This window comes from Methylobacterium sp. J-078 (genome assembly GCF_022829285.1).
In the GTDB taxonomy this organism is placed as follows: domain Bacteria; phylum Pseudomonadota; class Alphaproteobacteria; order Rhizobiales; family Beijerinckiaceae; genus Methylobacterium.
This window is the reverse complement of the sequence record NZ_JAKSYI010000108.1, coordinates 1-111,953: the sequence shown is the minus strand read 5'-3', so window position 1 is coordinate 111,953 and position 111,953 is coordinate 1. Positions and strand designations below refer to the sequence as shown.

The following is a 111,953-nucleotide window of genomic DNA, read 5'->3' as shown; positions in this document are numbered from 1 at the left end:
GGCGCCGACGGCGCGACCCGGATCGGCGCCCTGGTGCGCAACGCGGCCCTGGCACACGACGTAAGCATCGCCCGGCGCTACCCGGCGCTGGCGGAGGCCCTGCTCTCGGGGGCCTCGGGCCAGTTGCGCAACGCCGCCACCACCGCCGGCAACGTGCTGCAGCGGACCCGCTGCCAATATTTTTACGACACTGCCAGCGCCTGCAACAAGCGCGACCCCGGCGCCGGCTGCGCGGCGCTCGGCGGCGTCACGCGGAGCCACGCGGTGCTCGGCTGGAGCGAGCATTGCATCGCCACCCACCCGTCCGACTTCTGCGTGCCGTTGGCGGCGCTGGACGCCACCGTGGAGATCGAGGGGCCGGGCGGTGCCCGCTCCGTGCCCCTGGAGGCGTTCCACCGCCTGCCCGGCGACACGCCTGAGCGCGAGACCATTCTGGAGCCCGGCGACCTCGTCGTCGCCGTCACCCTGCCGCCCGAGGCGGAGCACTTCGCCGGCCACAGCCGCTACCTTAAGGTCCGCGAGCGTACCTCCTACGCCTTCGCGGTGGTCTCGGCGGCGGTCGGTCTGCGGATGGACGGCGACCGGATAGGGGAAGCCCGCATCGCGCTCGGCAGCGTCGCCCTGAAGCCCTGGCGTGCCCGAGAAGCCGAGCGCCTGCTGGCGGGCGCCGCCCCGACCCCGGAGACCTTCGCCCGGGCGGCCGAGGCGGCGCTGGCGGATGCCAGACCCTCGGGGGACAACGCCTACAAGATCGAGCTCGCCCGCCGCATCGTCGTGCGCGCACTCACCCTGGCGGCCGCCGGCACCCCGGAGCGCGTCCCCGCGCTTCCGGCGAGTCCCTTTGCCGCCTCCCCTTTCGCCCCCCTCACCCCCTCGGCCGGAGCCCCCGCCCATGCCTGAGCGTCAGCGCCACGGCGCCTCCATCGGCCAGCCCCTGACCCGGCGCGACGGCCATGCCAAGATCACGGGGGCCGCCCGCTACAGCGCGGATTTCCGGCCCGAGGGCCTCGCCCACGCCGTGATGGCGGTGAGCGCGGTCGCCCGCGGCCGGGTCACCCATCTCGACGTCGCGGCGGCGGAAGCGCATCCTGGCGTGATCGCGGTGATGACCCCCGAGAACGCCCCGAAGCTCGCCAAGTCGCCGGACCTGAAGGACAATCCCTTCGCGTTCCGCCTCGACCTCCTGCAGAACGACGGCGTGCGCTACGCCAACCAGCCGATCGCGGTGGTCGTCGCCGAGACGCTGGAGGCCGCCACAGAGGGCGCGGCCCTGCTCGCACCCCGCTACGAATCGGAGGCCGTCAGCGTCGCCCTCGGGGCCGGCGAGGTGTTCAGCCCCGAGACCATCGGGGCGGGCTCCGCCACCGACGAGGGCTCGGGCGACATCGCCGCCGGCATGGCGGCGGCCGAGACGCGGATCGAGGCGACCTACGACACGGCCGCGCAGTACCACAACGCCCTGGAGCCCCATTCCAGCGTGGCGGAGTGGGACGGCGACCGCCTGACGCTCCACACGCCGACCCAGGCGCTCTGGATCGCCAAGGGACGGCTCGCGGGCCTGTTCGGCATTCCGCCGGAGAACATCCACGTGGTCTGCCACTATCTCGGCGGCGGCTTCGGCTCGAAGGGCTTCGTCACCGCACCCCAGATCCTCGGGATCATGGCGGCCAAGCTCATCGGGCGCCCGGTCAAGCTGGTGACCCGGCGCGAGCAGATGTTCGGCCCGGTCGGCCACCGCGCCGCCACGCGCCAGACCCTGAAGCTCGGCGCCACCCGCGACGGGACCCTGACGGCCCTCGACCACCACACCCTGACCCTGACGAGCCAGCACGACGACTTCGTCGAGCCCTCCGGCATCCTCTCGCGCCACCTCTACGCGGCCGGCGCGATCGCGACGACGCACGCGGTCTCCCGTGCCGATATCGGCACCCCGATCTTCATGCGCGCGCCCGGCGAGGCCTCGGGCAGCGTCGCGGTGGAGAGCGCCCTCGACGAGCTGGCCCTGGAACTCGACCTCGACCCCCTGGAGATCCGCCTGCGCAACTACGCCGAGGTGGAGCCGATCAGCCATCGGCCGTTCTCCTCGAAGGCCCTGCGCGAATGCTACGCGCAAGGGGCCGAGCGCTTCGGCTGGGCCTCCCGCCCCCGGCAGCCGCGCCAGATGCGCGACGCCGACGGGCTCCTCGTCGGCTGGGGTCTCGGCACCGCCACCTACCCGGCCGGAATGATGCAGGGCGAGGCCCGCGCCACGCTCCGGGCCGACGGCACGGGCCTCATCGAGACCGCCGCCCAGGACATGGGTCAGGGCGCCTGGACCGTGCTGGCCCAGATCGGCGCCGACGGTCTCGGGCTCCCGATCGACCGGATCGAACTGCGCATCGGCGATTCGAACCTGCCGAACGGCGGCCTGGCCGGCGGCTCCACCGGGACCGCCACCAGCGGCACGGCGGTCGACAACGCCGCGAAGGGCGCCATCGCGGCCCTGGCGGAGCTCGCCGTCAACGACCGGGCCTCCCCCCTCTACGGCGCCGGCAATGCGGGCGTGACCGCCGCGGACGGGCGCCTCGCCCGCCGGGACGACCCCGCCCGCTCCGAATCCTTCGGCGAGATCCTGGCCCGCGCCGGCCGGACCTCCGTCGAGGCGAAGGGACAGGGGCAGGGCGATCCTGCCGCGCAGAAAACCTACGCGATGCACGCCCACGGGGCGGTCTACGCGGAGGTGAAGGTCGACCCCGACCTCGGCCAGATCCGGGTGACGCGCCTCGTCGGCGCCTTCGCGGCGGGGCGGATCATCAACCCGCACCTCGTGCGCAGCCAGTATTACGGCGGCATGATCTGGGGCGTGTCCCTGGCGCTGCACGAGCACGCGGTGCTCGACCCGCGCTCGGGCCGGGTGATGAACGGGAATCTCGCCGAGTACCACATCCCGGTGAATGCCGACGTGCCGTCCATGGAGGCGATCCTGGTGGAGGAGCACGATCCGCACGTGAACCCGCTCGGCATCAAGGGGGTCGGCGAGATCGGCATCACCGGCACCGCCGGCGCCATCGCCAACGCGGTCTGGCACGCCACCGGCGTGCGGGTGCGCGACATCCCCATCACCCTCGACCGGCTGCTGGGGTGAGATCGGACCGCGATGCGCCCGACGTCGTCGCGGTTGGTCATGCCGAGCTCTGCCGGCCGCGCGACGCCCGATCCGGACGTCGTCACGAAAGCTTGACCATGGATCTGAAACGCGCGGGCCGTTAACCACGTAAGGGCAGATTGCCGCTACTGGCATCAACCCCGTCCAGGCCGTCCGGACCCAAGCGCGTCGTATGCCAGTCCTGCCTCAACCCGAGAACGAGCGCGAGCGGCTCGACGCCGTGCGGGCCCTGGCCCTGGTCGGGACCGCCCCGGAACCGCATTTCGACGCCGTCTGCCGGACCGCTCAGGCGCTGTTCGGGGTTCCGATCTGCCTGGTCTCGCTGGTGGAGGAGCACGACCAGTGGTTCAAGGCCCAATGCGGCCTGGACCTGCCGGGCACGTCGCGCGCGGTCTCCTTCTGCGCCCACGCGATCCTCGCCGACACGGTCCTCGTCGTCGCGGACGCGACGCAGGACCCGCGCTTCGCGGACAATCCCCTCGTCACCGGGGCGCCCGGCATCCGGTTCTACGCCGGCGCGCCCCTCATCCTGCGACCGGGCATCCGGGTCGGCACGCTCTGCCTGATCGACACGAAACCGCGCAGCCTGTCGACGGACGACACGCACCGGCTCGAGGACCTGGCCCGCGTCGTCGTCGCGCACCTGCGCCTCCACGAGGCCCTGCGGACCGGCGAGGCCCTGACCCGCGAACGCGCGGCGGACATCGCCGCCCGCCGGCGGGCCGAGGCGGCGGCGGCAGAGAGTGAGGCCCGCTACCGCGAGGTGCTGGACTCGACGCACGACGCCATCCTGGGCCAGCTCGCCGAGGGCGTGATCGTCACCGACGCGGCGGGCCGGATCACCCTGGTGAACGAGGCGGCCGCCGCGATCCACGGCGTCGCGCGCCTGGATGTCGAACCGGACGATTACAGCGAGACCTACCACCTCTACACCGAGGAGGGCGTGCCCTACCCGCCCGAGGATCTGCCGCTCGCGCGGGCCGTGACCGGCGCCACGGTCCGGGATGCCCGGTGGCGGGTCCGGCGTCCGGACGGCGTCGAGGTCCTGGCGATCGGCTCCGCCCGCCCCCTGATCGGTCGTGACGGACACCGGGTCGGTGCCATCCTGACCATGCGGGACGACACCGCGCGCGATGCGGCCGAGCGCGCCCTGCGCGCGGGCGAGGCGGAGCTGCGGGAACTCAACGCCACCCTGAGCGCGCGGGTGGAGGCCCGCACCCGCGACGCGGAGGCGGCCAAGCGGGAAGCCGAGCGCGCGAGCCTCGCCAAGACCGAGTTCCTGGCCTCCATGAGCCACGAGATCCGCACGCCGCTGAACGCCATCCTCGGGTTCACCGACCTGATGATCGCGTCCGACCGCCTGCCCCCCGACCTCCTGCGCCAAGCCGAGCTCGTGCGGACGTCCGGCGCCGCGCTGCTGACGATCGTCAACGACATCCTCGACTTCTCGAAGGTCGAGGCCGGCGCCGTCGCCCTCGACCGGCAGGCCTTCGACCCGCGGACCCTGGTCGACAGCAGCCTGTGCATCGTGCGCGGTTCGGCCGAACAGAAGGGCCTCGCGGTCAGGGCGGTGATCGACCCCGCCCTGCCCCGCAGCCTGTACGGCGACGCGGCGCGCCTGCGGCAGGTCCTGCTGAACCTCCTCAACAACGCCATCAAGTTCACGACGCGGGGCGCCGTGACCTTGAGCCTGCGACATGCCGGGACGACCGAGACCGGCGAGCGCCTGAGCTTCAACGTGGCCGATACCGGCATCGGCATCGCGCGCGCCAAGCAGGGCCGGCTGTTCCAGCGCTTCTCCCAGGTCGACGGCTCGATCGAGCGGGATTTCGGCGGCACGGGTCTGGGGCTCGCCATCTGCAAGCAGCTGATCGACCTCATGGGCGGCGAGATCGGCGTCCTCTCCGAGGAGGGCATCGGCGCCACGTTCTGGTTCACGCTGACCCTGCCCCTCGGGCCCTCCGCGCGGCGGGTCTCCAGCGCAGCCGCCCCCGTCGCCGGGCGGGCCGGACGCCTCCTCCTCGTCGAGGACAACCGGATCAACCAGAATCTCGCCCGCGCGGTCCTGGAGATCGGCGGCCACGCCGTCGACGTGGTCGCGGACGGCGCCTCCGCCATCCGCGCCGTGGCGGAAGGGGCGTACGACCTCGTCCTCATGGACGTGCAGATGCCGGGCATGGACGGCATGACGGCGACCCGGCACATCCGCGCGCTCGGCGGCGGCGCCGCCACGATCCCGATCCTCGCGATGACCGCCAACGTGCTGCCCGATCAGGTCCGGATGTTCCGGGAGGCCGGCATGGACGATCACGTCGGCAAGCCCTTCGACCGGGCGGAACTCTACCGGGTCATCGAGCACTGGCTCGCGCGGGAGGCGGACCCGGGAGCCGGCCAGCATGAAGCCGGCCCGCGCGCGAGCGGCCGGGAGACGGTTCGCCGGGCGGCCGGCCGACCCGGCGACGATCCGAGCCTCCTCGACCGGATCGCCTATGACGCGGTGATCGGCCTGATCGGCGGCGGGCGGATCGCCGGCACCCTGGAGACCCTCGCCAAGGAATTGGATGCGAGCTTCGCGGGCGCCTGCGAGACCCGGGAGGACCGGGATCAGCTCCGCTTCGAGGCGCATCACTGCGTGTCCTCCGCCGGCACGCTGGGGTTCTTCGCCCTCTCCGACGCGGCCCGGGCCCTGGAGAGCTGCAACGAGCAGCGGATCGCCCAGGAAGGCCCGGAGGCGTTCCACCGCGGGCTCGCGGAGGTCAGGAACCTCGCGGACCGGACGGCACGCTATGCCGAGCGGCTCGCTGCCGAGCTCGCCGGGGCGGAGGCCGCCCCCCGCGCGCCGCGCTCCTAATCCCGGATCAACCGGCCGGAATACACCACCGGTCCGGTGGGCTGGCCGGTGGGCGAGCCGCCCTCCGGCTCGACAGAGACCGCGAAGGTCCCGCCCGCGAGTGCGTCGGCGGCCGCCGGCGTGGTCAGGCCGTCGAGGGATAGGCCCCGGGTGCCCGATCCGACGAGGCCGAGGGTCTTCGGGGCCTGGCCGGCGCCGACATACCAGAGTTCGAGGCTGCGTCCCGCCGGAGCCTGCGCCTCCACCGGGCGGACCCGCGCGGTGCCGGCCCGGGTGTCGACGCTGACGAGGAGCGCGGGCGCCTCGCCGCCGCGGCTCACCACCGCGACGTAGCGCCCGTCCACGCCGGTCGGCCGGGAGGGCCCGAGGGCGATGAACAGGGCGAGACCCGCCGCCAGGGCGGCGGCCGTGCCGGCGGCGAGGCGCCAGCGCCGCAGGGATCGGCGGAGGGGGCCGATCGCGTCGTCATTGGCAGCGGTGGGGGAGGCCGGGGCGCGGGCGAGCGCGCGGGCGATGGCCGGCCAGACGTCCGGCCCCGGCGCGACCTCGGGCGCCGCGAGGGCGAGCGGCGCCAGGCGCCGCTCCCAGGCGTCGCGGGCCGCGCGCGCGGCGGGGTCCGTGGCCAGTTCGCGCTCCACCAGGGCCCGCTCGGCCGGATCGAGGGTGCCGAGCACGGATTCGGCCAGGCGCAGGTCGCGGTCGCCGGAGGAGGCGCCGGGATCGGAGGGTGTGCCGGCGCTCATGCGGCACCGTCCAGGCAGCCGCGCAGGGTCGCGAGACCGCGATGCAGCCAGGTCTTGATCGTGCTCACCGGGCGGTCGTAGCGCAGGGCGAGGTCCTCGCGGGACTGGCCCTCGCAATAGGCCAGCACGATGCAGTCGCGGTGCAGGGCCTCGAGGCGGCCGAGGCACGCCTGGAGCGCTTGGCCGTCGAGGATCGTGCCCTCGCTGTCGTGGGGGTCGGCCAGCCGCTCCACCCAATCCTCCCCGTCCTCGGTGATCGGCCCCTGCACCTCGCGGCGCCGGCGCAAGCCGTCGATCGCGCGGTTGCGCGCGATGGTGCAGAGCCAGGCCAGGGGCCGTCCGGCCGCCGGGCTGTAGGACGCGGCGTTCTGCCAGACGCGCAGGAAGGTATCCTGCAGAACGTCCTCGGCCATGCCGCGATCCGGCTGGATACGCAGGATCACCCCGAGAAGTTTCGGGGCCGTCCGATCATACAGGGCCCGCAGGGCGGCCTCGTCATGCCGGGCGATGGTCGCGATGAGCCCCGCGAGGGCGGCGTCGGCGCGCGCGGGATCGTCCGCCGGGGGATCGCCACGCAGGGAACTGACACGCAACTCTGGGCTTCCTCCGTGTCCGGCGCCAGGACGGCTGGATCCGGTCGCGGTCCTTCGGACGGGACCGTCTCAACCCAGGTTAACCGAGGCGGCGCCGAGGCGCCACCGGGGGCCCGTCAGCGGCGCTCGTAGAGCAGCCGGGCGCGGATGGTGCCGTCGAGGGCCCGGATCTCCTCCAGCAGGCCCTCCGCATCGGCGTCGGTGACGTCGGTCTCCACCACCACGTAACCGACCTCGCCGTCGGTCTGGTAGAACTGCGCCGCGATGTTCACCCCGCGCCGGGCGAAGGTGTCGTTGAGGCGTCCCAGCATGCCCGGGATGTTGCGCTGGACGTGGATCAGGCGGGTGCCGGTGGGACGCGCCGGCAGCTGCACCTGCGGGAAGTTCACGGTGCCGACGGTCGAGCCGATGTCGGAATAATCCACGAGCTTGCGCGCCACTTCCGAGCCGATGCGCTCCTGCGCTTCCTCCGTCGAGCCGCCGATATGCGGTGTCAGGATCACGTTGGGCAGGCCCTGGAGGGGGCTGACGAAGCGCTCCTGGTTGGAGCCGGGCTCAACCGGGAACACGTCGACGGCCGCGCCCCGCAGGTGGCCGTCGCGGAGCGCCGCGGCCAGGGCGTCGAGGTCGACCACGGTGCCGCGGGCGTTGTTGATGAGGAAGGCGCCGGGCTTCATCGCCCGGATCTCAGGCTCCCCGATCATGTTGTGGGTCTCGGGCGTCTCCGGCACGTGAAGGGAGACCACGTCGCTCTGGGCCAGCAGGGCGGTCAGCGAATCGGTGGGCTCGGTGTTGCCGTGGCGCAGCTTGTCGGTCTGGTCGTAGTACACCACCCGCATGCCCATGGCCTCGGCCAGCGTCGAGAGCTGCGAGCCGATATTGCCGTAGCCGACGATGCCCAGCGTCTTGCCGCGCACCTCCTGCGAGCCCGTGGCCGACTTGTCCCATTCGCCCGCATGCGCGCCCACCGAGCGCGGCACGATCCGGCGCATCAGCATCACGATCTCGCCGATGACCAGCTCGGCCACCGAGCGGGTGTTCGAGTAGGGCGCGTTGAAGACCGGGATGCCGCGATGGCGGGCGGCCTCGAGGTCCACCTGGTTGGTGCCCACCGAGAAGCAGCCCACCGCGAGCAGGCGCTCGCCGGCCGCGAGTGCCGCCGCGTCGAGCTGCGTGCGCGAGCGGATGCCGAGGATGTGCGTGCCGCGCAGGGCCTCGTGCAGGGCCTCGCGATCGAGCGCCTTGGCCACCCGCACGACGTTGGTGTAGCCGGCGGCGGCGAAGAGCGCGGCGGCGCTGTCGTTGATGCCTTCTAGCAGCAGGACGCGGATCTTGTCCTTCGGGAAGGAGAGTCGTTCGGCCATGATCGTCTTCTTCTTGGATGTCGCGCCCGGCGGGGCGGATGCGGCGCCGGGCCCTGGAGCTGCGCGCGGCCGTCGGGCGCGCGGCGCGAGTCCCCGAATGGGCCGTGTGAGAAGCCAGTTCACCGGCCCGGTCAAGGCCCGGTCTTGAACATCGGCGGCGATTGTCAGGTCGCCCCCTTGACCCGCGAGGCCGGCGCCGGGATGCCGGGGCGACCCGTTTTCGAGGCCGTGGCCCGCCCCAGAGCCCCCGCACGAGGAACCCGCCGATGAGCCAGACAGCCGCGCCCGCCGACCTTCTCGGCCGCCTGGAATCCTGCCTCGGCCGGGGCGGCCTGCTCACGGGCGCGGACGATCTCGCCCCCTACGCGGTCGACTGGCGCCGCCTCTTCCCCGGCCGGCCGGCGGCGGTGGCGCGCCCGACCAGCACGGCGCAGGTCGCCGCCGTGATGGCGGCCTGCCACGCAGCCGGCGTCGCGGTGGTGCCCCAGGGGGGACATACCGGCCTTGCGGGCGGTGCAACCCCGGACGCCTCCGGGGGTCAGGTGGTGCTCTCGCTCGCCCGCATGAACGCGATCCGCCGGGTCGACCCCCTCGGCCTGACCCTGGAGGCGGAGGCCGGCTGCATCCTCAAGGTGGCGCAGGACGCCGCGGAGGCGCAAGGCCGCCTCCTGCCCGTCAGCCTCGCGGCGGAGGGCTCCGCCATGCTCGGCGGCGTCATCGCCACCAATGCGGGCGGCATCAACGTCCTGCGCTACGGCATGACCCGCAACCTCGTCCTCGGCCTCGAGGTGGTGCTGGCCGACGGGACCGTGGTCGACGGTCTCCGGGCCCTGCGCAAGGACAATGCGGGCTACGACTGGAAGCAGCTCTTCATCGGCAGCGAGGGCACGCTCGGCATCGTCACCGCCGCGATCCTGCGCCTCGTGCCGCGGCCGCGCCACACCGCGACCGCGCTCCTCGCAGTGCCGGACCCGGCGGCGGCCCTGCGCCTGCTCCGGGCGGCGCAGGATGCGCTCGGCGACACCATCCAGGCCTTCGAGCTGATCGCGGGCGAATCCCTCGCCCTGGTGGCCGAGCATGCCGGCCTGACCAGTCCCATCGCGGAGGCCGGCTGGACCGTGCTGATGGAGGCAGGATCGAGCCTGGAAGGGCTGCGCGAGGCGGTGGAGACGCTGCTGGGCGAGGTCCTGGAGCGGGGCGACGCCACCGACGGAGTGCTCGCCGAATCCGGCCAGCAGGCGGCCGCCCTCTGGGCCCTGCGCGAGCACATCACCGAGGCCGAGGCCCGGGCCGGTCGAAGCGTCAAGCACGACGTCTCGGTGCCGATCCCGGCGATTCCGGACTTCCTGGCGGCGGCGGGCGAGGCCCTGGCCGCGGGCGCGCCGGGCACCCGGCCGAACATCTTCGGCCACATGGGCGACGGCAACATCCACTACAACGTGATCATCGGCCCCGAGCACGGATCGGAAGCCATCAACCGCATCGTCCACGACGCGGTGGCGCAGTTCGGCGGCAGCATCTCGGCCGAGCATGGCATCGGCCAGTATAGGGTCGACGAGCTCGTGCGCCACCGCCGGCCGGAGGAGATGGCGCTGGCCCGCCGCATCAAGGACGCCCTCGACCCGCAGGGCCTGCTCAACCCCGGCAAGGTGCTGCGCACCGGACCCTGATCGAAGGCCACGAGACTGTCGGAATCCGAGCCGGCGACCTATCTCCCGTCTCAACGACGCGACACGACGGCAGGAAGGACGCTGGCATGGCCTCGCCCGGAGACTGGAAGATCCCCGCATCCGCGCAGCCCCGGGCCGCCGATTACGGCTACGACCTCGAGCAGGCGCTCACCGCCATCGTGGCGCTCTCGACGCGGGTGCCGCCCGAGGCCTTCACCGCCGAGACGCTCGGCACCGAGCGGGCCGGCAACGGCGTCGTCATCGGCGAGGACGGCCTCGTCCTCACCATCGGCTACCTCGTGACGGAAGCCGAGTCGGTCTGGCTCACCACCCATGACGGGCGCTCGGTGCCCGGCCACGTGGTCGGCTTCGACGCCGTCACGGGCTTCGGCCTCGTCCAGGCGCTGGGCGACCTCAAGATCAAGCCGCTGAAGCTCGGGCGCTCGGGCCCGGTCAAGATCGGCGACCGGGCGGTGATGGCCGGGGTCGGCGGCCGCGCGCGCAGCCTCGCCGTCGAGATCGTCGCCCGCCAGGAATTCGCCGGCTACTGGGAATACGTCCTCGACGAGGCCCTGTTCACCGCCCCCTCGCATCCGCACTGGGGCGGAGCGGCGCTGATCGGGCCGGACGGGGCGCTGCTGGGCATCGGCTCCCTGCAACTGCAGCAGGGCGGCACGGGGGGCCCGAAGACCATCAACATGATCGTGCCGATCGACCTCTTGCCGCCGATCCTCGAGGACCTCACCACCCGGGGCCGCGTCGACCGGCCGGTGCGCCCCTGGCTCGGCCTCTATGCCAGCGACGGCGAGGACGCCGTGGTGGTGATGGGGCTGGCCGACGACGGCCCCGCCGAGGCGGCGGACCTGCGCCCGGGCGACGTCATCGTGGCGGTGGCTGGCGAGCCCGTGGCCGACCTCGCCGGCTTCTTCCGCCAAGTCTGGGCGCTGGGCGAGGCCGGGGTGCGGGTGCCGCTGACGATCCAGCGCGACGGCAAGCCCCTCAAGCTCTCGGTGACCTCCTCCGACCGCGAGCGCTTCCTCGCCAGCCCGCAACTCCATTGATCGAACTTCCGGGCGGGTTTATCCCGTGCCGATGACGGACAGTTCCATCCATATCGTCGGCGGCGGCCTCGCCGGGTCGGAAGCCGCCTGGCAGATCGCCGAGAGCGGCCACGACGTGGTCCTTCACGAGATGCGCCCGGTGCGCGGCACCGAGGCGCATCACGGCGGCGACTTCGCCGAGCTCGTCTGCTCGAACTCCTTCCGCTCGGACGACGCCAACGGCAACGCCGTCGGGCTCCTGCACCAGGAGATGCGCACCCTCGGGTCGCTGATCCTGCGCGCGGCCGACGCGCATCAGGTCCCGGCCGGCGGGGCGCTCGCCGTCGACCGCGAGGGCTTCGCCCGGGCCGTCACCGCCGCGATCGAGGGGCATCCGCGCATCCGGATCGTGCGGGAAGAGGTCGAGGGCCTGCCGCCCGAATCCTGGGGCCGGACCATCATCGCCACCGGTCCCCTAACCGCCCCGTCCCTGGCGCAGGCGATCCGCGAACTGACGGGCGCCGAATCGCTCGCCTTCTTCGACGCGATCGCGCCCATCGTGCACCGCGACTCCATCGACATGGGCAAGGCCTGGTTCCAGTCACGCTACGACAAGGTCGGGCCCGGCGGCACGGGGGCCGACTACATCAACTGCCCGATGAATCGCGAGCAGTACGACGCCTTCATCCAGGCCCTGATCGGGGGCGACAAGATCGGCTTCAAGGAGTGGGAGGCGACCACGCCCTACTTCGACGGCTGCCTGCCGATCGAGGTCATGGCCGAGCGCGGCCCCGAGACCCTGCGCCACGGCCCGATGAAGCCGGTGGGCCTCACCAACCCGCACGACCCGACGGTCAAGGCCTGCGCCATCGTCCAGCTGCGCCAGGACAACGCGCTCGGCACCCTCTACAACATGGTCGGGTTCCAGACGAAGCTGACCTATTCCGAGCAGGTGCGGGTGTTCCGCACCATCCCGGGCCTCGAGAACGCCGAGTTCGCGCGCCTCGGCGGCCTGCACCGCAACACCTACCTCGACAGCCCCCGCCTCCTCGACGCGACCCTGCGCCTTAAGGCGCGGCCCAGCTTGCGCTTCGCCGGCCAGATCACCGGCTGCGAGGGCTATGTCGAGAGCGCCGCCATCGGGTTGATGGCCGGCCGCTTCGCGGTGGCCGAGGCGCTGGGGCACGCCCTGGCGCCGCTGCCCGCCACCACGGCGCTCGGCGCCCTGATCGGCCACATCACCGGCGGCCACATCGCGGCCGAAGATGCCGGCGCCCCGCGCTCGTTCCAGCCCATGAACGTGAATTTCGGCCTGTTCCCGCCCCTCGACCACGCGCCCAAGGGCGAGGCCGGCCGGCGCCTGAAGGGGCCGGAGAAGGCGGTGGCCAAGAAGAAGGCGCTCACCGACCGGGCCCGGGCCGACCTCGCCGCTTGGATGGGGAACGGGCCCGCGCGGATCGCCGCCGAGTAGGGTTGCGCCGGCGGCGCCCGAAAACCCGCCGGCCGCATCGAAACGCCTGTGCCCCCCGCCTCCCCTAGCGCTCACGAAAAAATACGATCACGTTGGGATGAACGACCCAATGTCGAACGTATCAGGGGAGGGAATTCCGATGGCGGGCCATCCGGACCACGACAAGAGCGGCTCCCGGGCCGCCGCCGTCCTGCGGGTGACGAGCGGCAACTTCTTGGAGATGTTCGACTTCTTCGCATTCGGGTTCTACGCCTCCTACATCGCCAAGGCGTTCTTCCCCAGCGAGAACGAATTCGCCTCGCTGATGCTGACCTTCATGACCTTCGGGGCCGGCTTCCTCATGCGGCCCCTCGGCGCCGTGCTGCTCGGGGCCTATGTCGACCGGGTCGGGCGCCGGAAGGGGCTCATCGTCACCCTGGCGATCATGGCCGCCGGCACGATCCTGATCGCCCTGGTGCCCGACTACGCCACCCTCGGCCTCCTGGCGCCCGCCCTGGTGCTGGTCGGTCGCCTGCTCCAGGGCTTTTCCGCCGGGGTCGAGCTCGGCGGCGTCTCGGTCTACCTCGCCGAGCTGGCGCCCCCCGGCCGCCAGGGCTTCTACGTCGCCTGGCAGTCGGGCAGCCAGCAGGTGGCGATCATGGCGGCGGCGGCCATCGGCTACGCTCTCAACCGCCTGCTGTCGCCGGCCGAGATGGGCGCCTGGGGCTGGCGCATCCCCTTCCTGATCGGCTGCCTCCTCGTACCGTTCCTGTTCTACATCCGGCGCTCGCTGCAGGAGACCCCGGCCTTCCAGGCCCGCAAGGTCCACCCGCCGGTGGGCGAGGTGGTGCGCACCCTGGGGCGGAACTGGCGGATCGTCGGGCTCGGGATGCTGATGGTGGCGATGACCACGATCGCGTTCTACGCGATCACGGTCTACACCCCGACCTTCGGCAAGAGCGTCCTCAAGCTCTCCGACACCGACAGCCTGATCGTCACGTTCTGCGTCGCGGTGTCGAACCTGTTCTGGCTCCCCGTGATGGGGGCGCTCTCGGACCGGATCGGCCGGCGCCCGATCCTGCTGCTGTTCTCGGGCCTGACCCTCGTGACGGCCTATCCGGCCCTGGCCTGGCTCGTGGCGCATCCGACCTTCGAGACCATGTTGGCCGTGCTCCTGTGGCTGTCCTTCCTCTATGGCAGCTACAACGGCGCCATGGTGGTGGCGCTCACCGAGATCGTGCCGCCGGCGGTGCGCACGGCCGGATTCTCCCTGGCCTATTCCCTGGCCACCGCCCTCTTCGGCGGGATGACGCCGCTGATCTCGACTTCCCTCATCGAGGCCACCGCCAACAAGGCGGCCCCCGGGCTCTGGATGGCGCTGGGCGGCGCCTGCGGTTTGCTGGCCACCATCGTGATCTACCGAGGGCTCGCCCGGGTTCCGGCCGCGGAACGCGTCAGCCCGGCTCATATGTGAAGATGCGCCGTCCGGGCCGGTGACCCTCGTCGCCGGTGTCGCGGAACCCCAGCTTGCGCAGGAGGCCGACGGAGGCCGCGTTCTCGGGTCGGCACTCGGCGATGATGAAGCGGTTGGGGAAGCGCTCGCGCAGCAGGCCGAGGGCGGCGCGGACCGCCTCGGTGCCGATCCCCTGTCCGCGCGCCGCGCCGCCGACCCAGTAGCCGATCTCGGCGGCGTGGTCGCCGCGCAGGTGGAGGCCGACGATCGCCGCCAGGGTGCCGTCCACCCGTTGCCAGGCGCCCAGGAAGCAATCCTTGCGTACCTTGGCCGGCCCGATGAGGCGGCGCGCATCCGCCAGGGTGAAGGGGGCGGACAGGAAATCCACCGCCTCGATGATGGCCGGATCGTCGGTGAGTGCCCGCACGGCCTCGGCGTCGGCCGGCTCCAGCCGCGTCAGGCGCAGGCGGGCGGTCTCGGCGGGGGGAAGCTTGGCGAGGGTATAGCGCGAGGCGAGGCTGAACATGGCCCCGTGAGCTTACCAGATCGCGCGGCCTTTCGGGCCGGTTTTCAGGCGAACCGCTCGTGTTCAGGCGAACCGTTTGGCGCCCGCCACGCAGAGCACGACGAGGCCCGTCACCGCCAGCATGGAGGGGGCGACGGGCTCGCCCAGGAGCCAGCCCGCCAGCGCCAGCCCGAGGAAGGGCTGCAGCAACTGCAGCTGGCCGACCCCCGCGATGCCGCCCAGCGCCAGCCCGCGATACCAGAACACGAAGCCCACCAGCATGCTGAACACCGAGACGTAGGCGAGACCGCCCCAGGCCGGCCAGCCGATTCCGGCCCAGGCCGAGGGCCGCGTCGTCACGGCCAGCACGGCCATCGCCGGAAGGGACAGGACGAGGGACCAGGAGATGACCTGCCAGCCCCCGAGGCGGCGCGCGAGGACGGCCCCCTCGGCATAGCCGAGGCCGCAGAGCAGGATGGCCGCAATCATCAGGAGATCGCCGGCGGGGGAGGCGCCGCCGCCCTGCGCGAGGGCGAACCCCGCCACGGCCGCTGCCCCCACGACGGAGAACAGCCAGAAGGCGGCCCGCGGGCGCTCGCCCCCGCGCAGAACCCCGAACAGGGCCGTGGCGAGGGGCAGGAGGCCGACGAACACCACGGCATGCGCGGCGTCGACGTGCTGGAGCGCCAGGGCGGTCAGCAGCGGGAAGCCGACCACGACGCCCAGGGCGACCAGGGCCAGGGATGCGAGGTCGCCGCGCGCCGGCTGCCGCTGGCGCAGGGCGAGGAGCAGCCCCGCACCGAGGATCGCGGCGATCACCGCCCGCGCCGAGGTGAGGAACAGGGGCGTGAAGCCCCCGACGGCGATCCGCGTCGCCGGCAGGGAGGCGCTGAAGATGAGGATTCCCACGAGGCCGCTGCCCCAACCCGCCGTTTCCCTGCGCACGATCCGCCTCCCCGCTCCCCGGAGGACGGCCATAGCGCCCCGATCCGGGCCCGCGACAGCGACAATGGCCGGACGATTCCGCCGAACTGTCCGGTGCTCGGACCGGACAGCGCGAATCCACCGATGGGCAGCGCGCATGAAAAACCCGCCCCGGAGACCGGGGCGGGCTGATCGCGTGGCGTTGCGGCGTTCAGTCGATCACGGGTGGATCACCATGGCGCTGAACGGGTGCACGTAGGCCTGCAGCATCACGAGGCCGCCGACGAGGCAGGCCAGCACGATCGAGTGCCAGAACACGAAGCGCAGGATCTTGCCCTCCTGGCCGAAATAGCCGGTCGCTGTGGAGGCGACGACGATCGACTGGGCGTCGATCATCTTGCCCATCACGCCGCCCGACGAGTTCGCCGAGGCCATGAGGATGCCCGACAGGCCGAGCTGCTCCGAGGTGATCTTCTGCAATCCGCCGAAGAGCACGTTGGAGGCGGTGTCGGAGCCCGTCAGCGCCACGCCGAGCCAGCCCAGCAGGGTGCCGAAGAACGGGTAGAGGATGCCGGTGCCGGCGAAGGCGAGGCCGAGGGTGGCATCGACGCCCGCGTAACGGGTGAGCACGCCGAGCGCGAGCATCGCCGCGATGGTGATGAGCGAGTAGCGCAGCACCCAGATCGTCTCGATATAGGCCGTCACCAGGCGCCAGGGCGAGAAGCGCATGATCAGGCCGGAGATGATCGCGGCAAAGAGCACGCCGGTGCCCGTGTAGGACATGTAGGTGAAGGCGAAGACGGCGGCTTCCGGATGGGCTTTCGCCACCACCGGCGGCACCTTCATGATCACGTTGTGCAGGCCCGGCACCTCGTACTTCCAGGTGAAGATCGGGTTGACGAGGCTCTTGAACCAGCCCGTGCCCCAGATCGCCACGATCACCGAGAGGATGATCCACGGAACCCAGGCCATCGCGATCTCGCGGGAGGTCGCGGTACGGCCACCGAGATCCACCTTAGGCAGGTCGCCCGGAACGGCGGCGCCGAGCGAGACCGGACGGCCGCCGTTGACGTAGCCGATGGACGGGTCGTTGCCGCGCAGCGCCGGGGAGGTCCAGATCTCCTTGGGCTGCCAGACCTTGAGGAAGGCCACCAGGGCAGCCATCGAGATCAGCGAGGCGCCGATGTCGACGATCCAGGGGTTGACGTAGTTCGAGATCAGGAACTGGGCTACCGCGAAGGAGCCGCCGCAGACCAGGATCGGGGGCCAGATCTTGATCATGCCGCGGAAGCCCGCGAACACCCAGATCAGCCAGAACGGCACGATGATCGAGAAGAACGGCAGCTGCCGGCCGATCATGGCGCCGAGGATGTAGGGGTCGTAGCCCGTCACCGAGGCGAGGCCCTGGATGGGCGCGCCGAGCGCCCCGTAGGCCACCGGCGCGGTGTTGGCGATGAGCGAGAGGCCGGAGGCGGCGAGCGGCGAGAAGCCGAGGCCGATCAGGATCGCGCCCGTGACGGCAACCGGGGTGCCGAAGCCGCCCGCGCCCTCGAAGAAAGCGCCGAAGGCGAAGGCCACGAGCAGCAGCTGGAGCCGCCGGTCCGTGGTGATGCCCGCCACCGATTGCTGAAGCGTGGCGAACCAGCCCTTCTCCACCGTCAGGCGGTAGAGGAAGATGACGTTGAGGATGATCCAGCCGATGGGAAACAGACCCAGCGCGACGCCGTAGCCGGAGGCGCGGGCGGCGAGATCGGCCGGCATGCCGAACAGGAAGACGGCGACGCAGAAAGCCAGCACGAGGGAGAGCACGGCCGCGATATGGGCCTGCACCTTGCCGCTCGCGATCATGCCGAGCAGGGCGATGACCGGCAGAGAGGCGGCGAGGGTCGAGAGCCAGGCATTCCCGAATGGGTCGTAGACCTGATTCCAGGTGGTCACTGTGTTCACGGGCGCCTTACTCCTCCGGGCAAGCCCGATCTCGTGCCGGGCCTTGTACCCGTAGCTAGCAGAGCGGTCCGGCCGGCTCAACGCGGTTAATCATGTATTCAGAGGGTGTTGCATGGATATCCGTGATCCGGGCCGAGGCGCCAGGGCGCTTTTTCGCAGCGGTCGACGGCGCCGCACCCTGCGCATTCCTACCCGCGTGAGGGGAACATGCGCCTGCGGCGGCCACTTCCCCCACGAGACCCCGAGCGATCGGCACCGGAGAATAAATCTATGTTTATGCGCGTCGACAAGCTACAGGCCGAGCTTCCTGCCCCCAAGCGGAAAGATCCGAACGCCGCCGCGGCGCTGCAGGAATTGCTCGGCGGCAAGTATGGCGAGATGTCGACTCTGGGGAACTACATGTTCCAGAGCTTCAATTTCCGCAGCAAATCGAAGCTGCGCCCGTTCTATAGCCTGGTCGCGGCGATTACGGCCGAGGAACTCGGCCATGTCGAGCTCGTCAGCAACGGCGTGGCGATGCTCGCCAACGGTCCCGACAACGATGGCGACGCGAAGGACGGCGGCGACATCTCGAAGGCGCCGTTCGAGGACATGAAGGACATCCGCCTTGCGGCCGCCTTCCTGTCGAACGGCGGCGGCGTGACACCGGTCAACAGCAACGGCGCCTCCTGGAACAACGACTTCATCACCACCACGGGCAACGTCGTGGTGGACCTGCTGCACAACTTCCACCTCGAATGCGGCGCCCGCCTGCACAAGCTGCGCGTCTACGAGACCCTGACGGACCCGACCGGCCGCGAGGTCTGCGGCTACCTGCTGGTGCGCGGCTCGGTCCACGCCCACGCCTACGCCCTGGCCTTGAAGAAGATCACCGGCGTCGAGATCGAGAAGTTCCTGCCGACCCCGAACATCAACCTCGACAAGATCCCCGAGTGCCAGAAGTACCTCCAGGAGGGCTCGCACCGCCGGCTCTACACCTTCAGCCCGGGCGACTACACCGAGATGGCCGGCATCTGGGGCAACGGCGAGATGGCGCTGCCGGGCGACCCGCCGGGCGAGCTCAGCGTCGTCGAGGGCATGCCGGACGGCGGCAAGATCCACCAGCTCACCGGCGTGCCCTCGGCCTTCACCCCGGACTACGCGCCGCAGGAGATGTTCGAGATCGCCGAGAAGCTGACGAAGAAGGCCCGCTGAGCCGGAAGCTCCGGGCGGGATGAAGACGGGGCGGCTCCTTCGGGGCCGCCCTTTTTCATGGCGGCTTCCCTTTTCGAGGGCCGGTTCGGTTCAGCCCCGGCGGGAGGCGCGCCAGAGAGTCCAGAGGCGGCGCCAGCGCGGAATCTCGATGACCGTGTTGAGGGGGTCGTAGCCCGGCCGCTCCATGGCGGCGAGGTAGGGCTCCACCAGGGCCACGGGCAGGAAGGCGGGGCGCGCGGCCGGCGCGATGGTGGCGCGGGCCGCCTCGTAGGCCTCGAGGTGGCGGCGGGCGAGCGCCCGCAGGTCGGCGGTGGCGCGCAGGAGCCCGGGGCCGCCGCGCCCGGTGACGATGTCTTCGCGGGTGACGCCGTAGGTCTTGAGGATATCGGCGGGCAGGTAGACCTGGCCGGAGCGGGCGTGCCACGGGAGCGCGCGCAGGAGGCCGGTGACCCCGTAGGCGACGCCCGCGTGTCCCGCGGCCGCCGCGCCGCCGGGCTCGACCCCGTCGCAGAGGACGAGGGCGCCGAGGCGGATCAGGGCCGAGACGGTCTCGCCGCAATAGCCCTCGAGGTCGTTCACCCGGGGCATCGGGTCCTCGTAGAGATCGAAGACCCGGGCGTCGATGAGGTCGACGAAGGGCTGGCGGCCGAGCTTGCGCCGGACGATGGCGTCGTCGAGGGCGGCGGCGACGGGATTGGCCTTCACGTCGCCGCGGGCCTCGCCCTGGAGGGCGTCGCGCCACCATTGCAGGCGGATCTCGCCGGCCATCGGGTTGGAGGCGGCCTCGCGGACCCGGGCGACGGTGAGGCTGAAGGCGATGAGGGCGAAGAGGTGGGGCCGGACGGAAGCGGGCGCGAAGAGGGTGGCGAAGTAGCGGTCGGGATCGCCGTCCCGGACCAAGCCCTCGCAATGCTGGAAGGCGAAGGCGAGGTTGCCCTCGGCCGGGCTGGTCCGGGTGTCCGAATCCGTCATGTCCCGCGCTTCATCATGCGACCGCGATCAGGGCGGCGGCGACCTTGCGGTTCTCCGCCATGAGGATGTTGTAGGTGCGCGCCGCGGCCCCCGTCTGCATCACGTCGAGGCCGATGCCGCCCTCCTTGAGCCAACGCCGGAGCGCATCGGGAAAAGGCGCGATGTCGAGCCCGGTTCCGACGAGGAGGAGTTCCACCGTCCCGGCCTCAGCGAGGATCGGACGCAGCGCGTTCCGGTCGATGGCACGGGGCTCGGTCACGTCCCAGGCCCGGATGCCGGACGGCGTCACCAGGATCGAGCCGCGATGGGACATCTCGGCGAAGCGGAAGCCGCCGTTGCCGTAGGCGTCGATGAGGTGGCGCCCGGGAACGAAGCCGTCGTGCAGGCTGCCGGAAGACGCCATGGCCGCCCCTACTCCGCCGCCTGGGGCACGCGCCCACCCGTGGCGCGCCCCTGCGCCTTCACGCCCGAGAGCATCAGGCCGAGATAGATCAGCACCGGCGTCGAGACGAAGATCGCCGAGTAGGTGCAGATCACGACGCCGGCCAGCATCACGATGGCGAAGCCCTTGATCGCCTCGCCGCCGAACAGCACCAGGGCCAGCAGCGACAGGAAGGCCGAGGTCGCGGTCATCACCGTGCGGGACATGGTGGAGTTGATGGAGAGGTTGAGGAGTTCGACCGTCGGAATCGTCTTGTAGCGCCGCATCAGCTCGCGGGTCCGGTCGAACACCACGACCGTTTCATTCAGCGAGTAGCCCACGATGGTGAGGATCGCGGCGATCGAGGTCATGTTGAACTCGATGCGGGTGATGACGAAGACGCCGAGCGTCAGCACGATGTCGTGGAGCGTGCCCACGATGGCGCCGAGCGCCAGCTCCCGCTCGAAGCGGAACCAGAGGTAGAACAGCACCGCGAGCACCGACAGCACGACGCCGATGGTGCCCGACTGCACGAGCTCGCCCGAGACGCGGGGGCCCACGGTCTCGGTACGGCGGAACTCGTAATCGGCGTCGAAGGCGGCATGCGCCTTCTGCATCACCGCCGTCTGGCCCTGCTCGCCCGGCTGCAGCGGGAAGCGCACCAGCACGGTGCCTTCGCCGCCGAGTTCCTGCACTTCCGTCTCGCCGAAACCGAAGCCGTTCGCCGTATGACGCACCGCGCCGACATCGGCGGTCTTCGACTTCGCCTGAAGCTCCACCAGGGTGCCACCCTTGAAGTCGATGCCGAAATTCAGGCCGACGGTCAGGAACAGCACCACCGTCGCCACGGACATGAAGGCCGAGAGCGGGAAGGTGAGGCGCCGGAAGCGCATGAAGTCGACGTGCGACTCGTCGGGCCAGAGGCGGAGCAGGCGCATGATCGGTCTCGAAACTCTTGGTCAAGGATGCCGGCCACGAAGGCCGGCCGTCCGAGATGACGGCAGGGCCGGCGATTAGAACGGCAGGGCCTTGGGCCGGGCCATGTTGTACCACAGGGCGATCATCATCCGGGTCAGGGTCACGGCGGTGATGACCGTGGTGAGGATGCCGAGGATGAACACCACGGCGAAGCCCTTCACGGGGCCGGAGCCGAGGAAGAACAGGATCAGGGCGGCGATCGCCATGGTCGAGTTCGAATCGATGATGGTGGCGAAGGCCTTGTCGAAGCCCGCCTGGAGCGCCGAGACGATGGAGCGGCCGGCCCGCACCTCCTCGCGCACGCGCTCGTAGATCAGCACGTTGGAATCCACCGCCGTGCCGATGGTGAGCACGATGCCGGCGATGCCCGGCAGGGTCATGGTGGCTTCGAGCACCGACATCAGGCCGAGGATGAGGCCCACATGCACGATGAGGGCGATGTTGGCGAAGAAGCCGAACACCCCGTAGGTGGCGAACATGAAGACGACGACGAGGGCACCGGCCACCAGGGTCGCCATCTTGCCGGCTTCGATGGAATCGCGCCCGAGGCCGGGACCGACCACGCGGCGCTCGACCACGGTGAACTTCGCCGGCAGCGCGCCGGCCCGCAGGAGGACCGAGAGGTCGTTGGCCTGCTGGACCGTGAAGTTGCCGGTGATCTGGCCGGAGCCGCCGGTAATCGGGGTGTTGATGCGCGGCGCAGAGACCACCTCGTTGTCGAGCACGATGGCCATGCGGCGGCCGACATTCTCCGAGGTCGCCTGGCCGAAGCGCTGCGCGCCCTTCAGGTTGAACTTGAAGCTGACCATCGGCTCCTGGGTCTGATGGTCGAAGGCCGGCTGCGCGTCGGTGAGATCGCCGCCATCGGCCATGATCCGGCGCTCGACCGGAACCTTGGCGCCCTTCTCGTCACGCGAGGGCAGAAGATCGACGTCGCCGGAGGGCGAGTCCGCAAGCATGCGGAATTCGAGCTTGGCGGTGGAGCCCAGCAGCTTCTCCAGGCGCTCCGGGTTCTGTTCGCCCGGCACCTGGATCAGGATTCGGTCGGCGCCCTGCTGCTGGATCGACGGCTCGGTGGTGCCCGTCGAGTCGAGGCGGCGGCGGATGACTTCGATGCCCTGGCTCACCGCGCGGCGGGTGCGGTCTGTGATGCCCGCATCGGTCAGGGTCAGGCGCACGAGACCGTCGGGCTGCTCGGCGATGTCGATGGTGCGGCCCGCGCCCTGGCCGACGAGGGGGTTGGAGATCGGCTGGGCGAGCTCGCGCAGCTTCGGCAGCAGCTTGGCGCGCGCGGCCGCGTCGGTCACGCGGACCTGAACACCGCGCTGCAGGAGCTGGATGCCGCCCTCGGCGCGCACGCTCTCCTGTTGGAGGATGCGGCGGACGTCGTCGCGCAGGGCCTTGGCCTGGGAGGCCACGAGTTCGTTCTGGTCGACCTCGAGCAGGAGCTGCGAGCCGCCCTGGAGATCGAGGCCGAGCACGATGGCGCGCTGGGGCACGATCCAGCTCGGGAACCAGCCCGGCAGGGAGGCCATGAAGCCCTTGCGCTGCTCGTGCGAGAAGAAGCTCGGCACGGCGAGGCTGAGGCCGATCAGGATGACGGCCAGCGTCGTGACGATCTTGGTTCTCGAGAAGCGCAGCATCCGCCGGTACCGTCCTGTGTCCGTTTCTTCACTGGCGATGCGGGCCCTCGTGCCCGGCCCGCATGCCCGGGTCGCCGCCGTCAGGCGGCCTTGACCGGCGCGCCCTTGACGCGGACTTCCGAGATCATCGTGCGCACGACCTTGACGCGGACGTTGGGCGCGATCTCGACCTCGATCTCCGAGGCCTCGTCGGCGACCTTGGTGACGCGGCCGACGATGCCGCCGGTGGTGACGACGGTGTCGTCGCGGCGCACGTTCTTGACCATGTTCTGATGCTCCTTCACGCGGCGCTGCTGCGGACGGAGGATCAGAAAGTACATGATGACGAAGATGAGGACGAACGGCACCACCTGCAAGGCGATGTCCGCTCCGCCAGCGGCCGAGGTGGCCCCTTGCGCGAAGGCGGGGGTGATCAAGCGGAGGACTCCTCAAGGATGAGGCCCGCGCCGCCAAACCCTCGGTCGAGGGGGCGTCCGGGCTTGTCAAAAAGCGCGCGGACTATAGCCACGGCCTAAGTGAAAGCAACGCCGCACGGGTGAGGCGAATGGGTCGCCGGCCCGTGAATCGCCGGCCGGGACGCGATTTATCGGGTTCATCGCGGCCTCCCGGCACCGTAAAGCACGGCACCCGTCCCAGCTGCCCCGTCGCTGGACGCGAGTTCGAGGAGCCGCCCCATGACCGCCACGCCCCCCGCCGACCCGGCCGTCGATCCGGCCACCCTCGCGGCGTTCCTGCCTGTGCTGGAGCGGATCGCCGCCGCCCTGGAGCGCGCCGCTCCCGCCCCGCGTGCCCCCGTCGACCTGAATGCGGCTGACGCCTTCCTGTGGGGGCCGGAGCGCCGGCTGATCCCGGTGCCACGCGTCAACCGGGTGGCGATCGGCCTCCTCACCGGGATCGACCGGGCCCGCGACACCCTGGTCGAGAACACCCAGCGCTTCGCCGACGGCCTGCCGGCCAACAACGCGCTCCTGTGGGGCGCGCGGGGCATGGGCAAGTCCTCGCTGGTCAAGGCGGCGCATGCGGAGATCAACGCTGCGCGGGCACCCGGTACCCTCCCGCTGAAGCTCGTGGAGATCCATCGCGAGGACATCGAGGCCCTGCCCGACCTGATGGCGACGCTGCGGGGCGACGCCCATCGCTGGATCGTCTTCTGCGACGACCTCTCCTTCGACGGCGACGACACCTCGTACAAGTCCCTGAAGACGGCGCTGGACGGCGGCATCGAGGGACGGCCCGAGAACGTGCTGTTCTACGCCACCTCGAACCGGCGCCACCTGCTCGCCCGGGACATGGTGGAGAACGAGCGCTCCACGGCGATCAATCCCGGCGAGGCGGTGGAGGAGAAGGTCTCGCTGTCCGACCGCTTCGGCCTCTGGCTTGGCTTCCACAAGTGCAGCCAGGACGAGTACCTGGCGATGATCCGCGCCTACGTGGCGCGCCACGGCCTCGAGGCCGAGCCCGACCGCATCCGGGCCGAGGCGCTGGAATGGGCGACCACCCGCGGCTCGCGCTCGGGCCGCACCGCGTTCCAGTTCATCCAGGATCTGGCCGGCCGCCTGGGGCAGCGGCTGGAGGGCTGACGGCGGGGTCCCGCGCCGTCGGTCTGGAGCGCGCGCCGAAATGAAAAAGGCAGGGAGCATGCGCCCCCTGCCCCGGCGGCACGGCCTTTGAAACAGGCCGCGCCGAATAGTCCGAAAAAAGAAGATCAATCCTTGAGGTCGGCCGGGACCTTGCCGCCGTTCTCCTCGAGCTTCTTGATGACCTGCTTGTGCAGCCAGACGTTCATCGTGGCCGAGTCCTCCTTGTCGCCGGTGTAGTGCAGCTCGTCGGCGAGCTGCTTGCGGGCGCTGAGGCTCGAATCGAGGTCGAGGAGCTTCATCAGGTCGACGATCGAGGTCCGCCAGTTCAGGGTCTGGGAATTCTTCGCCGCCATTCCGTTGAGCACCTCCTCGACGTCGACGGGGCCGCCGGCCGGGGCGCCGGTGCTGGTCGGGGTCGAGGCGGGGGCATCCGAGCCGCCGGCGGAGGGCTGTGCGTTCGCCTCCGAGGGCTTGGCCTGGGCATCTCCGCCGCCGAAGGGATGGAGGATCTTGCTGACGATGCTGCCGAGGAGGCTCATAACGAATATCCCTCAATCTCACGTCGGCGGCCGGTGCCGCGACGGGGTGACAACGGAGACGGTCCGGCCCTGTTCCCCAGGGCCGGCGGATCGTCGGGAGCCCCTTCGGCTCGCAGGCTCCCGCGCGGGACAGGGCGGCGGCGGCGCGATTTGACATTCCGGGCCGCATCATCGACACCGCCGGCCTCGCGGCATCGACCGGAATCTTCGACCGGTTTCTGGGGCCGCGTGCCGGTCCGGAGCCGCGTATGTCCCCCCTGACGGCCCATCCCCCCGCATGATCGACCGCGCCACCGTGCCCCGCCCGGCTCGCGGCGACGCCTTCGCGTTCCCGGACACCCTCCTGTCCGCCGCCACCCGGAGCCATGCCTGGGCCTGCGCCCTTCTGGTGGCCCTCTGCCTCGTCTGCTTCCTGCCCGGCATCGCCTCGCTCCAGCCGATGGACCGGGACGAGCCGCGCTTCGCACAGGCCTCCAAGCAGATGCTGGAGACCGGCGACCTCGTCGACATCCGCTTCCAAGGAGAGGCCCGGCACAAGAAGCCCGTGGGCATCTACTGGGCCCAGGCCGCCGTGGTCGGCGCCGCCGAGGCCATCGGCGTGCCGAACGCCCGCACCACGATCGGCCTCTACCGCATCCCCTCCCTGCTGGGCGCCATCGGGGCGGTCCTCCTCACCTACTGGTCGGCCCTGGTCTTCCTGCCGCGGCGGGGGGCCTTCCTCGCCGCCGCCCTGTTCGGGGCCTGCGTCGTGCTCTCGGCCGAGGCGCGGCTCGCCAAGACCGACGCGCTCCTCTGCGCCTGCGCCGTGGCGACCTTTGGCGGCCTCGCCCGGGCCTGGCTCCGGCGCGACGCCGGTCCCGGGCGCCTCGACACCGTCACGGTGTTGGCCTTCTGGCTCGGCCTCGCCCTCGGCATCCTGATCAAGGGCCCGATGGTGCCGCTGTTCTGCGGCCTGCCGGCCCTGGTGCTTTCTGTCCGGTCGGGGTCCGGCCGCTGGCTCGGGGCCCTGCGGCCCGGCCTCGGCCTGCCCCTCACCCTGATGATCGTGGCGCCCTGGTTCGCGGCCATCACCTGGAAGAGCGGCGGCGCCTTCTACGGGGAGGCGGTGGGCCACGACATGCTGAGCAAGGTGCAGGGCGGCTCGGAGAAGCATTTCGCCCCGCCCGGCGCCTACCTCGTGGCGTTCTTCGGCACGTTCTGGCCGGGGGCCGCCTTCGCGGCGCTCAGCGCCTCCTTCGCCTGGGGCCACCGGCGCGATCCGGCCATCGCCTTCCTCCTCGCCTGGATCGTGCCGACCTGGATCCTGTTCGAGATCGTGCCGACCAAGCTGCCCCACTACGTACTGCCGCTGATGCCGGCCATCGCCATCCTCACCCTGCGGGCGCTCGCCGCCGGGGCGCTTCATCCCGAGCGCCGGGGCGCGCGGCTCACCGCCGGGCTCGTGGTGCTGATCCCGGTCGGCCTCACCCTCGGCCTCTCGGCCTTCGCCTTCGCCTACGACCGCACCCTGCCCTGGGCCGGCCTGCCCCTGCTGCTGGCTGCCAGCGCCGTGTCGGCCCTGGCCTGGCGCGCCTTCGCCCGCGGCCTGCCCGAGCGCGCCCTCGGCTTCGGCATCCTGGCGGCGATGCTGCTCTCGCCCGCCGTGTTCGGCCTGACCCAGCCGGTCATCGCCGCCCTCAAGGTCTCGCCCCGCCTCGCGGCGATCCGCGACGCGCTGCCCTGCCCGCATCCGCGCGTGGCCAGCCTCGGCTACCGCGAGCCGAGCTTCGTCTTCCTGATCGGCACCGACCTCGCCATGCTCGGCACCGGCCCGGAAGCCGTCGATTTCCTCAAGGGCGAAGGCTGCCGCCTCGTCTACGTGGAGGGCCGGTTCGCGACTGCGTTCGAGGCCGCCGCCGGGGCCGCCGGGCTGGTGCCGAACCGGGTCGGCGCAGTCTCGGGCTTCAACATCAACGGCGGCCGCCGGGTCGATCTCTCGGCCTACGCGGCGATGCCCTGACCTCCTCGGATCCAGCACCCATGCGCCTCTCCGTGATCATCCCGGTGAAGAACGAGGCCGGCAACATCGCGAGCCTCGTCGCCGAACTCGAGACCGCCTGCGCGCCGCTCGCACCCTTCGAGGTGATCTACGTCGACGACGGCTCCACCGACGGCACCGCCGAGGCACTCGCGGCAGCCCGCGTCGGGCGGCCCTGGCTGCGGGTGCTCGCCCACGACCGCACCGCCGGCAAGGCCGCCGGCATCCGCAGCGGCATCGCGGTGGCCCGCGCGCCCGTCTGCGCCCTGATGGACGGCGACGGCCAGAACGACCCGGCCTTCCTGGCGCCCCTGCTCGAGGCCATCGAGGCGGGCGGGCCGCGCACCGGCCTCGCGCAAGGCCAGCGCGTCGGGCGCAAGGACGGACGGCTCAAGAGCCTTCAGTCGCGCATCGCCAACGGGGTCCGGGTGCGCATCCTCAAGGACGCCACCCGCGACACCGGCTGCGGCTACAAGCTCGTGCGCCGGGACGTCTACCACACGCTCCCGTTCTTCGACGGGCAGCACCGCTTCATGCCGGCGCTGGTCGCCCGCGAGGGCTTCGGCGTGGTCCACCGCGACGTCGTCGACCGGCCGCGCTTCACTGGCACCTCGAAATACGGCCTGTTCGACCGGCTCTGGGTCGGGCTCCTGGATCTCGCCGGCGTGTGGTGGCTGATCCGGCGCAAGCGGGTGACGCCGCGGGTCACGGACGTGACGGGAGCCTGAACCATGCTGATCCAGCTCGCCGAGGACGTGCGCGGCTACGTCTACGACGTCTTCGTCACCCGTTTCGATGCCTGGCTGGTCTTCGGCATCCTGGCGCAGGCGGTGTTCGGCGCCCGCTTCGTGGTGCAGTGGCTCGCCTCCGAGCGGGCCGGCCGGAGCGTGATGCCCCTTGCCTTCTGGTTCCTCTCCATCGCGGGCGGCCTGATGACCCTGGTCTACGGCCTCGTGCGGCGCGAGCCGGTGATCATCTTCGGGCAGGCGCTGTCGACCTTCATCTACCTGCGCAACGTCGCCCTGATCCTGCGCGAGCGCCGCGCCGCCCGGGCGGCCGCCCCGGCGCGATGACGCCGCTGCCGCCCTTCCACGACGACCTCGGCGCGGCTTTCGCCGAGGTCTGGCGGCTGCTGGAGGACGGGCCGCGTCTCCGCCGGAACGCCTTCCACATGCCGGCCCTGGCCACCGTGGATGCCTGCGGCCACCCGCAGGTGCGCACCGTCGTGCTGCGGGACGCCGACTCCGCGGCCGGAGCCTTACGCTTCCACTGCGACCGCCGCTCGGACAAGGCGGCCGAGATCGCGACCTCCGGGGTCGCGGCCCTGCACGGCTACGATTCCGCGACGAAGATCCAGATCCGCGCCTCCGGCCCGGCGACGCTCCACACCGACGACGCCCTGGCGGAAACCGCCTGGGCCGGCTCGATGGCGATGAGCCGGGTCTGCTACGGTGCCGACCCCGCCCCCGGCGCGCGCTTATCCGCCGGCGACGCCTACACCCTGCCGGATGCCGAGACCGCGCTGACCCTCGGGCGGCCGAACTTCTGCGCCGTGGTGGTGGCGGTGGCCCGCCTCGAATTCCTCTACCTCGACCGGCGCGGCCACCGCCGGGCCGCCTGGGAGCGGGCCGACGGCTGGCGCGGAGCTTGGCTGGCGCCCTGACGACGCCCGGCGCTCAGGCGGCGGCGCGCAGCCGCGCGAACCCCGCGTCGAGGTCCGCCTGCAGGTCCGACACATCCTCCAGCCCGATGTGGAACCGTAAGCCCGGGCCGCCGGGATTCCAGCGGGTGGCGGTGCGGTACTTCGTGCAGTCGAACGGGATCACGAGGCTCTCGAAGCCGCCCCAGGAAAAGCCCATCCCGAACAGTTCGAGGCCGTCGAGCATCGCCGCCACGGCGCGCTCCGGGACGGGCTTCAGGATGACGCCGAACAGCCCCGAGGCGCCGGAGAAGTCGCGGCGCCAGATCGCGTGGCCGGGATCGTCGGGCAGGGCCGGATGGAGCACGCGGGCCACCTCCGGCCGGGCCTGGAGCCACTGCGCCATGGCGAGCCCCTGCGCCCCGTGCTCGCGCAGGCGTAACGCCATGGTGCGCAGGCCCCGCAGGGCCAGGAACACGTCCTCCGGGCCGGGGCACATGGCGAAGTGCTCGAAGGTCCGGTGCAGAGCCGGCCAGTATGTCGCGTTCGCAGAGGTCAGGCCGAGGAGCAGGTCCGAGCCGCCCGAGAGGTACTTGGTCCCGGCCTCGACCGCGATGTCGACGCCCCGCGCATGGGGCGGGAACAGGAGCGGCGTCGCCCAGGTGTTGTCCATGATCACCGCCGCGCCCCGCGCGTGGACGATCTCGGCAATCGCCGGCACGTCCTGCATCTCGAAGCTCTGCGAACCCGGCGCCTCCACGAGCACGGCCTTCGTGGTGTCGCGCATCAGGTCGGCGATGCCGGCGCCGACCAGGGGATCGTAGTACTCGACCTCCACCCCGAACCGTTTCAGGACGCCGTCGCAGAAGATGCGGGTCGGGCGGTAGGCGGAATCGCTGATCAGCAGGTGGTCGCCGGCCGAGACCACCGCCATCAGCGCCACGGTGAGCGCCGCGAGGCCCGACGGCGTCAGCACGGTGCCGGCGGCCCCCGCGAGTTCGCTCCAGGCGCTCGTGAGGGAATCCGTCGTCGGCGTGCCGGAGGTGCCGTAATCGTAGCGCCCGCGCCGGTGCTGGAGGTCGTCGTAGGTCGGGAACAGCACCGTCGAGCCGCGATAGATCGGCGTGTTGACGAAGCCGTGCTGGGCGGAGGGGTCGCGTCCCGCATGAACGAGGCGGGTGCTCGCCCCGAAGCGGGCGGGATCGCGGGGGGGCGTGTTCGACATCGGCACCGGTGGGCGAGGGATGGACCTGCCGCGACCGAAGCCCGGCGCGCGCGCTCCCGTCAACCCAGGGGGTCGGAGCGCCGCAGGGTCGGAGGGGGTCATGAGCGGCGCCGCGCGGTCCCACAGCTCGCCACTCGAGACCGGACGATCCAAAACACCCGAGCCCAGCCTCCGGGAGCCCGACTTGAATCACCCCCAGGCCACCCTGCGAACCCCAACTGTCCACACCGCCTTGATGTCTCTCACAAGACGCCCGCTGCACCGGCCTGGCGAAGGCGAGACCCGTCGCGGTCGGGCGTTTCGTGAGGCACTCTAACGCGCCTCCTGCGAGACGGCGCGTGCCGCGGCGTCCAGGGACGCACGCCGGCGACGATGGAGCAGCTTGGTGCCCGCGACGAGGCCGATCTCGGCGGTGACGAGCGCGATCGAAACCCGGAAGCCGAGTTCGAGCGGGTCGGCGCCCGTCTCGCGCAGGGCGTGGCCCAAGACCAGGAACGGCGTGTTCCAGACGAGGATGCCGGTACCGGCGGCGGTGGCGAACGAGGCCGGGCGCAGCCGGAGCACGCCGGCCGGCAGGGCCAGGTAGATTCGCGCGACCGGGACCGTCTGCCCGACCAGCGTCACCCAGAAGCGATTGCGGCGGTAGGCTTCGGCGAGCCTGACGTAGGTCGGCAGCCCGAACAGCACGTATCTGCCGTATCGCGCGACCGCGCATTCGACGCGCCGTTCGCCGAGGCCGCGCCCGATCCCGTACCAGCAGAGGGAGGCGGCCAGCGACCCCGCCCCGGTCGCGAGGATGGCGGACAGGAGGGTGATGTCGTCCGCCACGCTCATCCCGAACAGCATCAGCATGATGTAGGACGGAACGATCGGGATGAACTTTTCCGCGAATGCGGCCGCGAAGAATCCCGGGACACCGAGATTCACGAAGAGCGGGAGAAGCGCCGAGGGTTCCATGACCGTCAGCCCGCGAACGGACGGCGCGAGAGCCGGTAGACGCCGGCCGGTGGGATGTTCCGGATCGTCCGTCCGATGCGGGTCGCCTGCAGGCCGAGCGCATCGAGCAGCGGCTCCGGCACCGAACAGCGCTTGCCGTACGTGTAGAGGAAGAACGCCCCGTCCGGCCGCAGGTATCGGAAGGCTCCGTGTAGGATCGCGGCGACCTTGCGTTCGTCCATGTTCAGCAGGCCCAGACCGCAGACGACCGCTCCGACCGACCCGTTCGGGAAGAGCACGTGCCGATCGAGGGCCGCCGCGTCCATCCACAACACCCGTGCCTGCGGGAAACGCATCTGCAGCAGGCGGGCGAAGTCCGAGCCGTACTCGACGAGCGTCAGGTCCCGCTCGCGGACGCCCCGCGCGATCAAGGCATGCGTGATCGCACCGGTGCCCGGGCCGAGCTCGATGACCGGACCGGTCCGGAACGAGATCTCCTGCGTGATCAGAGAGGCGAGCGCACGTCCGGACGGGGCGATGGAGGCAACGCCCCGAGGGTCGCGCACGAATTCCCGCAGGAAGGGTAGCAGGTCGGAGAGCTTGCCACCCAAGCCTTTTCGGCCTGTCTGGCTGCCGGCAGCCAATGTTTCTCTATAGATTTCCATGTAATACATCTTTCGTTTTTCTGCTCGATACTGTGTTTTTATTACTTTTATCGAGGGCAAAACGATCTCATGGTTGTCTGTCGAGAAGCTGTCGTTCGTGACCGCGGAAAATTTTTCACGAAATTCGAACGTCCGGGCCGTCCTGCAAGACTGCCGACAGACAGGCGCGATAGGATTCCGGGGTTGGCCCGGGCTAGAGGACGCGGGGGGCCCCGCGAGGTTCGTCGATGCGCATGCTGTTGGTCGAGGACGAACCGGAGATGGCCTCCGCCCTGCGCGCCGTGCTGTCGCGCCATGACATCGTCGTCGATCGCGCGGCCGACCTCGGGGAAGCGGAGGCGATGGCGGAAGCCTGTGGCTACGACGTCATCGTCCTCGACCGGCAGCTTCCCGATGGTGACGGATTGTCCCTGATCCCGAAGCTGCGCGCGGGCGGGAGCCGGGTGCCCGTGCTCGTGCTGACGGTTCGAAGCGAGATCGCCGACCGGGTCGCCGGCCTCGATCACGGGGCGGACGATTACCTGTCCAAGCCCTTCGCGTTCGAAGAGTTGCTGGCGCGGCTGCGCGCGCTGCTGCGCCGCCCCGCGAACCTGCAGACCGAGGTGGTACGGAGCGGACGGCTCGCCTTCGACTTCGCCAACCGCGAGGCCCGCATCGATGGCGAGATCCTCGATCTGACGCGGCGTGAGACGCTCGTCCTGGAGGCGCTCCTGCGTCGCCTGGGCCGCATGGTCCAGCGCGACGCCCTGATGGAGGCCGTGTTCGGCCTCGACGACGAGGTCCAGCCGAATGCCCTCGACACCCAGGTCTCGCGTCTGCGCCGCAAGCTCGCGGACGCCGACAGCGGCCTGATTCTCAACGGTGTGCGCGGGATCGGATACCTTTTGCGGGAAACCCCATGAGCCTGCGGCGCCCATCTTCCCTCAAATGGCGGCTCGTCGTTCTCACCGCCACCGCGCAAGCGGCGACCTTCGCACTTCTGAACCTCGCCGTCGTCGGTGTCGTCGGCGCCCTTTGGATGAGCGGGGCCATCAGCGGTGGAACCTATCAGCTGAGCACCATCGAGGCTCTTACGGCAGCGGTCGAACGGACTTCCGACGGCGATCTCGTGCTGCGGCCGACCAAGGAACTCGATCGGTTGAGGCGCGAGGTCGACGGCTTCTGGTTCGTCGTGCGCGACGATGCCGGCCACCAGCTGTCGGAAGGACGGCTTCCGGATATGTTGACCCCCCTGATGCCGGGCCTCGACCGAATCGAAAGCGCGGTCGTCGCCGGGGATCGCAGCGATGAGACGGCGCCGGTGGCGGTCCTGCAACGCGTGGATACGCCGGCCGGCCGGGTTCAGATGCTCACGAGTGGCAAGGGGCCCGCGCTCCTGCGTCAGGTCGTGGCCGCGTTCCTGCCGTGGCTGTACCTGAACCTCTTCGTCATCGGCTTGATGACGGTCGCCACGCTCCTCGTCACGCCCCTCGTGGTGCGCCGTGCCATGCTCGGGCTCGGAAGGGCCGCGGATGAGGCGAAGCGGATCGATATCGGCCGCAGCGGCGCGCGCCTGACGGAGGCGGGGGTGCCGGTCGAGATCCTTCCCTTGGTCCGGGCGGTCAACGAAGCCCTGGCCCGCCTCGACAAGGGCTACGAGAGCCACAAGCGCTTCCTGGCCGATGCCGCTCACGAATTGCGGACTCCGATCGCGATTCTGACGACGCGCATCTCCGCGCTGCCGTCGGGGCCGGAGAAGACGCGCCTGCTGGAGGACACCACGCGGCTGACCGTGCTGACGGGACAGCTCCTCGACCTGCAGCGCCTGGGACAGGATCACGCGACCCTCCTGCCCGTCGACCTCGTGGCCCTGGCCAAGCGCGTGGTCCTCGACCTCGCGCCTCTTGCCTTCGCGGCCGGCTACGAAGTGACGTTCGAGCCCGAGGCGGAGACCGTGATCGTCAACGGCGACGAAACCGCCCTCGATCGTGCGCTCACGAACCTGATCCAGAACGCGATCGATCACGGCGGCCGACGCGGCACGATCCGGGTAGGAGTCGCCTGCGCCGGTTGGATCGAGGTCTCCGACGAGGGCGCCGGCATCCCGTCGGACCAGCTCGACCAGGTCTTCGAGCCGTTCCACCGCGCGCGGCAGGGTGGCAAGGGCGCTGGCCTCGGGCTCGACCTTGTCCAGAGGATCATGCACCTGCACGGCGGGCACGCCGAAGTCGTGGCCGGACCCTCGACGGGTGCCTACATGCGGCTGGTCTTCCCGTGGCGGCAAGGCTCGGACCGCCAGGGGATCCACTCTGATCCGGTCTCCTGCACCTGATGACTGGCCGTGCTCTGATCCGGCTTGGGCGTCTGGCGATCCGACGGTTTCCAGGTCCGGTATGATCCGTCATCCGCTCGATCGGAGCGGACGACGGATCGGCAAGTAAAGCTCCTGCTCAGAACCTGCGGGTGATGGCCGGGGCGCGCGCGTCCGGATTCCGGGCTCGCCAGCGGCGTCCCGGAATGACGGGGTGGGTCGGACGACCGGCGCGCGCGGTTCCGTCAACCGGCGGCTTGACCGCGGCGCGCGATCCCCTGCAATGCGCGCATGCGACTGGTCTCCGTCACGCCCCTCGCCACGCTCCTCGGTGCCCTGCTCGCCGCGTCTCCGGCACCGGCTCAGGATGGCACCTTGGCCCAGGTGAAGGCGCGCGGGCACCTCGTCTGCGGGGTCAGCGGCGGGGTGGCGGGCTTCAGCATGCCCGACGGGCAGGGGCGCTGGCACGGCCTCGACGTGGATTTCTGCCGGGCGCTCGCCGCCGCGATCTTCGACGATCCGGAGCGCGTTCGCTTCATCCCGCAATCCTCGGCCGCGCGCTTCACCGCCCTGCAATCGGGCGAGATCGACGTGCTCGCCCGCAACACCACCTGGACACTGTCGCGCGACACCGCCGCGATGAATTTCCCCGTGATCACCTTCTTCGACGGGCAGGGGTTCCTCGTCCGGAAATCCCTGACCATCACCACGGTGAAGCAGCTCGACCGGGCGACGATCTGCCTGCAGCAGGGCACCACCACGGAGCTCAACACCGCCGACTGGTTCCGCACGCGGGGCTTGAGCTACCAGGTCGTCACCTTCGCCAACAGCGAACAGACGCTCGGCGCCTACGAATCGGGGCGCTGCGACGCCTACTCGACGGACAAGTCCTCCCTCTACGGCGAGCGCCTGAAGACCGCGCATCCGGAGGAGCACGTCATCCTGGAGGAGGCGATCTCGAAGGAGCCCTTCGCGCCCGGCGTGCGCCAGGGCGACGATGCCTGGCGCGACCTCGTGGCCTGGACCCACTACGCCATGATCGACGCGGAGGAGGCGGGGATCAGCCAGGCCAACGTCGCGGCCTTGCGCGAAAAGACCCTGAGCCCGGACGTGAAGCGCATCCTCGGCGTCGAGGGTCGCTACGGCCGGGGCCTCGGGCTCACCGACGACTGGGCCTACCGGATCGTCCGCCACGTCGGCAATTACGGCGACGTCTTCGCCCGCAACCTCGGCGAGGCGACGCCCCTGAAGATCCCGCGCGGGCTCAACGCCCTCTGGACGAACGGGGGCCTGCAATACGGGCCGCCGATCCGGTGAGGGCGGGGCCGCCCGAATCCGGGTCCGGGCCGAGGACCGGGTCCACCCGCGCCCTCCTGCTCCAGGCCCTCGTCGCCCTGGCGCTGGCGGCGCTGGCCTATGCGGCCTTCGCCAACGCGTCCGAAAAACTCGCGCGCCAGGGCATCACGGCCGGATTCGGCTTCCTCTCGCGGGCCGCCGGGTTCGACATCAGCCAGCGGCTGATCCCCTATGCCGCCGCCACCTCGACCTATCTCGACGCGTTCTGCGTCGGGCTCCTCAATACGCTGCTGGTCTCAGGGCTCGCCATCGGGCTGGCCACGCTGATCGGGTTCGCGGTCGGCATCGCCCGGCTCTCGCCGAACTGGCTCGCCCGGACGCTCGCGGCCACCTATGTCGAGACCCTGCGCAACCTGCCGCTCCTGCTCCAGCTCCTGGTCTGGTACGTGGCCGTGCGGGTGGCGCTGCCCGAGGCGCAGCACCCGGCGGCCTGGGGCGGGGCCTATCTCAGCCAGCGCGGGCTGTTCCTGCCGCGCCCGGACTTCTTCGGAGTCGCCTGGCTCGTGCCCCTCGCCTTCGCGGCCGGGATCATCGCGGCGCTCGCCCGGGCGCGCCGCGCGGCCCGGCATGTGGAGACCGGGGCGGAAACCGGCCCGGTCGCATGGCCGGCCCTCGCCTGGGTGCTCGGCCCGCCGGCGCTCGCCTGGATCGGGCTGGCGCTCGCCGGGCATCCCGTCGGGATCGCCTGGCCTTCCCCCGGTCCCTACGGGCCGGAGGGTGGCCTCGGGGTGCTGCCGGAATTCGCCGCTTTGCTGCTGGGGCTCTCCACCTACACGGCAGCCTTCATCGCCGAGATCGTGCGCGCCGGTCTCGCCAGCGTGGCCCGCGGCCAGGGGGAGGCCGCCGCAGCCTTGGGGCTCGGCCGCGCCAAGGCCCTGCGCCTCGTCACGATTCCCCAGGCGATGCGGGTGATCGTGCCGCCGCTCACCAGCCAGTACCTCAACATCACGAAGAACTCGTCCCTGGCGGTGCTGATCGGCTATCCCGACCTCGTCCACGTCTTCATGGGCACGGTGCTCAACCAGACCAACCAAGCCGTGGAGGTCGTGGCCATCACTATGGCGGTCTACCTGACCCTGAGTCTCGGCCTCGCCGCCATGATGAACGCCTATAACCGCCGCGCGGCGCCCGTATCTCGATGAGGCAGGCGACGCGATGACCGTGATCCGCGAGACCCTTCTGCCGCCGGCCCCGCCCCCGCGCCGGACCGGCGGCCCCGCCGGCTGGCTCCGGAAGAACCTGTTCTCGAGCCCCGGCAACACCCTGACCACCCTGGTGATCCTGGCCGGGCTGGCGCTCCTCCTGCCCCCGGTGATCCGCTTCCTCGTCACCGACGCGGTCTGGAGCGGGAACTCGGGCGAGGCCTGCCGGCCGGAGGTCGCCGGGCACCCGGTGGGGGCCTGCTGGGCCTTCATCGGCGCCAAGATCAACTACCTCGTCTACGGCTCCTACCCGGCGGCCGAGCGTTGGCGCCCGAACCTGTTCTTCGGCCTCGTGGCCCTGGGCACGGCCTGGATGCTGTGGCTCGACGCGCCGCGCCGTGGCCTCGGGGCCGTGCTCGTATTCGTCGCCGGCCCGGTCCTCGCCTATTGGCTACTCTCGGGCTCCTCCGTGCTGGGCCTCGCTCCCGTCGCCACCAGCCTGTGGGGCGGCATGCTGGTGACGGTGGTGGTCTCGCTCGTCGGCATCGTCGCGTCCTTGCCGCTGGGCATCTTCCTCGCCCTGGGGCGGCGCTCGGACCTGCCGGTGCTGCGCTACGCCTGCATCGGCTTCATCGAATTCTGGCGCGGGGTGCCGCTGATCACCGTGCTCTTCATGGCCAACGTGATGCTGCCGCTGTTCCTGCCCGGCGATCTCACCGTGGACCGGCTGGTGCGGCCGCTCGTCGGCATCGCGCTGTTCGCCTCCGCCTACATGGCGGAGGTGGTGCGCGGCGGCCTGCAGGCGATCCCGGAGGGTCAGGGCCAGGCGGCCCTGGCGCTCGGGCTGACGAAGGGACAGGCCATGCGCCTTGTCATCCTGCCCCAGGCCCTCAAGGTGGTGGTGCCGGGCATCGTCAACACGCTGATCGGGCTGTTCAAGGACACCACCCTGGTCTCCATCGTCGGCATCGCGGACTTCATCCGGGTGCTGGAGGCGGCCCGCGCCGACCCGCGCTGGTCGGCACCGACCATTCCGGCCACGGCCTATGCCTTCGCCGCCCTGTTCTACCTCGCGGTGTGCTTCGCGATGGCGCGCTACGCCGCCTTCATCGAGCGCCGCCTCGCCGCCGGCGAGCGGGGCCGGTCATGACGTCCCCCGCCACGACGACGCCGGCGGTCGAATTCCTGGGCGTGAACAAGTGGTTCGGGACCGCCCACGTCCTGCGCGACGTCTCCCTCGCGGTGGCGCAATCCGAAAAAATCGTGATCTGCGGCCCCTCGGGCTCGGGCAAGTCGACCCTGATCCGCTGCGTCAACGGCCTCGAGCCTTATCAAGGCGGCACGGTCCGAGTCGACGGCCACGACCTCACCCCCGCCCGCATCCCGGCCGTGCGGCGCTCCGTCGGCATGGTGTTCCAGAGCTTCAACCTGTTTTCCCACCTCACCGTGCTGGAGAACTGCACCCTGGCGCCGATCCACGGGCGCGGGATCGACCGCCGGGCCGCCGAGGCCCGGGCACGGGACGAGTTCGCGCGCCTCGCCATCGCGGATCTGGCGGACCGCTATCCCGGCCAGCTCTCCGGCGGCCAGCAACAGCGGGTCGCCATCGCCCGCGCCCTCTGCCTCGACCCGGCCGTGATGCTGTTCGACGAGCCGACCTCGGCCCTCGACCCCGAGATGGTGCAGGAGGTGCTCGACACCATGACGGATCTGGCGGCCCGCGGCATGACCATGCTCTGCGTCACCCACGAGATGGGCTTTGCCCGCCGCGTCGCCGACCGGGTGGTGTTCATGGACGAGGGCCAGATCGTCGAGGTCGCCCCGCCCGAGGCCTTCTTCGAGCGGCCCGAGCATCCCCGCACCCGGGATTTTCTCGCGCGCATCCTCTGAGCGGAGTTGTGCCGGCGCAGGAAACGGCGCGCGGAGGCCGGCTCCGGTTCATTAACGCAGACGCGCTAAATCCCGTCCGGTACTCGCGTATCCGGGAAGCCCGTCCCTTGCGTATCCTGCGGAACATCGTCGTCGGCAGTGTCTTCGGCGGCAGCGCCCTGGCCATCGCCTTCGCCTGCGTCGACCGGCTCGACCATCCGGCCCCCAAGGCGTCCCGATCCGCCGCGCCGGTGGCCGCCCTCACCCGGGCCCGTCCGCCGGAGCCCACCGTGACGGGATCGCTGCCGGCGGAGACCGGTCCCTCGATCAGCGACATCCTCGGGCGCGACGGCGGCGGCACGACGGCCCGGACGCCCGTGGTGCGGACGACCCCGCCCAAGCCCGCCACGGCGCGCGAGGCGGCCGCCAAGGTGACGCCGAAGCCCGCCGCGCCCAAGCCGCCCGTGAAGCGGACCGCCGAGGGCTTCGACACCGAGCGCCTGAACGCCCTGATGCGCGGCGACCCCGCCGTCACCCTCACCCGCGCGCGCTGAGAACGCGCGCGGTCGCCGGATGATCGTCGCCCGGGTGATCCCCGTCGAAGACTTGCTATAAGCCGCGCCCGGCCCCCTTTGGCCGCGACGCGGTGGCAGGAGGAGGCGGGCCTTGGGTCTGATCTACGCGCTCGGCGCCTACCTGAGTTGGGGCCTCGTGGTCCCGGTGCATTTCCGCCTGCTCGACGCCGTGCCGGCGCCCAGCATCCTCGCCGACCGCATCGTCTGGTCGAGCCTGCTCGTCGCCGGGCTGCTGGTGGCTCTGCGTCGCCGGATCCGGAACCCCTTCCCCCTGGTGCGCCGGCACGGGCTCCTCGTCCTCTCGGCCGGCTTGATCGGCGTGAACTGGCTCCTCTACCTGCAGGCCGTGCAGTCCGGGCACATGCTCGACGCGAGTCTCGGCTACTTCATCAACCCGCTGATGAGCGTGGGCTTGGGCGCCGTGGTGCTCGGCGAGCGCCTGCGCCCGGTCCAGGCCGCGGCCGTGCTGCTGGCCGCCGGCGCCGTGCTGCTGGCCGTCGTCATGGCCGGCAGCCTGCCCTGGGTCTCGCTGGCACTTGCGGGAAGCTTCTCGCTCTACGGACTCGCCCGCAAGGTCGTCGGCGTCGACGCCATGGTGGGCTTTGCCGCCGAGACGCTGCTGCTCCTGCCGGTGGCGCTGATCTACCTCGCGGCCTTCGCGCCGCCCGTGATCCAGGGCGACCCCGTGCGGGCAGGCCTGATCCTGCTCACCGGGGCCACCACGGCCCTGCCCCTGATCTGGTTCGCGGCGGCCGCCGAACGGCTCACCCTCGCGACCCTCGGGCTGATGCAGTACCTTGCGCCCTCCTGTCTCCTCGTGCTCAGCACCCTCGTCTACGGCGAGCGGCTGGAGCCCCACCGCGCGGTGCTGTTCGGGCTGATCTGGCTGGCGCTGGCGATCTACGCGGTCGACGCCACCCGCGCCGCCCGGCAGGCGCGGGCCGCTTGAGGGAGCTTCAGCGCGACGCGCGAACCCGACCCGACGACCGCCTTTCCCGGAGATCGCCATGCCGCTGACCGACCTTCTCGTACCGACCTACCGGAACATGCTGAAGACCCTCGCCGGATTGCTGGACACGGCCGAACGGCAGGCGCCGGCCGGGGCCGAGGGCCTGCTATCGGCGCGCCTGGCGCCGGATATGCTGCCGCTCGCCGCGCAACTGCGCTTCGCGGCCTATCAGGCGCAGGACGCGACGTTCCGCCTGCGCGGGCAGGCCATCCCCCCGTCGCTCGCCGCGGTGGCGGCCGAGGGGCGCGAGGCCGGTGACGCCCCCGGATCGCTCGCCGATGCACGGGCCCGGATCGACCAGGCCCTGTCCCATCTCGACGGTCTGACGGACGACGCCCTCGACGCCGGGGACACGCTGCCGATCGCGATCGAACTTCCGGGCGGCGTGACGTTCGACATGACGGGCGAAACCTATGCGCGCGATTGGGCGCTGCCCCAATTCTACTTCCACGTCGTCACGGCGTACGCCATTCTGCGGAACCAGGGGATCGGGATCGGCAAGGCTGATTATGTACCGCACATGTTTGCTTATCTGAGGTCCGCACCCGCGCCGTCGGCATAGGCGGCGTGCGCGGACCCGATCCTTCGGCCGGAGACCGCACCGAGGTATCCCGGGGAGGCGCCATGCTGACCAACCGCATCACCGACATCGCCGGCATCCGGGTCGGCCACGCCACCGACCTGCGCCTCGCGAGCGGCGCCACCGCCCTCCTGTTCGACGCGCCCGTGGTGGCCGGCATCGACGTGCGCGGCGGCGGCCCCGGCACCCGCGAGACCGACCTCCTCGATCCGGAGCGCACCGTGGAGCGTATCGACGCCCTGGTCCTCTCCGGCGGCTCGGCCTTCGGCCTCGACGCGGCGTCTGGCGTCGTCGCCCACCTCGCCGAGACCGGACGCGGCTTTCCCGTCGGCCCCGCCCGGGTTCCGATCGTGCCGGCCGCGATCCTGTTCGACCTCCTCAACGGCGGCGACAAGGCCTGGGGCCGGTTCTCGCCCTACCGCGACCTCGGTTACGCGGCGGCGGCGGCCGCCGCGCGAGATTTCGCCCTCGGCTCCGTCGGGGCCGGGACGGGGGCGGCCACCGCGAACCTGAAGGGCGGGATCGGCTCCGCCTCCGCCGAGGTCGCGGGCTTGGTGGACGTCGCGGGCTCGGGCCTCCAGGTCGGCGCCCTGGTGGCGGTGAACGCCTTCGGCCGGGTGACGGTGGGGGCGGGGCCGCATTTCTGGGCCGCACCTTACGAGATCGGCTGCGAGTACGGCGGACTCGGCGCCCCCGCCGCGATGCCGGCCGACGCCTTCGACTGGCCGCGCAAGACGCTTTCGGGCGCGGGGGCCAGCACCACCCTGGCGGTGGTCGCCACCGACGCCGCCCTCACCAAGGCCCAGGCGCGCCGCCTCGCCGTGATGGCCCAGGACGGCCTCGCCCGGGCGATCCACCCGGTCCACACACCGCTGGACGGCGACGCCGTCTTCGCCGTGGCCACCGGCCGGGTGCCCCTCGCCGACCCCGTCCTCGACCTCGCGCGGATCGGCGACGCGGCCGCGCGCACGCTCGCCCGCGCGGTGGCGATCGGCGTGCATCGCGCGACGGTGCCGCCCGGCTGGGCCGGGCCCCCGGCTTGGGCGAACCGTTTCGGGGGCTGACGCTTGGCCGGAACCCGTCAGGTCTGGCCGAGTTCGGCCTTGGCATCCGCGATGAGGCCGGCGAGGCCCGCATCGACCTCGGCCCCGAGCATGCGGCGCTCGGCCTCCGTCAGGTCGGCCGCCCAGCCGCGCTGGCCGAAGCCCTCGGCGCACTTGGCCCGCTCGGCCGCGAGGTAGGCCTCGGTCTCGGCCGGCTGCGTGCGCATGGCCTGGACAAGGCCGAACCAGGCGGCGCGTTCCACCACCGCGAGGCGGGCCCGCAGGCGGATCATCACCGCGCGTTCGGGGCTGACATCGTCCATCGGCTGCTCCGTTCCGGCCGGCTCAGCGCCGCGGTTCGCAGCGCGTCTTCACGTAGGTGCCCGGCTCGTTGCCATGCCCGGCATTGGCCGCGAGCACCGGCCCCTGCATCAGGCATTCCTGCAGGGTGTGGGCCGGGCCCGTGATGATGTCGAGGGCCGTGTCCCGGGAGCAATCCGGAGCCTGGACGGCGGAGGCGCAGACGAGCGCGACGACGAGAATCGGGTTCATGACCGGATTACCTGGATCAGGCCGCCCGTGCGGCAAGGGCGTGTCCCGGATCCGGGTGCAACTTAATGCAGACCCATCGCATGCGCCGATCTATGTTTCTTGTTTGTTCCAGAGGCGTCAAATCCGAAACTTCACTTCCTAGGCTGATAGACCTATGCATTTAGTCATAGGTATTAGGACCTAGACTTTTGAACCCATCGACCGGCTCGAGAAATCGAACAGAAAGAGAACAAATACAGACCTTCCTAGCTTCTCCGGGTGCGACCCCTCACCTGTGGACGCCCGCCCCGGGCAACGGACCTGCCCGAGGGCACGCGTGTTAAGACCTTCGTGCGAGAGCCAGAGGAGCCCCGGGGAACGAACCTCGGCGCGGGAGCCGGAGCAGGCATGACGGTCGGCATCGAGATGGGTCTGTGCATGGGGCCGGGGGCGGAGCCCGCGTGCCTCGACCTCGAGGAGCTCCTGGCCACGCGTCTGCTGGTCCAGGGCAATTCCGGCTCGGGCAAGTCGCACCTGCTGCGGCGCCTGCTGGAGCAGAGCGCCGGCGCGGTGCAGCAGGTGATCATCGACCCCGAGGGCGACTTCGTCACGCTTGCCGAGGCCTACGGCCACGTGGTGGTGGACGGCGCCCACGGGGAGCCCGACCTCCAGGCCATCGCCGCCCGGGTGCGGGCGCACCGGGTCTCGGTGGTGCTCACCCTGGAGAGCCTCGACATGGAGGCGCAGATGCGCGCGGCGGCCGCTTTCCTCGGCGGCCTGTTCGAGGCCGAGCGCACCCACTGGCACCCCGCCCTGATCGTGGTCGACGAGGCGCAGATCTTCGCGCCGGCGGCGGCCGGCGACGTCTCGGACGAGGCGCGGAAAGCCTCCCTCGGCGCCATGACCAACCTGATGTGCCGGGGCCGCAAGCGGGGCTTGGCCGGCATCATCGCCACGCAGCGCCTCGCCAAGCTCGCCAAGAACGTGGCGGCCGAGGCCACCAACTTCCTGATGGGCCGCACCTTCCTCGACATCGACATGGCGCGCGCGGCCGACCTGCTGGGCCTCGACCGGCGCGGCGCCGAGCGTTTTCGCGATCTGTCGCGCGGCGAGTTCGTGGCGCTGGGGCCCGCCCTCAGCCGGCGCCCCCTGGCCCTGCGCATCGGGCCGGTAACGACCTCGGCGCGCTCGGGGTCCCCGAAGCTCGTGCCCCTGCCCGCCCCGGCGGACGCGGATCTCCGCGCCCTCATCCTCACCCGCTCGGCCGACGAGCCCGCGCTGGCGTGGGCGCCAGCGCCCCGCACGCCGCCAACGCCGCGCGCCACGCCGGCCGACCTCATGCGCGAGCTCAGCGCCTACCGCCCCGAGCCGGTGGAGGCGCCCGCGCCGCTGAGCGAGGAGGAGATCCGGGCTGGGCTCGACGCGGTCCTGCGCGGCATTGCCGCCGACCCCGATGCCGGCGGCCAGCCGGTGGCGGTGGTCTACCAGGACTTCCTCGTGCGCTGCCGGATGCGCGGCCTCGACGGCGAGGCGATCAGCCTCGCCGCCTTCCGCCGCCGCCTCGGCGTCGCCCGGGCCGGATTCGACGGGGCCGACGTCGCCCCGGACGAGGCGGACGGGCGCTGGGAGGAGGCACAAGGGGTCGCCGCCACCCTGCCGGACGAGGTCCAGGGCCTGTTCCTGCTCCTCGCCCGCGCGGCCCTCGCCGGGGAGCCCTGCCCCGGCGACGAGGCCCTGGCCCGGGCGATCGGCAGCCGCTCGCCGGGCCGCGCCCGGCGTCTGCTGGCCTATGTCGAGACCCGCGGCACCATCGTGTGCCGCATGGATTACCGCGGCAATCGCATCGTCGCCCTGCCGGCGCTCGCCTGCGAGACCGGGCCGGGCGATCCGAAGGCCGCGGCCGAGGCGAGGCCCGGCGGTCCGGCCGCGTCCCCGGCGGGGGATTCGGGCCTGCCCGGGCTGTTCGCCGCCGAGTAGGCCGTCAGGCGAGCAGCCCCGGGGCCGCGCCGCGTCAGCGCTTGGTGGCGGCCTCGTAGTATTTCGGCTCGAACAGGCCCTCCAGGGGCACGTCCTTGTCGAGGGTGCCGATGGAGACCTGGTAGGCCTGCATCTTCTTCGTGGCCTCGATGATCTGGCGCGGATCGGCGGTGAACTTCGCGGCCGGCGAGGTCAGCGCCTTGGTGATGGTGGCGGTGTCGGTGATGCCCTTGCCGAGCGCCGCCTCCACGGGTTTCGCCGCGCGGGCCGGGTCGCTCTTCAGGAGGTCGACGGCGCGCACCACGGCCTTGACCAGCCCCTCGACGGCGGCCGGATTCTTGTCCGCGAAGGCGCCGAACACGCCCACCACCGTGCCCGGCTGATCGGGGAACATCTCGCCCCCGGTGGCGATGAGCTTGATGGCGGGATTGCGCATCTGCACGATGGTCAGCGCCGGCTCGCGGATCGAGGCACCGTCGACGGCGCCGGCCAGCATCGCCTGCTGGGTCGCGTCGATGCCCATCGCCACCACCTCGGCATTGGCCTTGTCGGCCTTGGCCACCTGCCAGAGCCAGTGCTGCAGGGTGGTGTTGGGCACCGAGCCCGCCGGCTGCGTAGCGAGGCGGGCGGCCTTGCCCTCCTTGGCCCGGAACTTCGCGAAGGCCTCCCCCTTGTCGGCGCCCTCCGCGAAGTAGGGGGCGAGCTTCGGGCTCGCCACGAACACCATCTCTTCGATGGCCGTGGAGGCCACCACCCGCACGTCGATGCCCTTGGTGCGGGCCACCGCGAGGGGCGCGACGCCGGCGACGTAGACGTCGATGGTGCCGGACGCGAGCGCCTGGATCATGTTCGGGCCGGATTCGAAGGTGGTGAAGGTCGGGCTGAGACCCGCCTCCTTGAGCCAGCCCTCGCCGTTGGCCACGAAGATCGGTGCCGCCCCGATCACCGGGATGACACCGATGCGCACCGGAACCGGCGCGGCACTCTGCGCCGCGGCCGGGCCGGCGGCGAGGAGGCCCGCGCAGGCGGCGAGGGTGGCGAAGGCGGCGGACAGGGTGGCGGCACGGCGGGTCAGGCGCATCGGACGGTTCCAGGACGGCGGATCGGAGCGCCGGGCCGCACCGGCCTCGGGGGTCGAGGCGGCATGGCCCGGCGTGAATGTCCCGCGCAGTCGCATGCAGCGGCCTGGAGTGCAAGAATTCACCCCCGTCACGGCATCCTCCCCGGGATGAACAGCGGGATCGTCTCTTTCTCGTCCTCGAAGGAGGTCATCGTTCTCCCGATCCGGGGGAATGGCCGTCGCTCCGGCGACGAACCACCGGGTCCGCACGGGGTTGCGCCGTCCCCACCGGCCGGACAGTGTCGACGGGTTGGAACCGCCTTCGCGAGCGGGACGGTATTCTGCACGCCTATCGATCAGGACGAGGGGCGCTAGGATGGCGCCTCGTTCGCCGGCCCTCGGACGCGGGAGTGGAGCATGACGACGGGCATCGCCACCGGTTCGGGCGCGGCACTGCGCCGGGACCTGCCCGATGCCGCGCGCATCGGGATCATGGGCGCGATCCTGCTCTTCGTCCTGATCGGCGCCGACCCGTTCCTCGACGGGACGGCGGCGGAGAACGCGGCCTCGCGCGCCGGCGGCAACGTCGTCAATCAGGTGCTGTTCCTCGGGATGGGCGCGGTCTCCCTGGCGGTGCTGGCCTGGCGCGGGCGGGCGGCCCTGCGCCCGCTGGCCACCTTGCCGATCCTGGCGATGCTCGGCTGGATCTGCGTCTCCACCGCCTTCTCCATCGAGCCCGCCGTCTCGGCGCGCCGGCTGATCTCGCTCTTCATCCTGTTCGGCGGGGTGGTGAGCGTGCTGGTGCTCGCCCGCGACGCGCGCCAGTTCGCTGGGGTGCTCGGCGGCAGCGTGCTGATCGTGCTCGTCCTCTGCTATCTCGGCCTTGTCTTCGTGCCCGAGCGCGCGATGCACACCGCCCTCGATCTCATCGAGCCCGAACATGCGGGCAGCTGGCGCGGCGTCTACGCCCACAAGAACGGCGCCGGCGCCGCCATGGGCATGTTCATCATCATCGGGCTGTTCTGGGCCGGGATGGGACAGCGCCTCCTCGGCTGGGCGGTGGTGGTCCTGGCGGGCGTGTTCCTCGCCTTCACCAATTCCAAGACCTCGCTGGCCATGACCCCGGCGGTGCTCGGCCTGACCTGGGCCTGCACGCTCTTTCCCTCCCGCCACTGGCACCGGCTCGTGCTCCTCGGGCCCCTGGCCCTGATCCTCGTCGCCACGGTGGGCTCGGTGCTCTCGCCGGCCATCGCGTCGGTGATCGCGAGTCTCGCCACCGACCCGACCTATACCGGCCGCACCGAGATCTGGGCCTTCGCCGTCGACAACATCGCCAAGAAGCCCGTCACGGGCTTCGGCTACGGCGCCTTCTGGGAGAGCGTGTATTACGGCGGCGGCGCCGACGCGACGACCTGGGTCAACCGCGCCACCGACGCCCATGACGGCTACCTCAACACCGCCCTGGAGAGCGGCCTGCCGGGCCTCGCCTTCACGGTCTGGTGGCTCGTCCTCGCCCCCCTCGCCGACCTCGAGACCCGCCTGCGCGCGCGGGGGACGCGGGGCATCGATCCGCTGGCGATGCTGTTCCTGCGGATGTGGCTGTTCACCCTCATGGTCGCGGTGTTCGAATCGGTGTTCTACCAGGCCACCAACGCCCTGTTCTTCCTGCTCGCCGTGGCGGTGCTGGGCCTACGCTTCTCCGCCGGGGCGCGGGTGATCGGGGCCGCACCCCGGTGACGGGTCCGCCGGCAATCGGCTTGGCGGAGGCGGGCGCGGCCCCGGCCCATCCGCCGGTCGCCCCCTTGCGGGCGCTCACGGCCCTGCGCTTCGTGGCGGCGGCCTACGTCCTGGTGTTCCACTATGCGGGGTTCTTCTTCCCCGCGGCGACGCCCCCGGCCCTGATCGGGCTCGGCTATTCGGGGGTGACGTTCTTCTTCCTGCTCTCGGGCTTCATCCTGGCCTACACCTACCGCAGCGTGGATCTCGGCGAACCCGGGGCACTCGCCCGCTTCCGCCGGGCGCGGGTGGCACGGGTGTTTCCGCTCTACCTCGTCGCCCTCGCCCTCAGCCTGCCCTGGTTCGCCGCCTGGGTGGCGAAATCGGCCCCGCCCCTCCAGGGCCTGATGGCGGCGAGCGCGGTCCTGGCGCCGCTGGGCCTCCACGCCTGGGTGCCGGGGGCGGCCTGCGCCCTCGATTGCCCGAGCTGGTCGGTCTCGGCGGAGCTCTTCTTCTACGCCCTGTTCCCGCTGCTCCTGCCCCTGGCTCTGCGCGCCCCGGGCCGCACCGCGCGCCTCACCCTGGCGGCCTGGGCGGCGCTGGCCGCCGCCGCCAGCCTCGCCTGGGCGCACTTCGCCCCCGGGATCTCGCTGATCTCCCCTGAGACGGGGAGCGCCGACGCGGTGCTCCTCGCCCAGGCGATCAAGTACAATCCCCTGCTGCGGCTGCCGGAATTCGTCGCCGGCCTCCTCCTCTACGTGGCCTGGACGCGCCTGCGGCTCCCGACCCTGGCCCTCCTCGGCCTTTCCGCCCTGGGCGCCCTCGGGCTCTCGGCGGCCGCGCCCCACCTGCCCGAGGCGCTCCTGCACAACGGGCTCACCGCCCTGGCCTGGGCGCCCCTGATCCTGGCCGGCGCGCAGATCCACCGCGGCCCCCTGGTGGCGCCCGGATTCGTCTTCCTCGGTCGGATCTCCTTCGCGCTCTACCTCGTCCATTCCCCGGCCTACGCCCTCGTGAACAGCCTCGACCGGCTCGCCCTCGGGGGCCGGCTCGCCGCCCTGCCCTGGCTCGGCGCCGGGATCGCCACCGCGCTCGCCCTGGCGCTCAGCGTGGCCGGGCACCTCTGGGTCGAGGAACCGGCGCGCCGACGCATCCTGCGCCGGGGGCCCGCCCCGGCCCCGCGCGTCCTGCCCGCCGCCTGATCCGGCCCGTGCGCCCGTCAGCATGCGTTCAGAAAAACGCTGGCACGTTCGGGCGGTCCGGCCCGCGCGGGGCCGGATTCCGACACCAGCAGAAGGTCATGGTTCCATGTCCGTGAAATCGCTCGTGACGGCGCTGGCCGTCACCTGCGGCGTCAGCCTCGCCTCGGCCGCTCACGCCGCCCCGATCGCGCCCGCCCCCGCCGGCACCCTGGCGGGTGCGGCCGTCGAGACCGTCGCCTATGGCTGCGGCCCCGGCTTCATCCCGAACCGGTTCGGCTACTGCCGGCCCATGTACAGGCCCTACGGGTACTATCGTCCGCGTCCCTTCTACGGCCCCCGCCCCTTCTACGGGCCGCGCTACGGGTACTACCGCCCGCGCCCGCTCTACGGGCCGTTCTTCTGAGCGGCCTACGCGGGCGACGGCGACGCCGCCCGCGTCATTTCGCTTCGGCGCGCGGGACGTCACCGCCTACCACGCGCAGACCAGTATCCGACTCTGTCGCGCCGACGACGCGATACGGGTCGCCCCCGAGCGGACCTCGCCGGGCTACGGTCGCCCTGTCCTCGACCCGCGCTCTGCGCCGGAGGCCACCGGCGAGGACGAATCCACCCGGCGCATCTGCCCGCGCGCCATTGGGGCGAAGAACCGGCAGACTCACCGATCCAAACGACGGCCCCGGCGGGCAGCTCGCCGCCTTGGCCCTGCCCGATCGAAGTCTCGGATGCGCCAGGGCGGCCCGCCCGTCAGCCGAGATCCTCGTCCTCCTCGGCCGGGGCGTAGACCGCCTCGCCGAGGCGCTTCAGGGGTCCGCCCGGCACGGCGCGCTTCCACAGGCGGGTGTTGAGGGCGGCCACGGGGTCGTGACCCGGCAGGTCGAAGCCGAGCGCCGTCAGGCCCTGCAGGATCTCGCCGGCATGGAGCGGCCGGCCCGCCTCGTGCAGCAGGTTGACCGCCGCCGCGACCAGGGCGCGTCCGTGCCGACGCGCGGCCACGAGGTCCTCGCCCGCCCGCGCCTGATCCGGCGGCCGGTCGGGGGCGATCCCGGCGCCGGACATGGGGTCCGGAGTCGCCGGCCGGTGAGCCGCCGGTTCGGTCGCGCGGGTCGGCGCACCGAGCCGGCGGCCGAGTTCGAGGTAGAGCTGGTGCTCGGCGATGACGCGGTCGAGTTCGTCGCGGCGGCGCCGCATGTCGCGTAGGGCCGCCTCGGCCTCGGCCTCTGAGAGAAACATGGACGCCTCACGGACAATGCGTTCGCGCTGTTGGAAAGCGGAACATTCCGTCTTATTCCTTTTATCCGATCGGTCGACAACTCTTATTCCCCAATTACGAAGGGAATATACCGTCAGGCTACAGCCTTGCGCGGTAGCTTGGCCCCGCGGGGCGGGATCAGCAGGGCGCTGGGGTCGGCGGGCTGGAGCAGCATGCCGGTGTCGTCGAGGCGGATCGGCAGTTTCGGAAACACCTCCTGCAGGTGGGCGAGATCCGCCTTGAAGGCCTGCCGGAAGCTGCGGAGGCTGGCGTTGTCGGCGCCGAACTGCTTGTGCAGGTTGTCCCAGGTCAGCCGCAGGGGCCGCTGCAGGGCGCGCAGGCGGTAGCCGACCCAGAACAGCAGGTCGAGTTTACGCGCCGAGCCCGAGAAAGCCCTGGCGGCCCGGATGTCGACGGGCAGGGCGTGCTGGATCAGGTTGTCGTAGAAATCCTGGTGGAACTGGACGCTCTTCTGCCAGACCACCCCGTCGGCCCCCTGGGGCAGCCAGAGGTCGAGCTGGCGGAAGGGCGGCACGTTGAGGGTGCTGGCGCTTCCCGCCCCGTCCCAGAGGCCGATCTGCAGGGTGCAGGCGGCGAGCCGCGCGAGCTGCTCCTTGAACTGCCGGATGGTGCCGCGCTCGCCACCGGTGACGGCAAAGCCCATCTCCTTCATGAAGCCCGACAGGCTGTCGGCCACCGCGATGGTGGGGCTGCGCTGGCGCACGGCCTCGGTGCAGAGATGCAGCAGCACCAGTCGGGCCTTGGGGCCGTAGGGCAGGCCCTGAAACTCCATCTCGCCGGTGGCGGGGTTCTTCAGGCGCCCGGCCAGCAGGCTGAGCGAGTTGCGCCCATACTCCCGAAAGAACTCGCGGGCATCGCCGGGGTCGCGGTAGGGCAGGCCGCACAGCGCCAGCACCGAGTGGATGTGCTGCAGGTTCTCGGGGCCCGTGGGCTCGGTCTCGATGACCTCGCGGATGGCGTCCCGGCGGCGCTGGTCGCGGCCCATGGCCTGGCGACGCCCGGCCACGGCACCCCGCGCGAGCACCTCCGCGTCCCGGGCCCGCTGCCGGTGCAGGATGGTCTCCGCGATGGTGGCGAACAGGAAGCTGCCGCGCGCCGCTTCGACCTCGGCGAGGAGGTCGGCGTCGCGGATGCCCGCCAATGTGTCCTCGATCCCCAACAGACCCCGCCCCATGCTCTTCGGTCCAAGATCCCGGCCAAGATCCCGGCCAAGATCCCGGTGCGGACCCGCGTGCCGCCCGCGCGGGACGCGGGGATCGACAGTCCCGACCCGGCCGTGCGCCGACCATGCCCGATTCCCCGCCGCGGAGTCTCGGCGGCCGGCGCCGGAGCCCCGAATCATCCCGGCTATCCACCGGCCGGAACGGAGAAAATCCCGGCCGGTCCATGCGCCGCGTCCGGCCCCGGGACGCGCACGCAGAGTTCGATACGGGGTCGGATTCGGGACAATCCCCAGAGTTCACCGGCCGGACCCGCGATCCACGCCGAACCCAATACGCATCGACGCAGAATCCCATGCGCCGGCCGGGTTCGCGCACGCAGAATCCCATACGCATCCACGCAGAGTTCGATACGCATCCACGCAGAGTTCGATACGCGAACCACCAACAAGCCGCTGGCACGACAAGGTTTTCGACGCCCCCATATAACTCTCAGAAATGACTCTCTGAGAATCTCTTACTGATACCTTTCCTAAGGGTCCGGGAGCCGTTCGGAAGAACGAACACACCACCGGCCAAGGCTTTTTCAAGGGAATTTTCCAAAGGAAGCCACCGTCCCTCCCGCATCCATCCCCAGCCTCACGGGTTGGCCCGCGATCCGCTAAGGGAGGCCCATCGCGGTACAGTTTGGAGGAACGAGGTGAGGATCGAGGATCTGCTGGCGCTGATGGTGCAGCTGCGCGACCCGGAGACCGGCTGTGCCTGGGACGTGGCCCAGGATTTTTCCAGCATCGCGCCCTACACGGTGGAGGAGGCCTACGAGGTGGCCGACGCCATCGCGCGGGGCGACGCGGAGGACCTGCGCGACGAGCTCGGCGACCTGCTGCTCCAGGTGGTCTTCCACGCTCGCATCGCCGAGGAGGCCGGGCTCTTCGCCTTCCCGGACGTGGTCCGGGCAGTGATGGAGAAGATGGTCCGGCGCCATCCGCACGTCTTCGCGCCGGACGGCGCCCTCCTGCCCGCAGGCTCGCCCCGGCGCGATCCGGAGGCGGTGGCGCGGCAATGGGAGGCGATCAAGGCCGGGGAGCGCCGGGCGAAGCCGCCGCGGGAGACGGGACCGCTGGCGGGCATCCCCCTGCCCCTGCCGGCCCTCACGCGGGCGGAGAAACTCTCGGCACGGGCCGCCACCTACGGCTTCGACTGGTCCGACCCGGCCCAGGTGGTGGAAAAGGTGCGCGAGGAGATCGACGAGGTTGCCGACGCCATGGCCCACGGCACCCGGGCGGCGGTGGCGGAGGAACTCGGCGACCTGCTGTTCTCGGTGGCCAACCTCGCCCGACATCTGGGCATCGATCCGGAATATTCCCTAAGAGAAGGGAATATGAAGTTCGAACGGCGCTTCAACGCCATGGCGGCGGCCCTGGAGGCGCCAGGGACCGGCCTCGTCGACAGCGACCTCGACGCGATGGAAGCCGCTTGGGCGGCGGTCAAGGTTTCGGAGAAGGGCTGATCTCGGGAGGTCCGGCCGGGCGACGGCGGAACGGCCAGTCGATGACGCCGCCGGCATAGAGCGCCCACCAGACGAAGACCGGCTGAAACGCCAGCCGGGGGCCGTGATACCACCAGCTGTCGGGCAGGCCCGGCACGACGATTCCCTCCAGTGCGTGCTTGAGGTTGGCCGGGAAGACGCAGACCGCGTAGAGGGCCAGCCCGATCCCGGCCCAGCGCCGGGTCGGCGCGAAGGCGAGGCCGACGACCCCGGCGAGCTCGCACAGGCCGGTGGCGATCACGGTGAGGCGGGGTTCCGGGACCCAGGCCGGCATGATCGGCAGGAAGGCGTCGGGGGCGGCGAGATGCACGATTCCGATGAAGCCGTAGGCCGCCATCAGGGGCAGGCGCCACCAGAAGCGCGGCGCCCTCATGGAGCGAAGGTCTCGCGGAGATCGGCCACGAGGGCCGTCACTGCGGGGTGCGCCGGGCTGGCGAAGGCGGTCTTGCCGATCGCCGTCACGGGGGCGAGGCCCCGCAGGGAATTGGTCACGAACGCCGCTTCGGCGGCGAGGAGCGCGTCGAGGTCGAAACTCCGTTCGGCGACGGCGAGGCCCAGCCGTCGTGCGCGATCCAGGATCTCGGCGCGCAGGATGCCGGGCAGCACGCCGTCCGAGAGGGGCGGGGTGACGAGGGTGGCGTCGATCACCGCGAACAGGTTGCCCGTGCCGGCGCAGGCGACCGCCCCACGCGTGTTCCGGAACAGGGCCTCGTCGAAGCCGGCGGCCCGCGCGGCGCCGGCGGCCAGCACCGCGTCGAGGTAGCCCAGCGTCTTCAGGCCCGCGGCCGGCGAGGTCTCGTTGCGGCGGATCTCCGTGGGGTCGAGGGTCAAGGGCGCGAAGGCGAGGGCCGGTCCCACCGGGGCGGCGCTCGCCCACAGAACCGGCCGCGGCTCGGTCGGGGGGCTGAGGCCGCGTGGGCCGGAGCCCCGCGTGATGGTGGTGCGGATCGCCGCCAGGGGGTGGGCCCGGCCCGCCGCTTCGGCCAGCGCCCGCATGGCGTCCACGATGCGCTCCGGCGCCACGGCAAAGCCCAGCGTCGCAGTGGCGGCGGAGAGGCGCGCCACGTGCGCGGCCTCGAACACGATGCGGCCGTGGCGGGCGAGTGCCGTGTCGAACACCCCGTCCCCGAGGGTCAGGCCCCGGTCGGCGAGGTCGAAGGGCACCGGCCCCGCGGTGAGGCCGCCGTCAAACCACAGCATCGGTCTTGGCCGGCAGGGCATGGTCGGCGCGCCAGTCGCGGGCGAGGCGCAGGAAGTTGGCGAAGAGGGCGTGGCCGTTCTCGGTGAGCACCGATTCCGGGTGGAACTGCACGCCCCAGGTCGGGTGGGTCCGGTGCGAGAGCGCCATCACCTCCCCTTCCGCCGAGACCGCGTCGACGCTGAGACGGTCGGCCATGTCGGGCTCCGGCGCGACGATGAGCGAGTGGTAGCGCCCCACCTGCATCGGGTCGGGCAGGCCGGTAAAGAGCCCGGCGCCGTCGTGATGGATCGGGGTCGCCTGCCCGTGCAGGGGACGCCCCGCGCGGGCGACCCGGCCGCCGAAGGCCGCGCCGATGGCCTGGTGGCCGAGGCAGACGCCGAGCAGGGGCACCGCGCCGGAGAGCTCCCGGATGGCGGGCAGCGAGATGCCGGCCTCCGCCGGGGTGCAGGGGCCCGGCGAGATCACGATCGCTTGCGGGGCGAGGGCTCGGATGCCGGCGACGTCGAGGGCGTCGTTGCGCGCCACCCGCACGGTCTCGCCCAGCTCCTCGAAGTAGCGCACCACGTTGAAGACGAAGCTGTCGTAGTTGTCGATGACGAGGATCACGGCGCCCTCCCCGCCCCGGCGTCGGGTTCGCAGGTGGGATCGCAGGCATCGGGCTCGAACGCCTGGAACACCCGGGCGGCCTTGGTCAGGGTCTCCTCGTATTCCGGGCCCGGCTCGGACAGCAGGGTGATGCCGCCCCCGGCCTGGAGCACGGCCCGGTTCCGGTCCATGAACACGGTGCGGATGGCGATCGAGGTGTCGAGATCGCCGGTGAAGCCCAGCGCTCCGATGGCGCCGCAATAGAGTTCGCGCGCGTCGCCCTCGATCTCGGTGATGATGTCCATGGCGCGCAGCTTCGGCGCGCCGGTGATCGACCCGCCCGGGAAGGTGGCGGCGATCAGGTCGAGGGCATCCATGTCCGCCTTCAGGGTTCCGGTGACCACCGACACGAGATGGTGGACGGAGGCGTAGGATTCGAGGCCGCACAGCACCGGCACCTGTACGCTGTGGGGCTCGCAGATGCGCGAGAGGTCGTTGCGCAGGAGGTCGACGATCATGATGTTCTCGGCCCGCTCCTTGGCGTTGGCCTGCAGCGCCTCGCCCAGGCGGGCGTCGGCCGCCGCGTCGGCCACGCGCCGCACCGTGCCCTTGATCGGCCGGGTCTCGATCGCCCGCCCGCTGAGCTTGAGGAAGCGCTCGGGGCTGCTCGAAGCAACGCTGAGGCCCTCGAAGGCGAGGTAGGCGCCGAAGGTCGCCGGGTTGGTGGCGCGCAGGCGCCGGTAGAGACCGAACGGGTCGAAGCCCTCCGGCAGGTCGGCCTCGAAGCGCTGGGCGATGTTGGCCTGATAGATGTCGCCGGCCCGGATGTAGTCGCGCACCCGCTCCACCGCCGCCTCGTAGCCGGCGCGCGTGAAGTTGGAGCGCCAGGCGAGGGGCCCCTGCGCCGCCGGCTCGGGGCTCGGCCGGGCCTCGGCCAGGCGCGCGGAAAACTGCGCCAGCCGGGCCCGGGCCCGGGCCTCGCGCGCCGCCGGCGTGGTCTCGGGAAAGCCCGTGGCGAGGAGGCGGCAGCGCCCGGTGCCGTGGTCGATGCTCAGCACCGTGTCGTAGAGGTTGAAGGCGATGTCGTCGCACAGGTCCGCCCGCCGGGCCGGGGGCGCCACCCGCTCCAGCGTCGCGCCGAGATCGTAGGCGAGGTAGCCGATGGCGCCGCCCGCGAAGTCCGGCAGGTCCGGGTCGCGGGCCGTGCGGTAGGGCGCGAGGCAGGCGCGCAGCGCCTCCAGGCCGGAGCCGGGCACGGTTCGCCCGTCGAGGGTGGCAACGCCATCGCGAAACCGGAAGCGCCCGAACGGGTCCGCCGCCAGGGTGGAGGTCCGGCCCAGGGTGTCGTGGTGCATGGCGCTGTCGAGGAACGCGAGCCCCGGCAGGGCGGCCAGGGCCTCGGCCGCCGCGACGGGTTCGACGAACGGGATGTCAGCAATCCACATGACGACTCGAAGGTTTCAGGGCGGGGACGGACCGACGATCCCGGGGTGCCGCAGCAATGGGGGTCGAAGCATCCGTCGCGGCCTGCGGTATCATGCACAGGTGGCATGCGCGACGGCGTGGCAAAAGCGCGATCCGCGCATGGCTCGGACCCGCCCGGCTCGCTTAGGCGGGCGAATCCCGTTATAGGGCTGTCAACCTCTTTGTCCCGCCCTCCCCCGATTCCACGGCCGGTCCGGTTCCAACCGCGCCGGCCCGACGAGCGCCCATGACCGCATCCCCCCTGCCGCCGGCCCCCGCCAAGGCGGCCCCGAAAATCTCCTTCGTCTCGTTGGGCTGCCCCAAGGCGCTGGTGGATTCCGAGCGCATCCTCACGCACCTGCGCGCCGAGGGCTACGAGCTCGCCCGGCGGCATGACGGCGCGGACGTCGTCATCGTCAACACCTGCGGCTTCCTCGATTCGGCCAAGGCCGAGTCGCTCTCGGCCATCGGCGAGGCCATGGCGGAGAACGGTCGCGTCATTGTCACGGGCTGCATGGGCGCCCAGCCCGAGGAAATTCGCGAAAAGTATCCAAACCTGCTCGCTGTCACCGGGCCGCAGGCCTACGAATCGGTGGTGGCGGCGGTGCACGAGGCGGTGCCCCCGGCCCACGACCCGTTCCTCGACCTCGTGCCGCCGCAGGGGGTAAAGCTCACTCCCCGCCACTACGCCTACCTGAAGATTTCCGAGGGCTGCAACAACCGCTGCACCTTCTGCATCATCCCCTCCCTGCGCGGCGACCTCGTCAGCCGACCGGCGGGCGACGTGCTGCGCGAGGCCGAGAAGCTGGTCAAGGCCGGCGTCAAGGAGCTGCTGGTGGTCTCGCAGGACACCAGCGCCTACGGCGTCGACATCCGCTACGCGTCGAGCCCCTGGCGCGACCGGGAGGTGCGGGCGAAGTTCTACGACCTCGCCGCCGAACTCGGCGAGCTCGGGGCCTGGGTGCGGATGCACTACGTCTACCCCTATCCGCACGTGGACGACGTCATTCCGCTGATGGCGGAGGGCAAGATCCTGCCCTACCTCGACATGCCGCTCCAGCACGCGAGCCCCTCTGTACTCAAGCGCATGCGCCGGCCGGGCAACCAGGAAAAGCAACTGGAGCGCATCCGGCGCTGGCGCGAGATCTGCCCGGATCTCGCCATCCGCTCGACCTTCATCGTGGGCTTTCCCGGCGAGACCGAAGCCGAGTTCGAGGAGCTGCTCGCCTGGATCCGAGAGGCCAAGCTCGAGCGCGTCGGCTGCTTCGAATTCGAGCCGGTGGGCGGCGCGGTGGCCAACGGCCTCGGCGACCCCGTTCCACCGGAGGTGAAGGCCGAGCGCAAGCGTCGCTTCATGGAAGCGCAGCAGGGCGTCTCCCTCCGCCTGCAGAAGGCCCGCATCGGCAAGCGCCTGCCCGTAATCATCGACGCGGCCGAGGGCGGCGTCGCCAAGGGCCGCTCGAAATACGACGCCCCCGAGATCGACGGCAACGTCCATGTCACGTCGCGCCGCCCCCTGCGGGTCGGCGATATCGTCACCGTGAAGATCGAGCGCGCGGATGCGTACGATCTCTACGGAAGTGCGGTGTAGACCGCGACGCGTCCCTCTTCCCCTTGTGGGGAGAGGTTAGGCGTGGGGGTGGTTGGGCGACCCTCAAGTTGCGGAGGCCGGCGGGGCCACCCCACCCCTGGCCCCTCCCCACAAGGGGGAGGGGAACCCGGTCCTATCCACCGATCGCCCCGCTCGTGACCCGCCCGACCCCGGCCGCCGTCATCTCAGCCCAGGCCCGCGCCACCGAGCCGTCCAGGTCGATGCCCCGCACGGCGTCCTCCACCACCAGCGCCTCGAAACCGGCCGCCCGCGCGTCGAGGGCGCTCCAGGCGACGCAGTAATCGGTGGCGAGGCCGCACAGGACCACCCGGGTGAAGCCGCGCTCGCGCAGGTAGCCGGTCAGCCCCGTGGGTGTGCGCCGGTCGGCCTCCAGGAAGGCCGAGTAGCTGTCGACCTGCCGGTGGTGACCCTTGCGGATCACCAGTTCGGCGCGGTCCGCTTCCAGCGCGGCGGAGAGGTCGGCGCCGGGGCTGCCCTGCACGCAATGCTCCGGCCACAGCACCTGAGCACCATAGGCCAGCGGCACGGTGTCGAAGGGCGCCCGGCCGGGATGGCTGGTCGCGAAGGAGACGTGGCCCGGCGGGTGCCAGTCCTGCGTCAGCACCGCGTGCGGGAACAGGCCGAGCAGACGGTTGACGGGCGCGATCACGGCGTCGCCGCCGGGCACGGCGAGCGCCCCGCCGGGCAGGAAGTCCCCCTGCACGTCGATGACGAGGAGGACGTCCCGCGCGGTCGGAATCACGGGATCATCACCGTGGCGCCCGTGGTCTTGCGGGCGGCCAGATCCCGGTGGACCTGCTGCACGTCGGCGAGCTTGGCCGTGCTGTGGACCGGGATCTTCACCGCGCCGCTCGCCACCACCGAGAACAGGTTCCGGGCCATGGCGTCTAGGGTGTCCCGCTTGCTCGCATGGGCGAAGAGCGAGGGGCGGGTGGCGTAGAGCGAGCCCTTCTGGCCCAGCAGCGCCAGGCTGAAATCGTCCACCGGGCCGGAGGCCGAGCCGAAGCTGACGAACATGCCGAGCGGGCTGATGCAGTCGAGGGAGGCCGGGAAGGTGTCCTTGCCGACGCCGTCATAGACCACCGGCACGCCCTTGCCCCCGGTGATCTCCTTCACCCGAGCCGCGAAATCTTCGTCGCGGTAGAGGATGACGTGGTCGCAGCCGTTGGCGCGGGCGAGTTCCGCCTTCTCGGCCGAGCCGACGGTGCCGATCACCGTGGCGCCGAGATGCTTGGCCCATTGGCAGGCGATGAGGCCGACACCGCCGGCGGCGGCGTGGAACAGGATGGTGTCGCCCGGCTTCACCGCGTAGGTCCGGTGCAGCAGGTACTCGGCGGTGAGGCCCTTGAGCATCATCGCGGCGGCGGTCTTGTCGTCGACGTCGTCGGCGAGATGCACGGCGGCGCTCGCCTCGATCACGACCTCCTCCGCATAGGTGCTCGCGGCCGAGCCGTAGGCCACCCGCTCGCCGACCCGGAAGTCGGTGACGCCCTCGCCGAGCGCCACGATCACGCCGGCGCCCTCCTTGCCGGGGGTGAAGGGCAGCTGCGGCGCCTTGTAGGCGCCCGAGCGGAAGTAGATGTCGATGAAGTTGACGCCGATGGCGGTCTGCCGGACGTGGATCTGCCCCGGACCGGGCGCGGGCAGCGCCACGTCCTCGTAGCGCATCACCTCGGGGCCGCCGTACTCGTGAACCTGGATCGCCTTCGGCATCGTGTCGTTCCTCGATTGGGGTCTTCGACGGGACCGGCGGGGCCGCCGACCGCAGTGAGGTGCGACATAGACGGTCCCGGCGCGCCGACAATGGTGCAGGGTCTCATCCCGCCCCCCGGCCGCCATGTGCGCCTCCGCACCGGACCGGACCATCATGCGCGCCCGGCCCAATCCGATTGCGTCCATCGCGCCCGCGTGATTAACGCAGGGTATCCGGCCTCCGCCCCCGAATCCTGCGGACGGGCGCCGGGACGACGCGACCCTGAAGGCGGATCGGCTCGATGGACGAGATCGTGTGGATACGCCCCGCCGGATACGACCCCGCCGTCCAGCCGGGCACGATCCTGCGCCCGGATGCGGGGCTCCCCGAATTCCGGGTCCTGGCCCGCCGGCCCGTGGTGATGATGTTTCATGCCGGGCCGACCTGGGACATCCGGCCCTTCACCGAACTCACCCTGCGGCTCGTCGAGCCGGAGGAGGCCGGAGATCAGACGATCCCGGTGAGGTAGTAGACCCCGATCACCAGGAACACCGCCACGGTCTTCAGGACCGTGATCGCGAAGACATCGGCATAGGCCTGCCGGTGGGTCAGGCCCGTCACCGACAGCAGGGTGATGACGGCGCCGTTATGGGGCAGCGTGTCCATGCCACCGCTCGCCATGGCGGCCACCCGGTGGAGGACCTCCATGGGGATGTTGGCGGCTTGCGCCGCCGCGATGAAGGTGGAGGACATGGCGGCCAGCGCGATGCTCATGCCGCCGGAGGCGGAGCCGGTGATGCCGGCGAGCGCCGTTACCGTCACGGCCTCGTTGACCAGGGGATTCGGGATCGCCGAGAGGGCGTCGCGGATGACGAGGAAGCCGGGAAGCGCCGCGATGACCGCGCCGAAGCCGTATTCGGAGGCGGTGTTCATGGCGGCCAGCAGCGAGCCCGCCACCGCCGCGCGGCTGCCCTCGGCGAAGCCTGAGGCGACCGGTCGCCAGGCGAAGACCAGCACGGTGAGGATGCCGGCCAGCAGCGCCAGTTCCACCGCCCAGATCGCGGTCACGGACGAGACCGTGGTGACGATGGGCTTGTCGAGACCGGCGAGCGCCGTTTCGGCCTTCGCGCCGTAGAGGCGCGGGATCGCGGCCGTGAAGGCGAGGTTCGACAGGCCCACCACGATCAGCGGCAGGAGGGCGATGGCCGGGTGGGCGCGGGCTGCCTCGTCCATCACCTGCGGCTCGTTGCTGTGGCCCGTGCCGTAGCCCTCGCCCTTGGCCTTGGCCGAGGCGATGCGCCGATCGAGATAGGCGACGCCGACCACGAGGATGAAGGCTGCGCCGATCAGCCCGAGCCAGGGGGCGGCCCAGGTGTTGGTGCCGAAGAAGGTGGTGGGGATGATGTTCTGGATCTGCGGCGTGCCGGGCAACGCGTCCATCGTGTAGGAGAAGGCGCCGAGCGCGATGGTGCCGGGGATCAGGCGCTTGGGGATGTCGCTGAGGCGGAAGGCCTCGGCCGCGAAGGGATAGACCGCGAACACCACCACGAAGAGCGAGACGCCGCCGTAGGTGAGCAGGTTGCAGACCAGCACGATGGAGAGCACCGCACGCCTCGCGCCCACGAGGTCGATCACCGCCTTGACGATGGAGCGGGAGAAGCCCGACATCTCGATGACCTTGCCGAACACGGCACCGAGCAGAAACACCGGGAAGTACAGCTTCACGAAGCCGACCATCTTCTCCATGAACAGGCCGGAGAAGACCGGCAGCACCGCTGAGGGGTCGGTGAGCAGCACCGCCAGCAAGGCGGCCACCGGCGCGAACAGGATGACGGAAAAGCCCCGGTAGGCGACGAGCATCAGGAAGCCGAGCGCCAGCAGGGCGATGAACAGGCTCATGGAACGGACATCCTCCGGGCCGCCGATGTCCACGGCCTGGGGCAGGATGGTACAAGCCGGGTCCCTGCGGCACCATCGCGACCTTGACCGGCGCGGTGACACGCCTCTGTAAGCGTTAGGGTCTTCGGGCAGGCCGGTCTCAAGCCGGGTTCTTGCAGAGACCGATGCGCCGCCCGTCAGGAGACCGCGAGCCCGTGGCGACACTTCATCCGAAATCCGAATCCTTCGCGGTCGCCGTGGTCGGTGCCGGCGCGGCGGGCCTGAGCCTCGCCCTGGCGCTGGCCCGCGAGGGCGTGCCCACCGCCCTCGTCGGCCGGCACGCCCCCGTGGCCGACGGGCGCACGGTGGCGCTCCTCGACGGCTCGGTGCGCTTCCTCGACGCCCTCGGGGTCTGGGCGGCGATCGCGCCCCATGCGAGCCCGCTGGCCGAACTCCACATCGTCGACGACACCGGCAGCCTGTTCCGCCCGCCCCCGGCCCGCTTCGTCGCCACCGAGATCGGCCTCGACGCCTTCGGCTGGAACGTCGAGAGCGCCCGCCTGGTCGAGGGCCTTCGCGCCGCGGCCCGGGCCGCCGCCAACCTGACCCTGTTCGAAGAGGACGCTGCGGGCTTTGCGGCCGGTGCCGACGCGGCCACGATCACGCTGGCCGGCGGCACCACCCTGTCGGCCCGCCTCGTGGCCGGGGCGGACGGCGCCCGCTCGCGGCTGCGCGAGGCCTCCGGCATCGCGCCGCGCAGCTGGGCCTATCCGCAGAGCGCCATCACGACGATCCTCGCCCATACGCGGCCGCACCGCGACGTCTCCACCGAGTTCCACACCCGGCAGGGGCCGTTCACCCTGGTGCCGTTACCGGGTGGACATCGGTCGAGCCTCGTCTGGGTGATGAGCGAGGGGCCGGCCAAGCGACTCTCCGCCCTCGACGACGACGCCCTCGCCCGGGCGGTCGAGCACCAGGCCCAGGCGATGCTGGGATCGATGCGCATCGACGGGCCACGCGGCCTCGTGCCGATGCGGGGCCTGTCCGTGCCGAGCCCGGTCGCGGCCCGTCTCGCCCTGATCGGCGAGGCCGCCCACGTCTTCCCCCCCATCGGCGCACAGGGCCTGAACCTGGGCCTGCGCGACGCGGCCGCCTTGCGCGACGCGGTGATGCGGGCGGTGGAGGACGGGCGCGATCCCGGTTCGCACGCCGCGCTCGCCGGCTTCGCGCGGGGACGGCGCCTCGATGCGCGCCTGCGCACCACGGCGGTGGACGCCCTGAACCGCTCCCTGCTCACCGGCCTCCTGCCGGTGGATGCCCTGCGCGGCCTCGGGCTCCTCGCCATGACGACGATCGGCCCATTGCGCCGGGTCGTCATGCGCGAAGGCGTGCTGCCCCGCCTCGGGGCGCCAAGTCTGATGCGCTGACGCGCCGAGAGCCTGATGCGCTGATCAGCGCCCGGCGACGCTCCGAACCTCGGACCGAGCCAGTGTCTCCGGCGCGGCCGGGACCTCGCGAAGGGTGTGGCGGCTCACCGAGCCGGTGGCGACGTCGTCCGGCCGCGTGTCGCTCCCCCGGAAGGCGGTGCCGGCCCGGCCCAGTTCGACGCCGTGGGCGTACAGCGCCTTCATGTAGCCCTGGTCGAAGGGCGCCGCGGAGGTCTTCCCGAAGCGGTCGTCGATCTGAGCCACCTCCAGGTCGAGACCTGTGCGCTGGGCGAAGCTCCGGCTCAGGGCCAGGGCTGCGCGCGTCTGCGCCTTGATCGCCGCCGACATCGAGCGGCCGAGCACGCTCAGGGTGGTGCGCGAGGCCATCTGGAAATCGGGCGTCAGGCTGTTGTTGATCACGAGGTAGACCTGGCGCGTCGGCAGGGGCGCGGGGTCCTTGGCCTGCAGCAGCGCCTCCGGGGCGAGGTAGTACGGCGCCGTGGTGCCGCCGTCGTCGTGCATCTCCTGAAAGTGCTTGGCGTCCGCCACCGCGTCGATCATCACCGGCGGGAACACGCCCGGCACGGCCGACGAGGCCAGGATGACCGACCGGAACAGCGCCAGTGCCTTCGGTCCGCCGGCCTGCGCGATGGCGCCCATGTCCCACAGGACCGGGCGCTCGCCGTCCACCGCCGTGGTCGCCACGAGCAGGCGCCGGCCCTTGGCGTGCTCGGCCGCCACCGCGCGGAGCAGGTCCGGGGTCACCGCCCGCTCGATCCGACGCTTGAGCGGCCAGGTGTCGGTGAGGGCCTCGTTCGTGCCGCCGAACTCGAACACGTCGGCGGCGGAGATCTCGGTGTAGTTCTGTCGCAACGCCGCGTCGCCCGAGGCACCGATGAAGGCGAAGGGCGCGATCATCGCGCCGGTGCTGACGCCGGTGACGATGCCGAACGCCGGCCGGGTACCCGCCTCGCTCCAGCCGTTGAGGAGGCCGGCCGCGAAGGCGCCGTTCTCGCCGCCGCCGGAGAGCACGAGCCAGGGCTGCGCGGCCGCGGACGCCCCCTCGACGAGGGCCCGGAAGGCCGGGGCGTCGTCGCCCGCGATCCGCACCGTTGCGGGAAGTCCGTCGGGACGGGCGGCGGCCGATTCGGCGGCGGTGAAGGCGGCGCGCTCGGTCCGGCGCGCTTCGCCGGACTTGCCCCGCTCTGCGGCGAACGTCGCCTGCGGAAGGCTCAAGGCCATCACGGCCGCGCAGAGCAGCACCGGATGCCGGAGCCCGTTCCGCCTGATCGATGATCCGGACATGGGGTCCGTCCTTCGCGTCTGGTTGAGGTGCCCCCCTCGGACCTGAAAACGTGAGGGGACGACTCACGTTCCGATGAGACGCCTGTTCGGGCCGCGGGGCAAACGGTTTGCGTGCGCCCGCACACCTTTACGAGGTGGCAGGCCTTGAACTAACCGCTGAGGCGGGACCCCGACGGACGAGAAGAACAGGAGCCTGAGACGCCCATGAAATTGCCACGCCGCTTCTTCCAACCCCTCGCCACGGGTGCCCCGGCGCCGTTCCGCGAGCTTCCCGTCAAGCTGGAGCGGATGATCCACTTCGTGCCGCCCCACAACGAGAAGGTGCGCGCCCGCGTGCCGGAGCTCGCCGCCACCGTGGACGTGGTGCTCGGCAACCTCGAGGACGCGGTGCCGATCGACCAGAAGGAGGCCGCGCGCAAGGGATTCGTGGCCATGGCCCGGGCCACCGACTTCGCCGCCTCCGGCACCGGCCTCTGGACCCGCATCAACGCCCTGAACAGCCCTTGGATTCTCGATGACCTGTTCGAGATCGTCGCCGAAGTCGGGGACAAGCTCGACGTCGTGATGGTGCCCAAGGTCGAGGGGCCGTGGGACATCCACTACATCGACCAGCTGCTCGCCCAGCTCGAGGCCCGGCATGGGGTGACCAAGCCGATCCTCGTCCACGCCATCCTGGAGACCGCCGAGGGTGTCGCCAACGTGGACGCCATCGCCTCGGCCTCGCCGCGCATGCACGGCATGAGCCTCGGCCCCGCCGATCTGGCGGCGTCGCGCGGCATGAAGACCACCCGGGTCGGCGGCGGCCACCCGGATTACCGCGTCATCGCCGATCCGACGTCGGATGGCGCCGCTCGGGCGAGCGCCCAGCAGGATCTGTGGCACTACACCATCGCGAAAATGGTCGATGCCTGCATGGCCAACGGCCTCAAGGCCTTCTACGGCCCGTTCGGTGACTTCTCGGACGGGGATGCCTGCGAGGCCCAGTTCCGCAACGCCTTCCTGATGGGCTGCGCCGGGGCCTGGACGCTCCACCCAAATCAGGTCGCCATCGCCAAGCGGGTCTTCGCGCCCGATCCGGCCGAGGTCGCCTTCGCGGTGCGGATCGTCGAAGCGATGCCGGACGGCACCGGCGCGGTGATGCTCGACGGCAAGATGCAGGACGACGCCACCTGGAAGCAGGCCAAGGTCATCGTCGATCTCGCCAAGCTCGTCGCCGAAAAGGATCCGGAACTCGCCAAGACCTACGGTCTGGCCTGAGCGTTTCGCGCATGCCTCCCGTCATCGGCGGCGCGCCGCCGATGACAACCGGGTCGCGGCGTCTTATTTTGCAGACCATGACCCGATCGATCGCACCCGATTCCCTGATGAGAACCGCCAAGTTCGGCCTCGGCGCCGTGGTGCGCCACCGCATCTATCCCTTCCGCGGCATCGTGTTCGACATCGATCCAGTGTTCGACAACACGGAGGAATGGTGGCTGGCGATCCCCGAGGAGGTCCGGCCGCGCAAGGATCAGCCCTTCTACCACCTGCTCGCCGAGAACGCGGAGAGCGAGTACGTGGCCTACGTGTCCGAGCAGAACCTCGTGCCCGATACCTCCGGCGAGGCCCTGCGCCACACCGGTATCGCCGAGGTGTTCGAGCGGGGTGCCGACGGCAGCTACCGCATGCGCGGGGCGGCCCACGCCAACTGACGAAGCCTCCCCAACGAAGAAATGCCAGGCATCGCGCCTGGCCTTTCTTCGTTGGGGAGCCGGCCGCACTGGGGCGACCGGCCGGATGCGCCGTTCTTACGGCTTGGGAGCGGTGGCGGCCGGGGCGGCCGCGCCGCCGGCGTTCTGCTGCTCCAGCTTCTTGCGCATGTCCTCGGAGCGCTTCTCGAGCTCGGCCTGAAGCTTCTTCTGCTGCTCCTCGAGCACCTTCGGGTCGATGGCCGGGCCGTCGAAGGCCTTGCCGAAGCCGGCGATCGGCACCGCGAAGGTGACTTCGCGCTGGGTCTGGTTCTGGACGCTGACGTTCAGGGACGTGCCCTTCTTCATCGCGTTGATGAGCTCGGGGCCGACGCCGCCGGCTTCCGCGAAGCAGCCGTTGGGGAAGCAGACCGCGAACTTGCCCGCGGTGGCCTGCTGGCCGTCGACGGTGAAGCGGATGCCGGGCTGCAGCAGGAGGCCGAGGGGCAGCAGGTAGCGCACCACGCGCACCTCCTGCTTCTGGGCGGCGTTCTTCATCTCGTAGACGGCGACCGCCAGGACGGGCTGGCCCTGGTCGGAGACGAAGTCGCGGGTGGTGTAGCAGACGTCGGTGCCGCTGCCCTGGTCCTTGCCGCAGACCTTGGTCCACTCCGTCTGGGCCGGATCCGACTTCACGTTGACGATCTGCGGGCCGGTCTGGGCCGCGTTGGTCGGCGCACCGGCCGGCGGGGCCGTCGGAGCGGGTGCGGTCGGGGCCGCCGGCTTGCCCTTGGGCGCCTGCGCGAGGGCCGGCCCGGCTCCAGCAAGACCTGCTCCAGCAAGACCCGCCAGGGCGAGGAACGCGGCGACGCGCAGCGGGCGCGCGGGATGGTTGGCGAAGAACATCAGCTCAGACCCCTTGGATGTCGGCGTAACGGATTCGGCTCGCGGGATGCGCCGTGAAGTTGGCGCGCGGATTCGCATCGAATGGTTCGGACTTCAAGGGCGCTTCGGGCATCGCGGCGGCGTTCCGGCCGCAGCCCGGCGAAATCGCCGTGCCGGATCGCCGGAATTGCCCCCTGTGACCGAGATCACCCCTTGGCCGAGATCATGGTTGGACCGGGACGCACCGGCGCGGCGGAACCCTTCCGCCCCCGTCCGGTCGCCCACGGGCCGCGCCGGTCGACGGCGCAATCCCGCCCGAACGACAGGGCGGCCTGCTTTCCTCCCGATTGCGGCGAAGACATGACACCGCGGCCGTTGCGCGGGCTCCGGACCGCCCCGGGTTGCCGTCGATCCGACGGGCGGCGCTTAAGCGAGGCTTAACCCTAAACCTTCATGAACGACGGGTAGCGGGAGTCAGCGCACGTGTCGGCGCAGCAAGCAGCCCATCTCCTCGATTCCATCCGGGCGGGCATTCCCCTGTCCCGCATCGCCGTCCCGACGAGCGGTGTCCCCGGCAACGGGGACGCGGCCGGACGGGAGGCGCGACCCGCATCCGAATCCGGTTCCGCCGGTCCGGGGGCGGAGGGCGTGCGCGTCCCGCCCCGGTCGCAACGGCTCTGCACCCTGCTGGCGGCCACCGCGCAGGCCCATCCGCAACGCCTCGCCTTCGTGGATTCCCCCCACAAGTCCGTCTGGAGCGGGCGGCCCGCCATCAGCTGGACCTACGCGGCCGCCGCCGAGATCGTGGGCCGCCTCGCCAACGGCCTGCGGACTTGGCGCCTGGCACCGGCGAGCCGCATCGGCATCGCGCTGGCCGGCAGTTCGGAGAGCTTCCTGGCCTACCTCGCGGTGGAGGCGGCCGGGCACATCCCCTGCCTGCTGCCCCTCGACCTCGACGAGGAGGCCCTGCTCGTCGCGGTGCAGGCCGCCGCCCTCCCCGCCATCATCACCCAGTCCCGCTGCGGCGCCCTCGCCCCGGCCGAGCGCCTCTGCCGGGTCGCGGTGCGCTATTTCGGCCTGCGCTACCTCGCCGCCTTCGGGCCGGACGTGCCGGACGGCGTGATCAACCTCGACGCCATGGCCCTCGACGGGACGGGCGGCCCCCACGCGCCGGGGCCCGGCGGGCTGATCAGCTTCGCGGGCGGCGATCCCGCCCGCCCGGTCCATCGCAGCGGCGACGCCCTGCTCGCGGCCATCGCGGTCCACCTCGTCACCGCCCGGGTCCTGCCGGGTGACCGCATCCTCTCCCTGCTTCCGCAGGGCGACCTGCGCGGCCTCGTCACCGGTCTCGGGGCCGCTCTCGTCGGGGGCGCCGGCCTGGAGACCCTGCCGGTCTTCGAGGCGCGCAGCTTCGCCGCGGCCCTCGACCGGCCGCTCCCGACCCGCCTCGTCGCCCCCGCGGCCCTGGAGCGCAACCTCGCCGCCAGCCGCCTGCCCGCGACCCTGGATTCCATCGTCCTGGCGCATCGCGCCCCGGGACGCCTCGGGCCGCGCTGGCTGAGCCCCGAGGCGGGCCGCCCGATCGTGGATGTCGTCGCCTTCGACGAGACCGCCCTGCTCACCGGCGCGCGGGACGCCAACGACGTCGCCCTTACCCTGGCCTGCCCGGAGCGCGGCCCCCTGTTCTCCACCCTCATGGCCCTGCGCCGGGATGCGGACGGCCGCCTCGCCTTCCGGGGCCGCGCCTGCCACGCCGAACCGCTGCAGCGCGAGATCGCGCCGACCGAGATGGCCGACGCCTGGAACGCCTCCGCCTTCCTGAGCGGCGTCGAGGACGGGCAGACCCTGGCGATCCATCGCGCCTGACCCGTCATGCCCCCGTCACTTCGGGCGGGGCGGGAAATCGGGTTCCTCCGGCGCCCTGACCCGGTCCGCCGCCGCGGCGCGGCGAACCGGAATATCGGGCCCTTCCAGAGCCTTGGCGTCCCCGGGCGCGCATTCCTGTGCGCGGATGATGCGGCGCACCGATTCGGTTCATCCTCTGGTCACCGGTGGCGAGGCAGTTTGCTGATCGAACCGTGGCCGGCGAACCAACCGCCTCCATGTGTGTTGTCACACAGGTCTCTTCCCAAGGGACGATGGATGGGCTAGCACTGATGCTCATGGGTGCGCTGCAACAAGTTCTCGTTGTCGACGATGGCCACCGTGCCATCGATCATTCGCTCGCCGCCGAGCTCGCGGAGCTCGGCTACGCCAGCGTCACGGCCTCCCTGGAGGCGGCGCACGACGTGCTCGCGGTGATCGCGCGCCCGGCCGCGATCCTGCTTCAGGCCTCCTCCCGGCGCGACCCGGCCTATGCCCAGCTCTCCGAGCGCCTGCGCGAGCAGATGCGCCAGGCCGGCATCCCGGTGATCGTGGTCGACGAGGTGATGGCGCGCCGTTCGGGCACGTTCATCGATCTCCAGAGCCAGATCGGCCCCTACGTCCTCAACCAGCCCGACCTCTGAGAGGCCCGGCACGGAGGGACACCAAAGCCCCTCCCCTGGTTCTTCGAAAAGGGCGCGCCAGCCGGCGCGCCCTTTTCGCGTTGGGGCTCACGCGGCCTTCTTGCGACGCGCGATGGTGGCGAGGCTGCGCAGGATCGTCGTCGTCACCTTGAGCCGCTCCGGGATACTGTCGAGTTCGCGGATGAAGACGATGCTCATGTCCGGGCGCACCTTGGCGAAGGAGGCCTGCTCGGCGACGTAGGTCACGAGGCCCTGCGGGTTGGCGAAGGCCTTGTCGCGGAAGTGGATGACCACGCCCTTCGGGCCGGCCTCGACCTTCTCCACGTTGGTGTCGCGGCACAGGATCTTGATGGTGACGATCTTGAGGAGCTGCTCCACCTCCGGCGGCAGCGTACCGAAGCGGTCGATCAGCTCGGCGCCGAAGCTCTCCATCTCGGCGTCGTTCTCGAGGGTCGAGAGCCGGCGGTAGAGGCCGAGGCGGACGGTGAGGTCCTCGACGTAGTCCTCCGGGATCGTGACCGGCGCGCCGAGCGCGATGGTGGGCGACCAAGCCTCCTCCACGGGCTCGTCGATGCCGGCCTTCAGGGCCGTGACCGCATCCTCCAGCATCTGCTGGTAGAGCTCGTAGCCGACCTCCTTGATGTGGCCCGACTGGGCGTCGCCGAGCAGGTTGCCCGCACCCCGGATGTCGAGGTCGTGGGAGGCCAGCTGGAAGCCGGCGCCGAGGGTGTCGAGGGTCTGGAGCACCGTGAGGCGCTTTTCCGCCTGCACCGTCAGGGTGCGGTTGGCCGGGGTGGTGAACAGCGCGTAGGCCCGGGCCTTGGCGCGCCCGACGCGGCCGCGCAGCTGGTAGAGCTGGGCGAGACCGAACATGTCGGCCCGGTGCACGATGAGCGTGTTGGCGGTGGGGATGTCGAGGCCGGATTCGACGATGGTGGTCGAGAGCAGCACGTCGTACTTGCCCTCGTAGAAGGCTGTCATCACGTCCTCGAGCTGCCCGGCCGCCATCTGGCCGTGGGCGACCGCCACGGTGGTCTCGGGCATCTCGGTGTCGAGGAAGCGCTTGACCTCGGCCAGATCCTCGATGCGCGGCACCACGTAGAACGACTGGCCGCCGCGATAGCGCTCGCGCAGGAGCGCCTCGCGGACGAGGAGCGGGTCGAACGGCGTCACGGAGGTGCGGACAGCCAGGCGATCCACCGGGGGCGTGGCGATGATGGACAGTTCGCGCACCCCCGTCATGGCGAGTTGCAGGGTGCGCGGGATCGGCGTCGCCGAGAGGGTGAGCACGTGCACGTCGGCCTGGAGCGCCTTGAGGCGCTCCTTGTGGGCGACACCGAAATGCTGCTCCTCGTCGACGATGATCAGGCCGAGATCCTTGAAGGCCACGTTCTTGGCGAGCAGGGCGTGGGTGCCGACCACGATGTCGACGGTGCCGGCGACGAGCCCGTCGCGCACCCGCTTCATCTCGGTGTTCGAGACGAAGCGGGACATCTGCGCGACCTCCACGGGCAAGCCCTTGAAGCGCTCACTGAACGTCCGGTAGTGCTGACGCGCCAGGAGGGTGGTGGGCACCACCACCGCCACCTGCTTGCCGCCCATGGCGCCCGCGAAGGCGGCGCGCAGGGCCACCTCGGTCTTGCCGAATCCGACGTCGCCGCAGACCAGCCGGTCCATCGGCCGGCCCGCGTTGAGGTCGGTCAGCACCGCGTCGATGGCGTTGGCCTGGTCCTCGGTCTCGTTGAAGGCGAAGCGGGCCGCGAACTCGTCGTAGAGGCCCTCCGGCGCGTGCAGGCGGGGGGCCTGGCGCACGAAGCGCTCGGCCGCGATCCGGATGAGCTGGCCCGCCATCTCCAGGATGCGCTTCTTCATCTTGGCCTTGCGGGCCTGCCAGGCGCCGCCGCCGAGACGGTCGAGGGCGACCTCCGCGTCCTCCGAGCCGTAGCGCGTCAGGAGCTCGATGTTCTCGACGGGGAGCAGCAGCAGGCCGCCGGCATACTGGATCTCCAGGCAGTCGTGCGGCGCGCCCGCGGCCGTGATCGTCTTCAGCCCGACGAAGCGGCCGATGCCGTGGTCGGCATGGACCACGAGGTCGCCGGGCTGGAGGGCCTGCACCTCCAGGATGATGTCCTGCGGGCGCTTGGCCTTGCGCTTCTGGCGCACCAGCCGGTCGCCGAGGATGTCGCCCTCCGAGATCACCGCGAGCCGGTCGACGACGAAGCCGGATTCCAGGCCCCAGACCGCCACCGCCACGTCGGTGCCGCGCTTGAGGGCGTTGACCGCCGCCAGCGTGTTGATGGCCACGGGCTTCTTGAGGCCGTGATCGGCCAGCACCGAGCAGAGCCGGTCGCGCGAGCCGTCGGACCAGGAGCCCAGGATGACATGGTGGCCGGAGCCCTGCAGGTCCTTCACGTGGGCGACCGCCGCGTCGAACACGCTGGCGGATTCGTCGGCGCGCTCGGCCGCGAAGGTGCGGCCCTGGCGGCCCTCGCAGTCGATCGTCGCCCGGTCCGGGCTCTCGGGCATCGAGAAGGGGGTGAGCCGGGCGACCGCTGCCGCCGCGACCCGGTCGCGCCACTCGTTGGGGGTGAGGTAGAGGGCGGAGGGCTTGAGCGGCTTGTAGGGCGCGACGCCGGGGGACGGTGCCTTCACCGCCTCGGCGCGGGCGTCGTAATAGTCGCGGATCAGGGTCAGGCGCTCACCGGCCGCCTCGTCCACCTGCGCGTCGAAGACCATCGGCACGCCGCCGACGTAGTCGAACAGCGTGTCGAGCCGGTCGTAGAACAGCGGCATCCAGTGCTCGAGGCCGGCATAGCGCCGTCCCTCGCTGATCGTCTCGTAGAGCCGGTCGTCGCGGGTGGCCGCCCCGAAATTCGAGACGTAGCCCTGGCGGAAGCGCCGGATCGTCTCGGTGGTGAGCTGCACCTCGCTCATCGGCACGAGGTCGAGGGAGCGCAGCTGCCCGACGGTGCGCTGGGTCTCGGGGTCGAAGGCGCGGATCGACTCCAGGGTGTCGCCGAAGAAGTCGAGGCGGATCGGGTTCGGCAGCCCCGGCGGCGACAGGTCGAGGATGCCGCCGCGCACCGCGTACTCGCCGGTGTCCCGCACGGTGCCGGTGCGCAGGAAGCCGTTGGCCTCGACCCAGGCCATCACGGTGTCCATCGGCACCACGTTGCCGATGGCGGCCGAGAACGTCTCCACCGCGATCTTCTCTCTGGGAGGCACCCTCTGAATCAAAGCGTTGACGGTGGTGCAGAGGATGCGCGGCTGCTCCTCCGAGGAGCGCGAGCGGGACAGGCGCGAGAGCGCGGTCATGCGCTGGGCCGCGATGGCGGCGTTGGGCGAGACCCGGTCGTAGGGCTGGCAATCCCAGGCCGGCACGCTCATCGCTTCGATCTCGGGGGCGACGAACTTCAGGGCGTTGACGAAGGCGGCCGAGCGCCCGGAATCGCGGGCGACGTGGACCAGCACCGCCGGCCCCTCGAAATCGCGGCTCAGCGCCCGGGCCAGATCCGCCACCACGACCGCGTCGAAGCCCTCCGGCACGTTGGCGAGCGTCGGGCTGTCGCCGCGCTTGAGCGACTCCAGGGCGCGGGCCAGCGCGCCGGATTTCGGCAGGGCGAAGCGCGCCGTCTGGGGTTTGGGCGCGGGCGCGGGAGCTTTGGGCTGGGGTTTGGCCATCGGGTCTGGGTTTTGCACTCGTGCTGCGCCGGTCGGATGCGTGCGCGTCCGTCCGGCTCCTCGTCTCAAGAAGGACCGCCACGGCCGTCTCGGCGGGCGCTTCGATCCCCCCGAGGCAGGACCGTATGTATCCCTGAGCCCGGTCCTTACCAGACCCGCGCGGCGGCGTACCGGCGTTAACGCACCCCACCGCGTTGATCCGGCGCAGCGCGGGCCGCGCGAACCCTCTCCCCTCTGCGGGAGAGGGTGCCTGCGGAGCAGGCGGGTGAAGGGGGCGACCTCTCCGGAAAGCGCGCGCCCCTCTCCCGGTCGCTCCGCGACCACCCTCCCCCGCAGAGGGGGGAGGGTCGGCCTCGGTGGCTTCATCCCCCACGCGGCTTCACCCCCGCGCGCGATTCCGCGCCGGGGGCATGGCCCGAAGAAACGACACGCCGAACGGGGACGCGGGACGCCGCGGAACCCTTGGACTGCGCTTTTGATTGTGCCGGTCCCCCGGCGTCCCTCGGCTCCGGCGTCGCCGCCGGGGCCATCAGCGTCGCGGTGTCTCCGACGGGTCTCGCGCTGGCGCTAAGTTCGGCGGGTTCCAAGGGGACCCCGCACGCTTCCGAGCGAGCCTTCGTCGCACGCCGCCTCGTCATGGGCGGCGCCGCAGCTGTTCTCCGCTGTCCCAGCGACGGGTCGGCCGGCCAAGGGCATTTCCTCCCCGGCGCGCCGCCCTGTCCCGAGCCAACGGTCGTAGCGAGCCGTCGCCCGGGGCGGCAGCGACCGAAGCCACCGACGCGGGCACCGCCCCGCCGCCCCCCAGCCCATCCGGTCGGTCTCCGGTCGGGCTCCCGTTTGGTGCGGGCGGCAGGTGGGGCCATAGGCGCACGAAATAGGAATATTGTCAAGAATAATCGGCGTTCCGGCGCTCGCGAGGGAGTGCCGGAACGCCCGCGCCCCGTCCGGCGGATCGTGGGACGGGGCGATCAGTCGGCCATCGGTCAGGCCGCCATGGGTCCGTAACGCCGGTGGCCCTTCACGTCGTACCGGTCGAGCATCATCACCTTGTCCCAGACCCGCACGAAATCCGCCACGAAGCGGCGCTGGCCATCGCTGCCCGCATAGGCATCGGCGATGTTGCGCAGCTGCGCGTTCGACCCGAAGATGAGGTCGGCGCGGGTGGCGGTGAACCGCACCTGCCCGCTCGCGCGGTCCTTGAGGGCGAAGGCGGTCCCCGTCGCGTCCGCCTTCTCCCAGACCAGGTCCGTGTCGGTCAGGGTGCGGAAGAAGTCCGTCGTCAGCACGCCGACCCGGTCGGTGAAGATGCCCTGGTTCGAGCCGTCGTGGTTGGCGTTCAGCGCACGCAGGCCGCCGGTCAGAACCACCCACTCGGGCGCGGTCAGAGTGAGCAGGTTGGCCTTGTCGAGGAACATCTCCTCCGGCGACAGCTTCGGTGCCATGGCGCCGAACCCGTCGTCGACGTAGTTGCGGAAGCCGTCCACAACGGGCTTCAGCCAGGTGAACATCTCGACGTCGGTCAGCGCCTGCGTGGTGTCGACCCGGCCGGGGGTGAACGGCACGGGCGTCTCGACCCCCGCGTCCCGGGCGGCCCGCTCCACGGCGGCGCAGCCGGCGAGCACGATGAGGTCGGCCAATGAGACCCTCTTGCCGTCGCTGCGGCCATCGTTGAACGCGGCCATGACCCCGCGCAAAGCCTCGACCACGGGCGCGGCCCGGCGGTTCACGGCCCAATCCTTCTGCGGAGCAAGGGCGAGGCGTCCGCCATTGGCGCCGCCGCGCTTGTCGCTGTCGCGGTAGGTCGAGGCCGCCGAGAAGGCGGTGAAGGCCAGATCCGAGACCGAGACGCCTGTGGCCAGGACAGCCTGCTTGAGGGCCGCGATCTCGGCCTCGCCGATCGGCGCGTAGGCCGCATCGGGGATCGGGTCCTGCCAGAGGAGGCCGTCCTCGATCCGCACCTCCGGGCCGAGGTAGCGGTGCTTGGGGCCCATGTCGCGGTGGGTGAGCTTGTACCACGCCTTGGAGAAGGCCTGCGTGAAGGCGTCGAAGTCGGCGAGGAACTTCTCGCAGACCTTGCGGTACTCCGGATCGACCTTGAGGGCGATGTCGGAGGTCATCATCATCAGGGGGTGCGACTGGCCCGGGACGTGGGCGTCGGGGGTCCGGGGCGCGTTCGGGTCCTTGGGCGTCCATTGCAGGGCGCCGGCCGGGCTTTTCGTCTGCTCCCAGTCGAACCGGAAGAGGTTCTCCAGGTAGGCGTTGTCCCATTTCGTCGGGTCGGGGGTCCAGCTGCCCTCGATGCCGTTGGTCATCGTGTCCTTGCCGGCGCCCTTCGGGTTGTGCCAGCCCAGCCCCATCGCCTCCATCGGCGCCATCTCCGGCGGCGGCCCGATCTCCTTGGCCGGGACCATGCCGTGGCTCTTGCCGAAGGCGTGGCCGCCGGCGATCAGCGCCACCGTCTCCTCGTCGTTCATGGCCATGCGGGTGAAGGTCACCCGGATGTCGTTGGCCGAGCCCTGCGGATCGCCGTTCGCGTAGGGCCCTTCCGGGTTCACGTAGATCAGCGCCTGGTGGGAGGCGGCGAGCGGGTTCTCCAGATCGTAATCGGCGTCGCCGTTCTTGCCCCGCCAACGCTGGTCGCGGTTGACCATCTCGTCGAAGCTCGAGACCGAGCCCATCTCGACGACCTCCGGCCCCCAGTAGGTGGCGTCGTCCGCCTCCCAGGCGTCGAGGCGCCCACCGGCGAAGCCGTAGGTCGGCAGGCCCATGATCTCCAGGGCGCAGTTGCCGGTCAGCACCATCAGGTCGGCCCAGGACAGGGCGTTGCCGTACTTGTGCTTGATCGGCTGCAGGAGGCGGCGCGACTTGTCGGTGTTGCCGTTGTCCCACCAGCTCGAGATCGGCGCGAAGCGCTGCATCCCGGTCCCCGCCCCGCCGCGCCCGTCCGCGATGCGGTAGGTGCCGGCCGAGTGCCAGGCCATGCGGATCATCTGCGGGCCGTAATTGCCGTAATCGGACGGCCACCACGCCACCGACGAGGTCAGGAACTGCTTGATGTCGCGTTTGAGCGCGTCGTAGTCGAGCGCCGCGAACGCGCTGGCATAGTCGAAATCGGGGCCGAGCGGATCGGCCGCGAGCCCGTTCTGATGCAGGAGCTCGACCCGCAGGCGGTGCGGATACCAGTTCTCCAGGGCCGGGCGGCTGCCCAGCGCCCCGCCGATGCGGTCGCCTCCGAACGGGCATCGGCCCGCCATCGGATAGGATTCGGTGTTGGTCTTGTCGATCGTCATCTCGTTCATCGGAATCCCTCTCGATACAGGACCGGCCTCGTCGGGCGGATCGGGTCGCAAGGTTCCGCGCCGCCGGCGGGGGGCGTACGACGGCAACCCGTGCGTGATCCCGCACCGCGAGCGAAATCTAGCGTCCGCCCCGAAAATCAAGGTGCCGTGTCGCCCGTGCGGGCGCGAATCGCCGCCGCCGCGCTGACGCAGGCGCCGCCTTCACATGTCCGTGGCTTCCCGCGCAGTGGCGCGCCTCGGGCCAGTCGGCAGGTTGTGGTCGTGCCAAGCCGGACGCAGGTTTCGCGGAGGCGCGGAGGTCCGTTCCCCGGCCCGGCCCGGTCGTTCGGCCTCTTGCGAGGGTCAGGATTTCGGAGCTTCCACGTTGCCCCGGATCCTGAGGCGCTCGGTGTAGAACATGTTGTACGTCTTCACCCGTTTTGAGATGTTCTCGCGGGTCTGTTCGGGCGTTTGCGGTGTTTGCATTTCCACACCGATCTCGGCCGTCTCCTCCAGGATCTTGCCGGACAACTTCACCAGCGCGTCCGAGTTTTCTTTCAGATGAAAGACGTTCTGAACCGAGGCCGATATGGTCAACAGCAGCGTCAGGATGACAGCCAGAGGCTTGACCCATCGTTCGTTGCTGTTATTCTGTAGTGCAACGATTGCCGCAGAAGAAGACCCAAGGATTATGATGAGCATCTGTAGGGAATAGATCAGGATAAAATAAAACGATATATCGCCACTTATCTCGGTAATGATCTTCTCGTAGGCGGAGGTAATGCCGCTGTAATCGACAACGTTCCGCAGCTTGTCGTTCAATCCCACGATGTCAGGCATGACGCTGCCTCTCTCGTCTGATGGCGTCGTGCTGATAAAGAAGAAGCCTTGGCGCCTCGTCGGCGATCCTATCCTATCCTGTCGTGGCGGCCGACTTCAATCCATCACGGCAAGCCGAACGGCAATCCCGGCTCCGACCCTGGGCGGCCCGTCGGGAATGCGCTGGAGCCCGGTGAGCCGGGCGGCGGAGTCCGGCCCCTAATGGATCGGCGCGTCGTGCTTGTGGAAGGCCTTGAGGCGGCGATAGACCGGCGTGTCGTAGTTCTCCGGCGTCGGGTCCTCGCCAGTGAGCCAGCGGAACAGGTCGCGGTCGGGCACCTCGATCAGGGCCTCGAACAGCGTGAGCTCCTCCTCCGAGAGCGTGCCGATCTCGGCATCGGCGAAGCGGCCCATGATGAGGTCCATCTCGCGGATGCCCCGGTGCCAGGCCCGGAAGAGGGTGCGGCGGCGGCGCGGATCGAGGTCGGCGCTGGTGCGGGTGGTGCCGGACATACGGTCGGTCCTGTGCTGCTGTGATCCCGTGATCCCAGGATCGAAGGACGTCGGATCGGAGCGGAGGATCATCGCATAGGGCGGGTGGCGGAGCCATGGCAACGGTCGCGCGGGCGCGGGAACGGTCGCGCGGGCCCGGGAGCGGCAACGCGCATGTTGCCCCGGTCACGCTCCGCATTCTATGGCGGGGGGCATGCACCCCGTCCCGGCTCACAGATCTGGTCTGGTCCGACCCGACGCGCGCGGCGCCCGGGGGCGGGCATGACCGAGCCCGCGCCCCGCCCGCCCCTGCTCCGCCCGAGCATTCTCGATGCCCTGTTCGCGCCCGCGCGCGGCCTGCCCGGCATCGGCCCGAAGATGGCGCCGATGATCGAGCGGCTGCTGGGCACCCCCGAGCAGCCGGCCCGGATCGTCGACCTCCTGTTCCACCTGCCGCAAGGGGGCGTCGCCCGCCGGATGATGGGCTCCATCGCCGAGGCGCCCCCCGGCGAGCCCGTGACGCTCGGCGTCACCGTGACGGGCTACCGGGCGCCGCAAGCCGGGCCGGGGCGCCGCCCCTTCCGGGTGCTGGTGGAGGACCCCACCGGCGACATCACGCTCGTGTTCTTCGGCATGCCCCAGGCCCGCGTGGAGAAGATGCTGCCGCTGGGCGCCCACCGCTACATCACCGGGCGCATCGACCTCTGGGACGGGCACCGCCAGATGGTGCATCCGGCCCGCATCGTCGACGAGGCGGGCCTGGCCGCCCAGCCCACCGTCGAGCCGATCTACGGCGCCACCGAGGGCCTGACCTCGCGGGCGATCTCGAAGCTGGCGCATGCCGCCCTGGAGCGCCTGCCGGTGCTGCCCGAGTGGCAGGACCCGGCCTGGATCGCCCGCGAGGGCCTGCCGGCCTTCGCCGATGCGCTCCGGGCCGAGCACCGGCCCGAGCGCGCGCCGCCGCCCATCCCCGAGGGGGCGACCGCGCCGCCACGCTCCCCGGCCCGGCGGCGCCTCGCCTACGACGAGCTCCTGGCCTCGCAGCTGGCGCTGGCGCTGATGCGGGCCCGCAACCGCCGTGCCCCGGGCCGGGCCAATGCGGGGGACGGCACCTTGAGCGGCCGGATCGAGGCCGCCCTGCCCTTCGCGCTCACCGGCGCGCAGAGCCGCGCGGTCGCCGAGATCCGGGGCGATCTCGCCTCCGACCGGCGCATGCTGCGCCTGCTCCAGGGCGATGTCGGCTCGGGCAAGACCGCGGTGGCGCTCCTCGCCCTGGCGAGCGCCGTGGAGGTCGGCCGCCAGGGCGCCCTGATGGCGCCGACCGAGATCCTCGCCCGCCAGCATTTCGAGCGCCTCGCGCCCCTCGCCGCCCCCTTGCGCCTGCGCCTGCTGACCGGGCGCGACAAGGCCTCCGAGCGCCGCGCCACCCTGGCGGCGCTGGCGGCGGGCGAAGTCGACATCGTGGTCGGCACCCATGCGCTGTTCCAGGACAGCGTGGTCTTTGCCGATCTCGGCGTCGCCGTGGTGGACGAGCAGCACCGCTTCGGCGTGCACCAGCGCCTGGCGCTCGGCGCCAAGGGCGCGGCCGTCGACATCCTGGTGATGACCGCGACCCCGATCCCCCGCACCCTGGCGCTGACCTGCTTCGGCGACATGGACGTCTCGGTCCTCGACGAGAAGCCCGCCGGTCGCAAGGCCATCGCCACCCGCCTCGTCTCCACCGACCGCCTCGACGAGGTGGTGGCGGGCCTGAACCGGGCGCTCGCCGCCGGCGACCGGGTCTACTGGATCTGCCCCCTGGTGGCGGAATCCGAGTTCGTGGATCTGGCCGCCGCCGAGGAGCGGTTCGGGGACCTGCGTCACAGCTTCGGTGATGCGGTCGGCCTCATCCACGGCAAGATGCCCGGCCCCGACAAGGACGCCGCCATGGAGCGCTTCCAGCGGGGCGAGACGAAGATCCTCGTCTCGACGACCGTGGTGGAGGTCGGCGTCGACGTGCCGGAGGCCACCATCATGGTCATCGAGCATGCCGAGCGCTTCGGTCTCGCCCAGCTCCACCAGCTGCGCGGCCGGGTCGGGCGCGGCGCGCGGGCCTCCACCTGCCTGCTGCTCTATCGCGGGCCGCTGGGCCAGGTCTCGCGGGCCCGCCTCGAGATGATGCGCGAGACCGAGGACGGCTTCCGCATCGCGGAAGAGGATCTGCGCCTGCGCGGCGAGGGCGAGGTGCTGGGCACGCGCCAATCGGGGATGGCCGCCTTCCGCCTCGCCAGCCTGGAGAGCGACGCCGAACTGCTGCAGGTGGCCCGCGACGACGCGCAGCTCGTGGTCCAGCGCGACCCCGGCCTGCGGAGCGAGCGGGGTCAGGCCCTGCGGGTGCTGCTCTACCTGTTCGAGCGCGACGCGGCGATCCGGCTGCTGGGAGCGGGTTAGAGCATTTTCGCGGTATTATGCAGCAACCTCAACTAAAAGCGTTGAGGTTGATCTTAAGGTAGGTACGGAAAGTTTCCCGGCCTTCGTGAGGATGTTTTAGAACATTCTTCCAATTTCAGAGGACTGGCCAAGCGTAGCTTTGGCGGAACACTTTTCGCGTGCGCGCGCGCGAGACGCGCCTTCATTCGGCTGTCCATAGCAGTTTCTTCCATGTTTCAGCTTTGCTCTCGTACCCCCCGCAGCAGCGGCGCGGGTTTTTGTTTCGACTCCGATCAAACTGAGACAGGAGCCGCCGAGTCCCTTTACGACTCGTCAACCAAGCGCCGTTGGAGCCTGACGCGAAGAAAATCGCGGGAGACTGCCTGTGGGCTCTTGTGGATTGGAGTCCAGCAGTCTAATTTGGAGTCTGCGGCGAAGGCATGCCGATCATGGCGGAACCAATGGCCGGGCTTGAAGACATCATCAGAGCAGCATGGCCGCCAGTAAAACGGCGGGTGCAAGAGCTTGAGCAGCGCCACCAACAGATGATGTCCGATCTAAAGCTCTTAGAGTCCGAACTCGGTGAAGCCAAACGCGAGTATGATCTGATCGTTGATACCGCTAAGAAAGTTGGCTTTGACCCGGACGCACCTAAGGTTAATAAGAATGGGGAGCCGTTTTTAACCGACAGCTATCCAGTTGGGTCTGTTACTATCAAGCAAGCTGCACGCTTGACTCTAGATGCCTTCACCTCTGGCTTAGATTCAGCTGATTTACTCGCCGCCCTAAGCGGACGCTACTTTGAGGGGCAGTTAGAGCGTACCAGTTTCAGCCCACAACTAAGCCGGATGAGCCAAGCCGGCGAGGTTGAGCAAAGGAATTCAGTTTGGGTACTGACGGATAAGGGTCGAGCAATCATGGCTAAGCAGCCGATGCTCCCCTACCGGGTGGACCCTAAAACGAATGAGACCGCCGACGCGGGGGCGTCGGAGGTCTCAGATGCCGCCCCAGCCAAAAGCTGAGGTTTCCACTCCACCCCGCGTCCTACCCGGCGCAAACGAAGGAGAATGTGATGGTCGGCCACCATCGGCTCAGAAGAGCCTAGCGGGTCAGGCCGGTGCGCTAACACCGGCCTGACCCTAAGCCTTCACACCTAAACGCTACCCGGCTTGGACAACGATCAGAGAGCGACGACCCGTCAGCTTCTTAAGTCGCATCTTTGGTCGCCCTGTTCAAGTCGGTCCTCTTCAATTCGCCCGTGTGGCGACAAGGATCGAACATGCCCAAGTATCGTTGCGACCTCCTCACCGCTTGTCACATCCTCCATGCCGTGAAGAACCTCGGCTGGAAGCAGGATCAGGCGGCTTTCTACTTCTGTGTGAACGGCGGCACGGTCTCTAAGATCGTGCGCGGCCTCTCCCACTTCGGGGCGAGTCCTCTGCCGTTCTAAGTCGTTAAGTTTAGCCTAGAAGATCCTCGTCCTCGTCCGTGTCAGGGGCAGGTTCTGAGGCGGGGCTGGGGTCACAATACGTGATCCCAGCTTCAATGAATGAGATGCCAGCTTCTTCAAAAGCTCTTCTCATCGCCGACAGATTGTTGGCGATTGGAACTCGAAGATTATTCTCAAACTGTCGGATCGTGCTGAGCCCTACGGTCGCTCTTTTGGCCAGCTCCTGCTGGGGCCAATCAAGCCAAGCACGGGCGGCACGGCACTGTTCTCGTGTCATGGTTCAAATCGGTAACATCAGCGCTTTTAAGCGTCAAGGGCAATTAAAAGCGTTGACCTAGTCGCATTCATCCAATAGAACTCACATCAACGCAAAACGTTCAGGTGAGCCCGTGGCCCAGTACTTTCTCCTCTCCAAAGCGGACCGGACCCTCAACCTCTCCAAAGTGGAAAATGCGCCACGGACGTTGAGCCCATCGGGGTGAGCGCAACGACGCCGGGGCGACGGCGGGTTGAGGACGCTGCCGTGCCGGCGAAACATCGCGCCACGCGCGCGTCCACCGAGTTCCGGCTTCAGGATCACCCCGGAGCAATGCCCGAGATCCGGATGCCGAGCCTCTCGGGACCACGCAGGGAGGCTCCAGGCCGGTAGGGCGGGGGATCGGCCATGAGCCCCGGGGCGACGAGGCGGCGGCAGAGGGCGACCAGGGCGATCTCGGCCTCGATCCGCGCGAGCGGGGCGCCCATGCAGTAGTGCAATCCGCCGCCGAAACCGAAATGCTGGTTGTCCTCCCGATCCGGGTCGAAACGGTCCGGATCGTCGAAGCGGGCCGGGTCGCGGTTCGCGGCGGCGAAGAGCAGGATGACCGGTGCGCCCTTCGGAATGATCCGTCCCGCGACCGCGATGGCCCCGAGGGCCTTCCGGGTCCGGAAATGCACGGGCGGCTCGTAGCGGAGCAGCTCCTCGATCACCCGCGGTGCGCGCTCCGGATCGGCGCGCAGGCGCTCCAACTCTTGCGGATGGCGCAGCAGGGTGAGCATGCCGTTGGTGATCAGGTTCACGGTGGTCTCGTGGCCCGCCACCAGCAGCAGGATCGCCGTCGAGATGAGGTCGAAATCACCCATCACGGCCTTGCCGTCGGGGCCCGGCGCGGCCAGCGCACTGAGCATGTCGGCGGTCGGGCGTCGACGCTTCTCGCGGATCAGGGCGCGCATGTAGCCGGAGATCGCGTCGAAGGCCGCCACCGTCCGGTGCCGGCTGGCCTCGTCGTGGCGGGCATCGGGCTCCAGGGCGGTGGCAAGCTGCGTCGCCCAGGCCTGGAACCGCGGCTCGTCCGCCTCCGGCACGCCGAGCAGGTCGCAGATCACCGAGACCGGGAGCGGGTAGGACAGGTCCTCGACGAGGCAGACCTCGTCGCGTCCGACGCAGGCGTCGATGAGGGCGTCCACGTCCCGCACGATGCGCTGCCGCAGCGCCTCGACCCGCGCCACCGAGAACGCGCGCATCACGGCGTGGCGCAGGGTGTCGTGGTCGGGGGGATCGCGGAAGATCAGGGGTCGGTGCGCGGTGGCGATGCGGTCCTTGATCGGATTGAGAAGCCAATCCTTGAGCGGGTTGCCCGTGCGCGGGCGGTGGGAGGGCGGCAGATCCTCGGAGCTGAGGCGCGGGTCGAAGATCAGGCTGCGGATCGCCGCGTGGCTGCTCACCACGACGCTGCCGTCGCGCTGGGGCGCGACCGGGTTCTCGCGAAGCCGCGCGTAGATCGGATAGGGATCCGCCCGGTTGGCGGGGTCCAGGACCTCGGAAAACAGCGTGTCCTCAGCCATGGTGGGCCTCGATGGGGGTGGGAGCGGCACGCGGTGGCGGGAAGCCCGGCGCCATGGCGAGGAAGCCGCCCTGGTCGCTCGCATCGCGGATCGGCGGGAATGGCTGGCCGGCCGCGACCGCCTCGGCATAGGCGGGGAGCCAGCGCGCCTGATCGAACGAGACGGCGGCGATGCTGCGTCCGGCGCGGCCATAGACGGCGAGGAAACGCCGCGACGCCCGCGAGCCCTGGACGATCGCGACCGCGTCGGCGCCCGCGCCCGCGCTCAAGCCGACGGCCTTGATGTTGATCCCGAACTGGCTCGACCAGAAGGCCGGCAGATGGTGATAGGCCTGCTGGTCCTCGGAAGGCGCCAGCATGTTGCGCGCGGCGTGCGCGGCCTGCGCGACGGCGTTCCCCCAATGCTCCACCGACATCAGCCGGCCGCCGTAGAGGGGATTGGGCCAGCGCGCGACGTCCCCGGCGGCGTAGATGTCCGGGCACGGCGTCCCATCGGCGCCGAGCACCCGGCAGGCGCCGTCGCAGGTCACGCCGCCGGCATCGGCCATCAGGCCCGCGCCCGAGAGCCAGTCCGTGGCGCGCGTCGCGCCGAGGGCCACGATCACGAGATCGGCCTCGACCGCGCCCCCGTCCGCCAGATGGGCGCGAGCGACCCGGCCCGAGGCGTCGCCCGCGAAGCGGAGCACCTGTGCGCCGGCATGAAAGGTTACGCCGGCATCCCGCAGGCAATCGGCGATCACGCCGCCGACCCAGGTGCCGAGCGAGCGGGCGAGCGGCGTCGGATTGGGATCGACCAGCGTGACGGGCAGTCCGAGATCGCGGCAGCAGGAGGCCGCCTCGCAGCCGATCAGGCCGGCGCCGACGATGAGGACGCGGGCAGGTCCCCCGGCCAACGCGGTCCGCAGCCGGGCGGCATCGTCCCGGCCGCGCAGGGTGAAGATCCCGGCGAGCGCACCGCCCGAGGCGGCGGGCCAGGGCCGCGCCTGCGCGCCGGTGGCGATGAGCAGCCGCTCGTAGGCGAGCACCGACCCGTCCGCGAGGCGGATCGCCTTCGCGTCCCGGTCGAGGGCGACCGCCGCATGACCCAGCCGCCACTGCGCATCGAGGGCGGCGCGTTCCGGCAGCACGGTGGCATCCGGCGCCAGCTCGCCGGACAGGACGTGCTTCGACAGGGGCGGCCGGTCGTAGGGGCGATGTGGTTCGTCGCCCACGAGGGTGAGCCGGCCGGCATAGCCGTGGCGGCGCAGGGCCTCGGCGCCCCGGAGACCGGCGAGCGACGCGCCGACGACGACGATGCCGGCCTCCGCGGCGCTCACGGCGTGTCTCCGCGATCCGCCTGGAGGCTGATGGCGCGGACCGGGCAGGCCTGGACGGCCCGCTCGATCTCACCCCGTCGCGCGCGGGGCGGTGCGGGGTCGTAGAACAGGATCTCGTGGCCCCGGACCTCGAAGGCACCCGGCGCCGCGTAGCAGCACTGGGCGTAGCCCTGGCACCGGTTGAGGTCGACCACGACGCGAAGCGGCGCGGCCTCGCCTGGAGCGGACGCGATGGGATCGGTCATGGCGATACCTCGCTGACGGTCAGAGGCCGAGGAACGGTTCGGACGGATCGTCCGCCCGAGGGATCAGTTTGGCGACCGACCCCAGGGGCAGGCCGGTGACGGCGGCGAGGACGAGCGTGGCCGCGAACGCGACCGGCCCGGACGTTCGCCAGCCGTCGCGGTTCCGGTTCGCCGTCTCTCCGGCCAGGGCTCGGGCACGGCCGAGGATCGGGATGGCGGTCATGCGGCGATCCCCCGGAGGCTCGAGCGGGTGCGAACCGCCTCGTCGATGCCCGCGAGCACCGCCGACCCGGCGTCCAGCCCCGCGAAGGCGCGCGCCAGGGATGCGGCCCGCGCGCGGTAGCGGGGTTGGGCCAGCACCGTCTCGATCGCCTCGCGCAGCGCCGGGATCGCCGGTGCGTTGGTCGCCAGATCGAGCCCGGCGCCCGACCAGCCGATGCGGGCGCCGATCTCCGCCTTGTCCTCGGTCAGCCCGGCCGAGACGATCGGCACGCCGGCCGCGAGGGCCTGCGAGACGCTGCCGTAGCCGCCGTTCGTGACGAGGAGGGACACCTCCGGCAGCATCGCGTCGAAGGGCAGGAACGGCGCCACCCGGGCATTCGCCGGAAGCGGTCCGCGCAAGGCCTCGACGGGGCGCCCGCCCGTGGTCGCCACCACGAGCAGGTCGTCGCGCTCCGCCAGGGCCGCGAGGGTCGGCTCGACCAGTTCGCCGAAATCGGCATTCGCGAGGGTGCCCTGCGTGACCAGGACGACGGGCTTGGCCCTGTCGCGCGCCTGCCACCAGTCGGGGAGCGCCACCGCGGCGCTCAGCGCCGGCAGCAGGCCGACGAAGCGCAGGTTGGGCGGCAGCGTCCCGAAATCGTACTCGAAGTCGGGCACGGTCGGCTGGAGGAACAGGTCCGGCAGGACGGCGATGGAGTGCGGCAGCGAGGCCGGCAGGGGCGGCAGGCCGAGCCGCGCCAGTTGCGCGTCGGCATGGGCGCGCACGGGGGCGACGAAGGCGGCGTCCATCCCGGCCTTCAGGACCGCGTAACGGGCCCGCTCCGCGTCCGTTCGGGCCGGCGGCAGGCCGAGGCCGACCGGCGCGTCGTCCGGGCGGTCGAGGAACAGGAAGCTGACGTTGAGGACGACGATCGGAGGACGTGGCTCGGAGGCGAGCAGCATCGGCAGCACGCCGAGGAACAGGCTTCCGGCGACGATCACGTCGGGCCGCTCCACCGCGATCAGGCGGCGCAGGGCCTCGGCCTGGACCGGGATCGGGTCGATGAAGCGCCGCTCGAACTCGCGCCGGTAGCGCTCGGGGCCTGCCGGCAGGCTGGTCTCGCGGTATTCCGCGGCATGGCCGTCGTCGATGGGCGAGAAGCGCAGGCCCGCGGCCTCGATCTTCTCGCGAAACGCTTCGGCGGTGGCCATGACGATTGTGTCCCCGCGTGCGGCGAGAAGCCGGCCGACGGCGAGGAGCGGATTGACGTGCCCCGTCAGGGCCGTGGCGGCGATCAGCACCTTCATGGCGGAACGTCCTCGATGTGTCGGTTGCGATGCACGGTAATCGCTGCGGCGCACCCAAGGGTTACAGGCCGGGCCTCCGGTCGGGTGCGCCCGCGCACCCGTCTTCCCCGCGCCGCTCATGTCCGACGCGGGCCGTCGCCCCCCGCCCAGGCCCGCAACCGGCCTTCGGCGATCGCCGCGTGTGTGTGCCGGTAGCCGATCTCGGCGATCGCCTCGAAGCTCGACCAGGCCCGCAGGTCGATGCCGGCCAGCGGCGGCTTGAGCAGGGCGGTGGCGTGACCGACCGCCATCATCGATTGCGCGTCGCCCGACACGGTGGCGGCCCGCAGCAGCAGGGGGGCGATGCCCGGCATGGCGTCGGGGGCGCCGAGCATCCGCCGGATCAGGCGTCCGCGCCAGGAGCGCACCGGCATCTCGCCGAAGGCGCGGTCGCTGCCGACGTCGATGGCGAGCACCGGTCCCCGCTCCAGGCCGGCCATCACGTCGGCCGGCAGGTTGTTCATCATGCCCCCATCCACCAGGACGCCCTCCGCGGTGCAGACCGGCGGGAGCAGGCCCGGGATCGCGATGCTGGCGCGCAACGCCCCCGGCAGGTCGCCGGTGCGGTGGACCATCGCCGTGCCGGTGGTCAGGTTCGAGGAGACGCAGAGGAAGGGGAGCCAGAGATCCTCGATCCGGGCACCGCCGAACCACGCGGCGAGACCCGCATCGACCTTCGCCCCGCGCGTCAGCGCGTGGTAGGGCAGCGTGTAGTCGTTGAGGGGATTGTGGCCGACGAAGAAGTCGACGGTCCGGGCGCGGATGCGGTCGATGCCGAGACCCATGGCGAGGCTGGCCGCGACCACCGCGCCCATGCTGGTGCCGCCGACGAAGTCCGGGGCGTAGCCGGCCTCCGCCAGGGCCTGCAGCACGCCGAGATGGGCGAGGCCGCGCGCGCCGCCGCCGCCGAGGACGAGGCCCCGGGCCGTGCCGCTCGCGAGGCGCGCCAGCCGGCCGAGATCGTCCGCGTTGCCGGCCCGGACCGGGATGCGCAGGGCGGCGGGCAAGGCGGCGACACCCGGGTGAAGGGGGCGGGGCAGAACCGCATCCGCGTCCTGCGGGACGGCGAGATCCATCCGGATCCAGTCCGATCGCAGGCTCCCGAGCCAGGCGGCGGCACCGTGGCGCGGCGGCCGGCCCGGCTCGGCGAGCAGCAGGACGTGATCCGCATGGCGCAGGCAGAGCCGGCACCACGGGCAACCGACCTCGTGAGCCACGAAGATCGTGCGGGCGTGGCGGGTCTCGTAGTCGTGGAACCAGGTCTCGTCCGCGCCGTCCGGCCAGCGTGTCAGGCAGCCGGTGCGGCCCGGCAGGGTGGCGTCGAGGGCCGCCGCCAGGGCGTCCCCGAACGCCGCCGCATCGAGCCCGTCCGTGACGGCGAGCACGGCGAAGCTGCGCGGCCTGTGGCGCACCGCCTCTCCGAACTGGGTGGCACGCATGCGCTCGGTGAGCCGTCCCGCGAAGTACAGCAGCATCCGGGGATGGTGCGCGACCACATCCTCGAAATCCGCGCGGCTCAGCCGCAGCAGACTGGAATCCCGCAGGGCCGTGGCCGTGGCCGATCGGGGGGCCGGCGACAGCAGCGCCATCTCGCCGAAACTCTCGGGCGGCCGCAGCCGGGCGATCCGGCGCGGCGTGGCCGCGTGATCTTCGGTCGAGATCCCGATGGCGCCGGAGACCAGGGTGTAGAGCGCGTCCCCGGCCTCGCCCTGCGCGAACAGCGTGTTTCCCCCGGCCACCGCCACCGAGACCATGCGGGCCCGCACCGCGGCGGCGGCCTCCGGGTCCAGGCCGGCGAGGAACGGGATCTCCGGCCCGGTCATGGCTGCCGCTTGAGCATGGCGGCGGCCCGGGCGTAACCGCCGTCGGCCCCATCGACGAAATGGACGTGATCGTCGCGCAGAAGGGAGGGCGTGATGCAGGTCACCACCGCGGCCCCCTGGCGGTGCAGGCCGTAGCGCACCAGCCCCGCCGCTCGCGCGGCCGCGAGCCGCGCCTCGATCCGATCCGCCGTGGCGACCGGACAGGTCACGGTCAGGCGAAGCCCGTCGTCGTATTTCCGGAAATCGGCATTGGCCGCCAGCCGCCGTCGATAGCGGCGCGGCGAGAAGCGGCCGAACGGCACGCCGAGGCGGAACAGCGCGAAAGCCGCGCCGCGCGACAGGAACAGGCTCGCCAGGCGAAGCAGCCGCGACCCCGCCGCCGCACCGTGTCCGCGCGCGTCCTCCCGGAGGCCCGACCACGGCGGCCGCATCGCGGGACCGGACTCCGGCACGGGGCGTCCCATGCCGGGGCTCGCCTCGACCTCGGCCAGAAGTTCGCCGAGGACCGCCAGCACAACGTTCCGGTCGGCGCCCCCCTCGGGCAGGACGATGAGGGACAGGACCAGGCCGTCTCGGGCCGGAACCGCCTCGAACCGGCAGGACAGGCCGGTGAGATCGGGCCTGGCGCCCCCCGGGGCCGCCGGGACCGCATGGAGCCCGCGCTTCAAGGCAGCCTCCGCGTAGGCGAGGCCGCCGCCGGAGAACATCGCGTAATCGACCGTCGGCGAGGCCGCGTAGCGCGCGATCCGCAGGTCGTGGCCGGCGACCCGCACCGCCGCGACCGGGATCAGGGCCGCCCGCAATTCGAGGCCGAGGGTCTCGCGGACCCAGGTCACCGTCGCGGCCAGGACCGTCTCGACCGTCCGGCGATGCTCGGGTGGGACCAGCAGGGTCGCACCGTCGCCGCCGAAGACGAACGGCGTGTCGGCCTCCGGCAGGGCGTTGCGCACGGCCGCGATCAGGGCGGCCCCGGCCATGTTCACGGACCGGTAGCGCCCCTCCTCGATCGCCCGCGTCGACATCACCACGTCGCAGAGGGCGATCCACCACGCATCCGGCACCGGGACGTAGCGCGCCTCGTCGAGCACGTCCGAGAACCGCGTGAGGCGCGGAACGGCGGCGTAGCGGAAGGGGTGCGGGGCGCCGGCCTCATCAAGGTCCATCGGCAAACCGGAACGAGGGGCCGACGCGGGTTCGACGTCGGAGGGCGCTTGGTGCGCAGGCATCGCCGAGCATCCCTTCTGTTCCGCTGACGATCGACCGCGCGGAGAACCGCGGCGGGTGCGTGTACGGACCTCACGAGGGTTCGCCGGCCACCCCGATTCGGTTACGCGAAGATTAAAATTCCTGCCCTCAGGTCCCCTCGATCCGGATTTCGGCCGATGACGCATCGCGAACCGCAGAGCGCTGTCGATCGCTTGTAACCGGGCTGCGCCTCCGACGAATGACGGATATCCCGCCTCGTCACGGAGCACGCCATGTCGTCCCGCCTCGTTCCGCTCCTCCTGGCATTCGCGCCGGTCATGCTCACGGGCGGCCCTGCCCTGGCCCGGCCCGTGGTGGTGGAACTGTTCACGTCGCAAGGGTGCTCGTCCTGCCCGCCGGCGGAGGCGCTGCTCGGCGAGCTCGCCGGCCGCGACGACCTCCTGGCACTGGGATTCCACGTCACCTACTGGGACGATCTCGGCTGGAAGGACACCGCATCCTTCGAAGGCGCGACCGAGCGGCAGGCGGCCTATGCGGGGCGTCTCGGCGAGGGGAATTTCACGCCCCAGCTCGTGATCGACGGCCGCCGGAGCGTGGTGGGATCGCGCCGTGCGGAGGCCGCCTCGGCCGTCGCGGCGGCCCGGGCCGAGATGGGCGCCGAAACCGAGATCGCCGTCGCGCGCCGGAACGGCCGGATCGCCGTGACGGTCGGCTCCGGCAAGGGCAGCGCCCGGGTCATCCTCGTCGGCTTCGACCACGCCCTGCGCACCCCCGTGGCACGGGGCGAGAACGGCGGACGCACCCTCGTGCAGGCCAATGTCGTGCGCTCCCTGCGCACCCTCGGCACCTGGTCGGGCGAGCCCCTGCAGTTCAGCGAGGCGTTGCCGGCCGGGCAGGATGCCGCCGTGATCGTGCAGCGATCGGACGGCCGCATCCTCGGAGCCGCACGCCTCTCGCCGGGGAGCTGAGACATGCCCCTTCGGAACGAGGAGCCGAGCCCCGGCGCCTTGCCTCATGCCCGCCTGATCGACGCGCTGGTCCGCAGCCTCGTACCGGTCCGGCGCCCCGGCTCACCGCTCCGGCGCATGCTCGGCTGGCTGGTGGTCGTCGCTTTCCCCGGCGCCGGCCTCGCGGCGGTCGCCGACCTGAAGGGGGCGCTGTCCCGCCACGCCGGCGACCCGGACCTCGTTCTGGCGGCCGTCGGATCGATCGCCACCGCCGTCACGGCCGCCGCCGCCGCCATCCTGGCGACGCTGCCCGACCGTGATCCGCGCTGGGCCCTCTTGCCCGCGCCGAGCCTCGCGCTCTGGATCGGGGCGAGTGTGTCCGGGGCGGGAGCGGCGCACGGAGCACCGATCTCCCTGTCGGACGCCTGCGCCTGCGTCGGGTTCATCCTGGGGCTCGGCGTTCCCTTCGCGCTGCTCCTCGCCGCGATCCTGCGGAACGGCTACGCCCTCCATCCCTCCCTGAGCGGCGGCCTCGCGGGTCTCGCGGCGGCCTCCGCCGCGGCTTCGGTCCTGGGCCTGTTCCACCCCTTCGCCATGGCGCTGAACGATCTGGCCCTGCACGCGCTCGCGGTGGCGCTGCTCGCGGGGGCCGGGGCCGGGTTCGGCCGGCGCCTGCTCCGCGCGAGCGCCTGAGGATGGTCCTGCGCGACCCTGTCCGGCGAAGCCTGCTCGCGTGCCTCGCCCTCGTCCTCCTGGAAACTTTCCCGGCGCGCGCGGCGTCCACTGCGTGGATCGGCGACGACCGGGCGGCGGTGCGGCTCGTGACGGCCACGGACGCCGTGAGCCCGGGATCGCCGGTCGAGGCGGCCCTCGCGTTTCGGTTCGGTGACGGCTGGCACGGGGCGTGGCGCAGCCCGGGCGATGCCGGCCTCGCCCCGACCTTCGACGGGAGCGGATCGGACGGGCTCGTGCTCGACGCCATCGCCTGGCCCGCGCCGCGCCGCCTCGCCGTCGGCGACCTTCAGACGTTCGTGTACGAATCCGGAACCGTCCTGCCCCTCCGGTTCGCACGGCGCGGCGACGGGGCCGCGCATCTGCGCCTGCGCCTCGTGCACGCCGTCTGCGGCGAGGTCTGCGTGCCCTATCGCGCCACCCTCGACCTCGCGCTGCCGGCGGGACCGGATCGCCCCTCGGCGGAAGCGGGACTGATCGGGGCCGCGCGCGGGCGCGTTCCCGGACCGCCGGAGGCGGCGGGTTTCGCCGTCGTCGGGCAGGCCCGCGAGGGACCGCCGCACGATCGGCGCCTGGTCCTGCGGGTGACCAGCGAACGCCGCGCCTTCGTGGCGCCGGACCTGTTCGCCGAGGGTCCGAAGGGGGCCGTGACCGCCCCTCCGGCGGTCGCCCTGTCCGACGGCGGCCACGCGGCCCGGCTCGTCCTGAGGCTGCCGGCGGACGTCGCGGAGACGGATCTCCGCGTCACCCTGGTCGATGGCCCGCGCAGCGCCGAATTCACGGTTCCGCCCATGGACGGCATCGGCTGGGATGCGTGGCTCGCCATCCTGGCGACGGCCCTGCTCGGAGGCCTCGTCCTCAATGCGATGCCCTGCGTCCTGCCGGTCCTGTCCCTGAAGGCCTTCACGTTGACGCGGGCAGCCGGAGCGGATCGACGCGGCGTCCGGGCCGAACTCCTCGCCACGGCGGCGGGCATCGTCGCATCCTTCTTCGCCATCGCCCTGGTTCTGATCGTCCTGAAGGCCTCGGGCGCCAGTATCGGCTGGGGCATCCAGTTCCAGGCGCCGTGGTTTCTCGCCGGCATGGCCCTGCTCACGGTGCTGTTCGCCGCGAGCCTGTTCGAATGGGTCACGATCGGGCTGCCCCGCCCGCTCGCCGCCCTCGGATCGCTGCGCGGGTCCGGCCGCCTGTCGGAGGCCTTCCTCACCGGCGCCTTCGCCACCCTGCTGGCCACGCCCTGCTCGGCGCCGTTCGTCGGAAGCGCGGTGGGCTTCGCGCTGACCCGGGGACGTGTCGACATCCTGCTGGTCTTCGCGGCGCTCGGCCTCGGAATGGCGCTCCCCTTCGCGCTCCTCGCGCTGAAACCGGGTTGGACGCGCCTGCTGCCGCGACCGGGGCGCTGGATGATTCGGCTTCGTGTCGGGTTCGGCCTTCTGCTCCTCGGAACGGCCATATGGCTGATTACGGTCTTCGCCGCGGTGGCCGGCATCCCTCGGGCGATGGGGTTGGCGGGCATCCTGGCCCTGCTCCTCGGCTGGCTCGCCCTGAGCCGACGGGGGCGCAGTCCCGATCGCCGCCGAAGCCTGGTCACGGCGGCCCTCGTCCTCGCGCTCGTCCCCGTCACGGTGTGGCCGTCCGGCGTCGGACCCTCCCCGGTGGCTCGGACGGAGGGCGGACCCTGGCGCGCCTTCGCCCCCGAGGCGATCCCGGCCCTGGTGGCGGAGGGCAAGGTCGTCGTCGTGGACGTGACGGCGTCCTGGTGCCTGACCTGCCGGATCAACGACGTCACCACCCTCGATCGCGCGGAGACCCTTGCGCGCCTGTCGGCGCCCGACGCAGTCGCGATGCGGGCGGACTGGACCCAGGCCGACCCGGCCATCCTCGCTTTCCTGCGCCGCTTCGGACGCTTCGGGATCCCGCTCGTGGCCGTCTACGGGCCCGGCCTGCCGCGCGGAGAGGCCCTGCCGGAACTGCTGACGCCGGCGACGATGCGGGCCGCCATCCTGCGGGCGGAGCGCGAGAGGCCGGAGACGATCACGACGGATTTTTCGCCCTGACCTGTAACCGACATCGGCACCTCTTCGAAAGACTTTCCAGTACCGCCAAGATGTTCGGTACATCCCAGAAGGATAACCTCACATGAGCACTCTCTTTCGCGTCGCTGCTGCGCTCGTCCTCGCCACCGCCGTCTCCGGAGCCCCGGCCTATGCCGTCGATTCCATGTCCAAGGACAGCATGGCCAAGGACAGCATGGCGAAGGACAGCATGGCGAAGGACTCCATGGCCAAGGACGGCATGAAGAAGGACGGGATGGCCAAGGATTCCATGTCCAAGGACGGGATGGCCAAGGACGGGATGGGTAAGGACGGGATGAGTAAGGATTCGATGGCCAAGGACGGCATGGCGAAGGACTCCATGAAGAAGTAAGTTCGGCCTCGTGCGGACGGTGCGGGTCGGCCTTTCGGGTCGCCCGTTCCGCGTGCCGGGTTTCTTCCCGGCTCTCCCCGCAGCCTTCGGAATCCCTGCGCCCATGCCTGTTCGACCCGCGGCATTGTCCGGCGAGGCAGCCCTGTCCGCCGCGATGCAGGCGGCCCAGATCGGCGATGCCGCCGCTTACCGGGCGCTCCTGCGCGATTGCGTGCCGGTGATCTCCGCGATGGCACGGGCCAGGGGTGTTCAGGGCGCGGCCCTCGACGACGTGGTGCAGGACACCCTGCTCACCCTCCATCGGGCGCGGGCGACCTACGATCCGGCCCGCCCGTTCCTGCCGTGGCTGCGCGCCATCACGCAGCGGCGGGCGGTCGATGCGTTGCGCCGCAAGGGGCGTCGTCCGCAGGAAGTCCACGAGCCGCTCGCCTACGAGGCGCGGGCCGACGACGGTCCCATGCCGGGTGACGACCTGGCGCGCTGCGAGCGCGCAACGATCCTCGCCGCGGCCGTCGCGCATCTCCCCGAAGGACAGCGGGAAGCGATCGAGCACATCGCCCTGCGCGAATTGTCCCTCGAGGAGACATCGACGCTCACCGGGCGGACCAAGGGGGCGCTCAAGGTCAACTTCCATCGCGGTCTCAAGGCCCTGCGCGCCTCTCTCTCATCCCGTAAGGAGGGCACGGATGCCTGATCCGGCCACTCACGACCGATCCACCCAAGTCTTGTCCACCCACGACCTCGTCGAGGATCTGGCCCGGTCGCTCACGCCGGTCCGCCGGCTCCCGGGCCCGGGGCGCCGGGCCCTCGTCTGGTCCGGCGCGGTGCTCGCGGTGGGCCTCCTCCTCGTGCCGATGGCCGACCTCTCGGGATTGCGGGCGCGCCTCGCCGTGCCGGATCTGCACTGGGCGGCCCTGGGCGCGATCCTCACGGCCTTCGCCGCCGCCCTCGCCGCCTTCCAGAGCAGCGTGCCGGGGCGCAGCCCGGCCTGGTCGCTGCTGCCGCTTCCGCCCCTCCTCCTCTGGCTCGGCGCCAGTGGCCTCGGCTGCCTGCGCGGTTGGCTCGCGCCGGCCGCCAACCTCGCCGAGCCGGAGGAGATGCGGGGCTGCTTCGTCTTCCTGATGGGGGTCTCCCTGCCCCTCTCCGTCCTGCTGGTGCTGATGCTGCGCCGGGCCTGTCCGCTGCGCCCCAACCTCACGGCGGCCCTCGGGGGGCTCGCGGCGGCCGCGGCGGCCGCGGCCCTGCTGGTGCCGTTCCATCCCCACGACGCCACCGCGACGGACCTGCTGGTTCACCTCGTCGCCGTCCTCCTCGTCGTCGGCCTCAACGGCCTCTTCGGCGGCCGCCTCCTCGACGGAACCGCCGGACCGCGATCCCGGCCCGGCGAGGCCGACCTGTAACCGGCCCGATCCGCGAGGCGAATGACAGACCAGAGCAAGGAACCCGGCATCATGGACCGCAGACAGATCCTCACGGCCGGCGTCTCGGCGCTCGGCATCCTGACGTTCCTGCGCGCCGCCGGAGGGACCCTGGCCGGCGACCGTGCCGCGGCCGGAACCTTCGCCGTCGTGAAGAGCGAGGCCGCCTGGCGGGCGCAGCTTGGGTCCGCCGCCTACGCGGTCCTGCGCCGGCACGGGACCGAGCGCGCCGGCTCGAGCCCGCTCGACGCCGAGAAGCGCGCCGGTCGCTTCGTCTGCGCCGGGTGCGACCAGCCGCTCTTCGCCTCCAGCGCGAAGTTCGAGAGCGGGACCGGCTGGCCGAGCTTCACCGCCCCCCTTGCGGAGGCCGTGGGCACGACGACGGATTCCAGCCTGGGGATGAGCCGGACGGAGGTGCATTGCCGCCGCTGCGGCGGCCATCTCGGCCACGTCTTCGCCGACGGACCCGCCCCCACGGGGCTTCGCTACTGCATGAACGGCGTCGCGCTGCGCTTCGAGCCCGCCTGACCGATCACGCCTCCCCGTCCCGCAAAGGACCATCCCCATGTCCCCAGTCAACAAACCCGCGACCGTTCCCCCACATCGCACGCGCCGCAACGCGGCGCTCGTCGGCGGTGTCCTGACCCTGCTCGGCCTCGGCCTCTCGATGACGGTCGGGGCCGGTGCCGAGGAAGCGAGCCGGCGCCTGCCGGCCGCCGCGACGCCGTCGCGGGAACCCGCCCGGCTTCAGAGCGCGGTCTTCGCCGGGGGCTGCTTCTGGGGCGTGCAGGGGGTGTTCCAGAGCGTCCGCGGGGTCAGCGAGGCCGTGTCGGGCTATGCCGGCGGGGACGAAGCGAGCGCGAACTACCAGGCCGTGTCCAGCGGGCGCACGCGGCACGCCGAGGCGGTTCGGGTGACCTACGACCCGCGCGTGGTCTCCTACGACACCTTGCTGCGGGTCTTCTTCTCGGTCGCCCTCGATCCGACGCAGGTCGATCGGCAGGGGCCGGATCACGGCCCGCAATACCGCTCGGCGCTCTTCCCCGCGAATGCCGAGCAGGGCAGCGTGGCCCGCGCCTACATCGCGCAACTCGACGCTGCCAAGGTCTACGGCGCCCCGGTCGCCACCCGGATCGAGCCGGGCGCGGCGTTCTACCCGGCCGAGGCCTACCACCAGGACTTTATGGCCCGGCATCCGGCCCACCCGTACATCGTCGCCAACGATGCCGCGAAGGTGCGGGACCTCAAACGCTTCTTCCCCGAATTCACCGCCCCGGCGCCCGTCCTCGTCGGGCGCGATCCCGCCTGAGGCCGACAGGGTCCTCGGGCGGGCCGTTCGTCACGTCAGCAACCCCAGGAAGGCTCCGATGCACGCCCCTCCGTCGCGGGCCGAGCGCCCGATCCACCCCCTCGTCGTGCGGATCACCCATTGGGTGAACGCCCTGGCCATGCTGATCATGATCACCAGCGGATGGCGCATCTACAACGCCTCGCCGATCTTCGGCGACTGGGCCTTCCCGAAGGGCATCACCCTCGGCGGCTGGCTCGGCGGTGCTCTCCAATGGCACTTCGCGGGGATGTGGCTTCTCATCGCCAACGGCCTCGTCTACCTCGCCTACGGGCTGATCTCGGGCCATCTGCGCCGGCGCCTCACGCCCCTGCGGCCGCGCGAGATCGCGCGCGACTTCGTCGCGGCCCTGCGGTTCCGGCTCCCCCACGACCCGGGCGTCTACAACGCCGTGCAGCGCCTGCTCTACGTGGTGGTCCTGCTCATCGGGATCGTCATCGTGCTCTCCGGCCTCGCGATCTGGAAGCCGGTCCAGTTCGCCCCGCTGACGGCCCTGATGGGCGGCTACGATACGGCGCGGATCGTCCATTTCCTCGCCATGGCGGGCATCGCCGGCTTCGTCGTGGTGCACCTCGCCCTCGTGCTCCTGGTCCCAAGGACGCTGCCGACGATGATCGTCGGCCGTGAGATCCATTTGCGCCGCAACCGCGTGGTGAAGCCATGACGACCCTCGATCGCCTTCTGCGCCGTCCACGGCCCGGTCTCGTGGTTCCCGAGACGCCGCCGATCCGGGCCGATCGCCGCCTGTTCCTGCGCGGCGGCCTCGTCGCGGCCGGGAGCCTCGCCCTCGGCGGCTGCGACATCTCCGACAACCCGCAGGTGGAGAGCGTCCTCGGCGGGATCTCGCGGCTGAACGATCGCGTCCAGGGCGCCCTCTTCGGGGGCACGCGTCTGGCCCCGACCTTCGATGTCGCGGACATCACCCCGGACTTCCCCTTCAACGCCTATTATCCGGCGAGCAAGATCCGGGTGATCGACGGCGCCACCTGGAGGCTCGAACTCGCCGGCCTCGTCTCCGACAAGGCGCCGTGGACGCTTCGTCGCCTGAGGACCCTGCCGCAGGAAGCGCAGATCACCCGCCACGTCTGCGTGGAGGGCTGGAGCGCCATCGGCCAATGGTCGGGGGTCCCGCTCCGCACCTTCCTCGAACGGATCGGGGCCGACACGACCGCCCGCTACGTCCGCTTCGCCTGCGGCGACGATTACTGGACGAGCATCGACATGCCGAGCGCGCTTCACCCCCAGACGATCCTGGCCCTCGACTACGCCGGCGCGCCGCTTCCGCCGAAATACGGGTTTCCGGTCAAGCTGCGCATCCCGACCAAGCTCGGGTTCAAGAACCCCAAGCACATCATGGCCATCACGGTGACGAACGATTATCCGGGTGGCTACTGGGAGGATCAGGGCTACAATTGGTTTTCCGGACTGTAGTGAGATTTTGCTTGGATGGCCGGCTGTCGGCAAATTCAAGACACATCCACAAAAGGTTTTTCAATGCTGACGTTCTTCTTCAACGGCTCTCCGAACCCGACGAAGGTCGCGCTGCTGCTGGAGGAGCTCGGACTGCCCTACGAGCCCATCCCGATCGACACCCGCAAGGGTGACCAGTTCGCCCCGGACTTCCTGGCCCTCAACCCGAACGGCAAGGTGCCGGTCCTCGTCGACGACGCGGACGTGATCTTCGACAGCAACGCCATCCTGCTCTACCTGGCCGAGAAGACCGGACGATTCCTGCCGCCTTCGGGCGGCGACCGGGCCTCCCTCCTGTCCTGGCTGATGTTCGTCGCGACGGGCATCGGGCCGTTCTCCGGCCAGGCGGTCCATTTCCGGCACTTCGCCCCCGAGCAGGTGCCCTACGCGCAGGCGCGCTACGGCTTCGAGGCGCGCCGTCACTACGACATCCTGAACGCCCGTCTCGCCCAGCGCCGCTATCTCGTGGGCGACGCGTACACGATCGCCGATATGAGCGCCTGGGGATGGGCCCGCATGGTCCCCTTCGTCCTCGGCGAGACGGCCTGGGCGGAACTGCCCCACCTCAAGCGCCACCACGATGAGATTGCCGCCCGCCCGGCCGCCGCGCGCGCGGTGGGTCTCAAGGACCGCTTCCCCTTCAAGCTAGAGATGGACGACGAGGCGCGCGCCAACATGTTCCGGCACCTCAAGGCCTGATACCGGACCTCGATGAGCCCGATCTCGGGGAGACTGACCGGCGGGGCAGGCTCACCGAGGCTTGGTTAAGACGATCGTCTTTGCCCGCGAACGCCGCCGTTGCTGGCCGTCGCCCCATCCCTGTCGTCTCGGCGCCGCGACGAAAGCTCCGGAACGTTCGACCCGCGAATGGCCGTTTGCGACGGTGTCGGGTCGGGACCCGTCCGTCCGGTCCACGACCGGGTTGGGGCGGTTGCAGAGGGCACCAAGCCTCGGGTTTCGACCACGAGACGCCCGGGGCGCTCGGATCAGGCGTCGACCTTCGGCGGTTCCCCGTGGGCGGCCCGCAGGCTCGCCGCCATGGCCTGGAGCTTGGCCTGGGATTCCTTGGCCTGGGATTCCTTGGGTCCCGGGTCGTCGGGCTGGATCACGCCGGCCGACATCACGAGTTTGGCCGCGTCGTCGACGCTCATGGCGATCTCCACGATGTCGGTGCGCGGCAGGTAGAAAAAGAACCCGGTGGTGGGGTTGGGGGCGCAAGGGAGAAACACGCCGACATGGTCGCCCCCCGGGGCGAGGGCGTTCTGCACGTCCGGGGCGGCCGGGGCGGAGAGGAACACCACCGACCAGGTGCCCTTCACGGGGAATTCCACGAGGCCGACGGTGCGGAACGAGGTGCCGTTGGCGGAAAACAGCGTCTCGAAGATCTGGCGCAGGCCCTTGTAGAGCCCCGAGATCACGGGGGTGCGGGCGAGCAGCACCTCGCCGAACTCGACGACGCTGCGCCCGACGAGGTTGGCGGTGAGGAAGCCCAGCAGCGTCACCGCCACGAAGGCGATGAGGAGGCCAAGCCCCGGAATCGAGAACGGCAGGTAATGGTCGGGCAGGTAGCTCGCCGGCACGAGCGGCTTCACCCAGCCGTCGATGAGGCTGATGAACCACCAGGTCAGGTAGATCGTGATGGCCAGCGGCCCCGACACGATGATGCCGGTGAGGAAGTAGGTGCGCAGGCGCCCCCGCGCGCTCACCCGCGGGCGGGCGCCGGCCTCGGCCTCGGGTGGGGGGAGCGGTGGGGGGATGGTGGGCGCCACGGATGCACTTTCGGCCGGGGGGAACGGCGTCCCGGGCGGCCCTCCGCCGGGGAGGCGGCGGTAAGGACAGTTCCCCGGGCAAGCTTGACCCCTGCCCTAGAGGTAGCCCCTGCGCCGGTCGGGCTCAAGGCCGCCGCGCGGGGTTCGGCGCCCCTCCCGCGTTGCGGAGCGGGCCCGCGCGGGCTTAAGGCTAAGGGCATGACCGAGAAGCTGACGATCCGCGCCCTGTGCGACCTGGGCCTCATCTCCGAGACCGACGTGAAGGCGGCGGTGGCCGCCTACATGGCCGACCCGATGGCGCCGCCCTTCGTCTTCGAGGCGGGCTACCGGCTCAACCTCGCCCGGGCGATCCGCCGCCATCCGGGCGCCAACGACTTCATCCAGCGCAGCGGCGCCGGCCCGCAGCTGAAGCGGCCCTTCGTCGAGGCCGCGATCTGGGAGGCCCGGCCCGAGCGGGAATGAACCCGAAGCGGCCCGGCGCGCCCTACCAGCGATAGATCAGGCTGCCGATGACGGTGGCGGGCGCTCCCCGGTAGCAGAAGCCGGCCTGGCAGGTGAAGTAATCGCGGTCGAACACGTTGTTCGCGTTCACCTGAGCCCGGAAGCCCCTGTATTTCGGGTCGAGGGCGGCGAAATCGTAGGCGACCAGCGCATCGAACAGGGTCACGGTCGGGTTGCGGACCGTGTTCTCGTCGTTGGCGTAGCTGTTGGCGTTGAAGCGGATGCCGCCGCCGAGAGTCAGGCCGCGCAGCGCCGAGCCCGGCGGGAACAGGTAGCTGAGGAAGCCCGTGACCGTGTCGCCCGGAATGCCGGAGAGGAACCGGCCGTCCAGGGCCTGGCCCGTGGCCGAGGTCTGGCTGAGATAGCGCAGGTCGAGATGGGTGTAGGCGAGGGTCAGGTTGGTGCCGGGCGCGAAGTTGGCGATCGCCTCCATCTCGAAGCCGCGCGACGCGATGGCGCCCGTCGCCAGCTGGAAGGCGACGTTGTTCGGGTCCGTGCGCAGCACGCTGCTCTGGACGATGTCGAAGCCGGCGAACCCCGCCTGGATGTTGGTGCCGGGGATCAGGTACTTGATGCCCGCCTCGATCTGATCGCCCGTCGCCGGCCGGAAGGCCCGCCCCGCGGCATCTGCGCCCGGCTGCGGCGCGAAGGTGGTGGCGTAGCTGGCATAGGGCACCAGCCCGGGGGCCAGGAGATAGTTGAGGCCGACCCGGCCGGTGAAGGCCTGGTCGTTCTGCTGCGTGGCGGTGCCGGTAGTATCGATCGTGTTCTGGAACACCCAGTCGGAGCGGCCGGTCAGGGTGAGCACGAAGCGGTCGAACTTGGCCTGTTCCTGCAGGTAGAGGCCGACCTGATCCTGGCGCTGGCGGGTGCGGGGTCCGAGGGGCGGCGCCAGGATCGGCTGCTGGCCATAATTGCGCGTGACGAGGTCGAGATCGGGCGCCGTACCGAAGCCGAAGCGGTAGTCGAAGTCGGAATGCGCGTAGTCGAGCCCCGCCAGCAGCGTGTGCTGGACAGGTCCCGTCGCGAGGTGCGCCTCGATCTGGTTGTCGAGGGTGATCTGGCTGAGGGACTGCTTCGAGTAACCGGTCGAGCGGCTCGCGCTCAGGCCGTCGGGGCTGAGGGCTGAGATCGACGCGTAGCGATAGTCGTTGCTGATGTCGTAGAAGCGCAGGTTCTGCCGGAAGACGAGGTCCGCGTCGAAGCGGTGCTCGAACGCGTAGCCGACCCGGCCCTGCCGCTGCTTGAAGTCGTTGAAGGCCGGATCGCCCGAGTAGAGGCGCGTCGGGCGCAGGTTCTGGTTGAAGAACGTCGTCGAGCCGGGAAGCTTGGTCTCCTGGTACTCGCTCAGGAAGGTGAAGGTCGTGTCGGCGGACGGCTTCCAGGTGAAGGCCGGCGCGATGGTGGTGCGGTCGTCCGAGCCTCCGGGAATGAAGGTGTCGGATTGCCGCCTGATGCCGGTGACGCGGTAGGCGAGCGTGCCGCCCGTGCCCTCGACCGGGCCGCCGATGTCGAAATTGCCCTGGTAACGGTCGAAGTTGCCGACCTGCAGCTGCACCTCGCCGAAGGGCGTGAAGACCGGCCGCTTCGAGGTGACGTCCAGGATGCCGCCGGGCGAGCCGAGGCCGTAGAGCCCGGAGGCGGGACCGCGCAGGATGGTCGCCGATTCGAGGCCGTAGGGCTCGATCCGCGGCACCGTCAGGCCGGATGCCACCTGGCGCAGGCCGTCCCGGAAGATGCCGTCGTAGGTCAGGCTGAAGCCGCGGACGTAGAACGAATCGAAGCGCGGATCGAAGCCGAAGACGTTCGAGGAGACGCCGGCCACGTAGCCGATGGCCTCGTTGAGGGTCTGGACGTTGCGGTCGTTGAGCGCCTCGCGGGTGAGGACCGTCACCGCCTGCGGGGTCTCGAGCAGCGGGGTGTTGGTCTTGGTCGCCGTGGGGCTGACCCGCGCGGTGTAGCCGGTGATGCCGGAGGGGCCGCCCCCGCCGCCGCTGGTGGCCGCCGTGCCGCCGTCGCCGCCGCTGAGATTGGCCCCGCTGCCGCTGCCGGCCGCGGGCGGCGCCGTGCCCTCGACCGAGAGCTGGTCGAGTTGCACGCTGGTTTGCTGGGCCGCCACGGGGCCGGCCAGGATCGTCGTGGCCAGGATCGTCGTGGCCAAGATCGCGGTGGGGAAGAGCAAGGTAGGACGTGAGGAGCGATCGGGCATGGCACACGCAGATGGGCGCCTCGCGCGGCGCAGTCTCTGCTTGATGGCTGCTTCAGGATTACGAATCAAGACGAAACGTGTTTCTGAAATATAGCTTATAGTCTTTCAAATCTGAAGTCGTTCTAAGCTGATGTCTGCGCGCGAGCGGGCGGAATGCTGTCGCGCCCCCCGAGACAGCATTCGGAAGGGCCTGGGGATCCCCGGGGACGACGCCCTCCCGGGGGGCCGCAGCCCGCCCGATCCTCACGGGTTCCTAATGGAATCGCCCGCGCGTCCCTCTCGAATCCTCACGCGGTTCCGGGCCACATCGGAGGACGCGCAGGGCCGGTCGCGCCGGCCCTCGGCCGAACCGGAACGGACCCCTCTCCATGACCGACCTCGTCTTCATCGCCGTGGGCCTCGCCTTCTTCGGCCTCGCGGCCGGCTACGCCGCCCTCTGCGAACGCCTCTGAGGTCCCCCCGATGACCCTGGACCTCACCCTCGGCGCCCTCGTGACCCTGGGGCTGCTCGGATACCTCGCCTACGCCCTCGTCCGCCCCGAGCGGTTCTGAGGGAACCACCTCCCCAGGGGCTTTCTCGCCCGGGGCTTTCTCCCCAAGGACTTAATCCCGCCATGACCCTCAACGGCTGGTTCCAGATCGCGCTGTTCTGCGCGGTCGTCGTCGCGCTGGCAAAGCCCCTCGGCGGCTACATGACCCGCGTGTTCGCGGGCGAGCGCACCCTCCTCTCCCCCGTGCTCGCGCCCGTCGAGCGCGGGCTCTACCGCGCCGCCGGCATCGATGCCGCCCAGGAGCAGCACTGGCTGACCTACGCCCTGTCCATGCTGGCCTTCCACGGGCTGGGCTTCCTGGCGCTCTACGGGCTGCTGCGCCTGCAGACGGCGCTGCCGCTCAACCCGGACGGCCAGGGCGCGGTGGCGCCCGATCTCGCCTTCAACACGGCGGTGAGCTTCGTCACCAACACCAACTGGCAGTCCTACGGCGGCGAGACCACGCTGTCCTACCTGTCGCAGATGCTGGGCCTGACCCACCAGAACTTCCTCTCGGCCGCCACCGGCATCGCCCTCGCCGTCGCCCTGGTGCGCGGATTCAGCCGGGCCTCGGCCCGGACGGTCGGCTCGTTCTGGGTCGATCTCACCCGCACCACCCTCTACGTGCTGCTGCCGCTCTGCCTCGTCTACGCGCTGTTCCTCGTGTCCCAGGGCGTGCCCCAGACCCTCGGCGCGGCGGTGGAGGCCACCACCCTCGAAGGTGCGCGGCAGACCCTCGCGGTCGGGCCCGTGGCGAGCCAGGTCGCGATCAAGATGCTGGGCACCAACGGCGGCGGCTTCTTCAACGCCAACGCGGCCCATCCCTTCGAGAACCCGACCGCGCTCTCGAACTTCGTCCAGATGGTCTCGATCTTCGCCCTCGGCGCGGCGATGACCAACGTGTTCGGCCGCATGGTGGGCGACGAGCGCCAGGGCTGGGCGATCCTGGCCGCCATGGGCGTGCTGTTCCTGGCCGGCACCGCGGTTCTCTACTGGGCCGAGGGCGCGGGCAGCCCTGTGCTCGATGCCCTCGGCCTGACCGGCGGCAACATGGAGGGCAAGGAGGTCCGCTTCGGGATTCTCGCCTCGGCCCTGTTCGCGGCGGTGACCACGGCGGCGTCCTGCGGCGCGGTCAACGCCATGCACGACTCGTTCACGGCGCTCGGCGGGATGATCCCGCTGATCAACATGGAGCTCGGCGAGATCATCGTCGGCGGCGTGGGTGCGGGCCTCTACGGCATCCTGATCTTCGTCATCGTCACGATCTTCGTGGCCGGCCTCATGGTCGGGCGCACCCCGGAATATCTCGGCAAGAAGATCGAGGGCCGCGAGGTCAAGATGGCGATGCTCGCCATCCTGTGCCTGCCCCTGATGATGCTGGGCTTCACGGCGCTCGCCACCGTGGTCGCCGCCGGCCTCGCGGGCCCGGCCAATGCCGGCCCGCACGGCTTCTCGGAGATCCTCTACGCCTTCACCTCGGCGGCGGCCAACAACGGCTCGGCCTTCGGGGGGCTCTCCGCCAACACGACCTTCTACAACACGACGCTCGGCCTCGGCATGCTGTTCGGGCGCTTCTTCGTCATCGTCCCGGCGCTGGCCATCGCGGGGTCGCTCGCCGCCAAGAAGACGCTGCCGGCCTCGGCCGGGACCTTGCCCACCCATGGCGGCCTGTTCGTCGGGCTGCTGGTGGGCGTGATCCTCATCGTGGGCGGCCTGACCTTCTTCCCCGCCCTCGCCCTCGGGCCCATCGTCGAGCACCTCGCCGGCGGCCTCGGCCAGACGTATCCGGCGGGGGGCTGAGATGCCGCGCACCCTCCCCGCCCGGCGCATCCCCCGCCATCACCTCTCGGTCCGCCGGCGGCCCGCCCGCGGGCGCCGCGTCCCCGGGCCCCCAGCACCCGTCCGGCTCTCCGACCTGATCCTCGGGCTCCTCGGCGTCACGCTGCTGGGCGGGCTCGCCCTCATGGCCTCGGCCGCCCTGATCGGCCGCGCCCTGACCCTCGACGGCGCCCTCGCGCCCTGACGGCGCCCCAACGGCGCCTCGGCGCCCCGAACCGACATCCCGACCCGGCGCGCCGCGCCCGGTCTTCGACCCTCCCCTTCCGGACACCGCATCATGTCCCGTCCCGCCTCATCCCTGTTCAGCGCCGCCCTCGTCGGGCCGGCCCTCCTCGGCGCCCTGCGTAAGCTCGACCCGCGCGTCATGATCCGCAACCCGGTGATGTTCGTGGTCGAGGTCGTGGCCGCCCTGACCACCGTGCTGTTCGTGCGCGACCTCGCCGCCGGCGCGGACGGCCTCGCCTTCTCGGGCCAGATCATCCTCTGGCTCTGGTTCACCCTGATCTTCGCCAACTTCGCCGAGGCTCTGGCGGAGGGGCGCGGCAAGGCGCAGGCGGATTCCCTGCGCCGCACCCGCACCGAGATGCAGGCCAAGCGCCTCACCGGCCCGGGGCGCGACGTCGAGATCGTCCCGGGCACGGCCCTCAAGGTCGGCGACGTGGTGCTGGTGGAGGCGGGCGACCTGATCCCGTCCGACGGCGAGGTCATCGCGGGCGTCGCCTCCGTCAACGAGGCCGCCATCACGGGCGAGTCGGCCCCCGTCATCCGCGAATCCGGCGGCGACCGCTCGGCGGTGACCGGCGGCACGCAGGTGCTCTCCGACGCGATCCGCGTGCGCATCACGGCCGCCGCCGGCTCCACCTTCGTCGACCGCATGATCGCCCTGGTCGAGGGCGCCTCGCGCAGCAAGACCCCCAACGAGATCGCCCTCAACATCCTGCTCGCCGGCCTGACCCTGATCTTCCTGTTCGCCGTGGCGTCGATCCCGAGCTTCGCGTCCTATGCGGGGGGCGCCATCCCGGTCATCGTCCTGGTGGCGCTGTTCGTGACCCTCATCCCCACCACCATCGGGGCGCTCCTCTCGGCCATCGGCATCGCGGGCATGGACCGCCTGGTGCGCTTCAACGTGCTCGCCATGTCGGGCCGCGCTGTGGAGGCCGCCGGCGACGTCGATACGCTCCTCCTCGACAAGACCGGCACCATCACGCTGGGCAACCGGCAGGCCACCGCGTTCCGCCCCGTGCGCGGCGTCACCGAGCAGGATCTGGCGGACGCCGCCCAGCTCGCCTCGCTCGCCGACGAGACGCCGGAGGGCCGCTCCATCGTGGTGCTGGCCAAGGACACCTACGGCCTCCGCGCGCGGGACATGGCCGGCCTCAACGCCACCTTCGTGCCCTTCACCGCCCAGTCGCGCATGTCCGGCGTCGACCTCGACGGGTCGTCCATCCGCAAGGGCGCCGTCGACGCGGTCATCGCCTCTCTGTCCGGTCAGCCGATGTCCGGCCAACCGATGGCGGCCCGCGGCTCCAACGCGGCGCTGGCCTACCAGCCGGCCGCCGAGACCGAGGCGGTCGCCGAGATCCGCGCCATCGCCGAGGAGATCGCCAAGGCCGGCGGCACGCCGCTCGCCGTCTCCCGCGACGGACGCCTCCTCGGCGTGGTCTACCTGAAGGACATCGTGAAGGGCGGCATCCGTGAGCGCTTCGCGGAGCTCCGCCGGATGGGCATCCGCACCGTGATGATCACCGGCGACAACCCGATGACGGCGGCCGCCATCGCGGCGGAGGCCGGCGTCGACGACTTCCTGGCGCAGGCCACCCCGGAGGACAAGCTCGCGCTGATCCGCAAGGAGCAGGCGCAGGGCAAGCTGGTGGCCATGTGCGGGGACGGCACCAACGACGCGCCGGCCCTCGCCCAGGCCGATGTCGGCGTGGCGATGAACACCGGCACGGTGGCGGCCCGCGAGGCCGGCAACATGGTCGACCTCGATTCCGACCCGACCAAGCTCATCGAGATCGTGGGCATCGGCAAGCAGCTGCTGATGACCCGCGGGGCGCTGACCACCTTCTCCATCGCCAACGATGTCGCCAAGTACTTCGCCATCATCCCGGCGATGTTCCTGACGCTCTACCCGCAGCTCCAGGCCCTCAACGTCATGGGCCTCGCCTCGCCGCGCAGCGCCATCCTCTCGGCCATCATCTTCAACGCGCTCATCATCGTGGCGCTGATCCCGCTGGCGCTCAGGGGCGTGACCTACCGGCCGGTGGGGGCCGCGGCGCTCCTGCGGCGCAACCTCGCCGTCTACGGCCTCGGCGGCCTCCTGGTGCCCTTCCTCGGCATCAAGGCCATCGACCTCGCCGTCTCCGCCCTCCACCTCGTCTGACCTGCCGCGAACCGCCCCAGGAGTCCGTCATGCTGTCCCAGCTTCGCCCCGCCCTCGTCCTGCTGGTCGCGCTCACGGCGCTCACCGGCCTCGCCTATCCCCTCGCGATCACCGGGCTGGCGGGGGCGATCTTCCCCGCACAGGCCGCCGGCAGCCTGATCGCGCGCGACGGCCGGGTCGTAGGCTCGCGCCTGATCGGCCAGTCCTTCACGAGCGCGCGCTACTTCCAGGGCCGCCCGTCGGCCACGAGCGCCGCCGATCCGGCCGACGCCGCCAAGACCGTGCCGGCGCCCTACAACGCGGCGAACTCCGCGGGCTCCAATCTCGGGCCGACCAGCGCGGCGCTCGCCGAGCGCGTCCGGACCGATCGCGACGCCCGCGCGGCCGAGAACCCGGGCGTGCCCGTGCCGGTGGACCTCGTCACCGCGAGCGGCTCCGGCCTCGACCCCGACATCTCGCCCGAGGCCGCCCTGTTCCAGGTGCCCCGGGTGGCCAAGGCGCGCAACATCGCGCAGAACACCCTGCGCGACCTCGTGACGGCGCACGTCGCGGGCCGCGACTTCGGGCTCCTCGGCGAGCCGCGCGTCAACGTCCTGGCGCTCAACCTCGCCCTGGACGATCTGGCCCGTCGCTGAGCGCCGCGGGAGGAGGCCGCATGAGCGGGACTGGTCGCGACCCGAACCAGATGAGCGGAACTGGCCGCGACCTGATCCAAATGAGCGGGACTGGCCGCGACCCGAACCAGATGAGCGGAACCGGCCGCGACCCGAACCGACCCTCGCCCGACGCGCTGCTGGAGGCCGCGCGCCGGGAGGCGCGCACGCGCGGCCGGCTCAAGGTCTTCCTCGGGGCCGCCCCCGGGGTCGGCAAGACCTACGAGATGCTCACCATCGGCCGCGCCCGGCTGCAGGCCGGGATCGACGTGGTCGTCGGCGTGGTCGAGACCCACGGCCGGGCGGAGACGCAAGCCCTCCTCGACGGCTTCGAGACGATTCCGCGCCGCGCCGTGCCCTATCACGGCACGGTCCTGGAGGAGATGGACCTCGACGCCCTGCTGGCCCGGCGGCCGGCGCTGGCCCTGGTGGACGAGCTCGCCCACACCAACGCGCCGGGCTCGCGCCACCCGAAGCGCTACGGGGACGTGGAGGAACTGCTCGATGCCGGCATCGACGTCCTGACCACCCTGAACATCCAGCACGTGGAGAGCCTCAACGACGTGGTGGCCTCCATCACCCGCATCCGGGTGCGCGAGACCGTGCCGGACGGGGTCCTCGACCGGGCCGACGACATCGAGGTGGTGGACCTCAACCCGGACGACCTCATCGAGCGCCTGAAGGCCGGCAAGGTCTACCTCCCGAGCCATGCGGAGCGGGCGCTGAAGCACTACTTCTCGCGCGGCAACCTGACGGCTTTGCGGGAACTGGCGCTGCGCCGCACCGCCGACCGGGTGGACGACGAGCTCCTCAGCCACATGCGGGCCAACGCGATCGCCGGGCCGTGGGCGGCGGGCGAGCGGGTGCTGGTCTGCGTCAGCGACGATCCCCGCTCCGCCGGCCTGGTGCGCTACGCCAAGCGCCTCGCGGACCGGCTGCACGCGCCCTGGACGGCGCTCTGCATCGAGGGGCCGCGCATGGTGGGCCTCAACGAGGCGGCGCGCGACCGGATCGCCGAGGCGCTGCGGCTGGCCGACCGGCTGGGAGGCGACGCCGTCACCCTGCCGGGCGGCCGGCGCATCGCCGACGACATCCTGGCCTATGCCCGCTCCGACAACGTCAACCACATCGTGGTCGGCAAGGCCTCGCGCTCCTGGCTGTTCGAACTCGTCAACGGCTCGGTGGTGCACGACCTCGTGCGCCGCAGCGGCAGCATCGGCGTGCACGTGGTGCCGGGCGACGCGGCGCCGGGCCGAATGCCGGGCGAGACGCGGACCCCGCGCGCCGCCCGGGCCGCCCCGCCGCGCCCCTTCGACGCCTGGCCCTACGCGCTCGCCCTCGCGTCGATCGCGGCCGGGCTCGGCGCGGCCCTCCTCGCCCAGCCCTATGCGGGCGTGGAGAACGCCGACCTCTTTCTCCTCACCGCCGTGGTGGCGGTGGCCGTGCGCTGGGGGCTCGGGCCCTCGCTCGCGGCGGTGGGCGCGTCCTCGCTGGCCTACAACTTCTTCTTCCTGCCGCCGGTCTACACCTTCACCATCGCCGACCCGACCAACGTCGCCGCCTTCCTGCTCTTCACCCTCGTGGCGGTGCTCGTCTCGAACCTCGCCGCCCGCGCGCGCTCGGTCGCGGTGGTGAGCCAGGGCCGCGCCCGGGCCACGGAGCGGCTCTACGGCTTCAGCCGCAAGCTCGCCGGATGCGGCACCCTCGACGACGTGCTCTGGGCGACCTCGGCCCAGATCGCCGCCATGCTGAAGGTCCGCGTGGTCCTGCTCCTGACCGAGCCCTCCCCCCCGGAGCCCGGCGCCCTGAACGCCGGCACCTTGAACGCCGGCACCTTGGCGGTCCGGGCCGGCTACCCGCCGGAGGACCGGCTCGACGAGGCGGATCTCGGCGCGGCGCGCTGGGCCTTCGACAACGCGCGCCCGGCCGGACGCGGCGCCGACACCCTGCCGGGGGCGCGGCGGCTGTTCCTGCCGATGCGCACGGGCCGCGGCATCGTCGGGGTGATCGGCCTCGACGCCGACGGCACCGGCCCGCTCCTCTCGCCGGAGGACCGGCGCCTGTTCGACGCGCTGGCCGACATGGCGGCGCTCGCCATCGAGCGCGTCCGCCTGGTGGAGGATCTCGACCGGGCCGAGCGGGCCGCCGAGACCGACCGCCTGCGCCAGGCCCTGCTCACCTCGATCAGCCACGACCTGCGCACGCCGCTGGCCTCGGTGCTGGGGGCCGCCACCACCCTGCGCGACCTCGACGCGGCGCTCCCGCGCGAGGCCAAGGCCGACCTGCTCGCCACCATCATCGCCGAATCCGAGCGGCTCAACCGCTTCATCGTCAACCTCCTCGACATGACCCGCCTGGAGGCCGGGGCGGTGGCGGCCAACCTCACCCCGCAGGATGTCGGCGAGGCCGTCGACACGGCCCTGCGGCGCCTCGGGCCGATCCTGGCCGGACACCGCGTCGTCCTCGATCTCGCGGCCGATCTGCCGCCCCTGCGCCTTGACCCCGTCCTGTTCGAGCAGGTCCTGGTCAACCTCCTCGACAACGCCGCCAAGTACGCGCCGGAGGGCTCGACGGTGACGGTCCGGGGCCGGCGCGAGGGCGGGCGCTCCGAGCCCGGGCCAGTCGGACCCGGCCGGGTCCGCCTCGCGGTGCTCGACGAGGGGGACGGGCTGCCCGAGACCGACGTGGAGCGCGTGTTCGACAAGTTCTACCGGGCCGCCAAGGGCGACAGCGTCCGGGCCGGAACGGGGCTCGGCCTCGCCATCGCCCGCGGCTTCGTCGAGGCCATGGGCGGCACCCTGACGGCCGGCAACCGGGGCGACCGCCCCGGCGCCGCCTTCACCATCCTGCTGCCGGTCCCGGGACGCGGTCGCGCGGATATCGCCGCATGATTCCCAGACCATGATCCCCAGACCATGACCCACAGCATCCTCGTGATCGACGACGAGCCCCCCATCCGCAAGCTGCTGCGCATGGGTCTGGCCACCCAGGGCTACGGGGTCTTCGAGGCGCCGAACGCCCGCACCGCCCTCGATCTCCTGGCCCGCGAGACGGTGGACCTGATCATCCTCGATCTCGGGCTGCCCGACATGCGCGGGCACGACCTGCTGCGCCGCATCCGGGCGGATCACCCCGACCTGCCGGTGGTGGTCCTCTCCAGCCGCGACGACGAGGCCGGCAAGGTCGAGGCCCTCGACCTCGGGGCCGACGACTACGTCACCAAGCCTTTCGGCATGGGCGAGCTCCTGGCCCGCATCCGCGCGGCCCTGCGCCACCAGCTCGCGGTCCAGGGCGAGCGCCCCCTGTTCGCGGTCGACGGCCTCAGCGTCGATCTCGTGCGCCGCATCGTCCGGGTCCGCGGCGCCGAGGTGAAGCTCACCCCGCGCGAGTACGATTTCCTGCGCGTGCTGGTCCAGCACGCCGGCAAGGCCCTGACCCACGCCCAGCTCATGAACGCGGTCTCGACCTCGTCCGACCCGCAATACCTGCGGGTCTACATGCGCCAGCTCCGCCTCAAGCTGGAGGCCGATCCCGAGCGGCCGCGCATCCTGCTGACCGAGACCGGGATCGGCTACCGCCTGCGCGCGCCGGAGGACGACGGCCGGACCTGATCAGAGCCGGAGCTCGATCCGGTCCGTCGCGATCTCGACCGCGCCCGGACGCCGGCCGGTGAGGTCGGTGGCGTAGTGCAGGGCGTCGTGGCGGGTGCGGAACAGGCCGCCGCCGAGTCCGTGGACCTCCAGGGCGACCCAGCGCCCCTGCGGGTCCTGGCCCACGATGAAGCGGCTCGGTGACGCGGGCGCCTCGGTGCGGATGGCGGCGGCAAGGGGGACGGGCATGGAACGCTAGGGGTTCGCGCGATCCCTCGCTGGACCGCCCCCGCAAACTGGACCCCGACGCATAAGGGTTCGAGCGGGGGACGGGGCCGTCCGTATCAGCGTCTCATGAGGATTCCGGCCGATGCGGGTCCGGCGCGGACACGAAGCCAAGGCGGCGATCCCGTCACGAGGACGGGACGCCGGCGCCGCTGCATCGAAGCCGCGGACGCGGCCGCCGTCCCCGATCGGACGTTAGAGCATGTTCCATGATCTCTGGATCACGAAAAATGCTCTATCTCGTTATGTGGTCTCATTTTCTTCACGCGAGCCGGCATCCACCTCGCTCGAAAATGCTCTAACGGATCAGCCAGCTCCCCACGAAGGAGAGCGCGCCCGAGTAGACCGGGTGGCCGTCTTCGTCCGTCACCAGAACCGTGACCGCGTGACGCTCGCCATCCTCCGGCACCTCGCTCATCGCAATGGCGGGCAGCAGTTTCTTGGCCTCGCGGATAGCGGCCTGAAGATCGGCGCACTCGACGCCCTCCTCGTCGCGCTCACGGTGGAAACCCTGGATATCGAAATAGAAACGCGGCATGCGACGCTCCACGCGTGTGAGGCGGGAGCTCACGGGTCTCTCAAGCGCGGAAGGCCAAGGGTGGAGCCGCGACCGGCCGATCATGGACGATGGGCGGACGGATTACATCAACGCGCGCGGTTATCGTGCGTACCGGCCGACGATGCGATGTCGCACCCGAATCCGTTCGACCGACGGGATCTGCGAGAAGGGAGGGGTCCGGTCGGACCCCTCCGAGGCTTGCCGGACGGGCCGCCTCACATGCGGTTCATCATCCGCTTCTTCATCATGTGGCGCTTCATCATCTGCTTCCGCATCATGCGCTTCTTCATCATCATGCGCTCGCTGCGGTCCATGCGGACCTGGGTGACGCTCGCGCCATCCGTCTGCAGGCCGCTGACGGCCAGGGGCGCGGCGGTGGCGGCACCGGCGCCGAGCGCCAGGGAACCGAGGATCGTTGCGGCAAGGGCCAGGGTGGTGGTCTTCATGCGTCGTCTCCTGCTGAGGGAAGGATCGACCTTCCGGGGCATTGGGAGAAGCGCTGAATCCTACGCAAGTTCCTGAATTTGAAAGTAAATTTCTCTCAGGCTGAGGTCCGGACAAGGGGGCTCCGGCGCTGGACCGGACCGTCCGCACCCGCCCCCGGAAGGGGGACTCGGGGCGCGGTACGGACGCGGGCGGCAAAAGGTTTCAGCCTGGGCCGCGTCGCTATTCCACCGTCACGGATTTGGCGAGGTTGCGCGGCTGGTCGACGTCCTTACCCATGAAGACGGCGGTGTGGTAGGCGATGAGCTGGATCGGCACCGCGTAGACGATCGGTGCCACGACGGGGTCGAGGTCCGGCATCGTCACGGTGGCCATGGTGTCGAGCCCGGCCGCGGCCGCGCCCTTGGCGTCGCCGATCAGGATGATGCGCCCGCCGCGCGCGGCCACCTCCTGCATGTTCGAGACCGTCTTCTCGAAGATCGCGTCGTGGGGCGCGATCACGATCACCGGCACGCTCTCGTCGATGAGGGCGATGGGCCCATGCTTGAGTTCACACGCTGCATAACCTTCGGCGTGGATGTAACTGATTTCCTTGAGCTTCAGGGCACCTTCCAGCGCCATCGGGTAGCTGGTGCCGCGCCCCAGGTAGAGCACGTCGCGGGCCTTGGCGACCTCGCGGGCCAGGATCTCGATCGGCCCTTCGAGCTTGGTC

General features: G+C 71.1%; 104 protein-coding genes (1 of these 104 running past the window's edge). 57 read left to right on the top strand and 47 right to left on the bottom strand.

The features are described 5' to 3' along the window. From MKK58_RS16810 to MKK58_RS16800, 3 genes are all read left to right on the top strand, one after another. Positions 1–900 carry the 3' portion of an FAD binding domain-containing protein gene (locus MKK58_RS16810; RefSeq protein WP_243913124.1) on the top strand. 183 nt of this gene lie to the left of the window's left edge, so the window shows 900 of its 1,083 coding nt (coding positions 184–1,083); its start codon lies beyond the left edge, outside the window; it ends in the stop codon at positions 898–900. Then, positions 893–3,124, top strand: a complete 2,232-nt coding sequence (locus MKK58_RS16805) for a xanthine dehydrogenase family protein molybdopterin-binding subunit (protein WP_243913123.1) — start codon at positions 893–895, stop codon at positions 3,122–3,124. The genes MKK58_RS16810 and MKK58_RS16805 overlap by 8 nt, the downstream gene beginning before the upstream one ends. A gap of 193 nt (positions 3,125–3,317) precedes the next feature. Then, on the top strand, positions 3,318–5,996 hold the full coding sequence (locus MKK58_RS16800; protein ID WP_243913122.1) for an ATP-binding protein: 2,679 nt from the start codon (positions 3,318–3,320) through the stop codon (positions 5,994–5,996). Here the strand turns inward: MKK58_RS16800 and MKK58_RS16795 are convergent. The 3 genes from MKK58_RS16795 to serA form a co-directional block, all read right to left on the bottom strand. Beyond that, positions 5,993–6,739, bottom strand: a complete 747-nt coding sequence (locus tag MKK58_RS16795; RefSeq protein ID WP_243913121.1) for an anti-sigma factor domain-containing protein — start codon at positions 6,737–6,739, stop codon at positions 5,993–5,995. The genes MKK58_RS16800 and MKK58_RS16795 overlap by 4 nt on opposite strands. Then, positions 6,736–7,332 (bottom strand): sigma-70 family RNA polymerase sigma factor, encoded by a 597-nt coding sequence (locus MKK58_RS16790; RefSeq protein ID WP_409565260.1) that lies wholly within the window; start codon positions 7,330–7,332, stop codon positions 6,736–6,738. Before MKK58_RS16790 ends, MKK58_RS16795 begins: the two co-directional genes overlap by 4 nt. A gap of 116 nt (positions 7,333–7,448) precedes the next feature. Beyond that, positions 7,449–8,696 (bottom strand): phosphoglycerate dehydrogenase, encoded by a 1,248-nt coding sequence (gene serA, locus MKK58_RS16785; RefSeq protein WP_243913120.1) that lies wholly within the window; start codon positions 8,694–8,696, stop codon positions 7,449–7,451. Between the two features lie 266 nt (positions 8,697–8,962). Between serA and MKK58_RS16780 the strand changes: the two genes are divergently transcribed. The 4 genes from MKK58_RS16780 (at position 8,963) to MKK58_RS16765 (ending at position 14,330) form a co-directional block, all read left to right on the top strand. After that, on the top strand, positions 8,963–10,366 hold the full coding sequence (locus tag MKK58_RS16780; RefSeq protein ID WP_243913119.1) for an FAD-binding oxidoreductase: 1,404 nt from the start codon (positions 8,963–8,965) through the stop codon (positions 10,364–10,366). Positions 10,367–10,452: 86 nt separating this feature from the next. After that, positions 10,453–11,427, top strand: a complete 975-nt coding sequence (locus MKK58_RS16775; protein ID WP_243913118.1) for a S1C family serine protease — start codon at positions 10,453–10,455, stop codon at positions 11,425–11,427. 31 nt (positions 11,428–11,458) lie between these two features. After that, complete coding sequence (gene trmFO, locus MKK58_RS16770) at positions 11,459–12,877, top strand: methylenetetrahydrofolate--tRNA-(uracil(54)-C(5))-methyltransferase (FADH(2)-oxidizing) TrmFO (protein ID WP_243913117.1); 1,419 nt, start codon at positions 11,459–11,461, stop codon at positions 12,875–12,877. A 139-nt stretch (positions 12,878–13,016) separates the two neighbouring features. After that, positions 13,017–14,330: an MFS transporter gene (locus MKK58_RS16765; protein ID WP_243913116.1), complete on the top strand. Its 1,314-nt coding sequence runs from the start codon at positions 13,017–13,019 to the stop codon at positions 14,328–14,330. Here MKK58_RS16765 and MKK58_RS16760 read toward each other — a convergent pair. The 3 genes from MKK58_RS16760 to MKK58_RS16750 all read right to left on the bottom strand — a co-directional run bounded on the left by MKK58_RS16760 (position 14,311) and on the right by MKK58_RS16750 (position 17,676). Further along, positions 14,311–14,835 (bottom strand): GNAT family N-acetyltransferase, encoded by a 525-nt coding sequence (locus tag MKK58_RS16760; RefSeq protein ID WP_238274885.1) that lies wholly within the window; start codon positions 14,833–14,835, stop codon positions 14,311–14,313. The genes MKK58_RS16765 and MKK58_RS16760 overlap by 20 nt on opposite strands. Before the next feature lie 63 nt (positions 14,836–14,898). Further along, positions 14,899–15,792, bottom strand: coding sequence for a DMT family transporter (locus tag MKK58_RS16755; RefSeq protein ID WP_243913115.1), 894 nt, complete (start codon positions 15,790–15,792; stop codon positions 14,899–14,901). A 165-nt stretch (positions 15,793–15,957) separates the two neighbouring features. Then, positions 15,958–17,676, bottom strand: a complete 1,719-nt coding sequence (locus MKK58_RS16750) for an L-lactate permease (protein WP_238274961.1) — start codon at positions 17,674–17,676, stop codon at positions 15,958–15,960. Positions 17,677–17,955: 279 nt separating this feature from the next. Here MKK58_RS16750 and MKK58_RS16745 point away from each other — a divergent pair, with 279 nt between their 5' ends. Further along, a complete protein-coding gene (locus MKK58_RS16745; protein ID WP_243913114.1) occupies positions 17,956–18,879 on the top strand; it encodes a manganese catalase family protein in 924 nt (307 codons plus the stop codon). Positions 18,880–18,969: 90 nt separating this feature from the next. Here the strand turns inward: MKK58_RS16745 and MKK58_RS16740 are convergent, their stop codons facing one another. The 5 genes from MKK58_RS16740 to yajC form a co-directional block, all read right to left on the bottom strand. Further along, positions 18,970–19,851: a phytoene/squalene synthase family protein gene (locus MKK58_RS16740; RefSeq protein WP_243913113.1), complete on the bottom strand. Its 882-nt coding sequence runs from the start codon at positions 19,849–19,851 to the stop codon at positions 18,970–18,972. A 13-nt stretch (positions 19,852–19,864) separates the two neighbouring features. Next, on the bottom strand, positions 19,865–20,254 hold the full coding sequence (locus tag MKK58_RS16735) for an Mth938-like domain-containing protein (protein WP_243913112.1): 390 nt from the start codon (positions 20,252–20,254) through the stop codon (positions 19,865–19,867). A gap of 8 nt (positions 20,255–20,262) precedes the next feature. Next, the gene (gene secF / locus MKK58_RS16730; RefSeq protein ID WP_243913111.1) at positions 20,263–21,210 is read right to left on the bottom strand and encodes a protein translocase subunit SecF; all 948 of its coding nucleotides are present in this window, start codon (positions 21,208–21,210) and stop codon (positions 20,263–20,265) included. Between the two features lie 75 nt (positions 21,211–21,285). Continuing rightward, the gene (gene secD / locus MKK58_RS16725) at positions 21,286–22,893 is read right to left on the bottom strand and encodes a protein translocase subunit SecD (protein WP_243913110.1); all 1,608 of its coding nucleotides are present in this window, start codon (positions 22,891–22,893) and stop codon (positions 21,286–21,288) included. 80 nt (positions 22,894–22,973) lie between these two features. After that, complete coding sequence (gene yajC / locus MKK58_RS16720) at positions 22,974–23,309, bottom strand: preprotein translocase subunit YajC (RefSeq protein ID WP_056468563.1); 336 nt, start codon at positions 23,307–23,309, stop codon at positions 22,974–22,976. Positions 23,310–23,567: 258 nt separating this feature from the next. On the opposite strand from yajC, the gene MKK58_RS16715 reads away from it, so the two are divergent. Continuing rightward, a complete protein-coding gene (locus MKK58_RS16715) occupies positions 23,568–24,473 on the top strand; it encodes an ATP-binding protein (RefSeq protein ID WP_243913109.1) in 906 nt (301 codons plus the stop codon). A 125-nt stretch (positions 24,474–24,598) separates the two neighbouring features. Here MKK58_RS16715 and MKK58_RS16710 read toward each other — a convergent pair whose 3' ends face one another. Further along, positions 24,599–25,012: a DUF3597 domain-containing protein gene (locus MKK58_RS16710; RefSeq protein ID WP_243913108.1), complete on the bottom strand. Its 414-nt coding sequence runs from the start codon at positions 25,010–25,012 to the stop codon at positions 24,599–24,601. 277 nt (positions 25,013–25,289) lie between these two features. Between MKK58_RS16710 and MKK58_RS16705 the strand changes: the two genes are divergently transcribed. From MKK58_RS16705 to MKK58_RS16690, 4 genes are read left to right on the top strand one after another with little or no spacing between them, the layout of a single operon-like run. Next, a complete protein-coding gene (locus MKK58_RS16705) occupies positions 25,290–27,011 on the top strand; it encodes an ArnT family glycosyltransferase (protein WP_243913107.1) in 1,722 nt (573 codons plus the stop codon). Positions 27,012–27,031: 20 nt separating this feature from the next. Continuing rightward, the gene (locus MKK58_RS16700) at positions 27,032–27,757 is read left to right on the top strand and encodes a glycosyltransferase (RefSeq protein ID WP_243913106.1); all 726 of its coding nucleotides are present in this window, start codon (positions 27,032–27,034) and stop codon (positions 27,755–27,757) included. 3 nt (positions 27,758–27,760) lie between these two features. Next, complete coding sequence (locus MKK58_RS16695) at positions 27,761–28,102, top strand: lipid-A-disaccharide synthase N-terminal domain-containing protein (protein ID WP_056468610.1); 342 nt, start codon at positions 27,761–27,763, stop codon at positions 28,100–28,102. Beyond that, positions 28,099–28,692 carry a pyridoxamine 5'-phosphate oxidase family protein gene (locus MKK58_RS16690; protein WP_243913105.1) on the top strand — a complete coding sequence of 198 codons (594 nt, stop codon included), beginning with the start codon at positions 28,099–28,101 and terminating at the stop codon, positions 28,690–28,692. Before MKK58_RS16695 ends, MKK58_RS16690 begins: the two co-directional genes overlap by 4 nt. 13 nt (positions 28,693–28,705) lie before the next feature. Here MKK58_RS16690 and metC read toward each other — a convergent pair whose 3' ends face one another. The 3 genes from metC to MKK58_RS16675 all read right to left on the bottom strand — a co-directional run bounded on the left by metC (position 28,706) and on the right by MKK58_RS16675 (position 31,554). Next, a complete protein-coding gene (gene metC / locus MKK58_RS16685; protein ID WP_243913104.1) occupies positions 28,706–29,893 on the bottom strand; it encodes a cystathionine beta-lyase in 1,188 nt (395 codons plus the stop codon). Between the two features lie 312 nt (positions 29,894–30,205). Beyond that, on the bottom strand, positions 30,206–30,850 hold the full coding sequence (locus MKK58_RS16680) for a DedA family protein (RefSeq protein WP_243913103.1): 645 nt from the start codon (positions 30,848–30,850) through the stop codon (positions 30,206–30,208). Between the two features lie 5 nt (positions 30,851–30,855). Next, a complete protein-coding gene (locus tag MKK58_RS16675) occupies positions 30,856–31,554 on the bottom strand; it encodes a class I SAM-dependent methyltransferase (RefSeq protein ID WP_243913102.1) in 699 nt (232 codons plus the stop codon). A 167-nt stretch (positions 31,555–31,721) separates the two neighbouring features. Between MKK58_RS16675 and MKK58_RS16670 the strand changes: the two genes are divergently transcribed. From MKK58_RS16670 to MKK58_RS16625, 10 genes are all read left to right on the top strand, one after another. Then, positions 31,722–32,396, top strand: coding sequence for a response regulator transcription factor (locus MKK58_RS16670; protein ID WP_243913101.1), 675 nt, complete (start codon positions 31,722–31,724; stop codon positions 32,394–32,396). Further along, positions 32,393–33,805, top strand: a complete 1,413-nt coding sequence (locus tag MKK58_RS16665; protein WP_243913100.1) for a sensor histidine kinase — start codon at positions 32,393–32,395, stop codon at positions 33,803–33,805. The genes MKK58_RS16670 and MKK58_RS16665 overlap by 4 nt, the downstream gene beginning before the upstream one ends. Positions 33,806–34,075: 270 nt before the next feature. Then, positions 34,076–35,101, top strand: a complete 1,026-nt coding sequence (locus MKK58_RS16660; RefSeq protein WP_243913099.1) for an amino acid ABC transporter substrate-binding protein — start codon at positions 34,076–34,078, stop codon at positions 35,099–35,101. Continuing rightward, entirely contained in the window at positions 35,098–36,282 is a 1,185-nt protein-coding gene (locus MKK58_RS16655; protein ID WP_243913098.1) for an amino acid ABC transporter permease, read from the top strand. Before MKK58_RS16660 ends, MKK58_RS16655 begins: the two co-directional genes overlap by 4 nt. 13 nt (positions 36,283–36,295) lie before the next feature. Beyond that, a complete protein-coding gene (locus tag MKK58_RS16650; protein WP_243913097.1) occupies positions 36,296–37,432 on the top strand; it encodes an amino acid ABC transporter permease in 1,137 nt (378 codons plus the stop codon). Then, a complete protein-coding gene (locus MKK58_RS16645) occupies positions 37,429–38,172 on the top strand; it encodes an amino acid ABC transporter ATP-binding protein (protein ID WP_243913096.1) in 744 nt (247 codons plus the stop codon). The genes MKK58_RS16650 and MKK58_RS16645 overlap by 4 nt, the downstream gene beginning before the upstream one ends. Positions 38,173–38,279: 107 nt before the next feature. Next, complete coding sequence (locus tag MKK58_RS16640) at positions 38,280–38,705, top strand: hypothetical protein (protein ID WP_243913095.1); 426 nt, start codon at positions 38,280–38,282, stop codon at positions 38,703–38,705. A 112-nt stretch (positions 38,706–38,817) separates the two neighbouring features. After that, positions 38,818–39,675 (top strand): EamA family transporter RarD, encoded by an 858-nt coding sequence (rarD, locus tag MKK58_RS16635; protein ID WP_243913094.1) that lies wholly within the window; start codon positions 38,818–38,820, stop codon positions 39,673–39,675. Positions 39,676–39,733: 58 nt separating this feature from the next. Further along, a complete protein-coding gene (locus MKK58_RS16630; RefSeq protein WP_243913093.1) occupies positions 39,734–40,297 on the top strand; it encodes a DUF1993 family protein in 564 nt (187 codons plus the stop codon). Positions 40,298–40,359: 62 nt separating this feature from the next. Next, complete coding sequence (locus MKK58_RS16625) at positions 40,360–41,379, top strand: P1 family peptidase (RefSeq protein WP_243913092.1); 1,020 nt, start codon at positions 40,360–40,362, stop codon at positions 41,377–41,379. A 17-nt stretch (positions 41,380–41,396) separates the two neighbouring features. On the opposite strand, the gene MKK58_RS16620 is transcribed toward MKK58_RS16625, so the two are convergent. Together MKK58_RS16620 and MKK58_RS16615 are read right to left on the bottom strand one after the other, a co-directional pair. Next, on the bottom strand, positions 41,397–41,681 hold the full coding sequence (locus MKK58_RS16620; RefSeq protein WP_243913091.1) for a hypothetical protein: 285 nt from the start codon (positions 41,679–41,681) through the stop codon (positions 41,397–41,399). Positions 41,682–41,703: 22 nt separating this feature from the next. Next, entirely contained in the window at positions 41,704–41,910 is a 207-nt protein-coding gene (locus MKK58_RS16615) for a hypothetical protein (protein ID WP_243913090.1), read from the bottom strand. A 387-nt stretch (positions 41,911–42,297) separates the two neighbouring features. Here MKK58_RS16615 and MKK58_RS16610 point away from each other — a divergent pair, with 387 nt between their 5' ends. Then, positions 42,298–43,866, top strand: a complete 1,569-nt coding sequence (locus MKK58_RS16610; protein ID WP_243913089.1) for an ATP-binding protein — start codon at positions 42,298–42,300, stop codon at positions 43,864–43,866. Positions 43,867–43,900: 34 nt separating this feature from the next. On the opposite strand, the gene MKK58_RS16605 is transcribed toward MKK58_RS16610, so the two are convergent. Continuing rightward, positions 43,901–44,947: an ABC transporter substrate-binding protein gene (locus MKK58_RS16605; protein WP_243913229.1), complete on the bottom strand. Its 1,047-nt coding sequence runs from the start codon at positions 44,945–44,947 to the stop codon at positions 43,901–43,903. A 396-nt stretch (positions 44,948–45,343) separates the two neighbouring features. Here MKK58_RS16605 and MKK58_RS16600 point away from each other — a divergent pair, with 396 nt between their 5' ends. From MKK58_RS16600 to MKK58_RS16590, 3 genes are all read left to right on the top strand, one after another. Next, the gene (locus tag MKK58_RS16600; protein WP_243913088.1) at positions 45,344–46,663 is read left to right on the top strand and encodes an O-antigen ligase family protein; all 1,320 of its coding nucleotides are present in this window, start codon (positions 45,344–45,346) and stop codon (positions 46,661–46,663) included. Further along, on the top strand, positions 46,660–47,844 hold the full coding sequence (locus MKK58_RS16595; protein ID WP_243913087.1) for an acyltransferase family protein: 1,185 nt from the start codon (positions 46,660–46,662) through the stop codon (positions 47,842–47,844). The genes MKK58_RS16600 and MKK58_RS16595 overlap by 4 nt, the downstream gene beginning before the upstream one ends. 106 nt (positions 47,845–47,950) lie before the next feature. After that, entirely contained in the window at positions 47,951–48,247 is a 297-nt protein-coding gene (locus MKK58_RS16590) for a GCG_CRPN prefix-to-repeats domain-containing protein (RefSeq protein WP_243913086.1), read from the top strand. A 341-nt stretch (positions 48,248–48,588) separates the two neighbouring features. Here MKK58_RS16590 and MKK58_RS16585 read toward each other — a convergent pair whose 3' ends face one another. Both MKK58_RS16585 and MKK58_RS16580 read right to left on the bottom strand, forming a co-directional pair. After that, positions 48,589–49,074: a winged helix-turn-helix domain-containing protein gene (locus MKK58_RS16585; RefSeq protein WP_243913085.1), complete on the bottom strand. Its 486-nt coding sequence runs from the start codon at positions 49,072–49,074 to the stop codon at positions 48,589–48,591. Between the two features lie 113 nt (positions 49,075–49,187). Further along, positions 49,188–50,288, bottom strand: coding sequence for a replication protein RepA (locus MKK58_RS16580; protein WP_243913084.1), 1,101 nt, complete (start codon positions 50,286–50,288; stop codon positions 49,188–49,190). Between the two features lie 713 nt (positions 50,289–51,001). Between MKK58_RS16580 and mazG the strand changes: the two genes are divergently transcribed. Further along, positions 51,002–51,784 (top strand): nucleoside triphosphate pyrophosphohydrolase, encoded by a 783-nt coding sequence (mazG, locus tag MKK58_RS16575; protein ID WP_243913228.1) that lies wholly within the window; start codon positions 51,002–51,004, stop codon positions 51,782–51,784. Here the strand turns inward: mazG and MKK58_RS16570 are convergent. From MKK58_RS16570 to pabB, 4 genes are read right to left on the bottom strand one after another with little or no spacing between them, the layout of a single operon-like run. Continuing rightward, complete coding sequence (locus MKK58_RS16570; protein ID WP_243913083.1) at positions 51,762–52,196, bottom strand: DoxX family protein; 435 nt, start codon at positions 52,194–52,196, stop codon at positions 51,762–51,764. The two genes, mazG and MKK58_RS16570, sit on opposite strands and share 23 nt — an antisense overlap. Next, positions 52,193–53,023: an aminotransferase class IV gene (locus MKK58_RS16565; protein ID WP_243913082.1), complete on the bottom strand. Its 831-nt coding sequence runs from the start codon at positions 53,021–53,023 to the stop codon at positions 52,193–52,195. The genes MKK58_RS16570 and MKK58_RS16565 overlap by 4 nt, the downstream gene beginning before the upstream one ends. Beyond that, positions 53,010–53,630, bottom strand: coding sequence for an anthranilate synthase component II (locus tag MKK58_RS16560; protein ID WP_243913081.1), 621 nt, complete (start codon positions 53,628–53,630; stop codon positions 53,010–53,012). Before MKK58_RS16560 ends, MKK58_RS16565 begins: the two co-directional genes overlap by 14 nt. Beyond that, positions 53,627–55,054: an aminodeoxychorismate synthase component I gene (gene pabB / locus MKK58_RS16555; RefSeq protein ID WP_243913080.1), complete on the bottom strand. Its 1,428-nt coding sequence runs from the start codon at positions 55,052–55,054 to the stop codon at positions 53,627–53,629. The genes MKK58_RS16560 and pabB overlap by 4 nt, the downstream gene beginning before the upstream one ends. 266 nt (positions 55,055–55,320) lie before the next feature. Between pabB and rimO the strand changes: the two genes are divergently transcribed. Beyond that, positions 55,321–56,664 (top strand): 30S ribosomal protein S12 methylthiotransferase RimO, encoded by a 1,344-nt coding sequence (gene rimO / locus MKK58_RS16550; protein WP_243913079.1) that lies wholly within the window; start codon positions 55,321–55,323, stop codon positions 56,662–56,664. 133 nt (positions 56,665–56,797) lie between these two features. Here rimO and pncA read toward each other — a convergent pair whose 3' ends face one another. Then, positions 56,798–57,427: a bifunctional nicotinamidase/pyrazinamidase gene (pncA, locus tag MKK58_RS16545; protein ID WP_243913078.1), complete on the bottom strand. Its 630-nt coding sequence runs from the start codon at positions 57,425–57,427 to the stop codon at positions 56,798–56,800. Then, a complete protein-coding gene (locus MKK58_RS16540; protein WP_243913077.1) occupies positions 57,424–58,398 on the bottom strand; it encodes a quinone oxidoreductase family protein in 975 nt (324 codons plus the stop codon). The genes pncA and MKK58_RS16540 overlap by 4 nt, the downstream gene beginning before the upstream one ends. Before the next feature lie 281 nt (positions 58,399–58,679). Here MKK58_RS16540 and MKK58_RS16535 point away from each other — a divergent pair, with 281 nt between their 5' ends. After that, positions 58,680–58,907, top strand: a complete 228-nt coding sequence (locus MKK58_RS16535; RefSeq protein WP_243913076.1) for a hypothetical protein — start codon at positions 58,680–58,682, stop codon at positions 58,905–58,907. On the opposite strand, the gene MKK58_RS16530 is transcribed toward MKK58_RS16535, so the two are convergent. Continuing rightward, positions 58,886–60,277, bottom strand: coding sequence for a GntP family permease (locus MKK58_RS16530; protein WP_243913075.1), 1,392 nt, complete (start codon positions 60,275–60,277; stop codon positions 58,886–58,888). The two genes, MKK58_RS16535 and MKK58_RS16530, sit on opposite strands and share 22 nt — an antisense overlap. A 194-nt stretch (positions 60,278–60,471) precedes the next feature. Between MKK58_RS16530 and MKK58_RS16525 the strand changes: the two genes are divergently transcribed. Continuing rightward, entirely contained in the window at positions 60,472–61,683 is a 1,212-nt protein-coding gene (locus MKK58_RS16525) for an FAD-dependent monooxygenase (protein WP_243913074.1), read from the top strand. 24 nt (positions 61,684–61,707) lie between these two features. On the opposite strand, the gene MKK58_RS16520 is transcribed toward MKK58_RS16525, so the two are convergent. Next, positions 61,708–62,988 carry a patatin-like phospholipase family protein gene (locus MKK58_RS16520; RefSeq protein WP_243913073.1) on the bottom strand — a complete coding sequence of 427 codons (1,281 nt, stop codon included), beginning with the start codon at positions 62,986–62,988 and terminating at the stop codon, positions 61,708–61,710. Positions 62,989–63,192: 204 nt separating this feature from the next. Here MKK58_RS16520 and MKK58_RS16515 point away from each other — a divergent pair, with 204 nt between their 5' ends. Then, positions 63,193–64,245 carry an HpcH/HpaI aldolase/citrate lyase family protein gene (locus tag MKK58_RS16515; protein ID WP_243913072.1) on the top strand — a complete coding sequence of 351 codons (1,053 nt, stop codon included), beginning with the start codon at positions 63,193–63,195 and terminating at the stop codon, positions 64,243–64,245. Between the two features lie 107 nt (positions 64,246–64,352). Next, complete coding sequence (gene hspQ / locus MKK58_RS16510; protein WP_292498273.1) at positions 64,353–64,679, top strand: heat shock protein HspQ; 327 nt, start codon at positions 64,353–64,355, stop codon at positions 64,677–64,679. Positions 64,680–64,775: 96 nt separating this feature from the next. Here the strand turns inward: hspQ and MKK58_RS16505 are convergent, their stop codons facing one another. Then, complete coding sequence (locus tag MKK58_RS16505; protein ID WP_243913070.1) at positions 64,776–65,561, bottom strand: invasion associated locus B family protein; 786 nt, start codon at positions 65,559–65,561, stop codon at positions 64,776–64,778. 462 nt (positions 65,562–66,023) lie between these two features. On the opposite strand from MKK58_RS16505, the gene MKK58_RS16500 reads away from it, so the two are divergent. Together MKK58_RS16500 and MKK58_RS16495 are read left to right on the top strand one after the other, a co-directional pair. Then, entirely contained in the window at positions 66,024–67,406 is a 1,383-nt protein-coding gene (locus MKK58_RS16500) for an AMP-binding protein (RefSeq protein WP_313899291.1), read from the top strand. Between the two features lie 296 nt (positions 67,407–67,702). Next, positions 67,703–68,047, top strand: a complete 345-nt coding sequence (locus MKK58_RS16495) for a hypothetical protein (protein ID WP_238280123.1) — start codon at positions 67,703–67,705, stop codon at positions 68,045–68,047. A gap of 87 nt (positions 68,048–68,134) precedes the next feature. Here the strand turns inward: MKK58_RS16495 and mfd are convergent, their stop codons facing one another. The 4 genes from mfd to MKK58_RS16475 form a co-directional block, all read right to left on the bottom strand. Then, positions 68,135–71,728, bottom strand: coding sequence for a transcription-repair coupling factor (mfd, locus tag MKK58_RS16490; protein ID WP_243913069.1), 3,594 nt, complete (start codon positions 71,726–71,728; stop codon positions 68,135–68,137). Positions 71,729–72,711: 983 nt separating this feature from the next. Continuing rightward, complete coding sequence (gene katG, locus MKK58_RS16485) at positions 72,712–75,027, bottom strand: catalase/peroxidase HPI (RefSeq protein ID WP_243913068.1); 2,316 nt, start codon at positions 75,025–75,027, stop codon at positions 72,712–72,714. A 342-nt stretch (positions 75,028–75,369) separates the two neighbouring features. Then, positions 75,370–75,846, bottom strand: coding sequence for a DUF4231 domain-containing protein (locus MKK58_RS16480; RefSeq protein WP_243913067.1), 477 nt, complete (start codon positions 75,844–75,846; stop codon positions 75,370–75,372). 198 nt (positions 75,847–76,044) lie between these two features. Further along, positions 76,045–76,338, bottom strand: coding sequence for a succinate dehydrogenase assembly factor 2 (locus MKK58_RS16475; protein ID WP_056181110.1), 294 nt, complete (start codon positions 76,336–76,338; stop codon positions 76,045–76,047). Positions 76,339–76,599: 261 nt separating this feature from the next. Here MKK58_RS16475 and recG point away from each other — a divergent pair, with 261 nt between their 5' ends. From recG to MKK58_RS16460, 3 genes are all read left to right on the top strand, one after another. Continuing rightward, on the top strand, positions 76,600–78,747 hold the full coding sequence (gene recG, locus MKK58_RS16470; protein ID WP_243913066.1) for an ATP-dependent DNA helicase RecG: 2,148 nt from the start codon (positions 76,600–76,602) through the stop codon (positions 78,745–78,747). A 419-nt stretch (positions 78,748–79,166) separates the two neighbouring features. Continuing rightward, positions 79,167–79,748: a hypothetical protein gene (locus MKK58_RS16465; protein WP_243913065.1), complete on the top strand. Its 582-nt coding sequence runs from the start codon at positions 79,167–79,169 to the stop codon at positions 79,746–79,748. A 257-nt stretch (positions 79,749–80,005) separates the two neighbouring features. After that, entirely contained in the window at positions 80,006–80,176 is a 171-nt protein-coding gene (locus MKK58_RS16460; protein WP_243913064.1) for a hypothetical protein, read from the top strand. A gap of 10 nt (positions 80,177–80,186) precedes the next feature. Here the strand turns inward: MKK58_RS16460 and MKK58_RS16455 are convergent, their stop codons facing one another. The 8 genes from MKK58_RS16455 to MKK58_RS16420 form a co-directional block, all read right to left on the bottom strand. Next, a complete protein-coding gene (locus MKK58_RS16455) occupies positions 80,187–80,453 on the bottom strand; it encodes a multiprotein-bridging factor 1 family protein (protein WP_243913063.1) in 267 nt (88 codons plus the stop codon). Positions 80,454–80,752: 299 nt separating this feature from the next. Then, positions 80,753–82,000 carry a cytochrome P450 gene (locus MKK58_RS16450; protein ID WP_243913062.1) on the bottom strand — a complete coding sequence of 416 codons (1,248 nt, stop codon included), beginning with the start codon at positions 81,998–82,000 and terminating at the stop codon, positions 80,753–80,755. Continuing rightward, positions 81,993–83,315, bottom strand: coding sequence for an NAD(P)/FAD-dependent oxidoreductase (locus MKK58_RS16445; protein ID WP_243913061.1), 1,323 nt, complete (start codon positions 83,313–83,315; stop codon positions 81,993–81,995). Before MKK58_RS16445 ends, MKK58_RS16450 begins: the two co-directional genes overlap by 8 nt. Then, positions 83,312–83,560 carry a ferredoxin gene (locus tag MKK58_RS16440; protein WP_243913060.1) on the bottom strand — a complete coding sequence of 83 codons (249 nt, stop codon included), beginning with the start codon at positions 83,558–83,560 and terminating at the stop codon, positions 83,312–83,314. Before MKK58_RS16440 ends, MKK58_RS16445 begins: the two co-directional genes overlap by 4 nt. A 19-nt stretch (positions 83,561–83,579) precedes the next feature. Next, positions 83,580–83,783 carry a hypothetical protein gene (locus tag MKK58_RS16435; RefSeq protein WP_243913059.1) on the bottom strand — a complete coding sequence of 68 codons (204 nt, stop codon included), beginning with the start codon at positions 83,781–83,783 and terminating at the stop codon, positions 83,580–83,582. After that, a complete protein-coding gene (locus tag MKK58_RS16430) occupies positions 83,780–85,069 on the bottom strand; it encodes a glycosyltransferase (protein ID WP_243913058.1) in 1,290 nt (429 codons plus the stop codon). The genes MKK58_RS16435 and MKK58_RS16430 overlap by 4 nt, the downstream gene beginning before the upstream one ends. A gap of 116 nt (positions 85,070–85,185) precedes the next feature. After that, the gene (locus tag MKK58_RS16425; RefSeq protein ID WP_243913057.1) at positions 85,186–86,931 is read right to left on the bottom strand and encodes a cyclic nucleotide-binding and patatin-like phospholipase domain-containing protein; all 1,746 of its coding nucleotides are present in this window, start codon (positions 86,929–86,931) and stop codon (positions 85,186–85,188) included. Next, complete coding sequence (locus MKK58_RS16420) at positions 86,928–88,094, bottom strand: DUF3095 domain-containing protein (RefSeq protein ID WP_243913056.1); 1,167 nt, start codon at positions 88,092–88,094, stop codon at positions 86,928–86,930. Before MKK58_RS16420 ends, MKK58_RS16425 begins: the two co-directional genes overlap by 4 nt. Positions 88,095–88,409: 315 nt before the next feature. Between MKK58_RS16420 and MKK58_RS16415 the strand changes: the two genes are divergently transcribed. The 11 genes from MKK58_RS16415 (at position 88,410) to MKK58_RS16365 (ending at position 97,178) form a co-directional block, all read left to right on the top strand. Further along, positions 88,410–89,105: a DUF1223 domain-containing protein gene (locus tag MKK58_RS16415; RefSeq protein ID WP_243913055.1), complete on the top strand. Its 696-nt coding sequence runs from the start codon at positions 88,410–88,412 to the stop codon at positions 89,103–89,105. Positions 89,106–89,108: 3 nt separating this feature from the next. Then, positions 89,109–89,777: an NrsF family protein gene (locus MKK58_RS16410; protein WP_243913054.1), complete on the top strand. Its 669-nt coding sequence runs from the start codon at positions 89,109–89,111 to the stop codon at positions 89,775–89,777. 2 nt (positions 89,778–89,779) lie between these two features. Further along, complete coding sequence (locus MKK58_RS16405) at positions 89,780–91,873, top strand: protein-disulfide reductase DsbD family protein (RefSeq protein ID WP_243913053.1); 2,094 nt, start codon at positions 89,780–89,782, stop codon at positions 91,871–91,873. Positions 91,874–91,955: 82 nt separating this feature from the next. Further along, positions 91,956–92,243: a pentapeptide MXKDX repeat protein gene (locus tag MKK58_RS16400; protein WP_243913052.1), complete on the top strand. Its 288-nt coding sequence runs from the start codon at positions 91,956–91,958 to the stop codon at positions 92,241–92,243. Between the two features lie 103 nt (positions 92,244–92,346). Further along, the gene (locus tag MKK58_RS16395) at positions 92,347–92,937 is read left to right on the top strand and encodes an RNA polymerase sigma factor (RefSeq protein ID WP_243913051.1); all 591 of its coding nucleotides are present in this window, start codon (positions 92,347–92,349) and stop codon (positions 92,935–92,937) included. Beyond that, the gene (locus MKK58_RS16390) at positions 92,930–93,643 is read left to right on the top strand and encodes an NrsF family protein (RefSeq protein ID WP_243913050.1); all 714 of its coding nucleotides are present in this window, start codon (positions 92,930–92,932) and stop codon (positions 93,641–93,643) included. Before MKK58_RS16395 ends, MKK58_RS16390 begins: the two co-directional genes overlap by 8 nt. Before the next feature lie 51 nt (positions 93,644–93,694). Then, complete coding sequence (gene msrB, locus MKK58_RS16385) at positions 93,695–94,189, top strand: peptide-methionine (R)-S-oxide reductase MsrB (RefSeq protein WP_243913049.1); 495 nt, start codon at positions 93,695–93,697, stop codon at positions 94,187–94,189. A 37-nt stretch (positions 94,190–94,226) separates the two neighbouring features. Further along, positions 94,227–94,970 (top strand): peptide-methionine (S)-S-oxide reductase MsrA, encoded by a 744-nt coding sequence (gene msrA, locus MKK58_RS16380; RefSeq protein WP_243913048.1) that lies wholly within the window; start codon positions 94,227–94,229, stop codon positions 94,968–94,970. Positions 94,971–95,028: 58 nt separating this feature from the next. Beyond that, positions 95,029–95,673, top strand: a complete 645-nt coding sequence (locus tag MKK58_RS16375; protein WP_243913047.1) for a cytochrome b/b6 domain-containing protein — start codon at positions 95,029–95,031, stop codon at positions 95,671–95,673. Next, on the top strand, positions 95,670–96,440 hold the full coding sequence (locus MKK58_RS16370) for a molybdopterin-dependent oxidoreductase (RefSeq protein ID WP_243913046.1): 771 nt from the start codon (positions 95,670–95,672) through the stop codon (positions 96,438–96,440). Before MKK58_RS16375 ends, MKK58_RS16370 begins: the two co-directional genes overlap by 4 nt. A gap of 63 nt (positions 96,441–96,503) precedes the next feature. Then, positions 96,504–97,178, top strand: coding sequence for a glutathione S-transferase family protein (locus MKK58_RS16365; RefSeq protein ID WP_243913045.1), 675 nt, complete (start codon positions 96,504–96,506; stop codon positions 97,176–97,178). 287 nt (positions 97,179–97,465) lie between these two features. Here the strand turns inward: MKK58_RS16365 and MKK58_RS16360 are convergent, their stop codons facing one another. Beyond that, complete coding sequence (locus tag MKK58_RS16360) at positions 97,466–98,248, bottom strand: DUF502 domain-containing protein (protein ID WP_243913044.1); 783 nt, start codon at positions 98,246–98,248, stop codon at positions 97,466–97,468. Positions 98,249–98,446: 198 nt separating this feature from the next. Between MKK58_RS16360 and MKK58_RS16355 the strand changes: the two genes are divergently transcribed. Then, on the top strand, positions 98,447–98,710 hold the full coding sequence (locus MKK58_RS16355; protein ID WP_238280120.1) for a hypothetical protein: 264 nt from the start codon (positions 98,447–98,449) through the stop codon (positions 98,708–98,710). Positions 98,711–98,732: 22 nt separating this feature from the next. Here MKK58_RS16355 and MKK58_RS16350 read toward each other — a convergent pair whose 3' ends face one another. Further along, positions 98,733–100,958 (bottom strand): TonB-dependent siderophore receptor, encoded by a 2,226-nt coding sequence (locus tag MKK58_RS16350; RefSeq protein ID WP_243913043.1) that lies wholly within the window; start codon positions 100,956–100,958, stop codon positions 98,733–98,735. Positions 100,959–101,420: 462 nt separating this feature from the next. Between MKK58_RS16350 and MKK58_RS16345 the strand changes: the two genes are divergently transcribed. The 7 genes from MKK58_RS16345 (at position 101,421) to MKK58_RS16315 (ending at position 109,974) form a co-directional block, all read left to right on the top strand. Continuing rightward, positions 101,421–101,510, top strand: coding sequence for a K(+)-transporting ATPase subunit F (locus MKK58_RS16345; RefSeq protein WP_056184556.1), 90 nt, complete (start codon positions 101,421–101,423; stop codon positions 101,508–101,510). Positions 101,511–101,572: 62 nt separating this feature from the next. Next, entirely contained in the window at positions 101,573–103,288 is a 1,716-nt protein-coding gene (gene kdpA / locus MKK58_RS16340; RefSeq protein ID WP_243913042.1) for a potassium-transporting ATPase subunit KdpA, read from the top strand. A 1-nt stretch (position 103,289) separates the two neighbouring features. Beyond that, entirely contained in the window at positions 103,290–103,511 is a 222-nt protein-coding gene (locus tag MKK58_RS16335) for a hypothetical protein (RefSeq protein ID WP_243913041.1), read from the top strand. 93 nt (positions 103,512–103,604) lie between these two features. Beyond that, positions 103,605–105,710, top strand: a complete 2,106-nt coding sequence (gene kdpB / locus MKK58_RS16330; protein WP_243913040.1) for a potassium-transporting ATPase subunit KdpB — start codon at positions 103,605–103,607, stop codon at positions 105,708–105,710. Positions 105,711–105,739: 29 nt separating this feature from the next. Beyond that, the gene (locus tag MKK58_RS16325) at positions 105,740–106,345 is read left to right on the top strand and encodes a K(+)-transporting ATPase subunit C (RefSeq protein WP_243913039.1); all 606 of its coding nucleotides are present in this window, start codon (positions 105,740–105,742) and stop codon (positions 106,343–106,345) included. Between the two features lie 110 nt (positions 106,346–106,455). Beyond that, a complete protein-coding gene (locus MKK58_RS16320; protein ID WP_243913226.1) occupies positions 106,456–109,254 on the top strand; it encodes a sensor histidine kinase in 2,799 nt (932 codons plus the stop codon). 24 nt (positions 109,255–109,278) lie between these two features. Then, positions 109,279–109,974: a response regulator gene (locus MKK58_RS16315; protein ID WP_243913038.1), complete on the top strand. Its 696-nt coding sequence runs from the start codon at positions 109,279–109,281 to the stop codon at positions 109,972–109,974. On the opposite strand, the gene MKK58_RS16310 is transcribed toward MKK58_RS16315, so the two are convergent. The 4 genes from MKK58_RS16310 to MKK58_RS16295 all read right to left on the bottom strand — a co-directional run. Then, entirely contained in the window at positions 109,975–110,202 is a 228-nt protein-coding gene (locus MKK58_RS16310) for a hypothetical protein (RefSeq protein ID WP_243913037.1), read from the bottom strand. Positions 110,203–110,536: 334 nt separating this feature from the next. Beyond that, positions 110,537–110,776: a DUF6894 family protein gene (locus MKK58_RS16305; protein WP_243913036.1), complete on the bottom strand. Its 240-nt coding sequence runs from the start codon at positions 110,774–110,776 to the stop codon at positions 110,537–110,539. Between the two features lie 236 nt (positions 110,777–111,012). After that, a complete protein-coding gene (locus MKK58_RS16300) occupies positions 111,013–111,243 on the bottom strand; it encodes a hypothetical protein (RefSeq protein WP_238282406.1) in 231 nt (76 codons plus the stop codon). Between the two features lie 220 nt (positions 111,244–111,463). After that, positions 111,464–111,953: SIS domain-containing protein (locus tag MKK58_RS16295; RefSeq protein WP_243913035.1), on the bottom strand; the 490-nt coding region annotated here is incomplete at its 5' end.

Coding starts and splice junctions, on each gene's coding strand:
- MKK58_RS16695 (WP_056468610.1), top strand. CDS start 27,761: ATGCTGATCCAGCTCGCCGAGGACGTGCGCGGCTACGTCTACGACGTC.
- MKK58_RS16395 (WP_243913051.1), top strand. CDS start 92,347: ATGCCTGTTCGACCCGCGGCATTGTCCGGCGAGGCAGCCCTGTCCGCC.
- MKK58_RS16370 (WP_243913046.1), top strand. CDS start 95,670: ATGACGACCCTCGATCGCCTTCTGCGCCGTCCACGGCCCGGTCTCGTG.
- MKK58_RS16415 (WP_243913055.1), top strand. CDS start 88,410: ATGTCGTCCCGCCTCGTTCCGCTCCTCCTGGCATTCGCGCCGGTCATG.
- kdpA (WP_243913042.1), top strand. CDS start 101,573: ATGACCCTCAACGGCTGGTTCCAGATCGCGCTGTTCTGCGCGGTCGTC.
- MKK58_RS16710 (WP_243913108.1), bottom strand. CDS start 25,012: ATGAGCCTCCTCGGCAGCATCGTCAGCAAGATCCTCCATCCCTTCGGC.
- mazG (WP_243913228.1), top strand. CDS start 51,002: ATGGTGCAGCTGCGCGACCCGGAGACCGGCTGTGCCTGGGACGTGGCC.
- MKK58_RS16520 (WP_243913073.1), bottom strand. CDS start 62,988: ATGTCCGGATCATCGATCAGGCGGAACGGGCTCCGGCATCCGGTGCTG.
- MKK58_RS16705 (WP_243913107.1), top strand. CDS start 25,290: ATGATCGACCGCGCCACCGTGCCCCGCCCGGCTCGCGGCGACGCCTTC.
- MKK58_RS16570 (WP_243913083.1), bottom strand. CDS start 52,196: ATGAGGGCGCCGCGCTTCTGGTGGCGCCTGCCCCTGATGGCGGCCTAC.
- MKK58_RS16795 (WP_243913121.1), bottom strand. CDS start 6,739: ATGAGCGCCGGCACACCCTCCGATCCCGGCGCCTCCTCCGGCGACCGC.
- MKK58_RS16480 (WP_243913067.1), bottom strand. CDS start 75,846: ATGCCTGACATCGTGGGATTGAACGACAAGCTGCGGAACGTTGTCGAT.
- secD (WP_243913110.1), bottom strand. CDS start 22,893: ATGCTGCGCTTCTCGAGAACCAAGATCGTCACGACGCTGGCCGTCATC.
- MKK58_RS16775 (WP_243913118.1), top strand. CDS start 10,453: ATGGCCTCGCCCGGAGACTGGAAGATCCCCGCATCCGCGCAGCCCCGG.
- MKK58_RS16540 (WP_243913077.1), bottom strand. CDS start 58,398: ATGCCGAAGGCGATCCAGGTTCACGAGTACGGCGGCCCCGAGGTGATG.
- MKK58_RS16745 (WP_243913114.1), top strand. CDS start 17,956: ATGTTTATGCGCGTCGACAAGCTACAGGCCGAGCTTCCTGCCCCCAAG.
- MKK58_RS16585 (WP_243913085.1), bottom strand. CDS start 49,074: ATGTTTCTCTCAGAGGCCGAGGCCGAGGCGGCCCTACGCGACATGCGG.
- kdpB (WP_243913040.1), top strand. CDS start 103,605: ATGTCCCGTCCCGCCTCATCCCTGTTCAGCGCCGCCCTCGTCGGGCCG.
- MKK58_RS16590 (WP_243913086.1), top strand. CDS start 47,951: ATGTCCGTGAAATCGCTCGTGACGGCGCTGGCCGTCACCTGCGGCGTC.
- MKK58_RS16660 (WP_243913099.1), top strand. CDS start 34,076: ATGCGACTGGTCTCCGTCACGCCCCTCGCCACGCTCCTCGGTGCCCTG.
- MKK58_RS16405 (WP_243913053.1), top strand. CDS start 89,780: ATGGTCCTGCGCGACCCTGTCCGGCGAAGCCTGCTCGCGTGCCTCGCC.
- MKK58_RS16455 (WP_243913063.1), bottom strand. CDS start 80,453: ATGACACGAGAACAGTGCCGTGCCGCCCGTGCTTGGCTTGATTGGCCC.
- MKK58_RS16530 (WP_243913075.1), bottom strand. CDS start 60,277: ATGAGCCTGTTCATCGCCCTGCTGGCGCTCGGCTTCCTGATGCTCGTC.
- mfd (WP_243913069.1), bottom strand. CDS start 71,728: ATGGCCAAACCCCAGCCCAAAGCTCCCGCGCCCGCGCCCAAACCCCAG.
- MKK58_RS16420 (WP_243913056.1), bottom strand. CDS start 88,094: ATGGACCTTGATGAGGCCGGCGCCCCGCACCCCTTCCGCTACGCCGCC.
- MKK58_RS16580 (WP_243913084.1), bottom strand. CDS start 50,288: ATGGGGCGGGGTCTGTTGGGGATCGAGGACACATTGGCGGGCATCCGC.
- MKK58_RS16755 (WP_243913115.1), bottom strand. CDS start 15,792: ATGGCCGTCCTCCGGGGAGCGGGGAGGCGGATCGTGCGCAGGGAAACG.
- MKK58_RS16350 (WP_243913043.1), bottom strand. CDS start 100,958: ATGCCCGATCGCTCCTCACGTCCTACCTTGCTCTTCCCCACCGCGATC.
- MKK58_RS16400 (WP_243913052.1), top strand. CDS start 91,956: ATGAGCACTCTCTTTCGCGTCGCTGCTGCGCTCGTCCTCGCCACCGCC.
- MKK58_RS16365 (WP_243913045.1), top strand. CDS start 96,504: ATGCTGACGTTCTTCTTCAACGGCTCTCCGAACCCGACGAAGGTCGCG.
- hspQ (WP_292498273.1), top strand. CDS start 64,353: ATGAGAACCGCCAAGTTCGGCCTCGGCGCCGTGGTGCGCCACCGCATC.
- MKK58_RS16505 (WP_243913070.1), bottom strand. CDS start 65,561: ATGTTCTTCGCCAACCATCCCGCGCGCCCGCTGCGCGTCGCCGCGTTC.
- msrB (WP_243913049.1), top strand. CDS start 93,695: ATGGACCGCAGACAGATCCTCACGGCCGGCGTCTCGGCGCTCGGCATC.
- MKK58_RS16650 (WP_243913097.1), top strand. CDS start 36,296: ATGACCGTGATCCGCGAGACCCTTCTGCCGCCGGCCCCGCCCCCGCGC.
- MKK58_RS16345 (WP_056184556.1), top strand. CDS start 101,421: ATGACCCTGGACCTCACCCTCGGCGCCCTCGTGACCCTGGGGCTGCTC.
- trmFO (WP_243913117.1), top strand. CDS start 11,459: ATGACGGACAGTTCCATCCATATCGTCGGCGGCGGCCTCGCCGGGTCG.
- MKK58_RS16440 (WP_243913060.1), bottom strand. CDS start 83,560: ATGACCGATCCCATCGCGTCCGCTCCAGGCGAGGCCGCGCCGCTTCGC.
- MKK58_RS16715 (WP_243913109.1), top strand. CDS start 23,568: ATGACCGCCACGCCCCCCGCCGACCCGGCCGTCGATCCGGCCACCCTC.
- MKK58_RS16310 (WP_243913037.1), bottom strand. CDS start 110,202: ATGCCCGTCCCCCTTGCCGCCGCCATCCGCACCGAGGCGCCCGCGTCA.
- MKK58_RS16460 (WP_243913064.1), top strand. CDS start 80,006: ATGCCCAAGTATCGTTGCGACCTCCTCACCGCTTGTCACATCCTCCAT.
- MKK58_RS16700 (WP_243913106.1), top strand. CDS start 27,032: ATGCGCCTCTCCGTGATCATCCCGGTGAAGAACGAGGCCGGCAACATC.
- MKK58_RS16475 (WP_056181110.1), bottom strand. CDS start 76,338: ATGTCCGGCACCACCCGCACCAGCGCCGACCTCGATCCGCGCCGCCGC.
- MKK58_RS16740 (WP_243913113.1), bottom strand. CDS start 19,851: ATGACGGATTCGGACACCCGGACCAGCCCGGCCGAGGGCAACCTCGCC.
- MKK58_RS16495 (WP_238280123.1), top strand. CDS start 67,703: ATGGGTGCGCTGCAACAAGTTCTCGTTGTCGACGATGGCCACCGTGCC.
- MKK58_RS16450 (WP_243913062.1), bottom strand. CDS start 82,000: ATGGCTGAGGACACGCTGTTTTCCGAGGTCCTGGACCCCGCCAACCGG.
- serA (WP_243913120.1), bottom strand. CDS start 8,696: ATGGCCGAACGACTCTCCTTCCCGAAGGACAAGATCCGCGTCCTGCTG.
- MKK58_RS16765 (WP_243913116.1), top strand. CDS start 13,017: ATGGCGGGCCATCCGGACCACGACAAGAGCGGCTCCCGGGCCGCCGCC.
- MKK58_RS16645 (WP_243913096.1), top strand. CDS start 37,429: ATGACGTCCCCCGCCACGACGACGCCGGCGGTCGAATTCCTGGGCGTG.
- MKK58_RS16465 (WP_243913065.1), top strand. CDS start 79,167: ATGCCGATCATGGCGGAACCAATGGCCGGGCTTGAAGACATCATCAGA.
- pabB (WP_243913080.1), bottom strand. CDS start 55,054: ATGTGGATTGCTGACATCCCGTTCGTCGAACCCGTCGCGGCGGCCGAG.
- MKK58_RS16390 (WP_243913050.1), top strand. CDS start 92,930: ATGCCTGATCCGGCCACTCACGACCGATCCACCCAAGTCTTGTCCACC.
- MKK58_RS16300 (WP_238282406.1), bottom strand. CDS start 111,243: ATGAAGACCACCACCCTGGCCCTTGCCGCAACGATCCTCGGTTCCCTG.
- MKK58_RS16610 (WP_243913089.1), top strand. CDS start 42,298: ATGACGGTCGGCATCGAGATGGGTCTGTGCATGGGGCCGGGGGCGGAG.
- MKK58_RS16620 (WP_243913091.1), bottom strand. CDS start 41,681: ATGGACGATGTCAGCCCCGAACGCGCGGTGATGATCCGCCTGCGGGCC.
- MKK58_RS16355 (WP_238280120.1), top strand. CDS start 98,447: ATGACCGAGAAGCTGACGATCCGCGCCCTGTGCGACCTGGGCCTCATC.
- MKK58_RS16805 (WP_243913123.1), top strand. CDS start 893: ATGCCTGAGCGTCAGCGCCACGGCGCCTCCATCGGCCAGCCCCTGACC.
- MKK58_RS16320 (WP_243913226.1), top strand. CDS start 106,456: ATGAGCGGAACCGGCCGCGACCCGAACCGACCCTCGCCCGACGCGCTG.
- MKK58_RS16435 (WP_243913059.1), bottom strand. CDS start 83,783: ATGACCGCCATCCCGATCCTCGGCCGTGCCCGAGCCCTGGCCGGAGAG.
- MKK58_RS16625 (WP_243913092.1), top strand. CDS start 40,360: ATGCTGACCAACCGCATCACCGACATCGCCGGCATCCGGGTCGGCCAC.
- msrA (WP_243913048.1), top strand. CDS start 94,227: ATGTCCCCAGTCAACAAACCCGCGACCGTTCCCCCACATCGCACGCGC.
- metC (WP_243913104.1), bottom strand. CDS start 29,893: ATGTCGAACACGCCCCCCCGCGATCCCGCCCGCTTCGGGGCGAGCACC.
- secF (WP_243913111.1), bottom strand. CDS start 21,210: ATGCGCCTGCTCCGCCTCTGGCCCGACGAGTCGCACGTCGACTTCATG.
- MKK58_RS16735 (WP_243913112.1), bottom strand. CDS start 20,254: ATGGCGTCTTCCGGCAGCCTGCACGACGGCTTCGTTCCCGGGCGCCAC.
- MKK58_RS16780 (WP_243913119.1), top strand. CDS start 8,963: ATGAGCCAGACAGCCGCGCCCGCCGACCTTCTCGGCCGCCTGGAATCC.
- MKK58_RS16665 (WP_243913100.1), top strand. CDS start 32,393: ATGAGCCTGCGGCGCCCATCTTCCCTCAAATGGCGGCTCGTCGTTCTC.
- MKK58_RS16670 (WP_243913101.1), top strand. CDS start 31,722: ATGCGCATGCTGTTGGTCGAGGACGAACCGGAGATGGCCTCCGCCCTG.
- MKK58_RS16325 (WP_243913039.1), top strand. CDS start 105,740: ATGCTGTCCCAGCTTCGCCCCGCCCTCGTCCTGCTGGTCGCGCTCACG.
- MKK58_RS16680 (WP_243913103.1), bottom strand. CDS start 30,850: ATGGAACCCTCGGCGCTTCTCCCGCTCTTCGTGAATCTCGGTGTCCCG.
- recG (WP_243913066.1), top strand. CDS start 76,600: ATGACCGAGCCCGCGCCCCGCCCGCCCCTGCTCCGCCCGAGCATTCTC.
- MKK58_RS16565 (WP_243913082.1), bottom strand. CDS start 53,023: ATGCTGTGGTTTGACGGCGGCCTCACCGCGGGGCCGGTGCCCTTCGAC.
- MKK58_RS16600 (WP_243913088.1), top strand. CDS start 45,344: ATGACGACGGGCATCGCCACCGGTTCGGGCGCGGCACTGCGCCGGGAC.
- MKK58_RS16335 (WP_243913041.1), top strand. CDS start 103,290: ATGCCGCGCACCCTCCCCGCCCGGCGCATCCCCCGCCATCACCTCTCG.
- MKK58_RS16305 (WP_243913036.1), bottom strand. CDS start 110,776: ATGCCGCGTTTCTATTTCGATATCCAGGGTTTCCACCGTGAGCGCGAC.
- katG (WP_243913068.1), bottom strand. CDS start 75,027: ATGAACGAGATGACGATCGACAAGACCAACACCGAATCCTATCCGATG.
- MKK58_RS16760 (WP_238274885.1), bottom strand. CDS start 14,835: ATGTTCAGCCTCGCCTCGCGCTATACCCTCGCCAAGCTTCCCCCCGCC.
- MKK58_RS16375 (WP_243913047.1), top strand. CDS start 95,029: ATGCACGCCCCTCCGTCGCGGGCCGAGCGCCCGATCCACCCCCTCGTC.
- MKK58_RS16535 (WP_243913076.1), top strand. CDS start 58,680: ATGGACGAGATCGTGTGGATACGCCCCGCCGGATACGACCCCGCCGTC.
- MKK58_RS16800 (WP_243913122.1), top strand. CDS start 3,318: ATGCCAGTCCTGCCTCAACCCGAGAACGAGCGCGAGCGGCTCGACGCC.
- MKK58_RS16615 (WP_243913090.1), bottom strand. CDS start 41,910: ATGAACCCGATTCTCGTCGTCGCGCTCGTCTGCGCCTCCGCCGTCCAG.
- MKK58_RS16630 (WP_243913093.1), top strand. CDS start 39,734: ATGCCGCTGACCGACCTTCTCGTACCGACCTACCGGAACATGCTGAAG.
- MKK58_RS16690 (WP_243913105.1), top strand. CDS start 28,099: ATGACGCCGCTGCCGCCCTTCCACGACGACCTCGGCGCGGCTTTCGCC.
- rimO (WP_243913079.1), top strand. CDS start 55,321: ATGACCGCATCCCCCCTGCCGCCGGCCCCCGCCAAGGCGGCCCCGAAA.
- MKK58_RS16605 (WP_243913229.1), bottom strand. CDS start 44,947: ATGCGCCTGACCCGCCGTGCCGCCACCCTGTCCGCCGCCTTCGCCACC.
- MKK58_RS16425 (WP_243913057.1), bottom strand. CDS start 86,931: ATGACCGGGCCGGAGATCCCGTTCCTCGCCGGCCTGGACCCGGAGGCC.
- MKK58_RS16315 (WP_243913038.1), top strand. CDS start 109,279: ATGACCCACAGCATCCTCGTGATCGACGACGAGCCCCCCATCCGCAAG.
- MKK58_RS16430 (WP_243913058.1), bottom strand. CDS start 85,069: ATGAAGGTGCTGATCGCCGCCACGGCCCTGACGGGGCACGTCAATCCG.
- MKK58_RS16515 (WP_243913072.1), top strand. CDS start 63,193: ATGAAATTGCCACGCCGCTTCTTCCAACCCCTCGCCACGGGTGCCCCG.
- MKK58_RS16410 (WP_243913054.1), top strand. CDS start 89,109: ATGCCCCTTCGGAACGAGGAGCCGAGCCCCGGCGCCTTGCCTCATGCC.